The sequence below is a fragment of the Streptomyces sp. TG1A-60 genome (genome assembly GCF_037201975.1).
Classification (GTDB): Bacteria; Actinomycetota; Actinomycetes; order Streptomycetales; family Streptomycetaceae; genus Streptomyces.
Map to the genome: position 1 here is coordinate 4,539,564 of NZ_CP147520.1, position 115,343 is coordinate 4,654,906.

Below are 115,343 nucleotides of genomic sequence, written 5' to 3' on the forward strand. Positions count from 1 at the left end.
GGCCAGGATCCGGTGGAGCGGGCGGTCGGCCACGGACCAGGAGCGGGTACTCAGCCAGCGCTCGACTTCCTTCAGCACGGTGCGCGGCTCCTCTGCGTTCATCTCGCGGTTCGGACGGTTCCCTCAACTGTCCTGGCCGTCGGTTACAGTCTTGGACAACGCTGATGACCATCGCATGTCGGTGCTCGTTCGCGCATACAACCGAATACCGCTCATCCAGAGGGGCAGAGGGACACGGCCCGATGAAGCCCCGGCAACCCTCCAGCCGGTCTCGTGACGATCACCGTCGATCGCACCGCGAGGCTCCCGGCTCGGGAAGGTGCCAAATCCGTCTCACGGCGAGATGCGTCGTGGGGAAGATGAGGAGAAAGGGCCTCGCCTCCATGGCTGCGCAGACTGTCGCAAGCACCACCGACTCCACCCCCGGTTCCGCCACCGCGTCCCCCGCTTCCACCGCCTCCGGTGTCGACCTCGGGCCCGCCGCCGCCCTGAGCTGCCGCGAGTGCGGTCACCGCGTCCCGCTCGGCCCCGTCTTCGCGTGCGAGGAGTGTTTCGGCCCGCTGGAGATCGCGTACGACTACTCCGCGTACGACACGGAGGAGCTGCGGAAGCGGATCGAGGCGGGCCCCGCGAACATCTGGCGGTACGCGCCCCTGCTGCCCGTCCCGGCCGACGTGGCCACCAAGCCGAACATCAACCCCGGCTGGACCCAGCTCGTCAAGGCCGACAACCTGGCGGGCGCGCTCGGCGTCGACCCGGGCAAGCTCTTCGTCAAGGACGACTCCGGCAACCCGACGCACTCCTTCAAGGACCGCGTCGTCGCCCAGGCGCTGGAGGCGGCCCGCGCCTTCGGTTTCACCACCCTCTCCTGCTCCTCCACGGGCAACCTGGCCGGCGCCGTGGGTGCCGCCGCCGCCCGCGCCGGCTTCCGGTCCTGCGTGTTCATCCCGCACGACCTGGAACAGGGCAAGGTCGTCATGGCCGCGGTCTACGGCGGCGAGCTCGTCGGCATCGAGGGCAACTACGACGACGTGAACCGCTTCTGCTCCGAGCTGATCGGCGACCCGGCCGGCGAGGGCTGGGGCTTCGTGAACGTCAACCTGCGGCCGTACTACGCGGAGGGATCGAAGACGCTCGCGTACGAGATCTGCGAGCAGCTCGGCTGGCGGCTCCCGGACCAGCTCGTCGTCCCGATCGCCTCCGGCTCGCAGCTCACGAAGATCGACAAGGGGCTGCAGGAGCTGATCAAGCTCGGGCTCGTCGAGGACAGGCCGTACAAGATCTTCGGTGCGCAGGCCGAAGGCTGCTCGCCGGTGTCCGTCGCGTTCAAGGCGGGCCACGACGTCGTACGGCCGCAGAAGCCGGACACCATCGCCAAGTCGCTGGCGATCGGCAACCCGGCCGACGGGCCGTACGTGCTCGACATCGCCCGGCGCACCGGCGGGGCCGTCGAGGACGTGACGGACGCGCAGATCGTGGACGCGATCAGGCTGCTCGCGCGGACCGAGGGGATCTTCGCGGAGACGGCCGGTGGTGTGACCGTCGGGGTCACGAAGAAGCTGATCGAGGACGGGGTTCTCGACCCGACGCTGACGACGGTCGTCCTCAACACCGGCGACGGTCTGAAGACGCTGGACGCGGTGGCCGGCACCGGGCTGACCGCGACCATCCGGCCCAACCTCGACTCGTTCCGTGAAGCCGGTCTCGCCTGAGACCGGGTCGTCGTTCGGCTGCGGACCCGTGGGGCCCGGTCACGCCCACGCGGCGGTAGCCGCACATGGAACACGCCCCCTAGCTCTGCCGCACGTATCCGGAGGTTTCCCATCATGTCCGTCAGCGTTCGCATCCCCACCATCCTTCGCACCTACACCGGCGGGCAGGCCGAGGTGACCGCTGAAGGCGCCACCCTCGCCGAGGTCATCGCCGACCTGGAGAAGAACCACAACGGGATCGCCGCCCGGGTTCTGGATGATCAGGGCAAGCTGCGGCGGTTCGTGAACGTGTATGTGAATGACGACGACGTCCGGTTCGAGCAGGGGCTGGAGACGGCCACGCCGGACGGTGCGGGCGTGTCGATCATCCCCGCGGTCGCCGGTGGCTGACCGCCGGTCAGTACCGGTCGGTAGTAACCGTCGGTAACATCGATTACCGAGCGTTCATCGAATTGCCCCCTCCGCGAGAGAAGCGGAGGGGGCAATTCTCTATGGTTGAGCAGGGTACAGTTGGGGAACGCGGATCGATCGCCGTAGTGATTTCGTGCCCGGCGCATATGTGAGCTCGCCGCACGCCCTATACGAAATAGCCAAAGTATGCAGGGCTTTTGCGCGTTTTGCTCCTTTTGTGAGGCCCGACTTGCCCTGAATTCGGGCGAATTGTTCGTACATTCCCGACCGGTCGTGTCCAGAATTCTCGTCCGATTGACCTGTTGCAGAGGGCAGTTGGACAGATACATTCGGCCGCGGTCGACGCGTTCCGGCGCACACCCCCAACCGTTGGGGGGTGAGGTCTGACCCGGATCCGCGAAGTGCGGATCTGTGCAAGGGCCAGTAATAGGGGAGTTAGGCATGGCTCAGGGCACCGTCAAGTGGTTCAACGCGGAGAAGGGGTACGGCTTCATCGCGGTCGACGGTGGTGCGGATGTATTCGTCCACTACAGCGCGATCCAGATGGACGGTTACCGCACCCTGGAAGAGGGCCAGCGGGTCGAGTTCGAGATCTCGCAGGGTCAGAAGGGGCCGCAGGCGGACATGGTCCGGCTGGCGGTCGGCTGAAGTACGCGCCGGGTTTTCGCAGCGACGTTCTTCGTTCTTTCCGGGAGGGCCCGCACCCCGTACAGGGGTGCGGGCCCTCCTGCGTGCCCGGGAAGCGACACCGGGGCGGGGTGTCGAGCCGAGGTCGCGCACTGGCGCACGCGGGTGCGTTCACCTGCGGATCACTGAGACCCGCTTGCACTCGCAGGGGGCGAGTGCTAATCATTGGCGTTAGCACTCTGCAGGTGAGAGTGACAACGAGGACCGGGTCGGCGAGGCCCGCAGGCCGGGTGGGGCAAGGAACCACGAGGCAGGCAGGCCGTCCGTCGCGGGCGCCAGCGCGGTCCGGAGCAATCCACCCCAGTCCGGGAGGACCACTTCACATGGCCAAGATCATCGCGTTCGACGAGGAGGCGCGGCGCGGCCTCGAGCGCGGCATGAACCAGCTCGCGGACGCCGTCAAGGTGACGCTCGGCCCCAAGGGCCGCAACGTCGTCCTCGAGAAGAAGTGGGGCGCCCCCACGATCACCAACGATGGTGTGTCCATCGCCAAGGAGATCGAGCTCGAGGACCCGTACGAGAAGATCGGCGCCGAGCTGGTCAAGGAAGTCGCCAAGAAGACGGACGACGTCGCCGGTGACGGTACGACCACGGCGACCGTCCTCGCCCAGGCCCTGGTCAAGGAGGGCCTGCGCAACGTCGCCGCCGGCGCCAACCCGATGGCCCTGAAGCGCGGCATCGAGAAGGCCGTCGAGGCCGTCTCCGGTGCCCTGCTCGACCAGGCCAAGGAGGTCGAGACCAAGGAGCAGATCGCCTCCACGGCCTCCATCTCCGCCGCCGACACCCAGATCGGCGAGCTGATCGCCGAGGCCATGGACAAGGTCGGCAAGGAAGGCGTCATCACCGTCGAGGAGTCGCAGACCTTCGGTCTGGAGCTTGAGCTCACCGAGGGTATGCGCTTCGACAAGGGCTACATCTCGGCGTACTTCGCGACCGACATGGAGCGCATGGAGGCCGTGCTCGAGGACCCCTACATCCTCATCGCCAACTCCAAGATCACGAACGTCAAGGACCTGCTCCCGCTCCTGGAGAAGGTCATGCAGTCGGGCAAGCCGCTGCTGATCATCGCCGAGGACGTCGAGGGCGAGGCCCTGTCGACCCTGGTCGTCAACAAGATCCGCGGCACCTTCAAGTCCGTCGCGGTCAAGGCCCCGGGCTTCGGTGACCGCCGCAAGGCGATGCTGAACGACATCGCCATCCTCACCGGCGGCGAGGTCATCTCCGAGGAGGTCGGCCTCAAGCTGGAGAACACCTCCATCGACCTTCTGGGCCGTGCCCGCAAGGTCGTCATCACCAAGGACGAGACCACCATCGTCGACGGGTCCGGCTCCTCGGACCAGGTCCAGGGCCGGGTCAACCAGATCCGCGCCGAGATCGAGAGCAGCGACTCGGACTACGACCGCGAGAAGCTCCAGGAGCGCCTGGCGAAGCTCGCGGGCGGCGTGGCCGTCATCAAGGCCGGTGCCGCGACCGAGGTGGAGCTCAAGGAGCGCAAGCACCGCATCGAGGACGCCGTTCGCAACGCGAAGGCGGCCGTCGAGGAGGGCATCGTCGCCGGTGGTGGCGTCGCCCTGCTCCAGGCCTCCACGGTCTTCGAGAAGCTGGAGCTGACGGGTGACGAGGCGACCGGCGCCAACGCCGTGAAGCTCGCGCTGGAGGCCCCGCTCAAGCAGATCGCCGTCAACGGTGGTCTCGAGGGTGGCGTCATCGTCGAGAAGGTGCGCAACCTGCCCGTCGGTCACGGCCTGAACGCCGCGACCGGTGAGTACGTCGACATGATCGCCGAAGGCATCATCGACCCGGCGAAGGTGACCCGCTCTGCCCTGCAGAACGCCGCCTCCATCGCCGCGCTCTTCCTCACCACCGAGGCCGTCATCGCCGACAAGCCGGAGAAGAACGCCGCGCCGGCCGGCGGCGGCATGCCGGGCGGTGACATGGACTTCTGATCGACCCCGGTCGATCACCGTCCTTCAGTACCGAGGGCGGCACTCCCTGAGAACGGGAGTGCCGCCCTCGGGCGTGTCCGGGGTCACATGGGCGGGGGCGCGATGCCGGAATGCCGTGGCGGCGCGGGGCGGTTGACGGGAGAGGCGTACATGCGTGTGCATGTACCGAATCGGCCACTCGCGTCCGCCGTCCGCGTCCGCGTCGGCCACCGCGTCCGCATCAGCCACCCGAAGTCCGACCACGACCTCTCCGAGGAGTCCTCACGTGACCACCGTCTCCCCCTCCCGTGCCGCCGAAGTGCTGTCCCGCCCCGTCACGATCAACGGCCTGACCGTTCCCAACCGGATCGCGATGGCGCCCATGACCCGGGTGTTCTCGCCCGGTGGTGTGCCCGGCGCGGACGTGGCGTCGTACTACGGGCGGCGGGCCGCCGCGGGCGTCGGCCTGATCGTGACCGAGGGGACGTACGTCGGGCACGAGACGGCCGGGGATCTGGACGGGGTGCCCCGGTTCGCCGGTGGGGAGCAGCTCGCCGGGTGGGCGAAGGTCGCGGAGGCCGTGCACGCCGGTGGCGGCACGATCATGCCGCAGCTGTGGCACATCGGGACCGTCCGGCAGCAGGGCAAGCTGTTCCCCGACGCCCCGGTCCTCGGTCCCTCCGGCCTGCGGGTCGACGGCACGGAGGCGGAGGGCGGCCGGGCCATGACGCAGGCCGACATCGACGAGGTGATCGCGGCCTACGCCAGGTCCGCCGCCGACGCCGAGCGCATCGGCATGGACGGCGTCGAGATCCACGGCGCCCACGGCTACCTGATCGACCAGTTCCTGTGGGAGCGCACCAACCGCCGTACGGACGCCTACGGCGGCGACCTCGTCGCCCGTACGAAGTTCGCGGCGGAGATCGTGGCGGCCGTACGGGACTCCGTGTCCGCGACCTTCCCCGTCATCTTCCGCTTCTCGCAGTGGAAGCAGGAGGCTTACGACGCGCGGCTGGCCGAGACGCCCGAGGAGCTGGAGGCGCTGCTGAGCCCGCTCGTGGCGGCCGGTGTCGACGCGTTCCACGCCTCCACGCGCCGCTACTGGCAGCCGGAGTTCGAGGGCTCCGAGCTGAACCTCGCCGGCTGGACGAAGAAGCTCACCGGCAAGCCTGCGATCACCGTCGGCTCGGTCGGCCTGGACGGCGAGTTCATCGCCGCGTTCGCCGGTGAGGGATCGTCGACCAAGGGCATCGACGACCTGCTGGACGGCCTGGAGGGCGGGGAGTTCGACCTCGTCGCCGTGGGCCGCGCGCTGCTCCAGGACCCGCAGTGGGCCGCGAAGGTGCTCGACGGCCGCTTCGACGAGCTGAAGGCGTTCGAGCCGGCTGCGCTGGGCTCGCTCAGCTGAGAAGCAGGACGCGTGATGCCGGGTCCACGCGGGTGGGGGCCCGGTGTCGCGGAGTTCCGCAGGGGACCCCTCCGGGGCAGGAGGCAGTCAGCTCATGGCGGCCCTCCTTCGGCTCGCCGTACACGACGACGGTCTCGTTGTCTCGTGTCCGCTGTGACATCGCGGCTCGGATCCGGGCCGCGCGGTCGTGGACCGCGGCGGCGCTGAGGGGCGCGTTGGGGCGGGACGGGGCGCGTTCGCCTCGGCAGGCGCCGCAGGTGCCGCCCGGCAGGGCCTCCGGGAGGATCTGTAGTTGGCCCCCGTGAGGATCGATAGGTGGCCCCAGCGAGTCCTGTCCTTCTGGCCTCACGCTTTCAGGCAGCGTGTGTCCGACGGGCGGTCAGACAAACGAAAATCGCCTCTGAACTGCAAGAATGAGGATTGTCGAGGTCCTTGGTGGCCGTGTTCGGGGCGGGTGGCCTCCGACCCGACCATGGCCGGCTGATCAGCAAGCTGTCGTCGGCGCGGGCAGCGGGCCCTGGCCGCGCTGCACACCGCCCGCGCCGAAGTGCGCGAATGTGTCTGCCAACGGTCGCCCTACATGAAAGCCCGAGGTCAGTTGTAGACGTTGAATTCTGCGACTGACCACCAGTTGCGCGCAACATTGCCAGTATTGACGGTTTTGATGTAGCGAGCCGTCTGCGTCGGGAAGGAGATCAGGTGGACTCGCTGGCCGTCCGCTACTGAGGAGACCCTGGTCCAGTCGGTTCCATCCGTGGACACGTATACGTCTGCGCTCCGCGCATAGTCGCTTACGCTGGCGCCGACATCGAGCACGATCTTGTCGAAGGTCTGCGTCTGCCCCATGTCCACTTGGATCCAGAGGCCGTCGTACTGCCCTGTTCCGGAGCTGTACCGAGTGTCAGAGTTGCCATCGAGCATGTTTCCGGGCGCATCCCACTGGCTTGCGTCTGAAGCCTTTGCGGTCCAGCCCGTCCGCGGCAGCGCAGGACCTAGATCGATGACGTCGAACGATGATCGTCCTGCGTCTGCTCCGCTGGTTCCCTTCACGGAAACCGTGACCTTCCCCGCTGGAAGCCCCTTCGGAACGTAGGCGCTGATGCTCGTGTCCGACCAGGTGTCTATTTCGGCATAGCTTGATCCGAAATGCACCGTGCCCAGCCCCTGTGCATCGCCGAAACCAGAGCCGCGAATCGTGAACTTGGAGCGCGGCATGCCTTGGCCCGGCTTCAGATCGCTGAAGGTCGGCGATGGGAAGCTCGACAGCTTCTTGGTGGTGAACATCGCCGAGGTGCCGCTTGGCAGCGTATACGTGTACGAGCCGTCGGTGGATATATTGAAGCTCTTGCTGTCGGTGGTCCCGTTGAATACTGCGGTGACCTGCTCCCCTTCCTTACTGGTCCAGTTCTTCAGCTGGAGGCCGTTCGATACCGCTGTCGGAGCTGTGATCGAGCCGGTTCCACGCGCAGACCCGTACACCTCGATGTCGCCGATGGCCCACCAGAAGCCGGAGGCCGCGGTACTGACGATGCGAATGTGCTGTGCCGTTCGGGTCGGCAACGTGACGGCCATCTTGCCAATGCCTCCGCTGCCGCTCGCAATCGCGCTGCCCCAATCGGCACCGTCGTTCGAAACGTAGATCTGATACCTGGTGACGTAGTCGAACGAGTTGTTCACTCCGGTGTCGAGGACGATTTTATTGAAGCTCGTGGGGCTCCCCAGGTCGATCTGGAACCAGTCGCCGCTCGTCGTCCCGTGCCCGAGACTCCACTTTGTGTCGATGTCACCGTCGATCGCGTTCGCGGCCACACCCCAGTCCGCCTGCGCCGAAGCCGTGGCGGTCCACTTGCTACGGCTCAGTGCCCTTCCCGTCGTCTGGACGGAAGCTCCGATCGGCAGGGAGTACGTGACCAGCTTGTTTCCGGTGCGGATGGAGTTCTGGTATGGCAGCAGTGCCGGGTCGTACGTGACGGTGACCGGGCCGGATGCCGACTTGAAGGTGAAGTCGTGTGTCGGGTCCGAGACCTTGGTCGCTGCGGGGGCGCGGCCGCTCTGCGCAGGTCCGGAGTACGTGAAGGTGACGGCGTCGCCGGCGTTCAGGGTGTAGTCGAACGAGTGTGTCCCGTCCGCGACGCTGAAGGTTTTCGCCGCGCTTCCCGTGTTGTGCGCGATCAGGACCTTCGATCCGTCCGGGTTCTGGAACGCGACGTTCTCTATGCTGCCTTCCCCGAAGGTGTTCGAGTAGATCCGGCGTGCTCCGGGCTTGACGAACCTGCTGGCGTGAGCGAGGGCGTGGTAGTCCACGTTGTAGGTCACCCGCCCGTCGGCCGGGTCGATCGTGAGCAAGCCCCGCAGCATGGGTATACCGGCGGTGTCACTGTTGAGCGGGCCCCGATCGGGGTCGAGTGCGATGTTCCACAGCATCACCCCGTTCGCCCAGTTGCGCGTGCCGTTGATGATCCACGTACCCAGTGCTTCGCTGAACGCCGTCTGGTCGCTGTCCTGCCAAACGCCTCCGGTGGCTTCCGTGATGAAGGTTTCCTTGCTCGGGTAGTCGTTGTGGACCAGCGTCTGGTAGGTCGGGTTGCCGCTGTAGATGTGCCATCCGGTTCCCGCGGTGTACTTGGAGGCTGCGGGGTCGCTGAAGATCGTCTCCGGATACGAGGGCACGTCCCAGTTGTGGTCCCAGGCCAGGATCTTCGTGGAGATTCCGTTGGCTTCGAACGCCTTGCCGATCTCCTGGATCAACTCGGCTTCCTGGTACGCGGACAGGAACATTCCGGGCCAGGTGGGAGTGCCCATGGGTTCGTTCTGCGGGGAAATGTAGGAGATGGGCACGCCGGCTTCGCCATAGGCGTGGATGAACTTGACGAAGTAGTTGGCCAGCGCGGAGGTGTACTCGCTCTTGAGGGTGCCTCCGATCATGGAGTCGGAGGTCTTCATCCAGCCTGGTGGGCTCCACGGGTTGGCCATGATCTTGATGGACGGGTTGAGTGAGAGGGCCTGCTGCAAGGCCGGAATGATGTACGGCACGTCGTGCTGGATGGAGAAGTTGGACAGCGTGGGGTCCGTTTGTCCCGCGGGCATGTCGTTGTAGGAGTAGTTCCCGGACGCGTTGAAATCCGTGGCGCCCATCGGGGAGCGGAGCAGGCTGAGGCCGATTCCCTTCGAGGGATCGAACAGCTTCTTCATCAGCTTGGTCCGCTCGGCGGTGGACAGCTTGTCGATGAGCCAGGCGGAGGAGTCGGTCACGGCCGCGCCGAAGCCCTGGACCTTTTGGTACTTGACGCTGTCGTCGATCTTGATCGTGAGCGGGTTGGCCGTTCTCTTCGCCTTGAACAGCACATCGTCCTGGCCGGCGACCCACTTGTCGGCCGATACGTCCGTCAGCCACACACGGACGGAATTGCTGCGTGCGGTCTGCTTCAGTTGCGGGGCGGCGATGGCGTTCCCGGAAACCGAGGTCCAGGCGGCGGCGACACCGACGGCGGTGGCCAGGAACTGGCGTCGTCCGAGACCGTATGAGCTCATGGAAGATCCTCCTTCGGACCTGCTTGGTCAGTACTTGGGAGAGGGGGTGGGACGCATTGCCGAGGTGGGGATCGACCGGTTGGAGCCGGTTCTACGGCGACGTCGGCGCCGGCTCTGCGGCGCTGGTGCTCGGCTCCTTGATCACGAGCGGGTGCAGTTCCCAGGCGTCGATCGCGTAGCCGAGGTGCGTACCCGGTGCGGTGCGGGCTTGCAGTCGCCAGGAGCTCTGCCCTGTGGGGTAGAAGCGCAGGGTGAGGACCTGGCCGGTGGTGGTCAGGAAGATTTCGGCGATGGAGTGGTCGACCATCACGCGCAGGTCGACAGGCCGGTCGGTTGGGCAGGGCATCCGGTAGGAGCCGCCGCGGGCCCGAGTATCCAGTGAGGCGTGGTCACGGTCGACGACCAGTTCGCCCGCGTCGGCATCGAGGCGGATGTCGAGGTACTCGGAGCCGTCCGGGGTGGTGAGCAGCCGCAGGCCGGCGTTTCCGGCGGGCTGCTCCAGGCGGGCCGTCAGGTCGAAGGCGCGGCCCACGCTGCCGAGGTCCACCGGCTGCGGGCCGTCGGTCACGCCCTCCGCGTGGACAGCGTGCTCGCCGCGCAGGGCGAGCAGTTCGGTGGCGGGCTGCTGGCGCAGTGTGCCGTCGTCGTGGACATGGATCTCACGGGGCAGGGTGAGGACGCCGGCCCATCCGTCCGCGACGGCCCAGGCTTCGTCGCGGGCTTCCCATGACCAGCCCCACAGCAGCCACCGGTTTCCCGGTGCGCGCAGCAGGGCCGGTGCGTAGCAGTCGGGGCCGTGGTCGGCAGGTACCGCGGGGCCGGCCTTGACGTGGCCGTCGTGCTCTTCGCCGATCAGGGCTGCGACGCTCTGCGGGCCGGTGGGTTCGGTCCATGTGCTGAGGATGAGGGCGCCGGGTCCGTCGGCTGCCGGGAGGTATTGGGGGCATTCCCAGCCCTCGCCGGTGAACAGGTCGGTACCACCGATGGGCTCCGGACGGCGGGCCGCGAAGGGCCCCCGGTAGGTCCAGTTCTCCAGGTCGGGTGAGTCGTAGAGAAGGGCGGCGGCGCGGCCGTCCGCGAGGGCGGCGCCGACCAGCATCCGCCAGCCGTCGCCGTCCTGCCAGACGTACGGGTCGCGGTACATGGTGCAGCCCTCGGGCAGCTCGGGGATGAGCAGTTCGCCGCGCGGGCGGAAGCTGTTGCCGCCGTCGTGGGAAATGGCGCAGGTGACCGGCTGGTGCTGGAACGAGCGGTCCTCGCGGTGCGCGGAGTAGAAGGCGACCAGCCGGTCGCCGTCGGAGACGGCGTTGCCGGAGAAGCAGCCGTCGGCGTCCACGCCATCGGGGTTCGGGGACAGGGCGATCGGCAGCGGCTCCCAGGTCAGCAGGTCGGGGCTGCGGAAGTGGCCCCAGTGCATGTTCGCGTGGGTCGCTCCGGACGGGTTGTACTGGTAGCACACGTGGTAGTAGCCGTCGTGGAAGACCAGCCCGTTGGGGTCGTTGACCCAGTTGCGGGGCGGGCGCAGGTGCGCCACGGGGCGGTGCGGATCGCGGGGTGTGGTGAACACACGCGTGCCTTTCCGTATGTCAGAGCGGCCGGGTCAGATGGGTCCCGCCCCGCCGGCCCTCTGGTTGGCGGGGCGGCGGGCCGACGGGGCGGGGGTCCTCAGGCCCGGTTGAGGGCTTCAGGTCCGGATGCGGAATCCCGCGCTCAGCTGGTGCTCCCGCCGTGAGCTGGGGCCGACGCGGAGCATGAACTCACCTGGTTCGACCACTCGGCGGTTGTCGGCCGTGACGAGTGAGCACTGCGCGGCAGGGACGGTGAGGTGGACGTCCAGGCTTTCGCCGGGAGGGATGTCGACCTGGGTGAATCCCTGCAGCTCCTGCTCGGCCCAGGTGACGCTGGTGGTCAGGTCGCTGATGTACGCCTGGACCGTTTCCAGGGCCGGACGGCTGCCGCTGTTGGTGAGGCGCACCGTGGCGTCGACGGTGCCGTCGGCGGGGACGTCCGGGTCGTGCACGACGAGGTCGGAGTAGGTGACGGTGGTGTAGGTGAGGCCCTCGCCGAACGCGAACAGGGGGTCTTGGGTGAGGTCCGCGTAGCGCTCCCCGTGCTGGCCTCGCACCTGGTTGTAGAAGACCGGTTGCTGTCCGACGTGGCGGGCGAAGGAGACCGGGAGCCGGCCGCTGGGTTCGACGAGTCCGAGGAGGAGTTCGGCGATCGCGCGGCCACCGCGCATGCCCGGGTTGAACGCCTCGATGAGTGCTGCCGCGTTCAGTGCCGACTCCGGGAGGGTGCTCGGCTTCGACTGGACCAGTACGACGATCATGGGGGTGCCGGTGGCGGCGACCGCGTCCAGCAGAGCGATCTGGCTTCCTTGGAGGTCGAGCGTGGCCGTCGAGCGCGTCTCGCCCGTGAGGGCGATGGTGTCCCCCACGACCACGACGGCGTAGTCGGCGGCCTCTGCTGCGGCGACGGCCTCCCGAAGCTGCGCCTGGTCGACCGGGGCGGGGGTGAAAACGGGCGGCAGTGGCTGGCCGTCGGGCCCGGTGGACCACTCGGGGGCATGGGCGGGGCTTGCGATGTCGGCTCCGCGGGCGTGCGTGACGGTCCAGTCGGCGGGTGCGACGGCGCGAAGGCCGTCGAGCACCGTCTCCACCGTCTCGCGGGGATGGCCTTCGGGCATCCATGGGACCTGGCCGGTGGCGCCCGCCCAGTCGCCGAGCATGGCTTCCGGGCTGTCGGCGTTGGGGCCGATGACCGCGATCGTCCGCGGGGTGCCCTGGCTTGCGGCGCGGCCGGTTCCATCCGAGGTCAGCCTGCCTTCGAGGGGCAGGATGCCCTCGTTGCGCAGCAACACCAGGGAACGACGGGCTGTTTCGAGGTTGAGGTCGGCGTGGGTGCGGCAGCCGATCACCTGCGCCTGCCGTTCGGGGTCGGGGGTGCGGGGGTCCTCGAAGAGTCCGAGCTCGAACTTCAGCCGCAGAACCCGCCGCACCGCGTCATCGATCTGCTTCTCCTCGACCAGGCCGCGGGCGACCGCCTCCTGCGCGCCCTCGAAGAACGCCGGCGTGGCCATGATGAGGTCGTTCCCGGAGTTGACGGCGACCGCCGCCGCCTCGACGTGGTCGGTGCAGGTTCGCTGGTCGTAGACCATCCGGCCGACGTTGTCCCAGTCGGTCACCAGCGTCCCGGTGAAGCCCCACTCGCCCTTGAGCACATCGTTGATCAGCCACTGATTCGCGGTGATGGGCACGCCGTCGATCGACTGGTACCCGAGCATGAAGCCGCGGCAGCCGGCCCGGGCCGCCTGCTCGAACGGGGGCAGGAACCACGAGCGCAGCTTGCGCGGGCTGAGATCGGCTTCGCTCGCGTCGCGCCCGCCCATGGTTTCGGAGTAGCCCGCGAAGTGCTTGGCGTACGCCAGCACGGCGGTCGGGTCGCTGAGGCCCTCGCCCTGATAGCCGAGCACCATCGCCGCCCCGAGTTCACCGATCAGGAACGGGTCCTCGCCGAACGTCTCGTTGATCCGGCCCCAGCGCAGGTCCCGGGTGATGCACAGCACTGGGGAGAACGTCCCGTGGATTCCGGTCGCCGCGATCTCGGTCGCGGCCGCGCGTGCCACCCGGTGGAGCAAGGAGGGGTCCCAGGTGCAGGCCATGGCCAGCTGTGTCGGGAAGATGGTCGCGCCCGGCCAGAACGAGTGGCCGTGGATGCCGTCGTCGGCTGTCAGCAACGGAATGCCGAGCCGTGTCCGCCCGGCCAGTTCCATGGCCTGCGGCATCAGCTCGGGAGACACGTGCAGGACCGATCCGGCGAGTTTGGCCGACACGATGTCGGCCAGGTCCCCGTGTTGCGCGTCGAGCATCAGCAGCTGCCCGACCTTCTCCGGCAGGGTCATCCGTGACAGCAGATCCTCGATCCTCGCTTCCACGGATGATTCCGGATCCAGGTACGCCGCAGAGCGGACCGGCTGTCCCACGTTGTTCTCCAAGAGATGAGTCGTCACAGGTCAGAGAGTTGGTTGGCGACTTCGAGCGCTTTGTCGCAAGGACGCTGCCGTCTGCCGTGGTGGAGCTCGGACTGGCGCGGCGGGGCTCGCGCGCTGCCTGCCCGCCGCCCCGGGCGGAACCGGTGCGGCAGGGGGCGGCGCGGTGGGAGCAGAGGTGTCACTTCAGGCCGGTGGTGGCGATGCCGGCGATGAAGTGGCGCTGGAAGAGGAGGAAGACGATCATCACTGGCAGCAGGACGATCACGGCGCCGGCGAGGAGGATGCCGAAGCGGGTGAAGGACTGTCCGCTGCTGGCCAGGGCGAGGCCGACGGGGAGGGTGTACTGGCTCTCGTTCTGGGCCACGACCAGCGGCCACAGGAAGTTGTTCCAGGAGCCGAGGAAGGTGATGATCCCGAGGGTGGCGAGGGCCGGCTTGGTCAGCGGCAGGATGATCCTCGCGAAGATGGACAGTTCGCTGCAGCCGTCGACGCGGGCGGCGTCGATGAGTTCGTCGGGCAGGGTGGAGATGAACTGCCGCATGAGGAACACCCCGAAGGGGCCGGCCAGGAACGGCAGGATCAGCCCGAGCATGGACCCGGTCAGCTGCATGTTGGACACCAGCACGTACAGGGGTACGAAGGTGACCAGGCCGGGGATCATGAGCGTCCCCATGACCAGCAGGAAGACGGCGCGCTGTCCGCGGAACTCCAGCTTGGCCAGGGCGTATCCGAGCATCGAGCAGAAGATGAGGTTTCCGGCGGTGACGGCGAGGGCCACGATCACGGAGTTGGAGAACATGCTCGTGAAGTCGAGCGTGCTGAACAGTTCGCCGTAGTTGGCGGTGGTGGGCGCCGTGGGAAGCAGGACGGGCGGGACCCTGCGGATGTCGGCCTCGGGTTTGAAGGACCCGGACAGCATCCACAGGAACGGCGCGATCATCAGCAGCAGGGCGCCGGCGAGCGGCAGATACAGCCAGGGCTGGCCCCAGGTCCGGCGGATGCGGCGACGCTTGAGGACGCGGTCCGTGCCCGGTTGTGCCGTGGGGAGGGTGGAGAGGGTGCTCATGGGTCGTCAGTCCTTGTCTCGCAGCACGCGGAACTGCAGCACGGTCAGCGCCACGATGAGGACGAAGATGACGTAACTGGCGGCCGACGCCATCTCGTAATTGCCGTTGCCGAACTGGTTGTAGGCGTACAACGTGGCCGACAGGGTGGAGTCCAGCGGCCCGCCGCCGGTCATCACGAACGGCTCGTCGAAGAACTGCAGATAGCCGATGCCGGTGGTGACGGCGGTCAGCAGCAGGGCGGGGCGCAGGAGCGGGAAGGTGACCCGCCAGAACCGCTGCCAGGGTCCGGCGCCGTCGAGTTCTGCCGCCTCCATCAGGGACTGGGGCACGGACTGCAGACCCGCCAGCATGATGATCATGACGGTGCCGAGGTTGCGCCATATCGCCATCACGATCATGACGGGCAGGGCGAAGCGGGTGTCCGCCAGCCAGGTCGGGCCGTCGATCCCGAACCAGCCCAGGACGGTGTTCACCAAGCCCGAACGCGGTTCCAGCAGCGTCTTCCACACCACCGCGACGGCCACGATGCTGGTGATCACCGGGAGATAGAAACCGACCCGGAAGACGGCCCGGAAGCGGCGGATGCCCCGGTCGAGGGCGACCGCCGCGGCGAGCCCGGCGGCCAGGGTGAGGGGCAGGGCCACCAGGACGAACACGGCAGTGTTGCGCAGGGCCGTGAAAAACTGATCGTCCTGGAAGAGCCGCACGTAGTTGTCGAAGCCGACGAACGACACGTTCAACGGGGTGCGCAGGTCGGCGCTCTGGGTGTCGGTCAGGCTCATCAGCAGCGACCACACGACCGGCAGCAGCATGAAGACCGCGAACAGCGCGAGGAAGGGCGCGGCGAGGACCCAGGCGGCCCGCCCCTGCCGGCCGCGTGCCGTGCCCCGGAGAGCGAAGCGCCGGCGATCGGCGCTCGGCTCCGGCCCCGCGGTGCTCTGCTTGTTGGTGTCGCCCCGCCCGGGGAGCGTTTTCGTGGACATGGATGTCATCCGTCCGTACGAGGCGTGCTCATCGCGGCGGCGCTCATCGGCCGGTGCCGATGCTGGTGGCCTTGGACTGCAGCGACTTCTGCACCTCGGCGACGGTGGCCTTGCCGAGGATCAGCTTCTCCAGTTCGGAGTCGATGGCGTCGGCGATCTGCTGCCAGGTCGTGATGGCGGGCGGCGCCTTGCTGACCTCGAGCTGCTCGGCGAACGCCTTCATGTTCTCGTCCTCGGTCAGCTTGCCCTCCGTCCACGCCTGGGGCGCGGGGGGCAGGCTGCCGGTGGCCTTGGAATATGCCGCGAGGTTGGCGGGCTCGGTCAGGAACTGGGCGAACTTCCATGCCGCGTCGGGGTTCTTGGCCTCCTTGAACACCGCCAGGTCGCTGCCGCCGGCGAATCCGGCCGGCTGCTCGGAGTACGGCACCGGCATGGTCTTCCACTTGCCGTCCAGCTCCGGGGCGTCCTTGTGGAAGCTGCCGCCGGCCCACGCACCCTCCTGGTAAACGGCGATCAGCCCGTCCCGGAAGCCCTGGACGTTGTCCGCCCTGTCGGTCGGCGCCAGGCCCTGCTTCGGGACGCTCGCGTAGTACTCCAGCGCCTTGGCGGCCTCGGGCGAGTCGAAGGTGAACTTCCCGGTCTTGGCGTCGTAGATGTCACCGCCCTGCTGCCAGACCATCGGCACCCAGAAAATCCAGGAGTTGAAGCCCATCACCAGCCCGCTGGCATGGCGCAGCTTGGGGTTCTCCTTGCCGGCGGTGGCCTGGATGGCCTCCAGGTCCTTCAGGTATCCGGCCCGGTCGCCGGCCAGAGCGCCCTTGATGCCGGCCTTCGTGGTGATGTCGGTCCGGTAGTAGATCGCTTGGGTGTCGGCGATGAACGGGACGCCGTAGGAGGTGTCCTTGTACTTGGTGGTGTCCCACTGGCCGGGGTAGAAGTCCGAGGACTTGATCGACGTTGGGGTGGCCTGGAAGCCCTTCATGGCGGCCATCTCGGCCATCCAGGTGGTTCCCACCACGGACATGTCCGGTGTGTTGCCGCCGGCTATCGCGGTGGTCAGCTTGTCGTGGGCGGCGTCCCACGGGACTGCAGTGATCTTGACGTCGGCGTCCGGGTTCTCCTGCTCGAACTTCTTCGCCAGGTCCTTCAGGTCCTCGTCGGTGTCGCCCATGGACCACATGACCACCGTCCCCTTGGCCTTGCCCGCGGCTATCTGGGCGGGTGCGTCGTTGCCGGGGCCGGAATCCTCGCTCCGGCCGCAGCCGGTGGCCACCAGGGCGGCCGTGACGGTGACACACAGGGTCTGGACGGTTCTGACAGCGTGACGGGTGGTGATACGCATCGTGCGGCTCCTTGCCATTTGAGCGATACAGGCGCGGGGGGCGGCGAAAGGTGGGAACGGGCCGGCGCCCGGATGGGTCGGCCCACGAGGTGGAGACCGTCTGTGGTGACAGCGGCATCGGTGGTCGGCCGCAGATCGCGGCTGGAGCATCCGACCCGGCGTGGGTAGCGGCCGGGCGAGGTGTGCCAGGCGCACCGTTCGGTGTCCCGGATCGGGAACGCGCGATCGGAGAGGTGCAGGTGGGCGGTGCCGCGTGAACGCGGGCACAGGCGCTACGGGATGCGAGGAAGGCGAGGCCGAAGAGGTCCGCCGGGTTTCGAGGAGACAGGGGGCGGTGCGTCACTCACCGGCAACGCACCGCCCGACCGCGAGGCGCCATCACGTACGCACCGTGATGACGTCAGGTCAGTTCGGGCTCGGCTGTAACGTCGAGCCACGGATCACGAGGCTGGTGGGAATGATGCGCGAGGGGGCGGCCTCCGGCGATCTGCGCACGTGGTCGAGCAGCAGACGCGCCGCCGCCTCACCCATCTCCCGCATCGGCTGGCGGACGGTGGTGAGTCCCGGATAGGTGTACGACGCCAGCTCGACGTCATCGAAGCCCACCACGGCGACGTCCCGCGGAATCTTGAGGCCGGCCTCGTGCAAGGCCGCGAGCACGCCGGCCGCCGAGGGGTCGTTGTGCCCGAAGACCGCGTCGAACTCCACGCCGTCCGCGAGAGCTTGCGCGATCGCGCTCCGGCTGCTGTCGAACAAGAAGTCGCCGCGGATGATGCTGCGCGGGTCGAGCTCGATCCCGGCCTGCGCATAGACGTCGACGAAGCCGCCCAGCCGTTCCCGGGTGCAGCCGTACTCCTCGGGACCGGTCACCACCAGAGGGCGACGGCGGCCGAGGTCCAGCAGGTGGCGCGCCGCCTGCTCACCGCCCTCCCGGTTGGTGGTGGCCACATAGGGGAATCCCGGCCGCTGGAAGCGGTCGTCTATCAGCACCACCGGCAGTCCGGCTTCGTGCAGTTCCGTGATGGCCGCCAGGGCCCCCTCGGGCTCTATCACCAGCAAACCGTCGAACGACTTGGCGGCGACCTGCAGGCCCAGCCTGCGCAGTGACTCCTCACCGCGGTTCACGGTCAGCATGCGCAGTCCGAAGCCCTCGGCCTCCAGCGTCTCGACGACCGCCTGCACGATGCCGGCCCAGGCCCAGGCCAGGTCAGGGACCAGCATGCCGATCATCTGTGTCGTGCCGCGGGCGAGCCCCACTGCCCCGGCGCTCGGCACATAGCCGAGCTCCGAGATCGCCTCGCGGACCTTCACCACGGTGTTCTCGTGGATCTCGCCCTTGCCGTTCAGCACCCGCGAGACCGTCGTCTTGCTGACCCCGGCCCGCGAGGCCACGTCGGCGATAGTGACTCCCATGTCACCTCCCCTCCCTTCCTGCAGAGGCGGAAGACTTCCCTCCCGCCCCGAAGGGCCGATCGTACAGAGCCCCCTGGAACCGGTACCGACATCGGTTCCGGAACCGGTTTCGGTACCGGTTCCGGAAGTGAAGCACCGCGAGGCCCCACCGGTCAACACCCCGGAAACAACTCGTTAACGCGGCCGATCTCGGTCTCGCACGATGCCGCGGAAGCCTGCCGGTTGCCACCCAAGCCACCGCTCTGACCTGCGCGGTTGCCGACTCCAACCCGCCATGGCCGAGCTCGTTGGCGCGGCTGCCGACCGCCGACGATGCCCGACGGACCGCAGACCCGTCCCGGAGCAATCGCGCCCGAACCGTTGACGCACTGGCCGGATTGCCCTTCATAATCGGGCACTCGCTGTCATCGATGACATTCGTCGTCGTTGACACCCCAGTCGGCTGCGTGGACGTCAGCGCCGCTGGGATGTCACTTTTCGGTCCGTCCGCGCCGGGGCCGCAGTCAGTGCTGCGCCGACGAGCCGCGGGACTAGGAGACCTCCGCCGGCTGGGGCCACGTCCTGGCCGACCGGTTCACCGAAGCCGACACCGCCGCCAAGTCCGTCGTGCAGCGCGCCGACTGGGCCGACTACGGCAAGGACTACTACGCGGCCGTGTCCTGGGAGAACGCCCCGGGCGGCAAGCGGTACATGGTCGGCTGGATGAGCAACTGGGACTACAGCGGCGCCGTCCCCACCTCCCCCTGGCGCGGCGCGCAGAGCGTTCCCCGGGAGATGGCCCTGCGCACGGTCGACGGCCGGGTCCGGCTGACCAGCGAGCCGGTGGGCAGCCTGGAGTCCCTCCGGAAGCAGCGCCCGGCGACGGCGTCAGGCGTCACCGTCAAGAGCACGTCCAAGCCGCTGATCAGCCGCGGGGCCAAGGGCAAGGCACTCGACATCGAGGCCACCTTCTCCCTCAAGGACGCCGACCGCTTCGGACTGAAGGTGCGCACCGGCGCCGACGGCGAGGAGACCGTCATCGGCTACGACGCCACGACCGAGGAGCTGTACGTCGACCGCACCCGCTCCGGCGCCGTGGACTTCCACAGCACCTTCCCCGGCGTCCAGACAGCGCCGCTGAAGGCCGAGAACGGCAAGGTCAAGCTGCGGATCCTCGTCGACTGGTCGTCCGTCGAGGTCTTCGGCGGCAGCGGCGAAGCCGTGATCACCGACCAGATCTTCCCCGACCCCGCCAGCCAGGGAGTGGAGATCTTCGCCGAGGGCGGCGCCGCCACCCTCAACCACATGCAGGCGTGGCAGCTGAGGTCCATCTGGAGGTGACGAGCTCTCAGGTCAGTGCGCCAGGCCGCCGAGCGCGACTTCCGGCGGGCGGCTCTCGGCCGCTCGGCTCCCGGCGAGGCAGGCGCCAGGTCTGACCTTCGGCGGCGGCAACCTGGTTGATGAGTTCGCCAAGGCCCCGGTCCCGGCGAGAGCAGGTGTTGCAGCCGGCGTTGGAGGTCGATCAACTCGGGACTGGGGGTGGACGTGTGGATGACGTGGTCCGGCCTGTCCATCCGATCGCCGCAGAAGGTCAAGTCCGTGCGGGTGTTGCGGCACTGGACGGGATGCAGTCCGGCTGCCGTGGGTGAGGACAGAAGGCTGAGTTTGCGCAGAGCGCCAAGGGCAGGGACCTGGCAGGCCGGGCAGGTGTTCTGCAGGAAGATCCGGTGGTGCAGGCAGATGAAGGTCACGGCCAGCCGCCAGGTGGTCTTCCAGGCGCGCCGCTGTAACGCTGCTGGCCGTAGCCCGGGTTGGCCATGGGGTGCGGGTGAGGGTGCGGAGCCGCGTGCGCGGGCAGAAAGGCAGCACTAAGCTTGGCATCAGCCATGGGACCGAACTTCCTCTTCGATCTCGTAGGTCAAGCCCCCGCAGGTGTTGGTAGCACCTGGCGGGGGCTGTTTCGTCTGTGGGCACGGTATCAGCATCGTCACCGTGCGTGGCAAGCCGGACGCGTCAAGTCAACGCGCGGGGTGGGCGGGTGGGTTGAAGCCCACCTCCCATTCCTTGAAGAGAGGGATCGGGGCTGGGGGCTCGAGCTTCGGGGCCTGTCCCGTCGGTGTGTCAGCCCATGCTCTTGGCGCCGTCCAGGGACTCTCGGATGATGTCGGCGTGGCCCGCGTGCTGGGCCGTCTCGGCGATGACGTGCAACAGGGTCCTGCGGGCCGACCACCGTGCCCCGGGTTCGAACCACGGGGCCTTGGGCAGCGGGTGGGCGGCGTCGAGGTCGGGCAGGGCCGCCACCAGTTCGTCGGTTCGGCGCGCCACCTCGGCGTAGTCCGCCAGTACGCCGGCCAGCGTCTCGCCGGGCAACATCCGGAACTCGTCGGCCCGCCGGGCGAAGTCGGCCTCGGTCATGGCGGTGAAGTCGGCCATCGCCGACGGGCCGTTCCGGATGAAGTCCACCCAGTTGCGTTCCACCGAGGTGACGTGCTTGATCAGCCCGCCAAGGCACAGTTCGCTGACGGTGGTGTGCCGGCCGGCCTGCTCGTCGGTGAGGTCGCGGGCGGCGAAGCGCAGGAAGTGCCGGCTCTGGGCCAGCGTCTCCAGCAGGTCGGCGCGCTCGCCGGTGATCAGGGTGTCGTTCATGAATGGGCCCTCCGTGGATACCTGTTCCGTCGGTCGAGCCACACGTTAGGAGCCATGTAGGTCAGTTCCTGACCTCTGCGCGGCTGAGGCCGGTCGCGCTTCAGGTCGTCGACGAACGCGGACCATGCCTCGGCCCGGAACACGAGCCTCGGGCCGTGGGGGGTTGTGGAGTCGCGGACGGGGACGACGTTCGACCGGTTGCCGGTGACCGATGAAATCGGGATACGCGCGGTGGAGGTGCAGGGGCTGCTGGCCGCCAAGGGGCAGCACCGTCGTACGTCGGTCGCGGATCTGTTGATCGCGGCCACGGCCGAGCGGCACGGCGTGACCGTGTCGCACTACGACGCGGACTACGACGGCATCGCGGAGATCACCGGCCAGCCCACTGAATGGGTCGTGGAGCGCGGCTCCGTGGCGTGAGCCTCGGCACGCTCACAGGCCTCCCAGCGGCTCGGCGTCCACCCGGACCGGCTCGCCCCAGATACGCAGGACCTCGTAGTCGGTGAACTCGTAGACCAGGCGGTAGGCGGGGGCGGGACGGGGGCCCCGGCGCTGGGCGGCGAGGTAGAGCTCGGCCTCGCGGCGGTCGCGGCGGGGGGTGCCGCAGAGCTGCCAGACCTGGCCGTTCCACGCCTCCGGGAGCCAGCGCTGCTGGGGCTGGGGGCGGTCGTCCCGTACGCCGTACCGCGAGGGGGTCGGGGTGGCGGGGCCGGTGGGGCGGGGCGGGGCGTAGCTGTCGTTCAGCCGGGTGCGGCGGGCGGCGCGGCGGCGGGTCTCGCAGAGCAGACAGAGGTCGGGGGCCTCCTCGTCGACCGGGCCGTTCGGATGCTCGGCGCAGCGGGTCGTCGGCGCGGCCGTCGTGACCGTCTCGTCCAGCAGCTCCAGGGCCCGTCCGATGTCCGCCTTCACCTCGTGCAGCCGGGCGTCGGGGGTGTCGGCGGCCAGTGCGTCGCCGTGCTCCCCGAGGAGGCGCAGGGCGCGGCCGAGGGCGGTGAGCTGGGCGTGGTTCACGGGCTCGGTCCTTCCCTGGAGACATCAGCGACCTCCACCGTGCCACACGACACTGACAGTGGCCCTGGCGGACCCGGGGATCCGGGGTCCCGGTGGTCCGTCGGGCCCGCGTCCGCCGGTCTCAGCCCGTCATGGCCGCCGCCAGCGCCGCCCTCAGGTGCCCCTCGCTCCTGTGCAGCAGGCGCGCGGCCGTGTCCGGGGCGACGCCGCTCAGGATGGTCAGGATGGCGTGCTTCACCTGGCCGCCGCACTCCGCCAGGGCCTTCTCGATCTCGTCGTCCGCCGCGCCGGTGGCGAGGGCGACGACGCGGTGGGAGCGGGCCCGGAGTTTGTCGTTGGTGGCGCGGACGTCGACCATGAGGTTTCCGTAGGTCTTGCCGAGGCGGATCATGGTGATCGTCGACAGCATGTTCAGGACGAGTTTCTGGGCGGTGCCGGCCTTGAGACGGGTCGAGCCGGTGACCAGCTCGGGGCCCACGACGATCTCGATGCCGTGATCGGCGGCGGCGGCGAGCGCGCTGGCCGCGTTGCAGGACAGGCCGACCGTCAGGGCACCCGCCGCGCGGGCGTGCTCCACCGCGCCGACCGCGTACGGCGTACGGCCGGAGGCGGAGACGCCGACCACCGTGTCGTCGGGCGTCAGCGCCAGCGCGTCGAGGTCGGCCCGCGCCAGCTCCGCCGAGTCCTCCGCGCCCTCGACGGAGGTGACCACGGCCTCCCGGCCGCCCGCGATCAGGCCCACGACCTGTGAGGGAGCCGTGTTGAACGTCGGCGGGCACTCGGAGGCGTCCAGCACCCCGAGCCGTCCGGCCGTGCCCGCGCCCGCGTAGACCAGCCGGCCGCCCCGCGCCATCCGCTCGGCGATCGCGTCGATCGCCGCGGCGATCAGCGGCAGCCGCGCCGCCACGGCGGCGGGCACCGCCGCGTCCTCCCCGTTCATCAGCTTCGCGATGTCGAGGGTCGGAAGCTGATCGACGTCCGCCAGCTCCGGCCGGAACGCCTCGGTGGTCAGTGACTCCAGCTCGGCGCGCACGGCGAGGTGGCGGGGGGAGGCGGCGGCGTGGGGAGGGAGGGAAGGCATCAGGCGTCTCATCTCCATACGGTGCGAACACGCCCCTCGCAGGGGCGCGGGCGGCAGCGCTGTGCGGCTGCCCCGCGCGGGCGCTGTCGGCCACGACGATCCCGGCAGACGACTACGGCGTTTCGCCCACGGTCCTCCCTGCCGCGCTGCCTATCGCGACGGCCCTCCCTGTCTCGAAGGTCCTCCCATCCGATGCCGATGCGCCAGTGCCTCGTACGACGCCGACAGCGCCGGCGCCGCCGACTCGTACGTCCTCTGCGCGACCCCGATGAACAGGCAGTCCACGACCAGCAGCTGACTCGTCCGGGACGACATCGCCGCCGGCCGCAGCTCGCTCTCCCGGGCCGTGGACGTCGTCAGGACGTGATCGGCGTACTGGGACGCCGGGCCGTCCGGCCGCCCGGTGATCGCGATCGTGGTGGCCCCGTGGTCGAAGGCGACCCGCAGCGGCTCGATGACGTCCCCCGTCGAACCGGAGTGGGTGATCGCCACGGCGACGTCCTTCGCGCGGAGCTGCACCGCGTTGGTGACCGCGAGGTGCGGGTCGCTGTGCGCGTGGGCCATCAGCCCTATGCGGAGCAGCTTCTGCGTGAGGTCCTGGGCGACGAGGCCGGACGCCCCTACACCGTAGACGTCTATGCGGCGGGCCACCGCGAGCGCGCCGACCGCCGAGCCGAGCTGGACCGTGTCCAGTCCGGCCGCCGTGTCCGCGAGGGTCTGCTGCTCGTCGTACGCGAGCTTGGCGACGACCACGGGGAGCGGGTCGTCGACCGCGATGTCGGCCGTGACCGAGGGCGCGCGGCCGGACTGCTGCTGGGCGGCGAGGCCGGCGAGGGCGAGGCGCAGGTCGCGGTAGCCGGGGTAGCCGAGGAGGCGGGCGGTGCGGACGACCGTCGCCTCGCTGGTGCCGCTGAGCGCGGCGAGGCCGGTGACCGTGAGCGCCGCGCAGCCGGCGGGGTCGCCCGCGACGGCCTCCGCGACCCGCTGCATGGAACGGGTCATGGAAGGAGCCAGCGTCCGCACCTTCGCCGCGAGGGCTGCGGGGGCCGGCGGCGCGGCAGGCGCGGTGGGCGCGAAAGTTTCCTTCACGTCATCGCTCACCCTATGAAAGATATTTTCTGTTCGGTGCTGCGGTCAAGGGTGCGCACAATGGACGCATGAGTCCCCCAGTGACCCCGTGAGCCCCCTTGAGCAGGCGCTGCACGCCGCCCGCGCGCTCGTGCTCGCCGATCTGGTGGCCGACGAGGTCGCCGAGGCGGACGTCGTCTCCATGGTCGAGGACTCCGTCGTGCAGCGCCGCTGGTGGGTCGAGCAGTGGCCGGACGGCGCGGCGTACGTCGCCGGGCTCGTCGCCCAGGACGTCCAGGACGCCCTGCTGGAGCGGTACGGCCGCTGGCCCCTCTGCCCGGTCTGCGGCGTCGGTGATCCGCACGCCCTCGATGTCGAGCCGGCGCTCGGGCCGGACCCGCAGTGGGTGTGCCACAAGGCGGGGGTGCGGGTCGCGGCGGTGGGGTCGCTGGGCGCCGCGTCCGGTGGGACGCCGTCCTCGTGACCGTGTACATCGACCCGCCGATCTGGCCGGGCCACGGGCGCATGTGGTCGCACCTCGTGAGTGACGTGTCCTTCGACGAACTGCACGCCTTCGCCCGGCAGTCGGGCATCCCCGAGCGCGCCTTCGAGCGGGACCACTACGACATCCCGTCCCACCGTTACGAGGAGGTCGTGCGGGCCGGGGCCGTGGAGGTGGGCTCGAAGGAGCTGCTGCGCAGGCTGACGGAGGCGGGGTTGCGCCGGCCGAAGCGGCGGGGGGCGAGGGCCTGAGCGGGGCCGGCCCCTTCCACCGGCAAAGCAAAGCGGCCGGGCCCGGCGTACGTCAGGCGAGCAGACGGAGTTCGTATGCGAACTGCTCCCCGTGCTCCCCGTCGCCCCAGTCGTCGCTCACCTTCTCGAATCCGGCCCGCGAGACGACGCCCCGCGAAGCCGTGTTGGCCTTCTCGACGACCGCGAACAGCGACCGTACGTCCCCCTGGTCCCGGGCCCGCTCCCGTGCCCAGCCGACCAGCGCGCGCAGCGCCTCGGTGGCGTAGCCGCGCCCGCGTGCCCCCTCGACCAGGTCGTAGCCGATCTCGACGCGGCCCTCCTCGTCCGGGGCGCCGTGGTAGCCCAGTGCGCCGAGGGCGAGCCCGTCCTCCTTGCGGACGAGCGCGAACATGCCCCACTCCGGCCGGTGCACCCCCGCCTCATACGCCTGGAACACCAGCCCGGCGCCTATCCGCGTCCCCTCGACCGGTCCGCCCGCGATCCACTCGAAGCCGCCGGTGCCGTCCTCGGCGAGATCGGCCGCGGCTGCCGGGTGGACGCCCTGCAGGACGATGCGGTCGGCGTCGATGTGCAGCGGGTTGCTCCAGCGCCACTCCGTGACGGGGGCGCGTCCGGGCAGGTCGCCCCGGCCCGTGGCCCACAGGAGTGTCGTCCAGGGGTCGTCGCCGGGCCTGACGTGCGGGAAGAGGCGCGCGAGGACGGACTCGCACAGCCCGGCGGGCGGCATGTACGCCGGTGTGAGCCCCAGGCCCACCGCGATGTCGTGCGTGTGCAGCAGCACCTCGGCGACCCCCATCGCCGCGAACCCCTCACGGTCGGCCGCGCGGAACGGATACGGGTGGAAGGCCCGGACCGCGCGGGGGGTGGTGCTGACGGCGGCGGCGAGCAGCGCACCGGTCGTCCGGATCACCTCCAGGACGTCGGCGTTGTCCTCGCACTCCGCCGTCGTGATCTCGAAGGGCACGTACCGCCCCGTCGGACGCCCGGCCAACTGCCCCGCGTACGCGATCAGATCCGACGCGATGTGCTCCGCCGTCCTACGGCAACTCCACTTCAGCTGCCCCGCCGTGGACTCCTCCCAGTCCCGGTCAGCCACTCTCCCCAGCGCCGCGACGCTGTGCTCGACGGCTTGCAGTACCTGGTCTCCACCCATAGGTCGCATGACGGCGAGGATAGGAGGGATCAGACGTCTGCGGCGGCAGAGGGCGTGTCCACGGGCATCCGGCGGCTGCGGAACCGCATTCCCGCGTACCGGGCGGGCGGGGGCTCAGCCCGCCCGGCCCGCCGTCAGCGCGTCCAGCTCCGCCCGCAGGTTCTCCCGCGCCCGCCCCTCCCACTTCCGCCGCCCGTACGGCGTCCTGAACAGCCTCGGCAGCGCGAGGAGTTGCCGCAGCACAGCCGCCCGGCCCTCCCGGAAGGCGTCGTCCGGCACGAAGCCGTACTCCCCGCGGACGGCGGCGGCATACGCGGCGTACGCGTCCGGGGGCGAGGCGAGGACGGCGAGGTCGGCGTCGCAGAGGACCTGGCCGTCGGGGTCGTCGTCGGCCGGGTCGTGGCTGACGGTGAGGCGGACGAGGCGGGCGACCTCGCGGGTCTTGTCGTCGGGGACGCCGGCTTCGGGAAGCGCGCGCTCGGCGAGCCGCGCCGACCTCTCCTCGTTCGTCGACCGCTCGGGGAGGTACACGGCGTCGTGGAACCACGCCGCCAGGCGTACGACGTTCGCGTCCGCCGCGTACTCCTCCAGTACGTCGATGTGGTCCAGCACCGCCGTCAGGTGGTCGAGCGTGTGGTACTTCCGCTGCGGCTCCGACCACCGTTTGATCAGGTCGGCGGAGTAGAGGGACGGGTCCGGCTGGCAGTTGCCGTCCCGGGTGCCGAGGAGGGCGTGGAGCCAGCGGAGGCCGAGGGCTTCGAGGTCGGGGTGCCGGTCTGCTGCCATGGCGTCCATTGTCTCCTCCGCTCCGACCTCCCGAAATCCGGGGCGAGCGGGCGACGCGCGGTCCAATCCTCGACGGGCCACGGGCCACGGGCCACGGGCCACGGGCCACGGGCCACGGGCCACGGGCCACGGACTGCGGCGGTTCGGATCGCTGACTGAGTACGGCCCCGAAGCCCGGCTCGGTCTACGACACCAAGGCCCCTGGCGAAAATCCACTCCATCAGCGCGGCATGGGCGGCGCGGCCCGCTCCGAGGGGTGGACCGCGCCGGTCGTCGCCGGTGCCGTACGGGAATGGCGTACGGCGCTGGTCGGCCCTCGCGGGTAGAGCCGGACGACCCGCCGGTCGACGCGGCGGCCCGCAGGGCTAAGCGTTGGGGTTGAAGGAGATCCCCGACGGCATCGCCTTCGTGAGGTTGGAGGCGAAACTGCCGTCCTTGAGGCCGAAGTTGGCGCTGCCGAAGTTGTGGGAGACGAGGATGTCGCGGATGCCGGACGGGTAGCCGTTCCAGCCGACGAGCGGCGGGTACTGCCAGGTGCCCTCGTGGTTCTCCGGCGGCTCGTCGTTCGAGCCCGCGAGGCGGAAGCAGTGCGTGCGGATGCCGTCCTTGTGGTAGACGATCTTCGGGTGGGTGCCGTCCCAGCGGACCGCGGACGCGGCGTGCACGGTGAAGCCGCCGTGGTTGGAGGTCGAGACGTACCGGGCCGTGCCGTTCTGCACCCAGACGACGACGTGCTCCCAGTCGTGGCGGTGGCCGCCGATGCCGCTGCCCCCGACCGCCTGGTCCTTCTCGAAGTAGAGGTCGTACATGATCGCGCACCAGCCGTTGTCGCACTTGTAGCGCGAGTAGCCGTTGGTGTTGTCCAGGTCGGACGCGTCGCGACAGTCGCCGCTGAGGGAACCGGTGGGCTTGAGGCCGCCGTTGACCGTTCCGCCGGGGCCGATGGCCGGGGTGGAGTAGCAGCCGTCGGTGTCGTAGTCGTAGGCCGGCTGCCAGGTCCTCTCCAGGGTCTCCGCGTTGGCGGGCAGCGCGGCGGGCGGGGCCGCGTGGGCGCTGCCGGCGACGCCGACGACCAGCGTGACGGCGGCGCCGAGGGTGACGGCGGATCTGCGGATACGACGTGACGTGCGGGAGCGCGGACGTGTCTTCACTGCGACCTCCTGACGGACCGGGGCCGAGACCGAGACCACTGCGCTGCGGGGTGACGGCCGGGCGCCGGGGCGGGGGTGTGCCGATGCGGGGGCACGCGCGAAATGGCATGCGCAGGTCAGATTCGCGCTACCCGCGGGTAGGGCACAAGTGTCGGGAGGTGTCAGAGTGATGACGAATCAATCAATGTGAAGGACCTGTGCGTTGCCGTCCACCACTCGCCGCGCGGTCGTCCTTCGGGTGACGACGCCACAGTCCCTACGAGAGCTGCGGCGGCAGAGATGCCGCGTGGGTCACGATCAGGCCCGACACCGCGCGGGTGAGTGCCACGTACAGGCGGCGCAGCCCGGTCCGCTCGTCCGGTTCGCCGTCGACGATCGCCCGCGGCTCGTCCAGCACGACGTAGTCGTACTCCAGACCCTTGGCGAGCGACGCCGGCACGAGGGTGAGGCGGGTCTCGTGCGTCGTCTCCTCGCCCGGCGCGAGACAGCCGATCCCGGCCGCCGCCAGCGCCTCGGCGAGCGCGGGCACGCGGGCGTCGGCGGCGATGAGCCCGGTCGACCCCTCGTTGCGCAGCAACTCCTCGCACGCGGCGATCACCTGGGAGTCGTCCGTGCTCGGCCGTACGTCGAAGAAGCCCGGGTTCTCACGGACCGACGCGACCGGGGTCAGGCCGGGCGCGATGTGGGGGAGGAGGCGGGAGGCGTAGGTGATGACGTCGGTCGGGACGCGGAAACCGGCGGTCAGCTCCTCCACATGGGCCTCGGCCTTACCGAGATGGGTCAGCGCCTCCCGCCAACTCCTCGTCGCCCAGGGGGTCGTGCCCTGCGCCAGGTCGCCGAGGACGGTCGCGGAGCCGGTGGTGCAGCGGCGGCCGACCGCCCGGTACTGCATGGGAGAGAGGTCCTGCGCCTCGTCGAGGACGACATGCCCGAGGGAGTGCGTGCGCTGCACGAGGTCGGTCGTCTCGTCGATCAGTACGGCGTCGGCGGCGGACCACTTCGCCGACTTCACGCTCCGCGCGGGCTTCGCCCACAGGATCGTCTTCTGCTCGTCGTCGGTCAGGATCCCGTCCGCGTGCACGGCGAGGAACTCCGTGTCGGAGAGGAGCCGCAGGACCAGCCTGGCGGGCTCGACGGGCGGCCAGATCGCCTTGACTGCCGCCTTCACGGCGGTGTTGCGGGCCACCGCGTCCTGCACCCGGTCGTCGGGCGCCTCGCCGGACCGTTCCATCTGCACCAGCACGGCATGCGCGATCCGCTGCGGCAGGGCCTCACGGGCGGCCCCGTAGCGGACGTCCCGGTCCAGCAACTCCCGCACGATGTCTTCGAGTTCGTAGGCGGACACCCGCCAGCGCCGCGATCCCCGGACGACCACGACGGGCTCGACGGGGAGGGTGACGTGCGACCGTACGGCCCGGCGGAGCACCTCCGCCATGCGGGCGTCGCCCTTGACGACGGCGGTCGGCGCCTCGTCCGTGCCCCGCACCTCGACGTGCGCCACGAGGTCGTCGACGGTTGCCTGTCCGACCTCCAGCTCGCCGAGCGCCGGCAGGACCTGCTCGATGTAGTGGAGGAAGGAGCGGTTCGGGCCGATGACCAGGGTGCCGGTGCGGGACAGGCGCTGGCGGTGGGCGTAGAGGAGGTAGGCGACCCGGTGCAGGCCGACGGCGGTCTTTCCGGTGCCGGGACCGCCCTGGACGCAGAGGGAGCCGGAGAGGCCGGAGCGGACGATCTCGTCCTGCTCCGGCTGGATCGTCGCCACGATGTCCCGCATCGGACCGACGCGCGGACGCTCGATCTCCCGCTGGAGCAGCTTGCTGGTGGCCGCCGCCTCGGTGGGGTCGGAGAGGTGCTCGTCCTCGTACGCGGTGAGGTCGCCGCCGGTGTATCCGAAGCGGCGCCGCAGACCCACGTCCATCGGATCGGTCCTGGAGGCCCGGTAGAAGGGCTGGGAGACGGGGGCGCGCCAGTCGATGACCATGGGATCGCCGTCGGCGTCGTGCACGTGCCGGCGCCCGATGTAGAACCGTTCCCCTTCCGCTCCCTCCGCCCGGTCCGCGCCGGGCGCGTGCAGATAGTCGAGCCGGCCGAAGAAGAGCGGGGTGCCGCTCAGGTCGGCCAGCGCCTTGATCCGCTCGTCGATCTGGCGCGCCAGCACCTCCGCGTTCACCCAGTTCGCGGTGACGTCCCTGATGTCCAGCGCCTCCACGTCCTCCCGCATGGCCCGGAGAGCGGCACGGGAGGCGGTGAGGTGGGAGCGTTCGCGGGAGAGGGGGTCGGCGGGGTCGACGGCGGAGCTCGGCGCGGGGCCGGCGGGGTGCGCGGACAAGGGAAGCCTCCGGTGGGCCTACGGGACCTGGGTGCTGCCTGAGGGCAGGGCTCTGCCCGGCGGCGGGGTACTGCCTGGTGGTGGCCGACCGGTTTCCGTCCGGGCGGTGGCGCTCCACGGGAGGGAGGCGGGCAAGAGCGGAGAGTCTAGGTGAGGGGCGGGGAGTGGAGCCAACGGATTACTTACCGCCTGCCTACCCCTAGGGGGTCTCTACGCCGTGGGTACCAAGGGTGGGCCGGACCTGAGAGTGAGCCGGGGGCCCAGCGGGTTCACTCCGGAGACTGACGCACTCCGAAGGCGGAGGTTCCACCATGGAGATATGAGTGCAGCAGCCTTCATCCCCGCGTCGGCCGCCGGGCGGCCCCGTCCGCCCGGCGCGACCGGCCTCGACAGCCACCACAACCGCCACCGCCTCGCCGACGCCCTCCGCGCCGTCAAGGTCTTCGCGCGCGCCGCGTTCGACGTGGTCGTCCTCGGCGAGTACGCGGAGGAAGCGGGTATACACCGCCGGTGAGGTGACGTCCGCCTCCGTGACTCGCGCGACGCGCACGTGAGCCACGGGGCCGCCACACCTGCGCCCTACGCGCCCTTTCCCCGTCCCGGCCGGCCCGGCCCCGCTGCCCGCACTCACGGCGGCCCCACGTGCTCGGCGACGCGGTACCGCGCGCGCTCTGGCCCACCTCGCCGCCCGCATGACCGGGGCGAGGGGCCGGCCCCCTCCCGGCCCCTCGCCCCTCAGCCCTCGCCCCTCGGCCCTCAGCTCTCCGTCAGGAGTTCGTCCGCGTCCATGATCCGGTAGGCGTAGCCCTGTTCCGCGAGGAACCGCTGGCGGTGGGCCGCGAAGTCCTGGTCGATGGTGTCGCGGGCGACGACGGAGTAGAAGTGGGCCTGGTGGCCGTCCGCCTTGGGGCGCAGGACGCGGCCGAGGCGCTGGGCCTCCTCCTGGCGGGAGCCGAAGGTGCCGGAGACCTGGACGGCGACCGTCGCCTCCGGCAGGTCGATGGAGAAGTTGGCGACCTTCGAGACGACCAGGACGTTGATCTCGCCCTGCCGGAACGCCTCGAAGAGCTTCTCGCGTTGCGCGTTGCTGGTCTCGCCCTTGATCACCGGCGCGTCCAGGTGGGCGCCCAGCTCGTCGAGTTGGTCGATGTACTGGCCGATGACGAGGATCTGCTGCCCGGCGAAGCGGCGGACGATCGCCTCGGTCACCTTCCGCTTGGTCGCGGTGGTGGAGCAGTAGCGGTACTTGTCCTCCTGCTCGGCCGTGGCGTAAGCGAGCCGCTCGGAGTCGGTGAGGTTCACCCGGACCTCGACGCAGTCGGCGGGCGCGATGTAGCCCTGCGCCTCGATCTCCTTCCAGGGCGCGTCGAACCGCTTCGGCCCGATGAGCGAGAAGACGTCCGACTCCCGGCCGTCCTCCCGGACCAGGGTCGCCGTCAGCCCCAGCCGGCGCCGCGCCTGCAGATCCGCGGTGAACTTGAAGACCGGCGCGGGCAGCAGATGCACCTCGTCGTAGACGATCAGCCCCCAGTCGCGGGAGTCGAACAGCTCCAGGTGCGGATAGACGCCCTTCCGCCGGGTCGTCAGCACCTGGTACGTGGCGATGGTGACCGGCCGGATCTCCTTCTTCGTACCGCTGTACTCGCCGATCTCGTCCTCGGTCAGCGACGTCCGCTTCACCAGCTCGTGCTTCCACTGCCGGGCCGAGACGGTGTTCGTGACGAGGATGAGGGTCGTGGACTTCGCCTGGGCCATGGACCCGGCGCCGACCAGCGTCTTCCCGGCACCGCAGGGAAGCACGACCACCCCGCTGCCGCCGTGCCAGAAGTTCTCGACCGCCTGCTTCTGGTACGGCCGCAGCGCCCAGCCGTCCTCGTCCAGTTCGATCGCGTGCGCCTCGCCGTCCACGTACCCGGCGAGGTCCTCGGCCGGCCAGCCCAGCTTCAGCAGCGTCTGCTTGATCTGCCCCCGCTCGGAGGGGTGCACGGCGACGGTGTCGGGGTCGATCCGGGCACCGACGAGCGGAGCGATCCGCTTCGACCGCAGGATCTCCTCCAGCACCGGCCGGTCGGTGGTGGTGAGGACGAGACCGTGGGTGGGGTGCTTGGAGAGGGTGAGGCGGCCGTAGCGGTCCATCGTCTCGGCGACGTCCACCAGCAGCGCGTGCGGCACCGGGTAGCGGCTGTACTGCACCAGCGCGTCCACCACCTGCTCGGCGTCGTGCCCGGCGGCCCGCGCGTTCCACAGCCCGAGCGGCGTCACCCGGTACGTGTGGATGTGCTCCGGCGCCCGCTCCAGCTCCGCGAACGGCGCGATGACCCGCCGGCACTCGTCCGCCTGCTCGTGGTCGACCTCCAGGAGCAGGGTCTTGTCGGACTGGACGATTAGGCAGGACACGCGTACCTCCGTGGATTGGATTGTCACCGTGACAGACACCACACCTGCCACGGCTCGGGCCATGCCCCGTGCCCGGCGCCGGAAGGGCGTACCGGCCAGCGCGCCGGGGATGCGCGCCGCTGTCTATGTTCGCCTATCGCGTGAAACGGACGAGACGACTTCTCCCGAGCGCCAGCGCGCGGTATGCGAGGCGCTGTGTGAGGCACGTGGCTGGGGCGTCATAGCCGTCGAGGAGGACATCGATATCTCCGGCTTCTCGCGTGGCCATCGACCGGCCAGGACTGCAGCGCATCCTGACCAGGCTCGCACAGCTCGGTGGTCTTCCTTAGCTTGAGTCGGTCCGGGTTCAGGCCGAGTCGTCCGCCAGCTCCGCGACGCCCGTGATCCGGTGCAGCGGGAACGTCCGGACCTCGTCCGCCGTGTGGTCGTACGCCGTCACGAAGCCGCCCTCGACGCGGACCGGGGCGATCACACGCTGGGTGGCGGAGCCCTCGGCGTTGACGTAGCCGATCCACAGGGCCTCGCCGGTGAGGACGGCGGCCTGCATGGTGGCGAGGGTCTCGGCGGAGCTCGTGCGGGGCAGGGCACCGGCCGGAGCCGGGCCGCCGGTCGTCCTGCGGGGCGCGGTGGAGGCGAGATCACCGGCGCGGATCGCGCGGATCGCGGCGCCCAGCAGGGTGTCGTCCGGAACCGGGGGGCCGTCCGGGACGGGCTCCGGGGCCGTGCGGGGCGGGGTGCGGTGGGCCTGCGCCCGGGTGATCAGGACATCCCCCTCCACGGACTCGGCGGCCGGCGCGTACCCCATCGCCCGCAGCCCGTCGAGCAGCGCCGCCGGGTCCGTCTGGGCGGCGAGCACGGTCGGCGCCAGGCGCCGCAGCCCCAGCCCCTGCGACCGCTTGTCGGCCAGGATCTCGCTGAGCATCGCGTCGTCGTCGCACCGCACGTAAGCCGACGCCGCGCCGATCCGCAGGTGCCCGTGGCGCCGGGCCACGTCGTCGATCAGATACGCGAGCGGCTGCGGGACCGGCGTACGGGAGTGGACCGTCAGGAAGTCGTGCAGGTCGGAGGCGGTCCGACCCGCGTCCAGAGCCCGGCGCACCGACCCCGACGTGAACCGGTACACCGTCGCGCCACCCTTCGACTCCACGTCCGCAAGTACGCCCAGCATGTCGGCCAGGGGCCGCTCCAGCGGACCGGGAGCCACGGCCGTCAGGTCCGCCTGGAGCAGGACGTGGTCCAGCGGCTCGGGGAGCAGCGGCGCGAGCAGCCGCGCGGCCCGGGAAGCGGCGGCGGCCTGCTCGGCGACGGGGTCGGGCGAGGGGAGGGGGTGGACCGGCAGCGGTACGTGGTGGGCGGGGAGCTTGTCGCCCGGGGTCTCCGGCAGCTCACCCGTCGTGGAGGTCTCCTGCGGAAGGCCGAGGAGCGCGCGGCCGGGCGTGGACAGCGCGCCGCGCCCGGTCACACCGAGCGACTCCGCCTCGGAGAGGGTCCACCGGGCGATACGGGCACGCAGATCGTCCGGCGCGTGGGGCCGCTGCGGGGAGTGCGCGGGGTGCCGCTGAGGCTGTGAGGGCTGCCGGCCGCGGGTGGGGCGTTCCCACTGGAGGCGGGTCAGCACGGACTCGGGGGTGGCCGAGGTGCCCGCGGGGAGCCCGGCGAGGAGCGTGAGGACCCGGTGGCGTACCTCGGGCGCGGCGGAACGGTCCAGGCCCGGTCCCAGCGTCGACAGCGTACGGTCCTTGGCGTCCCGTTCGCCGATCACGCCCGGCGTACGGGTCGCCGTCAGCCAGGCCGTGGCGAGCCGCGCCCAGCGCTCGGCGGCGGGCAGCTCCAGCCACGCGTCGTACGCGGGGGTGGCGGCGTACCGCTCGTCGGCCTCGCCGTCCGAGGCCAACAGCCCGGCGGCGTAGGCGAGTTCGATCCAGAAGGCGGCGACGGGCTCGGGCATGTCGAGGGCCACGGCGGTCCGCTTCAGGTCCCGCATGCTGAGGCCGCCCGCGCGCAGCACGGCCGGGCCGCCCTCGTCCCAGTCCTTCAGCAGTTCCTCCACGGTCGCCAGCGCGGTGTACGCCTGGCCGGCCGCCGTCGCGTCCACGACCTGGGGATGGTGCGCGGCCGTCGCCTCGACGGGCGGCGCCACGGGCCGCACCTCCCGGTGCGCCCGGCCCGCCCGCAGATGCAGGGCGACCTCACGGGGGAGGACGACAGTGCCGGGGGTGGTGGGCAGGAGCAGACCACGGTCCAGGAGCCAGCGCAGATGGGCCGCCGGGTCGGCCGTGACCTGGCCGTACGGCGGGCCCCACATCAGGCGCGCCAGGACGTCGCGGGACTCCGGCGGCGCGGAGGCGAGGAGGGCGGCCATGCGGGCGCGGTCGGTGAACAGGCCGGTGAGGGAGGCGACCGCCGACACCGAGTCGTGGGTGCCCGCAAGGCCGGCCTCCGCGACGATCTCCTGGACCCGCCCCGGCGACATCCCCGCGGTGGCCTCCGCGACGGTCGGCCCGAGGCCGGTGGGGGAGGGGTGCTGCGGGGAGGGGGCGAGCAGTTCGCGGGCCGTGCGGACGAGGCGGAGCCGGTCGTCGGGGCCCCAGACGAGGGCCTGGTCGCGCAGTGTGGCGAGCGCGTGGGGCAGCGCGGCGGTGACCGCCGGGTCCGCGTCGTCGCCCGCCAGGAGGGCCGCGAGTTCGGTGTACGCCGCCGGGTCGGCCGCGACGGCCAGGGCCTGCGCGGTCTGCAGCGCGAACCGGTCCAGCCGTTCCAGGGCCCGCACGACCGAGGCGCGCGTCCCGGCGCGGGTCGCCAGCTGCGTCAGGTCCGTGGGCACCGGCGTGACGAGGTCCGGCCGCGCCCGGAGCAGCACGGCCAGCGAACGGTCGTCCCGCCCGCGCAGGGCCTCCGCCAGCGAACGGGGGGCCCCGCCGGCCGGCGCCGCCTCCGTGGGGGTGTGCTCCTCGGTGCTCATCCGGCCAACGGTAGCGGAGGGGCTCCGCCGAATCGGGGCGCCCGGTGGCTCGGGGTGACTGTATTTCGGGGCGGGTGGGGGTCTGGGCGGCTGTGGGTTCGTAGGCGGCTGTGGGTCCGGGGAGGCTGTCGTTTGGGCGGGTGCGAGTGGGGGAGCGGGGTGTGCGGGATGGCCGCGCGGTTCCCCACGTCCCTCACCGGGGTGCGCTCCCGTTCGGCACGGCTGCCTCGTACCCCGGAAGCGATACGGTCGGGGGAGCACGTGCGGCAACCCCGGAGGGGCTTCGTGGGGATTGAGAGCGACCAGGTTGTCTACGAGTACCTGAGCCGGGTCGGGGATCTGGCTCAGCAGCGGCAGTTGCCGTCGGCGACGCGGATGCGTCTGGTGTCGGGGCTGCGGGACGAGATCGACCGGCGGCGGGCCAAGGCGTCGGTGGACAGTCCGGCCGCCGTGCGCCGCATCATCTCCCGCCTGGGCACGCCGGACGAGGTGGTGGAGGCCGCGGGCGCCCCCGGGGACGTCCCCGAGCCGCCGGCTGCCGCCGTGCCCGTGCAGCGGGCGACCGGCGGGGACAGTGGGGCCGACGAGGCGGAGGGGCGGGCCAAGGGGCTGCGTCGGGTCGTGCCCCGGCCGCGTTCCGCCGACGCGGGGCCGCCGTCGGTGCGAAAGGGCGCTCTGCCGCCGCATCTCGCCCCGCTGGACGAGTTGGGCGACGGCGGGGTGCAGCCCGACTGGTGGCGGGTCGGCGAGAGCGGCGGGTCCGGGCGGGGTGACCTCGGGACCGGGCTCGGGGACGCCGTGCCGGGGTTCGTCGGGGGTGTGGAGATTCCCGAGTTGCTGAAGCCGCCGCCGGTGCGGGAGAAGGGCGCGGGCGCGGTCGAGAAGGACGCGGGTGTGCCGGGGGGCGCCGAGGCGGGCGCGGGGGCGGCTTCGGCGGTCGAGGTGGAGGAAGGGGCGGCTCGGCGGCGGTGGGTGCGGCGGTTGCGGCCCGTCGGCGGAGGGTGGAGCAATCCGCTGTTGTTGCTGGCCGCCGCGTTGTTGGTCGCGGGGGCGGTGATGGGCAGTCTGGTGCCGCTGGGGCTCGGATGGTTGATCGCCTATCTCTCGCGGCGGTTGACGGCCGCTGAGTCGAAGTGGGCGGTCATGGGGGTCCCGGGGATGGTGGCCGGGGGGTGGGTCGTGTGGTTGTGGGGGCGTATGGACGGGCGGTGGGGGGAGCCGGTCGCTCAGGGGGAGATGAGCGCCGCGCTGGCTGAGACCTGGCCGTGGGTGCTGCGGGTCGCCGCCGTGTCCTCCGCGCTCTATCTGCTGTGGCGTTCCCAGCGGTCCCGGTGACCGGGGTTCGCGTTGAGCGCCGGGTGCGGGTCGGGAGTGGTTGCTCGCGCGGTTCCCCGCGCCCTTGAAAACCCGGGCCGGCCCCGCTCTCCGTGACGGCCGAGCCACCCTCTCGGGGGGCCACCCCCACAATGGGAGGCATGATTTCTCGCGTACTCACCGTCGGGTTCGATCTCGACATGACGTTGATCGACTCGCGGCCGGGGATCCACGCCTGCTACGAGGCGCTGGCGGCGCGGACGGGGACGTACATAGACGCCGATCTGGCGATCACGCGGCTGGGGCCGCCGCTGGCGGACGAACTGGCGCGGTGGTTCCCGGCGGCGGAGATCCCGGCGATGGCGGACCTCTACCGCGAGATGTACCCGGCGACAGCGATCGCCGCGACCTCCGCGATGCCGGGCGCGGCGGAGGCGATCGCGGCGGTCCGGGCGGCCGGCGGGCGGGCGATCGTGGTCACCGCCAAGTACGAGCCGAACGCCAAGCTGCACCTGGAGCACCTCGGCATCGAGCCGGACGCGGTCGTCGGGGACCTGTGGGCGGAGGCCAAGGCGGAGGCGCTGCGCGAGCACGGCGCGGGCGTGTACGTCGGCGACCACACCGGCGACGTACGCGGCGCCCGCACGGCACAGGCGTACGCGGTCGCCGTGGCCACCGGCCCGTGCGACGAACGGGAACTGCGGGAGGCCGGCGCCGACGTCGTCCTCCCGGACCTGACGGCCTTCCCGCGGTGGCTGGCGCGTCACGGCCACCGGTACTAGCTAGAAACGCGCCTCGCGCGCCCTTCTGCGCCCCGCCGCGACGGACTGGAGGACTCCGGCGGCGGCGATGAGGAATCCGACGCCCATGAGCATGCTCAAGAGGAACATGTACGTCGGGAACGGCGTCGTTCCGAGGAACAGCGGGGCCACGGTGACGAGTGTGGCCACGGCGCCGACGAAGAACACGATGGCACCGGAACGGATCAGCCGGTCACCGGGTTCGGCGGAATTCGGTTGGGTTTTGTCACGCACCGGACCAGGGTAGTTCCCAGCGCGAGGGAACAGTCGGCCGACGTCTTGTCACCCGCCCCCGGGCCATTAGCCTGGGTACCGGCGGGTCCGGCGACCCGCTGTAGTGCTGTCCAGAGCAGTTCGCGCCCACCCAGAACACTTTTCAGAGCAGTTTCCGACGAGTACGAGGACGAGGACAGACGTGCCTACCGGCAAAGTCAAATGGTTCAACAGCGAGAAGGGCTTCGGCTTTCTCTCCCGCGACGACGGCGGTGACGTCTTCGTCCACTCCTCCGTACTGCCCGCCGGTGTCGACACCTTGAAGCCGGGACAGAAGGTCGAGTTCGGAGTCGTCGCGGGTCAGCGCGGCGACCAGGCCCTCTCCGTGACGGTCCTGGAGCCGGCCCCCTCGGTCGCCGCCGCCCAGCGGAAGAAGCCCGACGAGCTCGCCTCGATCGTGCAGGATCTGACGACGCTGCTGGAGAACATCACGCCGATGCTGGAGCGGGGCCGCTATCCCGACCGCGCCGCGGGCAATAAGATCGCGGGTCTCCTCCGTGCCGTGGCCGACCAGTTGGACGTGTAGCCGCGTCGACTCCAGGGGCTCTCAAGGGAATGCGAGCGCGTTCGGGCCGAGGGGCGGTACCAGCCCCTCGGCCGCCGCGCGCGTGAGCAGGCCCCTGACGGCCGCGTAGCCGTCCTCGCCCAGGTCCGCCGTGAACTCGTTGACGTACAGGCCGATGTGCTGGTCGGCGACGGCCGGGTCCATCTCCTGGGCGTGTTCGAGGACGTACGGTCGGGAGGCCTCGGGGTCGTCCCAGGCCGCGCGGACCGAGGTGCGGATCGTCTCGGCGAGCAGGGTCAGCGTCTCCTCGCCCAGCGCCCGCCTGGCGATGATCGCGCCGAGGGGGATCGGCAGGCCGGTCGTGCCCTCCCAGTGCTCGCCCATGTCGGCGAGCTTGTGGAGGCCGTAGTCCTGGTACGTGAACCGGGCCTCGTGGATGACGAGCCCGGCGTCGACCTTCCCGTCCCGCACGGCCGGCATGATCTCGTGGAACGGCATCACCACGATCTCCCCCACCCCGCCGGGCAGCGCGTCCGCCGCCCACAGGCGGAAGAGGAGATACGCGGTCGACCGCTCGCTCGGCACGGCGACCGTACGGCCGGTGAGTTCCGTGCCCGGATCCCGCGTCAGCACCAGCGGGCCGCAGCCCCGGCCCAGCGCGCCGCCGCACGGCAGCAGCGCGTAGTCGTCGAGGACGTACGGCAGGACGGCGTACGACACCTTCAGTACGTCGAGGTCGCCGCGTTCGGCCATGCCGTTGGTGATGTCGATGTCCGCGAAGGTCACATCGAGCGCCGGGGCGCCCGGGATCCGGCCGTGGGCCCAGGCGTCGAAGACGAACGTGTCGTTGGGGCAGGGCGAATAGGCCATCCGCAGCGTGCCGTTCAGCGTCTCAGAGCTCATAGGGGTCCCAACTGTCCAGTGCGGGCGTCAGCTTCCCGAAGGCCTCGGTGAGCGCGGTCAGCGCGTCGCCGACGCGCCAGGCGGCGCGGTCGCGCGGCCCGACGGCGTTGGAGACGGCGCGCAGTTCGAGGACGGGGCTGGTGTGCGCGGCGGCGGCCTCGGCGACCCCGAAGCCCTCCATCGCCTCGGCCAGGGCGCGCGGGTGGCGGTCGCGCAGGGCGGTCGCGCGCTCGGCGCTGCCGGTGACGGTGGAGACGGTCAGTACGGTGCCGGTGCGGGCGCCGGTGGCGGTCGCGGCGGCGCGTACGAGGGCCTGCGGGGGGTGGTGGGTGACGGTGCCGAAGCCCAGGTCCGTGACCGGGAGGAAGCCGTCGGGGGTCTCGGCGCCGAGATCGGCGGCCGTGATCTCGTCGGCGAGGACCAGGGAGCCGACGGGCGCCTCGGGCGGGAAGCCGCCCGCGATACCGGCCGACACGACCAGCCCGTACGGCCTGCCGCCGAGCGCGGCGGCGGTCAGCGCGGCGGCGGTGGAGGCGGCGGCGAGCGCGGGGCCGACACCGGCGGCGAGGAGGTCGTAGTCGTGGCCCACCGCGTGGCGGCGGTGGAGGGTGGCCGCCGGGAGGCGTACGTCGGTGCCGGGGCCCGGGAGCGCCCGTGCCACCGCGTCCCGTTCGACGGGGACGGCGGTGGCTACGAGGATGCGCATGGGCGGCGGGTGTGGATCAGGCGTCCGGGTTCGTCAGCTTGAAGTTCCACACGCCCTTGATCTCCGAGCCTTCCTGGTTCTGCTCGACGACGCTGATGGTGAGCGACTTCTGGGCGGCCTGACCGGGCTGGGTGGCGAAGAGGTCGGCGTTCTCGAAGGACCAGTACGTCCTGTCGAACGTGTTGTTGGTGGCCTGCTCCCCGTTGATCCACAGGGCCCAGCCCGTCTCCGCGATCTCCGGGTCGACCCCGATGCGCAGGGTCTCGCCCTGGGGCAGCTCGATCGACTTGGAGGGCTTCTCCTGCGCGCACTCCCTGGCCTCGGCGGCGTCGAGTGAGCGGTAGCACGCGGCCTCGGAGCTGATGGAGTCGGTGCCGATCGTGACGGTGGCCATCGGCGTCGGCTCATCGCAGGCCGACAGGACGAGAAGTCCGGCGGAAACAGCGCCGAGAGTGGCTGCGGCGCGACGGGAACGCTGGGAGGTCATGGGCGAAGGCTATCTGGCATGTCCAGAGGTGCCCCTACGTGGGGTACGGCGTGCCGGGTCGGAACCCGTTTCGCCGGGTCACGCAGCGTGGGGGCGGGGGGCGCCGCCGTGGCGGGCGGAGGAGAGGAGGCCGCGGACGGTGGTGAGCCAGCCGGCGGCGACGATCGCGGCGGCCACGGCCATGCCGAGGGTGCCGTTGAGGGGGAGGGCGATGCCGACGGCGCCGCCGACCACCCACGACATCTGGAGGAGGGTCTCGGAGCGGGCGAACGCGGAGGTCCGCACGAGTTCGGGGACGTCGCGCTGGATCAGGGCGTCCAGGCACAGCTTCGACATGGCCTGCGAGAACCCGGCGACCGCCGCCAGACAGGCGATGAGGATCGTGCCGAAGAACGGCGCCGCCGTGACCGCCACGCCGAGTTCGACGGCGACGACGGTCACGATGATCAGCTCCGGCGCGCGCTGCTTCAGCCACGCCCCCACGGCCGTGCCGAGCGCGTTCCCCGTACCGGCCGCCACGGCGACCATGCCCAGCGAGACGGCGGCGCTCTGCCCGTGCAGCGGGTGGACACGCAGCAGGAACGCCAGGAAGAAGATCAGGAAGCCGGAGAGGCCGCGCAGGGCCGCGTTCGCGGCGAGCGCGTGCGTGACCGCCGGGCCGACCGTCCGCAGCCCCGGCCGCTTGAGCGTGCTGCTGCGGTGCGGGCCGTGCAGATGCTCGGGGTCGGCGGCGAGCAGGGCCAGGCCCTCGCCCTTGGCCGAGTCGACCTTCGAGGGGAGCGTGAAGGAGAGGAACGTACCCGCGATGAAGATCACGAAGGCGCCGTAGAGCGGCCAGCGCGGCCCCAGCACCTGCAACCCCGCCCCGATCGGCGCGGCGACGCCGGTGGCGAGCAGGCCGCACAGGGTCACCCGGGAGTTCGCTTTGACCAGCGAGAACTTGGGCGGCAGCAGCCGGGGCACGACCGCGCTGCGGACCACCCCGTACGCCTTCGACGCGACCAGCACGCCGAGCGCGGCGGGGTAGAGCTCCAGGCCGCCGGTCTCGACCGCGCCGACGAGGAGCAGCGCGAGCAGGGCGCGGGCCAGCATCGCGCCGGCCATCGCGGCGCGGCGGCCGTGCGGGAGATGGTCCAGCAGAGGGCCGATGACGGGGGCGAGGAGGGCGAAGGGGGCGAGGGTGATGGCGAGATAGAGGGCGACCCGGCCGCGCGCCTCGTCCGTGGGGACGGAGAAGAAGACCGTGGAGGCGAGGGACACGGTGATCATCACGTCCCCGGCGCCGTTCACGCCGTGCAGCTCGATGAGTTTGCCGAGGCCGGACTCGCCGGCGCCGTGGGCGTGGGTCGCCCTTCGGATGCCTCGGGCCGGGCCCGTCACCGGCAGGTGGAGGGCACGGCCCACCGAGCGGACGGCCCCGGTCACCCGACCCGATCCGCGCGCTTCGCTCCGCTCGGCGCCGGTCACCTCGTCATAGTGCCCCGATAACCCAGGGCGTAGCGCGGTTACCGCTCGGATGGCCCCGGGGCGGCCACGGGGTGGGGTGTCAGCGGTGAGCGGGCGGGTGCGGGGCGTGTTCGGCTGGTCTCGCGGTTCCCCGCACACTCGAGGAACGGGGTGCGCCCGTGGCTGTCGAGAGGTGCGGGGCCGTGCCCGGTACGCGGCTCCGCCGTCGTGGGCGCGACCGGCCCCGGTCCCCGCCTGCGGACGCCCGGCGAGCTGACCCGTCCGAGCTCTCACGCGGGGGGCCGGGGACCGGGCCGCCGGTTTCCCGCCAACGGGCGACGGTGCCTGTCGAGCCCTCTCTGCCCCTCCCCGGCCGAAGCCGAGCGCAGCGGAATCGCGGAACCGTTACGTCGGTGTGGGCGCGGAGCCTCGGAGAAGGTAGCGTGCATGGAGCGCCTGCGGCGGTTGTTCTCGGCCGCGCGCCTCTCGTTCATCCCGCAGAATGGATGACATAGGTGCGCCCGAGTGCGATCGGGCGCGGACGTCGACGCGGCCCTCCGGTCCGCTCCGTCCGCACTCTCGCCGAGGGAGGCGCACTCGTGAGACGGCGTAGGAGAGAAGCGATACCTGTGAGCGCAGCGACAACGCGAAGCCGCACCCCCGACCGTCTGTGTGCCGAGGCCGTCGGCCTCGCCCGCGCCGCCGCCGAGGAGGCCGCCGCGCCCGGTGTGGTCGGCGAGCACGCGGGGCTCGTCTCCGAGGGCGACCGGGTTGTCACGCACTTCTTCGAGTGCAAGGAGATGGGCTACCGGGGCTGGCGCTGGGCCGTCACCGTCGCCCGCGCCTCACGCGCGAAGTTCGTGACGCTGGACGAAGTCGTCCTGCTGCCGGGCCCCGACGCGCTGCTCGCGCCGGAGTGGGTGCCGTGGAGCGAGCGGCTCCGCCCCGGCGACATGGGCCCCGGTGACCTGCTGCCCACCGACGCCGAGGACCTGCGGCTGGAGCCCGGGTTCTCCGGCGAGGACGAGCCGCTGCCGAACTCCCCGGTCTCGCACGACATGGCCGAGCTGGTGGAGGCGGAGGACGCCGAGATCACCGCAGGGGCCCCGGCGAACCTGCCGCTCGCGCCGACCCGGGGGTCCATCGCCGCGGTCGCCGAGGAACTGGGCATGCGGCGGGCCCGGGTCCTGTCCCGGTACGGGCTGCACACGGCCGCCGACCGGTGGGAGGAAGGGTTCGGGGCGAAGACCGCGATGGCCCAGGCGGCACCAGCGTCCTGCGTCAGCTGCGGATTCCTCGTGCCGATCGGGGGGTCGCTCGGGCAGGCGTTCGGGGTGTGCGCCAACGAGTTCGCGCCGGCCGACGGCCGGGTCGTCTCCCTGACGTACGGGTGCGGGGGGCACTCGGAGGCGGCGGTCATGCCGAAGGCGCCACGGCCGGCTCCCCCGCGCCTCGACGAGACCCGCGTGGACCCGTTCCCGCTGCGGCCGTCGCCGGACTCCGGGTCGGTGCCGGTGGACGCGGCCGAGTCCGAGGCCGACCTGGGGCACTCGTAGGGTCGCCTGGGAACTCGGGTGCCTGGCTTGTCGTCGGGCGGGTGCGGGCGGGTGCGGGCCTGCCGCGCGTTTGCCGCGCCCCTGAGAGGCGAGGGGTTGCGCCCCGTTCTCGGCCCGCAGTGCCGTGTCCTTCAGGGGTGCGGGCAACCACACACCACCTGCACCGGCCCACCACATCTCACTCGACCTCTTGAGGCGCCCGGCGCTCGCGGCGCCGGCCACGCGGTACCTTCGTGCACCAGGCGACAGGGAAGGTGAACCGTGAGCAAGTTCGTGCGGCCGGCGGCCGAGGGCGCGGACCCGTTCGGGACGGCTCGGCTGCGGCGGGGCGTGCTGGACGCCTGGGCGACCAGTCCGGCCCGGTTCCGCGAGGACGCCAACGCCGAGGAGGATCTCGTCCTCGGCGGCTACCGGGACCGCCTCGTCGTGGAGCTGGCGCAGAACGCCGCCGACGCGGCGGCCAGGGCGAAGGTCCCGGGGCGGCTGCGGCTGACCCTCCGTGACGGCGTCCTCGTCGCCGCCAACACCGGCGCCCCGCTCGACGCGGCCGGTGTCGAGTCGTTGTCCACGCTCCGCGCGTCCGCCAAGCGGGACACCCATGACGGCGCGGTGGGCCGTTTCGGGGTGGGGTTCGCCGCGGTCCTCGCCGTGACCGACGAGCCCGCCGTCGTCGGGCGGCACGGCGGTATCCGCTGGTCGCTGGCCGAGGCCCGGCTGCTGGCAGCCGACACCGCCCGGCACAGCCCCGGGCTGGGGGACGAGATCCGTCGCCGTGACGGGCATGTGCCGCTGCTGCGGCTGCCGTTCGCGGCCGAGGGGTCCGCGCCGGACTCGTACGACACCGTCGTCATCCTGCCGCTGCGCGACACCGCCGCCGCCGATCTCGCCGAGCGGCTGCTGCGCGGCGTCGACGACGCGCTGCTCCTCGCGCTGCCCGGCCTCGACGAGGTGATCATCGAGAACGGTCCCGGTGAGGTACGGACGCTGCGGCGGCGCGTGGAGGGGGCGTACGTCGTCGTCGAGGACTCGCGGGACGGGGCCACGCGCTGGCGGACCGTCGCCGAGCACGGGGCGATCGAGGCCGGGCTGCTCGCGGACCGGCCCGTCGAGGAGCGGCTGCGGCCCCACTGGTCGGTGACCTGGGCGGTGCCGACCGGACCCGACGGCGCGCCGGCACGGCCGCGCACCAGCCCCGTCGTGCACGCGCCCACACCCAGCGACGAGGCCCTCGGCGTGCCCGCGCTGCTCATCGCGTCCTTCCCGCTGGACACCACGCGGCGGCACGCCGCGTCCGGGCCGCTCACCGACTTCCTCGTCCAGCGCGCGGCGGACGCGTACGCCGGACTCCTCGCCGCCTGGGAGCCGGTGGGCGAGGGGATCATCGACCTCGTCCCCGGCCCGCTGGGCAAGGGGGAGCTGGACGGCGCCCTGCGCCGGGCGATCCTCGAACGGCTGCCGCGGACCTCCTTCCTGCCGCGCGCGGTGACACCCGGACCCGACGACGACCTCCCCGAGGCGATCCGCCCCCGGGACGCGGAGGTCGTCGAGGGCGCCGGCGCCGAGACCGTACGGGTCCTCGCCGACGTGCTGCCGAGCCTGCTGCCCGCCGGGCTCGAACGGCGCGCGGAGCTGCGCACCCTGGGCGTCGGGCGGGTCCCGCTGGGCGACGCGATCGACCGGCTCGCGGGCCTGGAGAAGGAGCCCGACTGGTGGCGGCGGCTCTACGACAGCCTCGCCGGCGTCGCCCCGGACCGCCTCTTCGGGCTGCCGGTGCCGCTCGCGGACGGCCGGACGACGATCGGGCCCCGCCAAATCCTCCTCCCGACCCCCGACGGACCGGGGACGGCCCCCGAGACCCTGGCGCGCCTCGGTCTGAAGGTGGCCCACCCGGATGCCGCGCATCCGCTGCTGGAGAAGCTGGGCGCCCTGCCCGCGACTCCGCGCGCCGTGCTCACCACCCCGCAGGTGCGGGCCGCCGTCGCCGCATCCCTGGACGACGACGACGGCGTGTGGGACGAGGAGGACGGACGGCCGGACGCCGAGGAACTGGCCGACCTCGTGCTCGCACTGGTCCGCGACGCCGCCCTCGACCCCGGTGACGAACCCTGGCTCGGCGCCCTCGCCCTGACCGACGAGGACGGCGAACCGGCCCCCGCCGGTGAACTCGTCCTCCCCGGCAGCCACTTCGCCCAGGTCATGCGCGAGGACGAACTCGCCTTCGTGGACGCCGAGCTGGCCGATCGCTGGGGCGAACAGCCGCTGGCCGCCTGCGGCGTGCTGGCCGACTTCGCCCTCGTACGCGCCACCGACGTCGTCCTCGACCCGGACGAACTGGAGCCGCGCGACGGCGACTTCGCCGAACCCGACGACGCGGGGCTGCTGGACGCGGTGGACGTGTGGTGCGAGGACATCCTCGACCGGTTCCCCGACAGCCCGGTGCCGCCCGTCGCGACCGAGATCGTCGCCGTGCGCGACCTCGACCTCGTCGACGAGGACCGGTGGCCTGAGGCGCTCGCCCTGCTCGCCCGGCCGCCGCTGCGCGACGCGCTCGTCCAGCCGCTGCGGATCCTGTTGCCGGACGGCACGCACGAGGTCGTACGCCCCTACACCGCCTGGTGGCTGCGCGGTCACCCGGTCCTCGACGGCCGCCGCCCCGCCGGTCTCCTGGCCGCCGGCGGCGATCCGCTGCTGCGCGGTCTGTACGACGAGGCCGACGCCAGCGGCTTCGACGACGAGCAGGTGCTCCGGGCGCTGGGTGTCCGCACGTCCGTGGCCGCGCTGCTGGACGAGCCGGGCGGCGCCGCCGAGCTGCTGGACCGCCTGGCCGACCCGGACCGTCCGGTCGGAGCTGCCCAACTCCACGGTCTCTATGGCGCTTTGGCGGACCTGGACCCCGAACAGGTAACCCTCCCGGATGAGTTGCGTGCCGTGGTGGACGGTGAGGTGACCGTCGTGGACGCGGCGGACGCGGTGGTCGTCGACTCGCCCGACCTGCTGCCCTTTACCTCCGGTGTGCCCCTGCTCCCCGTACGGCCGTCGCGGGCCGCCGAGTTGGCCGACCTGTTGCAGGTGCGGCGGCTGAGCGAGTCGGTGACGGGCGAGGTGGACTCGGAGGGCACGGAGCACGACGTACCGGAACCGGTGCGGGTCCTGCTGGGCCCGCGGACACCCGCGAGCTACTTCGAGCACGAGGAACTCGTCGTCGACGGTGTCGAGCTGGACTGGCGCCGGACCCGGGACGGCGTGCTGCACGCCGCCACCCTGGAGGGGGTCGCCGCCGGGCTGGCCTGGGCGGCCGGTCAGTGGCCGCGCCGCTTCGAGGTGGCCGCGCTGCTCGAAGACCCCTCCAGGACCGAGGAGTTGGCCCGCGACCGCTGGTTCGACTGACACGTACGAGGGCGGGCGAGGACGGACGGTGAGAGGCGGGCGGGCACCAGGATGGCGCGGGTCACGGCGGTGAGCGCGAACGAGACGTACACCTTCAGCAAGCCGAACCGCACGAGCATCACGCTGCTCGCCGGCCTCGGCGTCGAGGGCGACGTCCACGCGGGGGAGACCATCAAGCACCAGTTCCGCATGACGTACGAGCCGGACGCGCCCAACCTGCGTCAGGTGCACCTCCTCCACGAGGAACTCCTCGACGAGCTGGCCGGGAAGGGCTTCACCGTCGCCGCAGGCCGGCTCGGCGAGAACATCTCCACCCGTGGGATCGACCTGCTCGGCCTGCCCACCGGGGCGCTGCTGCGCCTCGGCGACGAGGCGGTCGTGGAGGTCACGGGCCTGCGCAACCCGTGCTCGAAGCTCGACACCTTCCAGCAGGGCCTGCTCAGGGAGGTCTTCGAACTCGACGCCACGACGGGGGACTTCGTCTTCAAGTCCGGGATCATGGGTGTGGTGCGGCAGGGCGGCCGGGTCCGCCCCGGTGACGCGATCGAGGTCGGGCTTCCCGCGGGGCCGCATCGGCCGCTGGAGCGTGTGTAGCGGCTTTTGCCGGGTGTGCGCACGATGTCACTGTGATCCGTCCCACATCTCCACAGGAAATTCGAATCTCGTACAACCATGCGCGCCCCTCGTGGCTCTGATCACCCGAGCCGACGGTTTCCCCGGGAGTCGCAGGACTCCCGGAAGCCGACAGGCTCCTCAGACCAAGACCGGATCCCGTGTGCCCGGAGACATGCCGCGAGATCCCTTCCACGTGGGGAATACATTGCACAAGCGTGCCATCGTGGGCGCCGTCACCGGTGCCCTGGCTCTGACCGCCTTCGTCGCTCCGGCCGCGCAGGCGGCTCCGACCTCCGGGGACACGAAGATCTCCAACGTCGTGGTCAACGGCGGCAAGCCCGTCGTCGTGGGCTCCGGCAAGAAGACCTTCACGGTCTCCTTCACCGCCAGTGACAACTCGGGCATCGAGCTCAAGGAGGTCACCGTGGTCCTGTACCGCGGAGCGAGCCTCGAATCCGCCGACAGCGGTGCCGTGGCCAACGGCAACGACGACAGCCTCGCCACCTGCACCAAGGCGAGCGCCACGACGGCGAAGTGCAAGGCGAGATTCACCGTCGAGACGCAGCAGAACCTGATCAACTCGGTGGCCGGCACCTGGAAGGTCTGGGCGCTCGCTCCGGCCAAGGACGGCGACTACGTCATGAAGGACCCCGCCAAGACCTTCAAGATCCAGCGCCAGACGAAGCTCAAGGGCGCGAACGCCGCCCCCGAGCCCGTCAAGAAGGGCAAGACCATCACGGTCACCAGCAAGCTGACCCGCGCCAACTGGAACGCCGAGACGTTCCCGGGCTACGGCCGCCAGCCGGTGAAGCTCCAGTTCAAGAAGAAGGGCACGTCGGCCTACAAGAACGTCAAGACGGTCAGGACGTCCGCCACGGGCGCCCTGAAGACCACCGTCAAGGCGACCGTCGACGGCACCTACCGCTACGTCTTCGCCGGCAGCTCGGGCACGGCGGCCGTGACCTCCGCGGCCGACGCGATCGACGTGAAGTAGGGCGCGACAGCGGCGGAAGGCGCCGGCTCCGGGTTCTCCCGGGGCCGGCGCCTTCCGCCGTCCGTGGGGCGCGGTCGCACTGGTCGGCCCGGCCGGCGCGTGGGGACGCCGTCCTCGTGCTCCCCGCCATGCCTGCCGGAGCCGCCCGCACGGCCCTCGCCGGGACGCCTACGCCGGGAACCGCCGGTCCACCCACCGCCACAGGAACTCCAGCAGGGCCGACGCCCCCGCCGCGATGCCGACCGCCAGCCACGGCATCGTCGTGCCGACCAGCCGGAGGGCGAAGAAGTCCTGGAGCCAGGGGACGACGAGGACGAGGAGGAAGCCGGTGGCCATGGCGGCGACGAGGCCGAGGCGCCACCAGGTGTACGGGCGGGCGATGATGGCCAGCACCCACAGGGAGATCAGGAAGAGGGTCAGGGTGGCCGCACTGGTCTCGGCGGCCAACGCGCCCTCGCCCGAGTAGTGGTGACGGGCGATCAGATAGGTGGCGAAGGTGGCCAGCGCCGCCAGTACGCCCCCCGGGATCGCGTACCGCATGACCCGCCGTACGAAGTGCGGTCTCGCGCGTTCCTTGTTGGGTGCCAGGGCGAGGAAGAAGGCCGGGACGCCGATCGTCAGGGTGGCGAGGAGGGTCAGGTGGCGGGGGAGGAAGGGGTACTCCACCTGCCAGCAGACCACCAGGATCGCCAGCAGCACCGAGTACACCGTCTTCACGAGGAAGAGCGTCGCGACGCGGGTGATGTTGCCGATCACCCGGCGGCCCTCCGCGACCACCGACGGCAGCGTCGCGAAGCTGTTGTTCAGCAGGACGATCTGGGCGACCGCTCGCGTCGCCTCCGAGCCCGAACCCATCGCCACACCGATGTCGGCGTCCTTCAGGGCCAGCACGTCGTTCACGCCGTCGCCGGTCATCGCGACCGTGTGGCCGTGGGACTGGAGGGCGCCGACCATGTCCCGCTTCTGCTGCGGGGTGACCCGGCCGAAGACCGTGCCGGAGTCCAGCGCCCCCGCCATGTCGTCCCGCTCGGCGGGGAGCCGGCGGGCGTCCACCACGGCACCCGTCAGGCCCAGCTTTCCGGCCACCGCGCCGACCGAGACCGCGTTGTCGCCGGAGATGACCTTCGCCCGTACGTTCTGCTCCTCGAAGTAGCGGAGGGTGTCGGCGGCGTCGGGTCGCAGCCGCTGTTCGAGGACGACCAGGGCGGCGGGGTGCGCGCTCCGGGCGACCTCGGGATCGTCCAGGTCACCGGTCACCCGGGCGAGCAGCAGGACGCGCAGCCCCTCCTCGTTCAGCCGCTCGGTCTCGGTGAGGGCCGGGTCGTCGTCGGGGAGCAGGACGTCGGGGGCGCCGAGCAGCCAGGTGCTGGACCCGCCGTCGCCCTCGCCGAAGGACGCGCCGCTGTACTTGCGGGCCGAGGAGAAGGGCAGCGACCCGGTACGGCGCCAGTCCTCGCCGTCGTCCGGGCAGGCGTCGATGACGGCCCGCAGCGACGCGTTCGGCCGGGGGTCCGACGCACCGAGGGCGCCGAGGACCCTTCGTACGTACGACTCGTCGACGCCGTTGAGGGGGCGCAGCTCGGTGACGTCCATGCCGCCCTCGGTGAGGGTGCCCGTCTTGTCGAGGCAGACGGTGTCGACGCGGGCCAGGCCCTCGATGGCCGGCAGTTCCTGCACCAGGCACTGCTTGCGGCCGAGGCGGATCACGCCGATCGCGAAGGCGACGGAGGTGAGGAGGACCAGGCCCTCGGGGACCATCGGGACGATGCCGCCGACCGTGCGGGCGACCGAGTCCCTGAAGTCGTTCTGCTTCACGATCAGCTGGCTGATGACCAGTCCGATCGCGGTCGGGACCATCATCCACGTCACGTACTTGAGGATCGTGGAGATGCCGGAGCGCAGCTCGGAGTGGACGAGGGTGAAGCGGCTCGCCTCCTCGGCCAGCTGGGCCGCGTACGCCTCCCGCCCGACCTTCGTCGCGGTGAACGCCCCGCCGCCCGCGACCACGAAACTGCCCGACATCACCTGGTCGCCGGGCTGTTTGACGATCGGGTCGGCCTCACCGGTGAGCAGCGACTCGTCGATCTCCAGGCCGTCGGTCTCGACGCACTCCCCGTCGACGACGATCTTGTCGCCGGGCCCGATCTCGATGAGGTCGCCCAGCACGATGCCGGACGTGCCGACGTCGGCGGCCACCCCGTCCCGCCGGACCGTCGGCTTCGCCTCACCGATCACCGCGAGGGAGTCGAGGGTCTTCTTCGCCCGCCACTCCTGGATGATGCCGATGCCCGTGTTGGCGAGGATCACGAATCCGAACAGGCTGTCCTGGATCGGCGCCACGGCCAGCATGATCACCCAGAGCACGCCGATGATCGCGTTGAACCGGGTGAAGACGTTCGCGCGGACGATGTCCACCATGGAGCGGCTGCTGCGCACGGGGACGTCGTTCACCTCGCCGCGGGCCACCCGCTCCGCGACCTCGGCGGCCGTCAGACCACGCGCCCGCCCGGTGGATGAGGCCGCGGTGGGGTGCGCGGGACCGAGGCCGGTGCCCGCGTCGATGTGCGTCATGCCCTCGACCGTACGTGCGGATGTGGGGCTCCACCCGCCGAGTGCGGCAAAGATCCGACCAGGAGACGACGGGGAAGGACGGGGGAGAGACGGCGGGGGGCGGAGGAGGGACGGGATGGCACCGTGGTCGTACGACCCTGGGGGCCGGCCGGCGGGAGTGTGTGCCCGTGCGGGTGCTACTCGACGGGCTCGGCCGGCGGCGCACCGGCCGCGCCGGCGTCAGTGGCGGCCTTGCGCTCGGCGTCCGCCTTGATGGCGGCTTCCCGCCTGCGCACGTAGTAGATGCCGATGATCCCGAGGCCGCTGCCCGCCAGACAGGTCCACACCCACCAGGTGTGCCCGTGGTCCTCGTACCAGCCGTAGAAGGGGAGCTGGACGAGGAAGAGGACGAACCAAAGGATCGTGCCGCCGACGACGGTCGGCACGATGGGGCCTTCCAGGGGCTCCGGTGCCTCGTGCTTCGGGGATCCCGAGAAGAAAACGACCATGGGGCACAGCTTACGAGGCGGACGGGTCTACGCGCGGAGATGGTGTCAGGCGGGTCATATGTTCATGCTGAAACAGCTTCTGATGAGCGGTGCGCCGGGGAGGGCGCGCGGGGAGCGGGCCGGTCGCGTCACCCCGTAGGACTTGTCACGTCACCCGTGGAACGTCGTCACGTCGCCCCCGTAGAACTTCTCGGTCTCGTCGACGGCCGACTGGAAGCGCTCGTCGAAGTCGTCGCGGACGAGCGTCCCGATCACGTAGTCCTGGACGCTCATTCCCCTTTTCGCCGCGTGGTTCCGGAGCCGGTCGAGCAGCTCCCCGTCTATCCGCAGGCTGAGCACGGTGGTCCCCATGCGTCCCAGGGTCAGGTGTGCTCAGGCTGCCGTGCCGCGTTGTGCGTATTAGTCACTCATATGAGTGATGCGCCTGCCGGGATCGGTATGCGTGGCGGGATTCACGGGCACGACTGTGGAGTTTCGGTGTTCCTTAGCGAGGGTAATGAGTTACGCTAAAGAACATGCCTGACCTCACCCATGGCGCCGACGAGGCCGCCGTGAACGCGCTGCGGTCCGCCGTGATGCGCCTGTCCCGTCGGCTCAAGCACCAACGGGTCGACGAATCGCTGAGCCCGACCGAGATGTCGGTGCTCGGCACCCTCGCCCGCTGCGGGACCGCCACCCCCGGCGAACTCGCCCGCAAGGAGCATGTGCAGCCGCCGTCGATGACCCGCATCGTCGCCCTGCTGGAGAGCAAGGGCCTGGTGAAGCTGAAGCCGCACCCCGAGGACCGGCGGCAGAAGGTGGTCACCCCGACCGAGCGGGCCGAGGCGATGTTGGAGGAGAGCCGCCGCAAGCGCAACGCGTTCCTCGCCTCCCTCGTGGAGAGCCTCGAAGAGGACGAGTGGGAGAAGCTCCGCGCCGCCGCGCCGGTGCTGGAGAAGCTCGCACATCTCTGACCGGCGCCGCCGCCGGGTGCGCCGGAGCGCTGGGGCGCGCCGCAGGGACCGCCGGTACGCCCCGGTGCCAGCCTGTGCGCTGCTCGGGCCGGGCCCGCCCCGGCCCGAGAACCAGCAGACGGAAAGGGAGCGGTGAGGCTTACGCAACCGCACGACACGCACGCGTTCCACCCAAGGAGGCGAACCCTTTTGAGTACGGGACCCGGAACACCTTCCGCCCCCGCACCGACGCCCATCCCCGCCCCCCACCCACCGCGAACATCCCCGAAGCACCACCGGATACCACCGGTGCGGTGCGGCGGCGCGACGACGCCGGCCGGGTGAAGCCGAGGGGCGAGGGTGCGAGTCCCGTCCCGCCCGCGAGCGCCGCCGCTCCGACGGCTTCCGGGGCGCCCGGGGCCCCGGCGACCGGCGGGAACTCCTCGACGACCGGCGCGAGCTCCTCGGCAGCCGCTCCCGACGCCCCACCGGCAGCCGCTCCCGACGCCCCTGAGCGCGTGTCCATGTTCCGGTCGTTGCGCGTGCGGAACTACCGGCTGTTCTTCCTCGGGCAGGTGGTGTCGAACATCGGCACCTGGATGCAGCGGATCGCGCAGGACTGGCTGGTGCTGAGTCTGACGGGGTCGTCGACGGCGGTCGGTGTGACGATGGCCCTGCAGTTTCTGCCGATGCTGCTGTTCGGGCTGTACGGCGGCGTGCTGGTCGACCGGTTCCCGAAGCGGCGGCTGCTGTTCCTGACGCAGACGTCCATGGCGGTGACCGGCCTGGCGCTGGCCGCGCTGACGCTCTCCGGGCAAGTGCAGGTGTGGCATGTGTACGTGGCCGCCTTCGCCGTGGGCATGGCCACCGTGGTCGACAACCCGGCCCGGCAGTCGTTCGTGTCGGAGATGGTCGGCCCCGGGGAACTGCAGAACGCGGTCAGCCTCAACTCGGCGAACTTCCAGTCGGCCCGCCTGGTCGGCCCGGCCGTCGCCGGTGTGCTGATCACCACCGTCGGCACCGGCTGGGCCTTCCTCTACAACGGCCTCTCCTTCATCGCCCCCATCGTCGGCCTGCTGCTGATGAGGACCCGCGACCTGCGCCCCGTCCGCCGGGCCCCGCGCGCCAAGGGCCAGCTCCGCGAGGGCCTGCGCTATGTCGCCGGCCGGCCGCACCTGCTCTGGCCCATCGTCCTGGTCGGCTTCATCGGCACCTTCGGCTTCAACTTCCCCGTCTGGCTGTCGGCGTACGCGGACGACGTGTTCCACTCGGGCGCCGGCTCCTACAGCCTCTTCAACACGCTCATGGCGGTCGGATCGGTCGCGGGCGCCCTGCTCGCGGCCCGGCGCGGTACCGCCCGGCTGCGCGTGCTGATCGGCGGCGCGCTGGCCTTCGGCCTGCTGCAGGTCGTGGCCGCGCTGGCGCCGTCGTACTGGATCTTCGCGCTGCTCATGGTGCCGATAGGGATGTTCGGTCTGACGGTGAACGTCACCACCAACACGGCCATCCAGATGGGCACCGACCCCGCGATGCGCGGCCGGGTCATGGCCCTCTACATGATGGTCTTCCTCGGCGGCACACCCCTGGGCGCGCCGATCGCAGGCTGGGCCACCGACGCGTACGGCCCCCGGGCCGGCTTCGTCGCCGGCGGCGTCGTATCCACCGTCGCGGCGGTCACCGTGGGCCTGATCCTGGTCAGGACGGGAGGCCTGCGGCTGTCGGTGGGATGGCACCACGGGCACCCCCGGGTGCGGTTCGTGCCCAAGGAGCAGCCGGTCGCCGTGGCCGGCCCGGCCTAGCGTGCTGCGCCGGCACCTCGTGGTGGGCGCTCGCCAAGGTGATCCGTTGCCTGGGAACGTGGTGGTCATGAGTGCGACTAGTGCCGTGCGGCTGTTCGCCGCGGTGTTGCCGCCCGCCGACGTCGTCGATGAACTCGGCCTGGTGATCGGGGAGTTGAAGAGCAGGGCCGGTGCGGACCGTATGAGGTGGACCGCGTCGCCCGGCTGGCACTTCACGCTCGCCTTCTACGGCGAGGTCGACGAGAACGCCGTACCGGAGCTGTCGCGGCGGCTCGAACGGGCCGCGCGGCGGAGCGAGCCGTTCGAGCTGGCCGTGCGGGGCGGCGGGCAGTTCGGGCACGGCCGGGCGCTGTGGGCGGGTGCGGAGGGCGACCTCGGCGCCCTGCGGCTGCTGGCCGACCGGGCGGAGGCGGCGGCGCGGAGGGCGGGGCTGCCGATGGGGGAGCACCGCCGGTACACACCCCACCTCACGGTGGCCCGCAGCCGGAAGGACGTCGACGTACGGCCGTACGTCACAGCCCTCGACGCCTTCGCCGGCCGTGTGTGGACGGTGTCCGACCTCGCGCTGGTCCGCAGCGACCTGCCGGTCTCCGGGGTGCCGGGCGAGCAGCCCCGGTACGAGGCGGTCGCGCGCTGGGCGCTCGGGGCGGCCGGATAGCCGCCGGCGCGGCCGGTTAGTCTCGGGGTGTGGACCCGAAGACCCGTAACCGGATCATGGCCGGTGTGCTTGTGCTGATGTTCGTGGTGGTCGCTCTCGCGGCGGCGCTCGGCAAGTGAGTAGCCGGTTCGCCCTGCCGGAGAGCCGGGAGAGACCGGAGAGCCGGGACCAGGAGCCGGGGGACCGCGGACCGTACTGATCTGCGGCCCGGTGGGGGCTGGTCGCGCCCACGCGGACGGAACCGCAGATCGGTACAGTGTCGCGCGCCGCTTTCAGCGGCCGGGTGTCACCAGGCGAAGGCCTCCGGAGACGGGCCCGGCCCCGGGAAGATCTCGTCCAGCGAGGTCAGGACTTCCTCGCTGAGCTCCAGCTCGGCCGCCCGGATCGCGGATCGGAGCTGCTCCGCCGTGCGCGGGCCGACGATGGGGCCCGTGACACCGGGCCGCGTCAGCAGCCAGGCGAGGGCGGCCTCGCCCGGCTCGATGCCGTGCTTGTCGAGCAGGTCCTCGTACGCCTGGATCTGGGCGCGTACGGCGGTGTCGGCGAGGGCGTCGGCGGAACGGCCGGAGGTACGGCGACCGCCCTGGGCCTCCTTCTTGATGACCCCGCCGAGCAGCCCGCCGTGCAGCGGAGACCAGGGGATGACGCCGAGGCCGTATTCCTGTGCGGCCGGGATGACCTCCATCTCGGCGCGGCGTTCCGCGAGGTTGTAGAGGCACTGCTCGCTGACGAGGCCGATGGTGCCGCCACGGCGGGCGGCGATCTCGTTCGCCTGGGCGATCTTGTAGCCGGGGAAGTTGCTGGACCCGGCGTAGAGAATCTTGCCCTGCTGGACGAGGACGTCGATGGCCTGCCAGATCTCCTCGAAGGGGGTGCTGCGATCGATGTGGTGGAACTGGTAGAGGTCGATGTAGTCGGTCCGCAGCCGCTTGAGCGACGCGTCCACCGCCCGCCGGATGTTCACCGCCGAGAGCTTGTCGTGGTTGGGCCAGGGCGTGCCGGCGGCGCCCATGTTGCCGTACACCTTGGTCGCGAGGACGACCTTGTCGCGGCGCTCGCCGCCCTTCGCGAACCAGTTGCCGATGATCTCCTCCGTACGGCCCTTGTTCTCACCCCAGCCGTACACGTTCGCCGTGTCCACGAAATTCAGCCCCGCGTCGAGCGCCGAATCCATGATCACGTGGCTGGTGGCTTCATCCGTCTGAGGTCCGAAGTTCATGGTGCCGAGGACGAGTCGGCTGACCTTGAGTCCGGTGCGTCCGAGCTGCGTGTACTTCATGTGCTCCAGCCAACGGGGTGGAGTGCGCTCAAGGCAAGGGGCCCGGGGCGCTCCGGGCGCCGCTCGTGCCCGCCGATCGCTCGGATGCCCGCTGCCGAGAGGAGGTAGCTGACCGCGTCGGCCACGAGTGTCGTCCCAGGGCCGAAGAGGCCGATCGCGGTGCCGCCCAGCGGGGCCCAGCATCGCCACCACCACCGCCCCGGCCGCCAAGCCGGTGGCCGCCAGTGCCGAGACCTCCGTGGGGCCGACGTCCAGGACCAGGACCGCGAGCAGGGGGAACGCGTCGAACGCCGGCCGCGTACCGCACGTACTGACCGCGTACGCCGCCCACAGCCACCGCAACTCCCGCCCCGGCGCCCGCCCGGCCCGCGCCACCACCTCCGCCACACCGCCCGCCGCCGTGCGCGACGGAGCGCCACACCTCAGGCCGCCGTGCGCGACGGAGCCCCGTGCTCACGCCGACCGGGCCATCCAAGCGAGCGGGGGCGGCCGGCCAAGCGCGCAGCGAGGCCCGACGCCGTCAGCCGCGCGGGAACTCGGCGGTCGGAAGAACGAGGCCGAGGAGAGTGATGGTCATGTCGACGTCACCGCCGTAGGTGATGGACAGGTCGCTGACGTAGTCGCCGTCCTTGGGCTGGGTGTACAGCCGGCACTTGCCCACGTAGGGGTCGGCGATCAGGTAGACGGGGACCTCGGCGAGCGCGTATGCCGTCTTCTTGGGGCCGTAGTCGTTCTTGGCGGTGTCCGTGGAGATGACTTCGGCGATGAACTCGACGTCCTGGAAGCGCCAGCGGCCCTTGGTGTCTTTCTCGGCGTCGTCCCGCAGCTTCGCCACGTCCGGGGCGTAGCCGTTCAACCGGCCGGGGAAGTCGATGCGAACATCCGACAGCACGTTCACGCCCCGTCCGAAGCGCTCCATGAGCACTTGGAGGATCGCGAGAATGGTCTTCCAGTGAACGTCCCGCTGCGGCGACATGTAGATGGTCCCCTCGACGATCTCGGCCTTGTAGCCCTCGGGGACGCTCATCTGGCCGAACAGCTCGTCCAGGGTCTGCTCGTTGATGTCGGCCATGTCGATCCTGTCTTCAAGGACGGTCATCGTGGCGCTCCTCCCCGGCCGCCCCCCGGTCGGGTCCGGCCGCGCAACACAACGATACGCACGGTGACCGGGACACGGGCCGTACGGCGAAACTCCCTCGCGGGGCCGTCGTCCGAGCCGCTTGAGCCAGCGGTCAGGACCGCGACCGCGCTCGGCGACCTGGTCCGCCCCGCCCGCCCCCGTCATTCCTCCCGCCCCCCTTCTCGCCAACCCCTCGAAATGAGAGATCGGCAACGGGGTCCTTCAGCCGGGAGAGCACTTCAAGGCAGCTCGTACGGTCCCCCCAGCCCCCACGCCTCGTGCATCGCGCTCGCGAAAGCCCCCGCGATCTTGTGTTCGCCGGAGGCGTTGGGGTGGGTCCCGTCGTAGGTGTCCCCGTTGGTGTCGTACGACGGGGGCGGGGACGCCAGCAGAAGCGGGGAGCGGGGCTCGTCGAGGTCGGCGGCCGTCTTGCCGAGGAGTTCGTTGAAGCGGGCCACCTGGGCGGCGAAGGGGGCGTCGGTCTCGGCGCGCACGTTCGGGGTCACCGGGAGCAGGACCATGCGGATGCGCGGGTCGGCCTCGCGCGCGGCGGCGACGAAGCGGCGGGTGTTCTCGGCGGTCTGCTCGGCGTTGGTGTAGAAGCCCAGGTCGATGAGGCCGAGGGAGACGAGGAGGACGTTGGCGCGGTGGTCGCGGACGGCGTCGGCGATCAGCGGGGTCATGTGGAGCCAGCCCTCGCCCCAGCCGGCGAGGTGGGCGCGGGGAAAGCGCGGGTCGGTGTCGGCGTACTCGTACGACGTCGGCGCGTCCGTCGCCTTGTCGTAGAGCGTCTCGCGCGGGCCGACGATCTTGAAGGGGCCGTGGTGCGTCGCGCGCAGGTGCTGCCAGAGCCGGTAGCGCCATGTGTGTTCGCCCGCGCTCCCGATGGTCATGGAGTCGCCTACGGGCATGAACCTGAGCATTCGCACATCATGAACGATCGCTACCGGCTGGTAGGGGCGGTCGGACCGGACAACGCTGTGAACCTTGCCACTTGACGGTGCCGGCGGACACCTCGACCACCCGCCCGCACACCCACGGCGCTGCCCGCCCCACCCCGGCGGAGCGAGATGGCAGGCTTGGGGCATGCGCCGTCGTTCCCCTTCCCTCCGCACGCTGTTCGCCGGTCTCGCCGCGATCGTGCTCGCCGCCGTGTCGGCCGTGCCCGCGGTCGCCGATGACGACGGGTTCACGATGAAGGACGCGAGGATCACCGAGTCGAGCGGCCTGGCCGCGTCCCGTCAGCATCCGGGGGTCTACTGGACCCACAACGACAGCGACGACGGGGCCTTCCTCTACGCCGTCGACAGCGGCACGGGCGAGACGGTCGCCACGGTCACGATGACCGGCGTGGGCGCCCCGCGCGACGTCGAGGCGATCTCCCTCGGCCCGGACGGCAACCTCTACGTCGGCGACATCGGCGACAACCTCGGCGGCACCTGGGCGTACGTGTGGATCTACGAGCTGCCGGAGCCGAAGGAGCTCAAGGACCAGACGATCAGGGCCACGCAGTACGTCGTGAAGTACGAGGACGGTGCGCGGGACGCGGAGGCGCTGATGGTGCATCCGAAGACCGGCCGGGTCTACATCGCCGACAAGAACGAGGCGGGCGGGACGCTGTACGAGGGCCCGGCCGAGCTCTCCGCCTCCGGCACGAACGTCTTCAGGAAGGTCGCCGCCGTCCCCGACCTGGAGGTCACCGACGGCGCGTTCTCGCCCGACGGCGAGCGGCTCGCCCTGCGCGCGTACTTCGGCGGCATCCTCTACGACTGGAACGACGGCAAGCTCAAGAAGGTCGAGCGGCTGAGCGTGCCGTTGCAGCGGCAGGGGGAGTCGGTGACCTTCAGCACCGACGGCTCCAGGATCATGTACGGCAGTGAGGGCTCGGGCAGCTCGGTCGTCGCCCGGGACGTGCCCGGCGGCGGCTCCGGAAGCGGCGACTCCGGCTCGTCCTCCGCCGACGGTGTCAGCGACGGCTCCGGCCGGGCTGACGGCGGGAGCACCACCACGTTCAAGGCCGGTGCCCTCGCGGTGGCCGGGGCCATCGTCGTCGTCTGGGGCTTCAAGCGGCTGCGGCGCCGGCCGACCTGACCCGAACGGCAGACCCTGACCCTCGCTGCCGCCGCGCCGCCCGACGAACACCTCCAGTCCGTCCAGGATCCGCTGCGGCCCGAACTCGAAGTGGTCGAAGTCCCTGGCGAAGGCGTCCTCGGAGAGGCCGGCGAGGAGGGGGTGGCGTTCCAGGAGCTGAGCCCGTGACGTGCGGTGGGTGGGGCGTCCGTGCCGTGGACGCCGCGGGAGAGGGCGTCCGGTGTACCAGGTGACGCCGGACGCCTTGACGTGTTCATGTGACCTGTCTTCCATGGGAGGTGCGAGGTGATGGGAGCGCTCCCATCCGTTCCGGGCCCGCGCCTCTCAAGGAGGAAGCAGCGACATGTTCCGCAGCTTACGGAGAACCCTGGGCGCCCTGTGCGCGGTCGCCGCCGTGCTCGTGCTGCCGCTGGCCGGCGGTGCGCCGTCGGCGGCAGCGGCCGGTGCTACGGAGGCCGGTGGCACGGAGGTCGGTACGGCGGAGGCCGGGGCCGGCTACTGGCGGACCAGCGGCCGTCAGATCCTGGACGCGTCCGGCCAGTCGGTCCGTATCGCCGGTGTCAACTGGTTCGGCTTCGAGACCGCCAACCACGTGACCCACGGCCTCTGGGCGCGCGACTACAAGAGCATGATCGACCAGATGAAGTCACTGGGCTACAACACCATCCGGATGCCCTTCAGCGACGACATCCTCAAGCCCGGCACCATGCCCGACAGCATCAGCTACTCCGGCGGCAAGAACGCCGATCTGCGGGGCCTGACCTCGCTGCAGGTCCTGGACAAGATCGTCGCGTACGCCGGTCAGAGCGGGCTGAAGATCATCCTCGACCGGCACCGCCCGGACGCGGCGGGTCAGTCCGCCCTCTGGTACACGTCGGCCGTGCCCGAGACGACGTGGATCACCAACCTGAAGGCGCTGGCCAACCGCTACAAGGGTGACCCGACCGTAGTCGGCATCGATCTCCACAACGAGCCCCGTGATCCCTCCTGCTGGGGCTGCGGCGACACGGCCAGGGACTGGCGCCTGGCCGCCCAGCGCGCCGGCAACGCGGTGCTGTCCGTCAACCCCGAGCTGCTGATCCTCGTCGAGGGCGTCCAGACGTACAACGGCGTCTCCGGCTGGTGGGGCGGCAACCTGATGGGCGTGGCCGAGCACCCCGTGCGGCTCGACGTCCCCAACCGGCTCGTGTACTCCGCCCACGACTACGCCACCAGCGTGGCCCAGCAGAGCTGGTTCAGCGACCCCTCCTTCCCCGACAACATGCCCGGCATCTGGGACAGGTACTGGGGCTACATCTTCAAGCAGAACATAGCGCCGGTGTGGCTCGGCGAGTTCGGTACGACCCTCCAGTCGACGATCGACCAGAAGTGGCTGGCGGCCCTGGTCACCTACCTGCGCTCGACATCGACGTACGGCTCCGACTCCTTCCACTGGACCTTCTGGTCCTGGAACCCCAACTCCGGTGACACGGGCGGCATCCTGAAGGACGACTGGCAGACGGTCGACACCGTCAAGGACGGCTACCTGACCAGCATCAAGGCGCCGGGCTTCCCGCCGGGCGGGAGCGACCCCGGTGACCCGGGCGACCCGGGAGACCCCGGCGGCGGGACGCCCGCCTGCACCGCCGCCTACACCGTCAGCAGCGACTGGGGCGGGGGCTTCAACGCCGACGTCAAGGTCACCAACACCGGCACCACCGCCCTCACCTCCTGGAAGGTGACCTGGACCTGGCCCGGCTCCCAGCGCGTCACCAACATCTGGAACGCGTCCCACACCCAGACCGGGGCGACGGTCACCGCCGTGAACGCCGCCCACAACGGCGCGCTGGCGACCGGCGGTTCGGCGAGCTTCGGGTTCGGGGCCGCGCCCGGGGGCGGGGGTGTGCCCAGGGTGAGCTGTACGGCGACGTGAAGCGCGACAGGTGAGGTGGGGCGCCCGGTGATCACCGGGCGCCCTCTGGCAAGGCGATGGAGGCGCCGCACGGACGTCACTGGCGCTCGGAGGTCGATGAACCCCCACCGGAGACCTCGCCTGCTTCACGATCACGACGCGCCCGCCACACCGGACTTCGAGGCAGGCCCCGGGTACCCGGGGCCGAGGCGTGACCGATGAGCGTCAGAGTGGGTGGCGGGCCTTGAGCAGGCAGAACTCATTGCTTCCGGGGGCGGTCAGGACAGCCACTGCTCCTCTGCGCCCGTACCGCACGACATTTCGGCCGAGACCGAGCTGTGCAGGGGCGCGCCGGGCGGTCATGGTCGTGAAGACGCGGTGTCCGTCGGGTCGTCGGGGGGTGTCGCGGGGGGCAGTGCGCGGATGATGCGGGTGAGGTCGGCCGGGGCGGCGGCCAGGCGGACCGGGCGGCCCGCGTCGTCGAGTTCGGCGATGTGCCAGCCGCTGGGGACGGTGTCGGCGTCGCTGCCCCGGGCGCGGCGTACGTTCCTGAAGGTGAGTCGGTCCACCGGGAGCGGCTTCGCCGCGAACCGGCCCGGGCCCGCGTGGGGTGTAACCGCCGGCGGGCCGTCGCCGAGGACGACGTGGGTGCCGAAGCCGTGCGGGTTGTAGTCGGTGTGCTCCAGGAAGCGGGCGGCGAGGAACACCTCGTTCTCCTGGGACGGCTCTTCCGTCTTCCCGTCCCCTCCGGGTGGCCGTGTGCCCGTGGCGCGCCAGGCCAGGACGGAGAGGCCCAGCGTGGCCAGTGAGCCCGCTGCCGCCCAGATGACCGCGACCGGAGAGGTGAGCAGGGTGGTGGGGTGGACGTAGCAGAGCGGCAGCAGCCACACGGCCGTCGCGACGAGCACGCCCACGAACGGGAGCGTCGACGGGAGGACCTCGTCGTCCGGCAGCCGACGACCGCGCAGGCGCATCAGCACCCGGGCGGCCGGGTAGCCGGCGCCGAGGGCGAACACGGCCGCGACGACGGCTGTCTCCCGGGCGTCGGAGATGTGCCGGCGCCACACGTGACGCTCGCCGGCGACCACCATCACCGTGCGGCGCCAGACGGTCAGTTCGACGCCGTCGCCGGGCTGGAACGCCGTGGCGGCCTCGTACGAGACCCCCAGCTGTCGCATCGGCCGACCGTCGGTGAAGTACAGCCAGCTGTTCTCCTTGGGCCTGTTGGCGTCGGTCCGCTCGATCACGGCCCGCAGGACGGTCAGGCACTCCCCGCGCTCCCCGGCGGGCGTCGTGGCGGCGCACGGCACGGCGGACCTCCAGGCCCGCTCCTCTGAGGCGTCGCCCGGCACCGTCGACGCGGTCACGGCCGCCGCCACGAGCAGCACCGCGCACGCGGCCAGCGACCCGAGCCAGCCGCGCCCGGCGGTGCGCCGCGAGATGACGGGCAGATGGCTCGACTCGGGGTGGCCGTGGCGACGGTGCAGCGCGCGCAGCGCGTCCACCTTCGCGTCGAAGTCCGGGCGGTCGTCGTGCGCGAAACCCGTCGGCAGCGGCAGGTTCCGCCTGCGTCCGCCGTGCAGTGCCAGGACGACGCCGCGCGCGTCCTCCACCCGGTGGTTGTTCTCGTACTTGAGCCGTACGCGCAGGTCGGCGACCTCGCTCCACGGCACGCTCCGGCGGCGCAGCAGCGTCCGGACGTGCACGCCGTACGCGTCGGCGCTCACCCGCGCGACGACCGCGTGGAGCGCCCAGAGACCGAGCGGAGCGAGGACCGGCCCGGGGAGCAGCCACACGTCCAGGAGTTCACCCCGGTACGCCAGGCGCACCGCGGCCAGCCCCGAGCCGGCCGCCCCGAGCCCCACGAGAAACCACAGGGCGCGCTGCCGGCGGGGACGGCAGATCACTTCCGGGACATCGTTCATGCGCGGAATGCTGCCAGCCGTGGGATCAGGCCTGCTTGTGGCGATTACGGCAGTGTCCCGGCCCGTGATGTTGCCGACCAGGCCGCGGAAGCAGACCGAATACCTGCGGGACCCGATCGAAGCCCGACGGGATGCCGACCGAATGCCGACCGAATGCCGATGGAACGCTGACGGAACGCCGAGGGGGCGCCCGGTGTTGGCCGGGCGCCCCCTCGGCGTACGGGACCTACGCGGTCACAGCTTCTCGATCACGTGGTCGACGCACTTCGTCAGGGCCTCGACGTCCGCCGGGGCGACCGCCGGGAACATGGCGACGCGGAGCTGGTTGCGGCCGAGCTTGCGGTACGGCTCGGTGTCGACGATGCCGTTGGCGCGGAGCACCTTGGCGACGGTGGCGGCGTCGATCTCGTCGGCGAAGTCGATCGTGCCGATGACCTGGGAGCGCTTGGCCGGGTCGGAGACGAACGGGGTCGCGTACTTGGACTCCTCCGCCCAGCTGTAGAGGCGGGTCGAGGAGTCCTTCGTACGGGCCGTGGACCAGGCGAGGCCGCCCTGGCCGTTGATCCACTCCAGCTGCTGGTTCAGCAGGAACAGGGTGGCGAGGGCCGGGGTGTTGTACGTCTGGTTCTTGCGGGAGTTGTCGATCGCCGTGGGAAGCGAGAAGAACTCCGGGATGTGACGGCCCGAGGCGTGGACGCGCTCGGCGCGCTCGATCGCCGCCGGGGAGAAGACGCCGATCCACAGGCCGCCGTCGGAGGCGAAGGACTTCTGCGGGGCGAAGTAGTAGACGTCGGTCTCGGTGATGTCGACGGGCAGGCCGCCGGCGCCGGACGTGGCGTCGACCAGGACGAGCGCGCCCTCGTCGGCGCCCTGGACGCGGGCCAGGGGGGCCGCGACGCCCGTCGAGGTCTCGTTGTGGGTGAAGGCGTAGACGTCGACGCCCGCCTCGGCGGCCGGCTCCGGGTGCGTGCCGGGTTCGGAGGAGACGACCGTCGGCTCGGCGAGCCAGGGGGCGAGCTTCGCGGCCTTGGCGAACTTCGAGCTGAACTCACCGAACGTGAGGTGCTGGCTCTTGTTCTCGATCAGGCCGTGGGTCGCGATGTCCCAGAAGGCCGTCGAGCCGCCGTTGCCGAGGACGACCTCGTAGCCCTCGGGGAGGGAGAACAGCTCGCTGATGCCCTCGCGCACCTGCCCGACCAGGTTCTTCACCGGGGCCTGGCGGTGGGAGGTGCCGAGCAGGGAGGTACCGGTCGCGGCCAGCGCGTCCAGAGCCTCCGTCCGCACCTTGGAGGGGCCAGCGCCGAAACGTCCGTCGGCGGGCTTGATGTCAGCGGGGATCTGGATATCAGCCACGCCGCGAGCCTAGCGGCTCCGTGAAACGCGGGCGAAACGTCGTCCGTCGGATGAGACGGGGCGCGCGTCGGGCGAGAAGGCGGTGTCAGGTCCCACGGGCCGGAGTCGGCGTGAACCGCACCGGCAGTTCCACCAGGCCCCGTAGCCAGGGTGAGGCCCGGCGGGTGAGGGCGGTGGCGGGGACGGCGAGGTCCAGGTCCGGGAGGCGGTCCAGGACCACCTCTATACCCGTTCGGGCGATGACCTCGGCGGTTTCCCGGGCCGGGAAGGGGCAGCGGTGGGCGCCGTGGCCGAAGGAGAAGTGGGCGTTGTTGCCGCCGGTGAGGGCGGAGCCGTCGGCGCGGACGCGCGGGTCGGAGTTGGCGCCCTGGAGGCCGAGCAGTACGAGGTCGCCCGCGCCCAGGACCCGGCCGCCGAGGCGGGTGTCGCGGGTGGTCCAGCGGCCGGCGGCGTTCTGGATGGGGGAGTCCTCCCACAGCACCTCGTTCATGGCCTCGGCCACACTGCTCCGGCCGCCGAACAGCGACGCAGCGAAACGGTCGTCCGTCAGCATGAGGTGCAGGGAGTTGCCGATCCAGTCGGTGGCCGGCTGGTGGCCGATCGCCAGCATCACCATCACGTCGTGGGTGACCTCCTCCACCGTGACCTCGTACGCGGGCGCGTGCGCGAGGAGGCGGGAGACCACGTCGTCCCCGGGCCGCTCCCGGCGCTCGGCCACCAGCCGGGCCATCGCCGTCCGCAGGTACCTCTCGGCCGCCACCGCCCGCTCCTGGCCGTCGAGGATGTCGTTCAACGCCGCCACCAGCCCCGGCCCGTGTTCCTCCCGGAAGCCGAAGAGGAACGCCAGCACGCGCACGGGCAGCAGCGCCGCGTACTGCGCCACCAGGTCCGCCGCGCCCACCCCGCACACCGCGTCGATCAGCTCGTCCGCGAACCGCTCCGCGTGACCGCGCAGTTCGAGCGGATCGACCGCCTCCATTGCCTCCCCGATCAGTGTGGCGCGCTGCCGGTGCCGTTCGCCGACCGTGCCCAGGATCGACGGCTGGTCCCGGCTGATCACGGGGAGCAGCGGCCAGTCGTCGGGGATGCGCGGCCACTGGTTCCACAGCGCGGAGTTCCGGCTGAACAGCTCCGGATCACTGGTCACCTGGTGCAGCTCGCGATAGCCGAGCACCAGCCACGCCGGTACGCCCCCGTCGAGCAGCACCGGCACCACCTCGCCGTGCTCCCGCCGCAACTCCCGGTACAGGGCGGCGGGTTCGGTCCGGAAACGGGCGCCGAACACGGGTACGGGCCCGGGCGCGGAGTGGCCCTCGCCGTCACCGATGGCGTTGCCGTTGCCGTTGCCGTTCTCAGAGGTTGCGAAGTCCAACTAGCACCTGCTCCAGGATGTCCGGATCGATCTGCGCGGCCTTGTGCGGATGCCGGGCGCTGACCCGGCCCGCCGCGAGGAGGTCGGAGAGCAGGACCTTCGTGATGCTCACCGGCAGCCGCAGCTCGGCGGCGATCTCCACCACGGCCGTCGGCCGCTCCGTCAGCCGGAGGATCGCCACGTGCTCCGACTGCATGCCCGGCACCGGCTGGCTCTCCGCGACCATCAGGGTCACCAGGTCGAACGGCGTTCCGGGCGCGGACCGGCTGCGCCCTCCGGTGAGGGTGTACAGCCGGTCGGGCAGGTCGTCCCTGCCGGGCCGGCTCATGACGTACGGGGCGCCAGAGCCGTAGCCGCGGTGGGTGCCGCGCTCACCGTCGCGTTCAGGGTGTTCGCCGCGTTCATCCTGTTCGTGGTGTTCGTGGTGTTCGCCGTGCTGACGGGGCGGCGCGGCTTCGCGCTCAGGTGCTCGCCCAACTGCTCCACCAGCTCGCTCATGTTGTGTCCGACGAGCCCGGCGTCCGCGTCCTCGTCCGTCACCACCGCCAGATGGGCGCCCTCGCCCGCCTCCACGATGAACAGGACCCCGCCGTAGAACTCCGCCATCGCCGACCGTACGCCCCCGCTGCCGTCGCCGAACTCCACGGACGCCCCGTGGGACAGCGACTGGATGCCGGCGGCGATCGCGGCGAGCTGGTCGGCCTGGTCGACGGAGAGTTCCGGCGTACGGCACAGCTTCAGGCCGTCCCGGGAGAGTACGAGCGCGTGCCGGGCGCCCGGAGTGCGTTCCAGTAACCCCTCCATGAGCCAGGTGAGCCTGTCGTCGGCGGTGGTGCCTGTGCCGGTCATGGGGTGTCGTCGCCTTCCGGGTGGGGGTGCGGGTGGGGGTCCGGGGAGGGAGCGGGGGCCCGGCTTCCGGGTGGGCCCGGATACGGGGTGGGGTCGGCCGGGGCGGGGGTGGTGCCGCCGTCCGGCTCGGGGCGGGGGTCCCGTACGGGTTCCCGCGCCGGATCGAGCTCCCACGTCGCTTCCCGCACGGGTTCCGGCGCCCACGCGGGCTCCCCTACGGCTTCGGGTTCCCACGTGGTTTCCGGTAGGGCTTCGGGTTCCCACCGGGCTTCCCGCGCGGGTTCGGGCGCGTACGCGCGCTCCCGTCCGGCCTCGGGTTCCCATGTCGCTCCCCGTACGGGTTCGGGTTCCCAGGTCGTGGCTTCCGGCGCGGTGGAGGCTTCTCTTGTGGGCTCCCGTCCGGCCTCGGGTTCCCATGTCGCTCCCTGTACGGGTTCGGGTTCCCACTTCACTACCGGCGCGGCCGAGGGCTCCCACGCGGGTTCCCGCGCGGCCCCGGGCTCCCAGGAGAGGTCCTGCCCGGCTTTCGGCTCCCCTGCGAGAGCCGGCGCGGGACCGGCTTCCCACGGGGACTCCGGCGCGGCCTCGGGTTGCCGTCTCGGCTCGAGTGCGGGCCGCCGTACGGCTTCCTGGGGCGGAGCGGTGTCCCGTACGGGCTCCAGGGCGGCGTCCTCTCCCCCGCCGCCGTCCCCTGGACGAACGCCTGGTCCAGCCCGCCCGTGCCCCGCACCGCGCGGCGGAAGCTGCTGAAGCGGATGGCGCCGGTGCTGGCCTCCTCGGCGGGGCCGGCGGTCCGCTCCGGGCGGGCGGGGATGTCGGCGGCCTGGGCGCGGGTTCGGGCCTCCGCCTCGGCGAGGGACTGGCCACGGCGACGCCGGGGGAGGGCGTCGGGGTCGGTGGAGGTTTCCTCGACGACGTACGCCGGACCGGAGGCGGTCGAGGAACCGAAGTCAGAGCCGTATTCGGAACCGCGGCCGGCATCGTGTTCCGGGCCGTATGCGGAGCCGAACTCAGAACTGAACGAGGGTGCGAACGACGGGCTGAAGGCGGAGCCGACGGAGGAACCGAACGAGAAGTCGGCGGGCGGGGCGGTCGGCCGGGCAGTCGGGGTGTCCGTCGGGGACTCGTGGGCCGGGGCCGGCTCGGCGTCCAGGCCGTGCGGGGCGCGTACGGCGGCGTAGGGCGACAGCGGGGTGGGTGCGGGTGCGGCGGATGCGGTGAAAGGTGTCGTCGTGGGGACCGTGCTGGCGAGGACGTCCTGGGGGATGAGCATCAGGACGCCCGTGCCGCCGCGGGCGGACGGGCGGAAGGAGATCTTCAGCCCGTGCTTGCGGGCGAGACGGCCGACGACCGCGAGGCCGAGGCGCGTGCCCGAGAGGCTGGTGAGGTCGGCCGACTCGCCCGACACCATGTGCTCGGCGCGGCGCAGCTGGACGTCGCTCATCACGAGGCCCGAGTCCTCGACGGAGATGATCGCGCCGGCCGGGACCTCCTCGACGTAGACGTGGACCTCGGCGGTCGGTGGCGAGAAGTTGGCCGCGTTGTCGAGGAGTTCGGCGAGCGCGTGCATGACGCCCTCGGCGGCGTGGCCGGCGACGGCGGCCTCGCTGGAGGAGTGCAGCCGGACCCGGCGGTACGCGCCGATGCGGCCCATCGCGCCGCGCAGGATCGACTCCATGGGGATCGGCCGCCCCCAGCGGCGGCCAGAGCGCGCGCCCGCGAGGACGGCGATCGAGTCGGCGAGGCGGCCCGCCTGGGCGGTGCGGTGGTCGAGGTGGAGGAGGTCGGCGAGGACGTCCTCGTCGGCGTGACGTTCCTCCATGGCGCGCAGGTCGGCGAGCATGCCGGTGGCGAGGGCCTGCATCCGGCCGGCCACGTTGGCGGTGACGGCGAGGAGCGCGGTGCGGTCGGACTCGGCCTGCTTGACGCGTTCGGTGAGCCGGGTCTGTTCCTGTGCGGTCTCCTCCGCCGCACGGTTCCGCTCGTCGGACAGCCGTTCGCGTTCGCGCTCGGTCTCCGTGGTCAGCCGCGCCCGTTCCCGGGCGAACTCCGTCGCGATCCGGGCCCGTTCCTGGACGGACTCCTCGGTCAGCCGTCCCCGTTCCTGCCCGAACTCCTCGGCCATCCGGGCCCGCTCCTGGAGCAGCAGACCGGCGTCCCGGGACACGGCGTTCAGGCGGTGGCGCAGCAGTCCGGCCGACACGCGCGCGTGGACGGCCGCCGCGACGGCGACCGTGAGCAGCAGCGCCGCCGCGCCCGCGCCGCCCGCGAGGGGGAGCCGTACGGACTGCGGCGCCAGCGCGACCGCACCGCCGACCGCGGTGGCGGCGAGTACGGCGGTGATCAGGGGAAGGGGAAGGACTGAGCGCAGGGCGGGGCGTTCGCCTGGTGAGCGAGGGGAGTTGGGCGCGGTCATCGGCTGGTGTCCTCGGTCGGTTCTGAACTCGGTAACTCAGTCGGTTCCTGGAGTCGGTAACTCGGTCGGTCCCTGAACGAGAAGCGACGTCTGGTGCTCAATTGGGCGTCACTATATGGGAGTTCGTGCCTGGGGTTGGCCGGTTTCCGGTGAGTTCCCCGGAATCCGGCCAACGTCGCCGGTGGGCCCCACGAGTCCGCCGAGTTGTCACCGTCACGCGACCGGGCGGGCACTGTCAGTGGTCGGGTGCATTCTGGGGAGCACGACGGAACTCGTGGGTACGGCGGGTGCACGGGATGCCGGCCGGCGAGGTGATCACCGACGGCCGGCGCTCACCTGCTCGCACCGGCCAACGCCACCGGACCGGCGGCGATCCACGGGCTGCACAGGCGGCCGGTTCCGCAAGGACTTTCGCCCTTTCACCTGAGACCGGCCGGTCCCTCCACATCCCTCAGCCCCGTGGCGCGCCCCTCCTCGTCCCACTCGACCTCCTGGATCCGCTCGACGGCGTCCCGGTTGACCGGCCCGAAGACATGCGGGAACAGGACGTCGTCGGAGACCCCGGGCGGCGGGGCGGGGTCCGCCGCCTCGAACTCCACCCGCGCGCCGAGCCGAGCCTCGTCGATGAGCAGCGTGTGCAGCGGTCGCGGCGCGTTCCGGTAGAAGGCGTTGACGACGGCCAGGGTGGTCGCCTCGTCGGGGGAGCAGTGCACGAAACCGTCCGCCGCGAGGGAGGCGGGCGCGTAGGGCTGGCCGGGCTCGGCGTTCCAGGCCTCAAGTGACACGACGTGGTGGATCATTGCCCGGTTATACAACAGGGGCTGACGGCACACGGTCGGCGTGCCAGATGGCGGCCGACGCTGCCGGTGGCGGCGCGTCACACGGTGGCGCTTCGGCTGCGCGTGTGAAGGAGACCAAGGCGTTGCCGCGATCGTCAGCTACGAGTGGTGGGGTTCTGGAGTGTCGAGTGCCGCGCTCAACGCCCTTGGGCGCGGCCGGACCTGGCCCTTCGTGGGTGACGTGTGAATGGCTTGGATCGGTGTTGCCTACCGGCCAGTCGTGGTTTAGGCATGGGATCAAGAAGTTCAGATCTCAAGTAATGCATAAGTGAAGGGATGGCCTCCGCCTTATGAAACCCCCCACCCCGAGGCCCGGGAACCTGTTGCGCGGCGCCCTCGCCGTCACCGCCGCCGGGCTCGCCGCCGCCGTTCCGCTGGCGGGCACCGCCGCCGCCACGCCCTTGACCGGCAAGGCGCAGCGGACCGTCACCACCGCCGACGGCGACACCTTCCGGCTGCTGCTGAAGGCCGGCCCCGTCGTCCTGCCCGCCGCCGGCGGGACCGTCAAGGTCAAGGGCGCCGGGTATAACCGCGCGCAAGGCATCTTCCTCGCCTTCTGCGTGATCCCGGACGGCGTCAAGGTCGGTGACCCCTCGACGTACACCGCACTCCCCGGCCCCTGCCTCGGCGGCCGTGAGGCGCAGGACGGGTCGTCGCGCCGGATCACCGACACGGGGACGGGCACGCCGGGCATCACCCTCCCGTACGAGAAGGGCGGCAAGTTCCGTACGACGCTGAATCTCCGCCCCGAGATCGCCGACGGCCAGGTGTGCGGCGAGACCGTACGCTGCGCGATCGTCACCCGCGCCGACTTCACGGCCACGAACGAGCGGCTGTACGACCAGTACATCCCGGTCCGCTTCGTGCCTGGTGCCGTGGCCCGCTAGCCCTGTCCTTCGCACATGACTCCTTATGGGGTTCGTGGCCGTTGGCGGTGTCCTGGCCCGGGGTAGGCACGTTGCTGGTGCCGGGCCTGTCCTCGTCGGTCGCGACCGTTCCCGCGTGCAGCGTCCTCGGGCCGAGCTTCTGATCACTGCGGTGGTGGAGAAGCGGCTCGGGGCGTCGCCGGCCTGGGCGCACCTCCTGCGCCGGTTGGATGTCGCTGGCATCATCCGGAAGACGATTGCACCTGGACCGGGAGCCGCAGGAAGGACCCCGCGATCACCCTGCGCAGAATCCTGGTCCACTCCACCGCCATACTCGACGTCGGCCCAACCCGCCCCCGCTGGCTCGACACACGTTCCCCATGTCGAACGAAAGGGCCGACCCGGGCGCATCCCGCCGACCCTCTGTGACAACGTGAGCCGATATGGACGATCAAGCCCAGGACATATCTTCCCGGGACGCGCTCCCGCAGGACGTGCTCATCCAGGCGATGCGGCTGCGTGAGCAGGGCACCGAACAGGCCCGGATCCACCTGGTGACCCTCAGCGAACAGCACCCGCAGCATGCCGGCGTCGCTTACCAGACCGCATGGTCGCATGACTCACTCGGCCTGGAAGCGGAGGCTGTCCCGTTCTACCGGCGCGCCCTGGACCTGCAAGGCCTTCCGCCCGAGGACCGCCACGGGGCTTTCCTCGGCCTGGGCAGCACCTACCGGGTGCTGGGCCGTTACGAAGAGTCCCTGACGACGCTCCGTCTCGGCCTGGCCGAGTTCCCCGACGACGCCGCGCTGCGCACCTTCCTCGCCATGGCCCTCCACAACACCGGGAAGTCCCGCGAGGCGGTCCGAATCCTGCTCCTGGTGACCGCAGCCACCAGTGCCGACCCGCGGGTGCAGCAGTACCGCCGCGCCATCTCCTACTACGCCGATCACCTCGACGAGACGCAGTAGCAGGCGTCGACACGCACACCTCCGACCCAGGGCCTGGGACCGGGCCGCTGGCTCCGCACCACGTTCTCCCATGTGCGAAAGACAAGGCTGGCGCTTGTCCGCGTAGACGCCAGACAGAGGCGGCCGGTATCGCAGCCCTGCCCGGCCTGGGCACGTGCACTCACACGCCCGACCTCGTCGCTGGTGCTGTGACCGCACAGGTTCGCCGGACAGGTGGTCCTGATGCCGGATGGGGCCTCAACGCCGCGCGTGGCGGATCTTCAGCCGTCCGAACCCCATGGCCCCGGAGATCCGGATCCTCGGCCCGCCGGGGCGGGAGTGCCGCCGGGGCTTGTAGCGCAAGTCCTTCCACCCGGTGTGCAGATCCTCGACGTCGACGTCCGCGTCCCGCGGCACCGTGATCTTGGCCTTGCCGGTGCCGAGTCGCAGCTCGATGTCGACCACCGGATGCTCGAAGGCGGCCCGGGACAGGTCGAGGTGCACCCTTCCGAAAGCGGACTCGACCTTGAGTGTCCGCGGTACCCGCCATGTGCCGCGCCGCTGGATCCCTCCGCCTGCGGCGGCAATCGTGGACGTGGTGCCCGCATGCTCCTCCGGGAACGAGGCCAGGACCGACACGAGCTCGCCGTGAGTCCTGGCGGTGAGCACCTGGTCGAGTCCTTCGTCCATCTCCCCGTGCGAGATATGCCCTTCGGCGTACGCCTCCTGCAGGCGCCGCACGGCCGTGTCGCGAGCGCCCTCGCTGATCAGCGAAGACGGGTCTTCCGGCAGAGAGTCACCGTCTCACCTTAGTGCCGTGTCGACGATGCGAACACGCCAAGGTCCATAGTCGGCAAGGCGATTGATGGGGAGGGCGACCGCGCTCGTCATCAATCGCCTTGATCGCCCAACCCGGCGAACCCATGCGTCGAAGCACTGGATGAGCGAGCTGAGCCAGGTGGTGCGGGGTGGTTCGTCTCCTCGGCGCGTTCCTGCTGGATGCAGCGGCCGGCGCCGTCGAGGAGTTGGGCGGCGGTGAGGCCGGGGACGGACCCGTACCGGGACGCGGACCCGCAGCCGTGCCGGAACCCGGACCCGCAGCGCGGAACAACTACCCTCACCGCAGCCCCGATTGCCTCCCGCTCACCCCGAGACCCCCGCCTCCCCCCGCCCCACCTGCGTCCGCACCGCCCCCATGCTCGCCCCGATGACGAGGGCGATCGCGAGGGACTCGCCGGCGGAGAGGGCCTGGTCGAGGATCAGGAACCCGGCGGTCGCGGCGATCGCGGGCTCCAGGCTCATGAGGACGGCGAAGGTGGAGGCGGGCAGGCGGCGCAGGGCGAGGAGTTCGAGGGTGTAGGGGAGGACGGAGGACAGGACGGCGACGGCCGCGCCCAGAGCCACCGTCTCCGGGGCGAGGAGCCGCGTCCCGGACTCGAGGATCCCCAGCGGCAGGAACAGCACCGCCGCGACCCCCATGGCCAGCGCCAGCCCGTCCGCCTGCGGGAACCGTCGGCCCGTCCGCGCGCTGAAGACGATGTACAGCGCCCACATCGCCCCGGCGGAGAGGGCGAACGCGACGCCCAGCGGGTCGAGGCCGCCGAAGCCTCCGCCTCCGCCGAGGAGGAAGACGCCGCAGAGCGCCAGCCCGGCCCACACCAGGTTCACCGCCCGCCGGGACGCGAGGACGGACAGCGCCAGCGGGCCGAGCACCTCCAGAGTGACGGCGGGGCCGAGCGGGATGCGGGCGACGGACTGGTAGAAGAGGCCGTTCATCGCGGCCATGGTGACGCCGAAGGCGAGCACCGTGCCCCAGTCGGTGCGTGAGTGTCCGCGCAGCCGGGGGCGGCAGATCACCAGCAGGACCAGCGCCGCCACCGCGAGGCGCAACGTCACCACCCCGAGCGCCCCGGCCCGCGGTATCAGCATCACGGCCAACGCCCCGCCGAACTGCACCGACAGTCCACCGGCCAGCACCAGCCCCACCGGTCCGAGGGAGCCCGGCCCGCGCGTGCCGCCGGACGCGGGGGCGGCCGGCGCCGTCGCGGAGGTGGCGGGCGCGGACCGGTCAGCGCCGGGGAGTGTCACGGAGGCCGTCCAGGAGGTGCGGAGAGCGGGGCAGAGGAATGGGGCGCAGGGGGGTGTAAGGGGCGGGCGTGCAGGGGAAAGGGAATGTTTCGTGCAGTATGGAGGACTGAAGGGTTCAAGGCAATGGACCAAGTCAGGTCTGTAAGTGGTTTCGTGGCTTACGGCGACGGTGGCGGTCTGTCCCCAAAAATGCAAGCACGTTTGCTTGTTTCGGGCCCCGCTGCCATGCTCACCCCATGGCCGACCCGACGCCCGTCATCGACGATCTGTGTGCCGAGGGCGATGGACTCGACGCTCTCGTGGCCGAGTTGAGCCCGGAGCGGTGGGCGCTCGCCACACCCGCCCCCGGTTGGACCGTCGCCCACCAGATCGCCCACCTCGCCTGGACCGACCGCTCCTCCGTGCTGGCCGTGACCGACCAGGACGCCTTCGCCCGCGAGGTCGAGAACGCGCTGACCTCGCCCGGCGACTTCGTGGACAACGGCGCGGAGGAAGGTGCCGGGAAACCGCCCGCGGACCTGCTCGCCGAGTGGCGGGCCGGCCGCGCGACCCTGGCGGACGCCCTGCGTGCGGCCCCCGACGGCGCGCGGTTCCCCTGGTACGGCCCGCCCATGTCCTCCGCCTCCATGGCGACCGCCCGCCTCATGGAGACCTGGGCCCACGGCCTGGACGTCGCCGACGCGCTGGGTGTCCCCCGGATCGCCCCCACAGACCGGCTGCGGCACATCACCCGCCTCGGCATCCGCACGCGCGACTTCGCCTTCGCCGTGCACGGACTGACCCCGCCGTTCGAGGAGTTCCGTGTGGAACTCGCCGGTCCCACTGGTCAGTTGTGGGCGTACGGACCCGAGGACGCGACGGACCGTGTCACCGGCCCGGCCCTCGACTTCTGCCTCCTGGTCACCCAGCGGGCCAACCGCGCCGACCTGGCCCTGCGCACCGAAGGCTCTGACGCGGAAAGCTGGCTGGACATCGCCCAGGCCTTCGCCGGACCCCCGGGGACGGGCCGCGCGCCCAAGGGGGCCGCGCCATGACCCCCCTCCGCACAGGCCACGCCTCCGGCTTCCACGGCGACCGCTTCGACTCCCTGCGCGAGATGCGGTCAGGCGGCGGACTCGACGTCCTCACCGGTGACCACCTCGCCGAGCTGGCCATGCTCATCCTCGGTCGCGACCGCCTGAAGGACCCCACCGAGTGACCATGGCCGGCGACGACGTCGACGTCCTGCTCGCCCCCGTCCCCGACGGACTGCGCGGGCCTGCCCCGAAGCCCGGGCGGAGACGAAACGGCTGCTCACGGGTAAGGTGCTGGAGGCCTTCGCCGAGGAGGCGGGCGCGCGGAGCAGACAGTCGGCCCGCGTGTTCGGCTCCGACGGGGCCGACGAGGGGCTGAGGGCCCTGGGAGAAGGACGGGATCCGCGATGGGTGGTGTGACCGTGGTCGGCGCGTTCGACCGCGCACCGAAGCAGGACCGCAGCCGGGCCACCCGGCGACGGCTCCTCCAGGCCGCCGTGGACTGCCTCGCCGAACACGGCTGGGCCGGCTCCACCGTCTCGGCCGTCGCCGAACGCGCCGGCGTCTCCCGCGGCGCCGCCCAGCACCACTTCCGCACCCGCGAGGACCTGTTCACCGCCGCCGTCGAATACGTCGCCGAGGAACGCTCCCTCGCCCTGCGCGCCCTCTTCCCCGAGGGCGCAGCAGACCGCCGCGCCGTCGTCGCCGCCGTCGTCGACCTCTACACCGGCCCCCTCTTCCGCGCCGCCCTCCACCTCTGGGTCGCCGCCTCCAACGAGGACCAGCTCCGCTGCCGCGTCACCGAACTCGAAGCCCGCGTCGGCCGCGAGGCCCACCGCATCGCCGTCGAACTCCTGCGCGCCGACGAGACCGTCCCCGGCGTCCGTGAGACCGTCCAGGGTCTCCTCGACATGGCCCGTGGCCTCGGGCTCGCCAACCTCCTCACCGACGACACCGGCCGCCGCGACAAGGTGGTGGCCCAGTGGGCGGCCCTGCTGGACGAGGCACTGGGCTGACGGGCCGGCCGACAGGCCCCTACGGACCCAGCCGCTCCACCCGCCACGCCCCGTCCGGCCCGGCCACGTACCGCAGCCGGTCGTGCAGCCGGTTCCACCGCCCCTGCCAGAACTCCACGGACTGCGGCGCCACCCGGAACCCACCCCAGTCCGGCGGCACCGGCACCTGCTCGCCCTCCGGATAGCGGGCCCTCAACTCCTCGTACGCGGCGTCCAGTTCGGCGCGTGAGCCGATCACCGACGACTGCGCGCTGGCCCACGCGCCCAGCTGCGAACCATGCGGACGCGTCCGGAAGTACGCCGCCGTCTCGTCCCGCCCCGTCCGCCGCGCCGTACCCGTCACGATCACCTGCCGGGCGATCGCGTGCCAGGGGAACAGCAGCGAGACGTACGGGTTCTCCGCCAGGTCCCGGGCCTTGCGGGAGTCGTAGTTCGTGTAGAAGACGAAGCCCCGCTCGTCGTACGCCTTCATCAGCACCGTGCGAGAGGAGGGGCGCCCCTCCGCGTCCGCCGTCGACACGACCACGGCGTTCGGCTCGAACACCGCGCCCTCCCGCGAGGCCTGCCCGAACCACCGCGCGAACTGCTCCATCGGATCACCGGCCAGCTCGCTCTCGCCGAGCCCGTCGGCCCGGTACTGCTTGCGCATACGAGCGGGGTCGGGCACAGGTTCGAGACCGGGATCATCCACATGGTCATCTTGCCGTATGGGCGGCCTGCCGGGAGGCTGGTGGCACTGAGTGCCGCGAACTCTCCCCAAACCTGGCACTCAGGCGTATGGTGCTGGAACATCCCGGTCGGGTCCCACCCGCCGCCCCCTGTCGCACACATCAAGAGGAGCCGCCTGATGTCCGACTTCGTGCCCGGGCTCGAAGGAGTCGTCGCGTTCGAGACGGAGATCGCCGAACCGGACAAGGAGGGCGGCGCGCTCCGGTACCGGGGCGTCGACATCGAGGACCTGGTCGGCCACGTCTCCTTCGGCAACGTCTGGGGCCTCCTCGTCGACGGCGCCTTCCGCCCCGGCCTGCCGCCCGCCGAGCCGTTCCCCATCCCCGTCCACTCCGGCGACATCCGCGTCGACGTCCAGTCCGCGCTCGCCATGCTCGCGCCGGTCTGGGGCCTGAAGCCGCTGTTGGACATCGACGAGGAGCAGGCCCGCGCGGACCTCGCCCGCGCCGCCGTCATGGCCCTCTCCTACGTCGCCCAGTCCGCCCGCGGCCAGGGCCTGCCCATGGTCCCGCAGCGCGAGATCGACAAGGCCCAGTCCGTCGTCGAACGCTTCATGATCCGCTGGCGTGGCGAGCCCGACCCCAAGCACGTCGCGGCGGTCGACGCGTACTGGACATCCGCAGCCGAGCACGGCATGAACGCCTCCACCTTCACGGCGAGGGTCATCGCGTCCACGGGTGCGGACGTGGCGGCGGCCCTCTCCGGAGCCGTGGGAGCCATGTCCGGCCCGCTGCACGGCGGCGCCCCCTCCCGCGTCCTCGGCATGATCGAGGAGATCGAGCGCACGGGCGACGCCGACGCCTACGTCAAACAGGCCCTTGACCAGGGCGAACGCCTCATGGGCTTCGGCCACCGCGTCTACCGCGCCGAGGACCCCCGCGCCCGCGTCCTGCGCCGCACCGCCCGCGACCTCGGCGCCCCCCGCTTCGAGGTCGCCGAAGCCCTGGAGAAGGCCGCCCTGGCCGAACTCCACGCCCGCCGCCCCGACCGGGTCCTGGCGACGAACGTCGAATTCTGGGCGGCGATCGTCCTGGACTTCGCGGGGGTTCCGGCCCACATGTTCACCTCGATGTTCACCTGCGCCCGCACGGCCGGCTGGTCCGCCCACATCCTCGAACAGAAGCGCACCGGCCGCCTCGTCCGCCCGTCCGCCCGCTACGTCGGCCCCGGCCCACGCGACCCGAGGGAGATCGAGGGCTACGGCGACATCACCGCCCGCTGACCTCTCCTGGGGAACCCCGCCCCGCGACCCCGCGAACGCGGACGACCCACAGGCTCTGGTCCCCCCGTCTCGGCGACGGAGGAGCCGGCCGGACGTACCGGCGAGCCTGTGGGTCGGGTGACTGCTTGAGATTGGGCCGGCTGCGCGCTCGACTCACGCGCTGGTCCGGCACCGCACTGGGTGTGGTGACGGGCGCTAGCCCGCAGCCACCTCCGACGTCCGGTGTGCATACATGCTCCGAACCACCTCCTCTCTTCGGTGCTCCCCACCCTAGGAACCGACAGGGCAACGCTCAAGCGGTTTTCCGAGAGGATCACTCGGCGATGACTGCCCGGGGCGTGTGGCGGTCGCCTCAGTGAAGGTCATCGGGCTCGGTGGCTCCGGGGTGCCGGTGCCGCGCCTACTCCGACGACCTCTCCAGTGCCTCCAGGTCCAGGGCTGCGGCGATGTGGACGGCGACGTCCTCGGCGTAGACGGCGTCGACGCGTTCGAAGGGGGCGCGGCCGGGGCCGCGGAGGAAGGTGACGACGCCGAGGGTGCGGCCACGACTGCGGAGTACGGCGCACAGGGCGTGGACGGTGTCCGGGGGCCACTGCCGGCCGGTGGCCCAGTCGCGGGCCGCCTCCGGGGCGGTGGAGCCGGCTCCGGCGCGGACGGAGCCCGCGCGTTCCACGCACTGGAGGGCGGGGTGGCCGGGGCCGTAGCGGGCCGGGATGCCGGCGTGGCCGGCGAGGTGGCTGGGGCCGGGTGCGCCGGAGGGGGTGGCGGCGGCGCGTACGAGGCGGGCGGGGCCTTCGCCGTCGGCGAGGGAGCCGCCGGCGACGCGGTCGATGAGGGCGTGGTCGGCGAAGCCGGCGAGGGCGAAGTCGAGGTGGACGGTGGCGGCCTCGCCGGGGTCCTCGCACTCGGCGGCGGCGCGGGCCGCCCGGTGGAGCTGGTTGACGCGGAAGCGGAGCAGGGAGGCCTCCTGCTCGGTCTGTTTGGACTCGGTGACGTCCTGGAAGAGCCAGCCGACGCCGAGCGGAACCGGTTCCTCGGCCAGCGGTGAGGCGAGGCGGAGGAAGCCGCTGCGCCAGCAGCGGCGCTTCTCGCCGTCGGAGGTGCGCACGCTCACCCAGATCTCGGCGGGCGCGGGCGGCGCGCCCTCGGACAGGACGTGGGTGAGGGCGCTCTCCACCTCCTCGACGCCCTGGGCGAGCAGTTCGCCGAGCGGGCGCCCGAGGACCGTCGTACGGCCGATGCCGAGGGCGCGGGCGGCGTGCGCGTTGACGACGGCGGGGCGCAGGTCGGCGTCGACGAGGACGACTCCCCAGGAGGCGTCCTCGAAGAGGGCCTCGCTGAGGGCGATGGAGCGTTCGAGGTCGATCTGCGCGTGGACCTCGCTGAAGGCGCAGTACAGGCCGGCGGGCTTGCCGTCGGGCCCCAGTACGGCGGCGGACTGGGTGCGGACGAGGACGCGTCCGCCGTCCTTGGTGACCAGGGCGAACTCGTGTACCTGACGGCCGGGCGCGTGCATGGCGGCCATCAGCCGCCCCTCGACCTCCTCGGCGTCGGCCGTGCGTACGGCCCAGCCGACGAATCCGCGGCGCCCGACGGCCTCGTCGGTGGTCCAGCCGAGGATGCGTTCGGCCTCGCGGTTCCAGTGGGTGACGACGCCGTCGGCGTCGAAGGCGCACAGGGCCGCGTCCATCCCGTCCAGCAGGGCGGCGAGAAGATGCGAACCGCCGAATCCGATGGCGCCCTCGGTGTCCTCCGTGCCCTCGGTGTTCTCGATGTCGTCGGTGTCCTCGTCCGTCGGGCCGTCCCGCTCGGGCTCGTCGGGCCCGAGCTCGTCGGTGGCCCCACTACGCCGGGAAGCACTCACCTGAACCCCCTGCAGGCTGCGTTGCGTCCGCACGTACGGCGCGCCGGTTCGCTCACTCGCCCTCATTCAACTCGAACGTGACCCAGCACACACCTGGTTCACGCAAGATGTGGGCGAAATCGTTGTGCGCCGGATTTCCTCCTCACTGTTCTCAAGGGTCCCCCACACCCCTGCCTTGTACACGTGCCGACGGGTCAGCGCAGGTAGAAGATCCGGTCGCCGTGCTCCCGCAGGACCCGCTCGTTCCAGTCGGGCCCGCCGTCGACGTTCCCGGAGCGCAGCAGCGGCGGTTCGACGCCCTGCTCCGCGAGGGAGGCGGCGGCGGTGGCCATGACGGACTGGAGGATCGCGGAGGTGATGACGGTGGAGGCCGGGGCGAAGGGGGCGGGGACGGTGTCGAGGGTGAGTTCCGCGTCGCCGACCGCGATCTTGGTGTCGAGGACGAGGTCGCAGTGGTCCTTGAGGAAGGTGCCGGAGGAGTGGCGTGATGTCGTCTCCGTGGCGTACGCGACCGAGGTGACGCCGATGACCCGCACGCCCAGCTCCCGCGCGTGCAGGGCCATCTCGACGGGCAGCGCGTTGCGCCCGGAGAGCGAGATCACCACGAGCAGGTCCCCGGCGCGCAGCGGGCTCGTGTCGAGTACGGCGGTGGCCAGGCCGTCGACCCGCTCCAGCGCCGAGCCGAGCGTCGCGGGCATCACGTCCACGCCCACCACGCCGGGAACCGTCAGCAGGTTCATCAGCGCGAGGCCGCCGGCCCGGTAGACGAGGTCCTGCGCGGCGAGCGACGAGTGCCCGGCCCCGAACGCGAACAGCCGGCCTCCGCCGGCGACCGTGTCCGCGATCAGTTCCCCGGCCGCGGTGACGCTCTCGCCCTCCTCGTCCCGCACCCGCTCCAGCAGCCCGATGGCCGCGTCGAAGAACCGTCCACCGGTCGCGCCGCCGCCCTGCCCCATCCGCCGACCCCTTCGTCCCGCTCACCGATCCCGAGTGTCGCGGATCACGTTAGAGGTCTGGACCAGTGAGGTGTCAATACGACCGGTTACGTGACCGCGTAACCGGCGTAAGGTGTTGAAATCGGCCGGTTGACGGAGGGCGTGACGCCGTCGTCCCCCCGGCACCGCCCGGTTGTCGGTCCGATGCGCAAGAATTGAGTCCAGGGCCAGCGCAGCAAGCCGGTGTGGCCGTCGAAGCCTCCGGCTGAATCTCACCGAGGGGCATGTATGTCCGGACTGATCGATACGACGGAGATGTATCTCCGCACCATCCTCGAACTGGAAGAGGAAGGTGTGGTCCCCATGCGCGCCCGGATCGCCGAGCGGCTCGACCAGAGCGGCCCCACGGTGAGCCAGACGGTCGCGCGCATGGAGCGCGACGGCCTGGTGTCCGTCGCCGCGGACCGCCACCTGGAGCTCACCGACGAGGGCCGCCGGCTGGCGACGCGCGTGATGCGCAAGCACCGCCTCGCGGAGTGCCTGCTCGTCGACGTGATCGGCCTGGAGTGGGAGCAGGTGCACGCGGAGGCGTGCCGCTGGGAGCACGTGATGAGCGAGGCCGTCGAGCGCCGCGTCCTGGAGCTGCTGCGCCACCCGACCGAGTCCCCGTACGGCAATCCGATCCCGGGGCTGGAGGAGCTGGGCGAGAAGGACGGCGCCGACCCCTTCCTGGACGAGGGCATGGTCTCGCTGGCCGACCTCGACCCGGGCACGGAGGGCAAGACCGTCGTCGTCCGCCGGATCGGTGAGCCCATCCAGACGGACGCCCAGCTGATGTACACGCTGCGGCGCGCGGGTGTGCAGCCCGGCTCCGTGGTGAGTGTGACGGAGGCGGCCGGCGGCGTCCTCGTGGGCAGCGGCGGCGAGGCCGCGGAGCTGGCGGCGGACGTCGCCTCCCATGTGTTCGTCGCCAAGCGCTGACGCGCGTACGCGCCACCGCCACCGGTGAACCGGCGTCAGTGCCGCCCGCGTCACCTCAACTCCCCATACGGGAGAGGAAGTTGTGATGCGCCGGGGTCGGTGTCCACGATCCTGCCGAATCCAGGATGCAGTGCGCCGAATCGCAGCGCTCGGACCGTTCGCGTGCGAGGCTTGCGCGTGAGGCATATGACCTGAGGGGTTCTTCGCCGCCCGGGGACGGCGGTCTCCGGGCGCGTGGGAGGGGGCGGGGCGGATGTGCGGTGGACATGAGGTGGGCCCCGGCGCCGTGTGGCGCCGGGGCCTGTCCTCCCCTGTGCTGACCCGGAGCCCCGAGCTCTCAGGGTCATCCCCGTCGGACCGTTTTCCCCGAGCGGTCCGCCTCCCGTTGAAGATCTCCCCTCGGTGGCGGTGAGCAATCCCTCGGGGAGGTCACTCGTATGAGGGGTGTTGTCGCCAAGAACGACATCTTCGAATGTGTAATCGATAACGTGTACGGCGTGGCGTTGCGTGACCCGTGCCAGAACCGACGCGCACACCCCACACGTAACGTGCCAACCGATATGCACGCTGTAACACACAGCAGCTGGGACTAGTGGACCGGCCGGCTCGAAGCGGGAGCGAGAGGCGGGGAGCGAGCGGTCCGGGCGGGAGTCTGGGGGGTGCCGATGGTGCGGCGTATCGACGTGACCGGAGCGGGCGGCGTGAGTCTCGCCGCCTGGGAGTTCGGCGACCCGCCCAAGACCGGCGACATGGTCGACGACCCGACGGCGGACAGGACCGGCGAGGGCGCCGCAGACCGGGCGGCGGACGGGAGCGGCGAGGGCGCGCGGCGGCCCGGGGTGCTGTTATTGCACGGCCTCATGGGCCGCGCCTCGCACTGGGCCCCCACCGCCCGCTGGCTCTCCGAGCGGCACCGTGCCGTCGCACTCGACCAGCGGGGCCACGGCCAGAGCGCCAAGCCCGAGCAGGCCGCGTACACCCGTGAGGCCTACGTGGAGGACGCCGAGGCCGCGATCGAACAGCTCGGCCTCGCCCCGGTCGTCCTCATAGGCCACGCCATGGGCGCGCTGACCGCCTGGCAGCTGGCCGCCCGGCGCCCGGACCTGGTGCGCGGCCTGATCGTCTGCGACATGCGGGCCTCGGCGCTCGGCGCCGCCTCGCAGCGCGAGTGGGAGAGCTGGTTCAAGGCCTGGCCGCTGCCCTTCGCCACCCTCGCCGACGTCCGCAAGTGGTTCGGCGAGGACGACCCCTGGGTGGAGCGCCCGAACCCCTCCCGAGGCGAGTTCTACGCCGAGGTCATGCACGAGGGCTCCGACGGCTGGCGGCCCGTCTTCGACCCCGCGCAGATGCTGAAGACCCGCGAGAGCTGGGTGTACGACGCGCACTGGGAGGAGCTGACGCAGGTCCGGTGCCCCACCCTGGTCGTCCGCGGCCTCGACGGCGAGCTGGGCCGCGCGGAGTCCCAGGAGATGGTCCGCGTCCTGCCCCACGGCCGGTACGCCGAGGTCGCCGACGCCGGCCACCTCGTCCACTACGACCAGCCGGACGCGTGGCGCTCCGCGATAGAGCCGTTCCTGGACGGCCTGTCGGACTGAGCGGGCCGTTCGCCCGGCGGCCGAGGCCCGCGTGATGTCGCGGGTGCGGGTGGTCGGCGACTGCCCGCGCGGTTCCCCGAGCCCCGGTCCTTCACGGTCGCGGCAAACCGCCCGACCAGCCCCCGCTCACCCGCGGCCGAGGCACTACGCCCTGCTCACCGCCGTCAGGATCTCCGGCAGCCGCCCGGCCGTCCGGGGCGCCGCCAGCCGCAGGCCCAGTACGGCGATCCCCGCCCCGTACGCCGCCCCCGCCGGCAGCAGCAGCCACGTCCAGGACTCCCCGCCCGCCGACACATGCAGCCAGATGGTGAGTCCGATGACCGGCAGGCACAGGAGCGCGGAGGCCACCATGCCGCCGAAGATGGAGATCCAGGCGAGGCCGGCCTGGCCGGGGGCGACGTTCTTGTACCCCTCCTGGGGGATGGAGTAGGGGAAGCGGGCGGAGGCCCAGGCGCCGGTGGCGAGCATGGCGCCGAGAAGGGCGAAGGAGAGGCCCAGGGCCTCGGGGAGGGCGGCCCAGTCGCCGAGGAGCGCGGCGGTCAGGACGGTGACGAACGTGGCGAACGGCAGGGTGATGGACAGCAACGCCAAAGCCCGGCCACGGAGTTCGAGGTACGCGTCCCGTGCGGAGGAGATGGTCGTGGCGACCGTCCAGAACGCCGAGCTGTCCTGTCCGAACTGGTTGTACATCAGGATCCCGAGCATCCCCGCCGCGAAGCAGGCGAAGTAGATCGAGCCGGTGCCCTGCAGGGCGTTGAAGACGGGCACGATCAGGCCGATGGCCAGCGAGGTCACCCAGGCCGCCTTCGTCTTCGGCTCGCGCCAGACGTAGCGCAGACTGCGCTCCATGATCGTGCCGGTGCGGCCCGGGGGGAGCAGTCGGCTCAGGCCGGTGGAGCGCGTCCGCTTCCGTGTCCCGCCCGCCGCCACCGCCTGGAGCGTCGAGCCGTCCGGTGAGGTCATCAGCCGGGTCAGCGTCCGTGACCACATCCTCAGCAGTGCCGCCAACGCGAGCCCGGCCAGGGCGAGCCGGGCCGCCCCGACGCCGTACGACCCCTCGCTCATCGACTGCACCGCGCCGAGTGCCGACGCCGGCGGGATCCAGCCGAGCACGTCCGCCACCGGGTCGAGCCGGCCGAGGCCGGACGAACCCAGGCGCTGGATGCCGAAGTTGACGACCTGGAGGCCGACGGCGATCACGAGACCGCTCAGGACGGCCAGGTCGCGGCCCCGGCGGCTGGTCAGGAGCCGGATGTTCGCGGCGGCCACCGCACGGGCGAGCGCCACACAGCCGAGCAGGACGAGGGGGACGGCGGCCACGGCCGTGACGTACGCGGCCGGTCCGTGCGCCACCGCGATGACCGAGCCCAGCAGCAGGCACAGGGTGAACAGCGGGCCGATGCCCACCAGCGAGGCCGTGAGCAGCGCCCGTACGAGCGGGCGCGGGCGCAGCGGCAGCATCACCAGCCGGGTCGGATCGAGCGTCTCGTCCCCGCTGGGGAAGAACAGCGGCATCACCGCCCACCCGAGCGCCAGCAGCGCCACCAGCGGCACGGCCACGCCCGCCGCGTGCTCGTCGCCCCGGAGCGCGATCAGCCCGATCAGCTGGAGCGCCGCGAACAGCAGCACGACCACCACGGACGCGACATACGCGGCCCGCCGCCCGGCGGACTGCCGCAGCCCGTTCCGCAGCAGCGACAGCTTCAGCCGTACGACGACGGAGGTCACCGACGCGGCGCCCGCGGCGCTCATCGGCCCGCCCTGCCGCCCAGCCAGTCCAGGTCCAACCCGGTGTCCCGCCCGGTCGCCCCCACCAGGTCCAGGAACGCCCTCTGCAGCGAGGGCGCGTCACCCCGTACGTCGGCGAGGGGGCCGTGGGCGCGGATGCGGCCGGCGACCAGGACGGCCACCCAGTCGCAGAGGGACTCGACCAGCTCCATGACATGGGAGGAGAAGACGACCGTGGCGCCTGAGGCGGTGTACCGCTCCAGCACGCCCCGGATGGTCTGGGCGGAGACGGGGTCGACACCCTCGAACGGCTCGTCCAGGAAGAGGACTTCGGGGTTGTGGAGGAGGGCCGCGGCGAGACCGATCTTCTTGCGCATGCCCGTCGAGTAGTCGACCACGAGCTTGTGCTGGGCGCCCGCGAGGTCGAGCACGTCCAGGAGCTGGGTGGCCCGCCTGTCGACCTCGGCGCCGGGCAGGCCGCGCAACCGGCCCGTGTAGGAGAGGAGTTCACGCCCGGTGAGGCGGTCGAAGAGGCGCAGCCCCTCCGGCAGGACGCCGATGTGGGCCTTCACCCCGACCGGGTCCCGCCACACGTCGTGGCCGACGACCTCCACCAGGCCCTCGTCGGGGCGCAGCAGGCCGGTGACCATCGACAAGGTGGTGGTCTTCCCGGCTCCGTTGGGCCCGACCAACCCGATGAACCGCCCCGCGGGCAGCTCCAGATCGATCCCGGCGACAGCGGCCTGGGCTCCGAACCGCTTCCAGAGCCCCTGGACACGTACAGCGGCGACAGCACTCACACCGGTTGCTCCTTCCGGTAGACGGGGCACCGACGCCCCGTACGGGCGCGGGGGGACTGCGCGGGCGACCACGAGCGAACCGCAGCCGCACAACCTACCCGCAGTCCCCGCCCGGAGCGTTACCGGCGCCCGTCCCGCCCACACGCGTAGGCGAGCGGCGAGATCAGCTCCTCCGCGTCCGGCAGCCACCGGTTGGCCGGGGTGGGCCGCCGCGCCCACTGGACGGCTCCACGCGATCCGTACCGCGTCGGCGGAGCCGCCACGTACTCGCCCTCGCCCAGCGCCCTGAGGTCGAGCGAGAGCGGGGACCAGCCCAACTTCCGTACCAGATCGGGGACTTTGGCGGAGGCGCCGGGCAGCACGAAGAACTGCATCCGGCGGTCCGGCGTCCAGGTGACCGGCCCGAGCGTCAGCTCCATCCGCTCCATGCGGGCCAGGGCGAGCAGGCCGGCGGTCTCGGGAACGTCGATCGTGTCGAACGTACGGCCGGTCGGCAGCAGGATCGAAGCGGTGGGCTGCTTGGACCACAGACGGCGTGCGACGGTCGCACTGCCTGTCGCCTGGGTCGCCCAGTCCTCGTCCTCGCGCGCCGGGTGCGCGCCGGGGGCGGCGCACGCCGTGTTGCCGCAGGAGCAGTGCTGCACCCCGTCGACGGCTTCCAGCCACGTACCGGGGAACACGTCCCAGTGGCGTTCTTCCGCGTAGCGAACGGCGGTGTCCAGCAGCGATTCGCCGCGCTGCTTCGGGATTTGGGCAGCTTCAGGGCCCGCGATGGTCTCTTCCACGATGAACACAACTCTAGCGGTCATCAGGGGTTACGGATGTCACATGCGCGGGGGAGGGCATCATCGACCGGGTCGGGGCGCATGGGTGCACGGCCGGGGGCGCGCGAGAGGGATCACGGAGTCGGCCGGGTAGCCACGTGTGGGGTACAGCATCCGTGTTTACCCCGGCAATCCTGGAATGTCTCGCATCTTCGGTATGTCGGTGGGGCATTGATCTTCGAGGCCGGATCCTTTCGATAGGCGGGTACGCGCTTTCGGTACGCGTGTTCGACGTGCGTCGGTGCCGCGTGACCGCGTGTGCGAAGAGGTCCGACCGCTGAGGACACGTCAACTCGGTGCGTGGGCAGGGCACCACAGCCACAGGGGGTACTTCATGGCCGCAAGGCCGCTCGTCGCCAGGCAGCCGAACGAACGACTGCAGGCGCTGATCCAGGAAGCGGGCTGCTCCAACGCGGGGCTGGCCCGGCGGGTCAACATGTGCGGCGCGGAGCACGGTCTCGATCTCCGCTACGACAAGACGTCCGTCGCCCGCTGGCTGCGTGGACAGCAGCCTCGGGGCCGGGCGCCCGCGATCATCGCCGAGGCGCTCGGCCGGAAGCTGGGCCGGACGGTCACGATCGACGAGATCGGCATGGCCAACGGCAAGAACCTCGCGTCCGGCGTCGGCCTCCAGTTCTCGCCGACGGTACTGGGAGCCATCGAGCAGGTCTGCGAGCTGTGGCGCAGCGACGTGGGGCGGCGGGACTTCCTCTCGGGGTCGTCCGTCGCCGCCTCCGCGCTCGTCGAGCCCAGCCGTGACTGGCTGATCTCCACGCCGGACTCCCAGGTGGCCCGCCCGGCCGGGCCACGGGTCGGTCCGGCCGACGTGGCGGCCGTGCGCGCGATGACGCAGTCGCTCGTCGACCTGGACCATCAGTACGGCAGCGGACATGTACGGCCGGTCGTCGTGCACTACCTCAACAGCGTCGTCTCGGGGCTGCTGGCCGGCTCCTACCGGGAGGCGGTCGGGCGGGAGTTGTTCGCGGCGGTCGCCCGGCTGACCGAACTCGCCGGGTACATGGCCGTCGACACCGGGCAGCCCGGCCTCGCCCAGCGGTACTACATCCAGGCGCTCCGCCTCGCGCATGCGGCGGGTGACCGCGCGTACGGCGGGTATGTGCTCGCCGCGTCCATGAGCCATCTCGCCGCGCAGCTCGGAAACCCCCGGGAGATCGCGCAGTTGGCGCGCGCGGCGCAGGAAGGGGCGCGGGGACGGGCCACGCCGCGCGCGGAGTCGATGTTCCACGCGGCGGAGGCGCGCGGGCACGCGCTGATGGGCGACGCGCGCGCCGCGCAGGCGGCGGCGGGGCGCGCCGTCGAGGCGCTGGAGGCGGCGGACCCCTCGGCAGGGGACGACCCGACGTGGATCGGGCACTTCGACGAGGCCTATCTGGCAGACGAGTTGGCCCACTGCCACCGCGACCTCGGACAGGCCGAGGCGGCGGCCCGGCGGGCCGAGGAGGCGCTGGCCGGGTGTCCCGAGTCACGGGCCCGGCGGCGGGCCATCGGGTATGTGCTGCTCGCCACGGCACAGGCACAGCGGCGGGAAGTCGAACAGGCCTGTCATACGGGGCTGAAGGCGGTGGAGTTGCTGGGGTCGCTCCGGTCGAACCGGGGGGCGGAGTACCTGGAGGACTTCCAGCAGCGGCTGGAGCCGTTTCGGGAGGAGGCGGTGGTCCGGGAGTTCGGGGAGCGGATGGACTTGCAGGCGGCGTAGGCGCTCCGGGGGCCGGGGCTCGGGTTTCACGGCCGGTCGCGGGCTCCGCGTGGCCGGTCGCGCGCCCCGCACGGGGGAAGGTTCTGCGTGGCTTTCATGGGTGTCCGGGGCACAGGTGGTGCATGGCTTGTCACCGAGACCCGGTAGCGTGAGCCGACGATTCCGCAAGTCCCCCATTCGTAGGAGTCCCGGTGACGCAGAGTGGACAGGGCGAGGAGCCCTCGGCGCGGACCGCGCGCGAAGGCATCGTGCTGCCCTCGGACGGTGGCGCGCCCCTTCTGCCGAGCGATCTGCCGACGGACCCGGTCCAGCCGTGGGAGCGCCGGTGGGGCCCTGAGGGGACCGCCGCGCCCGCCCTGCCGCACACCGATCAGTGGGGCGGAGCTCCCAACCCGGAGTGGGGCGGCCAGGGGACGCACGACGCGTACGGCGCCCAGGGCGTCCAGGGCGGGTACGGCCCCCAGGGCGCCTGGGACGGGCAGGACGGTCAGGGCGCCCGGGACGGTCAGCGCGGGATGCCGTTGCCGCCGGAGGGCGCGCAGGGGCCGTCGTACGGTGTCGAGGGGTACGGCGGCGCGGGCTCGGGTGCTCCGCTGCCGCCGGTTGCCGCGCCGCAGTCGCCGCAGAGTGCGCCGCTGCCGCCCATGGACGAGGCGGCCACTCAGTACATCCCTCCTGTCCCGCAGGCCGGGGCCGTGCCCATGGACGAAGGCGCGACGCAGTTCCTGCCGCCGGTGGCCCCGCAGGCGCCCGCCGCGGAGGCCGCCACGCAGTTCCTGCCGCCGGTGGGACCGGGCGCGCTGCCGCCGGAGGCGTCGGCCGCCGCGACGACGTACCTGCCGCGGGTACCGGACAACGGCGCCATGCCGCTGCCGCCCGCCGGGAACCCGGACGCCGAGGCCACGCAGTACATACCGCCGGTGGAAGGGCAGCCCCAGCCGTACGGCGCGCCGCAGCGGGCACAGCAGCAGCCGGACGTGTTCGACAGTCTCTTCCGGAGCGAGTCGGGGGCCGGGACCGGGGGAGCCGCCGGGGCCACGCAGCAACTGCCGAAGATCGAACACCCGTCGGCCGCACGGGCACCCCAGGGGCCCGGTCACGGTGGTCATGCCGGTCACGGTGGTCACGGCGGGCGGGCCTCCGCGAGACGCGAGAGCGGTGGCGGAGGGGGCCGTACGGGGTCCCGGGTGCCGCTCATCGCCGCGCTCGGTGTGGGGATCGCCGTGCTCGGGATCGGGGCGGGTGCCCTGATGTCCGGCTCGGGGAGCGACCGGTCCCAGGACGACAACAAGCCCGTCTCCGCGACCGGGGCCGCGCCCCGGGAGTCGGCACCCCCGTCGGCGGACCCGGCGAAGGAGCAGGCCGTCGCGCTCGACAAGCTGCTGGCGGACAGCGGCGACAGCCGGAGCAGCGTGATCAAGGCGGTCGCGAACATCAAGACCTGCACCAACCTGGGCCAGGCCGCCACCGACCTCCGGGACGCCGCCGCCCAGCGCAACGACCTGGTGACCAGGCTCGGCGAGCTGTCCGTGGACAAGCTGCCGGACAACGTGGCCCTGACCACCGCGCTCACCAAGGCATGGAAGGCCTCGGCCTCCGCCGACAACCACTACGCGGCCTGGGCCGACCAGGCCGCCGGGAAGAAGGGCTGCCGGAAGGGCCAGGCCCGCACCACCGGGCAGACCCAGGCCGGCAACGCGGCCAGCGGCACCGCGAGCGCCGAGAAGGCCAAGGCCGCCGAGCTGTGGAACGTGATCGCCACCACCTACGGCCTGACGGAGCGCCAGGCGGTCCAGCTGTAGCGGCACCGTGGCCACGGGTGGCCACCGGTCCGTGGCCGAGCGGCTGTCGCCGGCTCCGAGGCGAGGGGCCGTCTCCGCACCCGAGGCAGCCGACCGATGGCCGACCGGGCCCCACATCGAACGACTGTTCAGTCAGTCCCGGTCCGGGGCCGAGTTCGCGGACGAGGTCGTTGTCCGGCCTGAGGCCCCGGTCCGGCTCGCTGCCGGGCGCGGCTCGCGGCCGGGTCCAATGCGCGGCCGGGCCCGGTTCGTGGCCCGGTGGTTCAGCCCTCCGCCTCCACCAGGGTCTTCTCCACGTTCACGAAACCCTGCCGGGCGGCGGTCAGTTGACCGTTGCGTACGACCTGGAAGGTGACCTCGGCGTTGATCAGCCGGGGGAAGTCGGCGGCGGCGATGAGGTCCTCGAAGCGCCAGCGGAGCGGCGGGGTCAGTCCGCCCGTGGCGACCTTCAGACCGTCGTCGAGGACCCGGCGGATCGCGTGGGAGGTCACCTCGCCGTCGCCGATCCTCTCGATGGCGGTCGTCAGGACGGTGTACGCGATCCACGTGGTCTGCACACCCGGATCCGCCGGGTCGATCCGGTTGTCGTCGAAGGCGTGCTCCCGGATCACCTTCTTCATCCGGTCCCACCGCTTGTCGGACTCCACCGGATACCAGCCGGTGACGTACGACCCCTCGTACGGTCCCGAACTGCCGCCGGTCGCGTCGAGCACCGTCTGGTCGACGCTGCCGAGGACGGTGCCGGTACGGACGGCCGGGTAGTCGTCGCGGTCGCGGCGGAAGGAGTCCATGAAGGTGAAGGTGCGGTCGCCGAGCGCGGGCACCACGCACCCCCGCGCGGCCGGGTCGGCGGTCGCCCGCCGCAGCGCCTCCTGCGCGTGCCCCGCGTACTCGTTCGCGTCCTCGGCGGCCAGCTGGTCCTCCGACTCGTCGTGGCCCGCCGACCGCAGCCCCGAGTCCAGCAGCAGCGGCAGCTGGTCGCCGGCTATCGAGTCCGGGCGTACGAGGGCGACGGGGCCGCAGGCCTTGGCGAGCTGTTCGCCGAGGCCTGCCATGAGCGCGGCCTGGCCGCCGTTGACCGGGTAGGACAGGGAGCTGGAGAACTCGTCGTCGGTGACGCCGTAGCCGCCGATGTACGGGATGCCGGCGGACTCCAGCGGGGCGAGGTAGGAGCGGCCGTGCTGGCTGTAGGAACCGACGACCGCGACGACGTCCTCGGCGGCGGCCCGGCGGGCACACTTCGCGGCGGCCACGGTCTCGTTGCGGTCGTTGCAGGTGAGGATCCTCAGCTCGCGGCCGTTGATGCCGCCGCCCGCGTTGATCCAGCGGGCGTAGGCCTTGGCCATGGCCGGCATGCCGGGCTTGTTGGTGGCGGCCGTCTTCTCGGGTGCCCAGGTCATGACGGTGATGGGGCCGTCCCCGGAACCCCCCGTGGTGCCGGGGACGGCCCCGCACCCGGCGGCGAGTGACGCGCACGCCGCCAGCGTGGTGGCCGTGGTGGCTCTTGCCAGGCGTCGGGTGAAGCCACTGGCGAGGCCTTGGGGAGCGGGGGTCCGTCGTGCCTGGAAGCCGGTCATGGCCCCGCACGATTCCGTCACATAACCAACCCGGGCGTGACGGATGGTCAACGTGAAGTGACCGGGAGGTGAATTGCGGGGAGCTACGATCGTGTTTTCGAGTGGTTTCAGAGAGGAACGCACGATCGATGACCGTCCAAGGTCCGGAGACCTCTTCCCGCCGCGGGCGTCGCTCGTCCACCATGGGCGGCATGCCACTGAACGACATGCCGTGGTGGCGCTGGCGCAGCAATGTGCGCTCCGCGCTGCACATGCTCTCCGACCCCCCGTTCCAGCAGAACGTCTGGCTGGCCGGTGTCGACGGGTACGGGGACGTCACCGACGCCGTGTACCGCCTGGTCGAGGACACCTGGCTGGACAACTGGTCCGCCGACAAGTACGTGGGCACGATATTCCGGGACGCCCAGGAGGCCGCCCTGGTCGACACCGCTGTGCTGCGGGTGCTGCGGATCATGCACCAGGTCGGCCCGGACGCCCAGGTCTCCGCGTACCTCGACCACCCGGCCTGGCCCGAAGCGGTCCGCGCGGCCCGCGAGGCCCATGTGCGCCTCTCGGCGAGCGACGGGGAGGACCCGGACACCGCGCCACGCACGCTTGAGGTGCTGCGGATCATGACGCGAGCGGCTTGAGGGTGGCTTGCGGGCCCTCGGGCCGAGGACCCCTCAGGATCTCGGGGCGGGCCCCTCAGGTCCTCGGGGCGGGGACCCGCAAGGACCGAGCCGATCGGGAAGGCGGCGGGTGGCGGGCCGTCCGGGCTTCGGGACGATTGCCGACACGGGTACGCCCTATGGGACCCTGTCGGGCATGAACGAGCAGTCCACCCGAGCCGCGGCGCCCGCCGACCAGTACGTCCTCACCCTCGCCTGCCCGGACAAGCAGGGCATCGTGCACGCCGTGTCGAGCTACCTCTTCATGACCGGCTGCAACATCGAGGACAGCCAGCAGTTCGGCGACCACGACACGGGTCTGTTCTTCATGCGCGTCCACTTCTCGGCGGAGGCGCCGGTGAGCGTGGAGAAGCTGCGGGCCAGCTTCGCGGCGATCGGTGACGCCTTCCAGATGGACTGGCAGATCAACCGGGCCGACGAGAGGATGCGCATCGTCCTGATGGTCAGCAGGTTCGGCCACTGCCTGAACGACCTGCTCTTCCGGGCGAGCACCGGGGCACTGCCGGTGGAGATCGCGGCCGTGGTCTCCAACCACACCGACTTCGCCGAGCTGGCGCGGTCGTACGACATCCCCTTCCACCACGTTCCGGTGACCAAGGACACCAAGGCCGAGGCCGAGGCGCGGCTGCTGCAGATCGTGCGCGAGGAGAACGTCGAGCTGGTCGTCCTCGCCCGCTACATGCAGGTTCTCTCCGACGACCTCTGCAAGCAGCTCAACGGCCGCATCATCAACATCCACCACTCCTTCCTGCCGAGCTTCAAGGGCGCGAAGCCGTATCACCAGGCGCACGCGCGGGGTGTGAAGCTGATCGGGGCGACGGCGCACTATGTCACCGCCGACCTCGACGAAGGGCCGATCATCGAGCAGGAGGTCGAGCGGGTGGGCCATGGGGTGACCCCCGAGGGGCTCGTCGCCATCGGGCGCGATGTGGAGTGCCAGGCGCTGGCGCGCGCGGTCAAGTGGCACGCCGAGCGCCGGATCCTGGTGAACGGGCGACGGACGGTCGTCTTCGCGTAGGGCGCCGCCGGGCCGGGGCGCCCAGTGGCTCGGGGCCCCAGTCCCCGCCCCCTACGGGCCCGGCCCTCTCTCCGACCGCTCCGGCGGCGGTCAGTCGTGCCGCCCCTGTGCCCCGCATCTACATCCGGCTCAACGCCGCCGCCGCGAAGAGTACGTCGCGGATCGCCTGGCGGTCGCCGTGCCGGCCTGCCGCGGCCTCCTCCGGAGGGACGTGGCCGGCGGCGAGGCGGCAGAACTCGACGCCGTCGAGGGCGACGTGGGCGACCTCGTGGGCGGCGGAGCCGACGGCCGCGGGGGAGTCCAGGGGGATGAGCCACTCGCCGCCGCCGGAGCCCTCGATCTCCAGGCGCAGACTGCGGCCGGGCGTGCCGGCGGCCACGAGGTGGCGGCCGGACGGGGGCGGGGCCGCCAGCCCCGTCCGGCGGCGCTCGGCCAGGGACGCGGGCAGCATGCGGGCGGCCAGGTCGATCATGCCGCGCAGATGGCGGCCGGAGGGCGGCTCGTACGGGTAGTCCACCGCCTCGGCGATGTCCTCCGCGTGGATCCAGCACTCGAACGCCCGGTCCAGCATCGCGTCGCGCAGCGGGAGTTCGAAGCCGCCGTACGAGACAGGCAGCCGGCCGGGGTTGTCGGAGCCGTCCGGGCCACCGCCGCCCGTGAACGCGGTCGTGCGGACGATGTCGTGGCTCTGCTGCCGCCAGGGCACGCGGACGGCGTGGGTGGGCGGGAAGCGGGACGCCTTCCAGTACGCCTCGGTGCGCCCCTTCGGCGTACGGTCGTCCTGGCCCGGCACCGGCCGACCGAGCGGGTCGTCCAGGCCGAGCGTGGTCGCGACCAGTCCGTCGACGGTGAGCAGGTGGGCGATGACCCCGGCGACGGTCGTACGCCGGCTCACCGGCCCCTCGCCCTCGAACCACCGCAGCCGCACGGGCGCGGTCCAGTCGGCGGCGCCGATGTCCTGGAGCAGCGCGTCGAGCCGGGCGGTCTCCGCGTCGTACGGGGCGGCCCAGCGCGGTACGGGGATGCGCGGCGGGCGCCGGCCCAGGCAGGCGTCCAGCACCTGGGTACGCAGGGCCGGGGCGAGGTCGAGGCTCTCCGGCGGGTGCAGCAGGCCCACGGCCTCGCGCAGCCGCCGGGCCTCGTCCGCGCACGCGCCGCACGCACCGAGGTGCTCCTCGACGGCCAGCGACTCCTCCGCCGAACACACCGCCAGCGCCCATGCCCCGAGCAGCGCCTTCAGCACGTGGTGCTCCAGGACGAGGGGAGCGGGTGGGGTTGGCGGGGCGGGCGATACGGGATGAACCGCCGACTCGGCCGCCTCGCCGGATTCAGCCGACCCGGGCGAGTCCGGCGACCCGGATGCCGAGGGCGTCGAGGGCGTCGAGTGGGGCGGGTGGGGCGGGTGCGTCGGCGGTGCCGGTTCCGGCGCGGTGTCCGGCAACGGCAGCCCGGTGTCCTCCACGGAGAAGCGCGGCAGCGGTATGCGCGGCGGCCCCGCCGGTTCGCCCTCGTCACCGTCCCGAGGCCCGCCCGGACCGGACGGCCCGTCGAGGCCACTCCCACCGCCACCGGGACGCACCGGCTCACCGTCGCCGCCCACGGCGTCACCGGAGCCTGCCCGGCCGCCCGAGTCCGGCACGTCGTGCCCGTCGGCCCTGCCCGGCCCGTCAGAACCGCCGGGCTCCCGCACACCGTCCTCGTGCGACGGCCCGTCGTCGTCCACCAGCCCCCGGGCCGACGGTACGCCGCTGCCACCGACCCGGGCGTTCGGCGGCGCCTCGTCCGCCGGTCCGTCGCCGGCCGAGGGTTTCCCGGCCGGCGGCACCCTGCCGATGTCGGGCTGTGCGGAGGCCCGCTCGGGCGTCTCGTGAAGGCCCGGGCTCTCCGGATCGTCGTCGTACGCGCCGGAAGGGCTTGTCGCCCCGGTCATACCGCACCCCCGTATTCGGGTGGGGTTCCGGAGAAGCGGGTGTCGTGGGCGGTGGCGAGGAGTTGGAGGCCGAGGCGGAGGCGGCGACGGGCCTCGTCCTCGGTGACGCCGAGGTCGGTGGCGGTCTGGCGGTAGTCGCGGCGCTGGAAGTAGGCGAGTTCGAGAGCGGTGCGCAGGGAGGCGGGCATGGCCTGCACTATGTAGTCGGCGCGGGCGGCGACCGACGCGTGGCGGACCTTGCGCTCCAGATCCTCGGTGGTGCCCTCGCCGCCCCGGGCGAGCGCGGCGGTCTCGGCGGCGCGCAGCCGTTGCACGGCCAGCCGGTGGGTCAGCGCGGCGACCCAGGAGCGCAGCGGCCCCTGCCTGGGGTCGTACGCCTCGGGGTCCTCCCAGAGTCGCAGGAACACCTCGCGGGTGATGCCGTCGGCGGCCCGCTCGTCACCGAGGACACGGTGCGCGAGACCGTGCACGAGGGACGCGAACCGGTCGTACAGCTCACCGAGCGCAGCCGCCTCGCCGCGCGCCAGCCGCTGCTGCATCCTGCGGTCCCACCGGGGCGGTGCGTCCTTCGTCGCCATTCGGCCCCCTCACCCTGCTCGTACCTGCGCCGTTCCTGATGACCGCCGAGCCGTGCACCCCGTGTCGACCCGGTCTGGTTCCAGCCCGATTCCAGCCTGCGTGTACTGCCGTCCCGAATGTAGTCGGCACTGCTGACCGCGCACGCCCCTTTATGGCAATGTGCGCCCCTCGCAAGGCCGATGGTGGTATGAACCTCCTCCGTCCCACGCTTCACCCCGCCCACGTGGGCGTTCTGCCCGCGCTTCGCATCCCTGTGTGAATCTCTATGGCGCCTGCCCTGCGCGGATCCGACCACTCGGGGCCGTGTCGCATCCATTTGTGATCAATAGTCGATCACAGGTGACCGTACTCGATGGAAATCACACCGAAAAGGCTTCTGAAATTGCTCGCCTACCACGCGCTTTCGGTGGAGTACGGGTGTTTCATGGAACGACGGCGGGGCAGCCGCGCAGCAGGGAGCGGTGCAGTGGCTTCCGGTACGGCGACTGAGAGGCATCGCGGTGGCGTTCGAAGTGACCGACGGCGAGCACGGTGACTGGGCCGTGCTGCACGTGTCGGGGGAGATGGATCTGGTCACGTCGCCGGTGCTGCGCCACCGGGTGCACGAGGCGGTGGCCGACGGCCGCCGAAGTCTCGTCCTCGACCTCTCCGGCGTCGTCTTCTGCGACTCCAGCGGCGTGGGCGTCCTGGTCGCCACCCGGCGGCTGATGCGCTCCTGCCGGGGCCGCCTCCGGCTGATCCTCCCCGCCGACGGCCACGCGGGCGGCGGCCCGGCCGAGGGCGCGCACGTCAGCCGCGTCCTCGCGGCCCTCGGCATACGCCGTCTCTTCGACGTCCACCCGGACGTCGACTCGGCGGTCGTACCGGACTCCGACGACCAGGCCGACCCCCTGTCGGCCTGACCGGTCGCGCCCACCGCGGTGAGCAGTACGCATGTGTGAGATTCCCCATTCTCCCCACTCTCGGATCCGCTGGAGCGGGAGACGCCCCCACCGCCCCGGCGGCCACATCGTCGTCCCGGAATTCCCGCAGTCTTGGTACAAGGGCCGCTTTCCCGCTCCGCCCCGGTCGCCGACGTCGTACGCTCCCTCGGAGAAGCACCCCACTTGACGTTAGGCGGGCCCGAAGAGACATGGTCAGCAGCGAGTACGAGCGCAGGATCGCCGCCCGGTTCGCCACCTTCGACCAGGACGGCAACGGCTGGATCGATCGCGAGGACTTCAGCGCGGCGAGCAAGGCGGTTCTCAACGAGTTCGGCACCCCCGCCCGTTCGGACAGAGGCCAGGCCCTGTACGGCGGTGCCGAGGCGTTCTGGCAGGGCATGGCCGGAATGGCGGACCGGGACGGCGACCAGCGCATCACCCGGGACGAGTTCGTGAACGGCGCGGTCAAGCGGCTGCGGGACAATCCCGACCGTTTCGCCGACATCGCCCGCCCCTTCCTGCACGCGGCCCTCGCGGTCGCGGACGCCGACGGGGACGGCGCGATCACGGTCAGGGAGGCCGCCCGGGTCCTCAAGGCCCTCGGTGTCCCCGAGCAGATCGCCACCGAGACCGCCGCCGCCCTCGACACCAATGCCGACGGCAAGGTGGACGAGGTGGAGGTCGTGACCGCGTTCGCGCGCTACTTCACCGTGCCCGAGTAGTCACACGCCTGGGTGCGCTGCTCATGAATAACGCTCCCTGAGCCGGTATTTGAGCACCTTCCGCAAGGTCTCGTTGCGCGGAAGGGCGTCCACCACCTCCAGCTGTTCCGGCAGTTTGTGGACGGACAGTCCTTCCGCGCGCAGCCAGTCGGTGACGTTCTCCAGCGTCAGGGGGCCGGCTCCCGGCGGCTGTTCGACCACCGCGCAGACCCGTTCCCCCCTCGCCGCGTCCGGCAGGCCGATCGCCGCCACGTCCTGGACGGCCGGGTGCCGGTGCAGCAGGTCCTCGATCTCCTTCGCCGAGATGTTCTCGCCCTTGCGGATGATGACGTCCTTGAGCCGTCCGGTCAGCACCAGATGCCCGCTGTCGGTGACATGCCCCAGATCGCCGGTGACGAAGAACCCGTCCGCGTCGAAGGCCGCCGCCGACTGCGCCGGATCCAGATAGCCCCGGCAGACGGCCTCCCCCTTCAGCCGCACCTCCCCGTCCACGATCCGGATCTCCATCCCCTCCGGTGGCCGCCCCTCCGTCGTCGCCAGGTTCTCCGCCGTGTCGTCCGGCGTCCCCATCGTGATCATCGGGACCTCCGTCATGCCGTACCCGTGGGTGAGTTGCACGCCCATCTCGCGTACGACCGAGTGGTAGAGCTCGGGCGGCTTCGGCGCCCCGCCGCCCGCGAGCAGTCGCAGGGAAGGGACGACCGGCACGCCCGGCTGCTTGCGCTGCGCGGCCAGGAACATCGAGTAGAACGCCGTCGACCCGCCCGCCACCGTCACCTTGTGCGCGCGGTAGCCCTCCAGAGCGGCCGGCAGCGCGAAGTGCTCGAACATCACCGCCGGGAAGCCGTACAGCAGGAGCATCACCATGTAGTCGGGGCCACCTATGTGCGCGTACGGGAAGGCGATCGAGCCGACGTCGTCCCGGGTGAGCCGCAGCGCGTGGGCGAGGCAGGAGCCGCCCGCGATGAGCGAACGGTCCGTGTGGAGGACGCCCTTGGGGTCGGAGGTGGTGCCCGACGTCCAGTAGATCCAGCGGACGGTGGTGCCGTCGGCCGGCGGGGCGGGGAGCATCGAGGGGTCGCCGTCCGGGAGCCGGTCGTACGCCTCGAAGACCCCTTCGGCCGCCAGCCGCCGGGCCATCGCCGTGTGGTCGAAGCCCCGCCATTCGCCCGGCACCGCGAAGAACTCGGCCCGGGACTCCCGGAGCGCGAAGCCGACCTCGCGGTCGCGGTAGAAGGGGATGACGGGGGACTGGACGGCGCCGAGGCGGGCCAGGGCGAAGGACAGCAGGACCGTCTCGACGCGGGTGGGCAACTGCCAGGCGACGACCGTGCCGGGGCGTACGCCCCTGTCGTACAGCCCGGCCGCCACCCGCTCGGCGCGGGCACGCAGCTCGCCGAAGCTCAGGGCGCGGTCGTCCTGGAGGAGCACGGGCCGGTCGGGGGTGAGGTCGGCGCGGCGGGCGAGGAGTTCCCAGAGGGTGCGGGACTCGCTGAGCGCGTGGGCGGTGTCGTTCACGGCGGCCGCTCCTTCTTCTGAGGCTCGGTTCGCCTCCGGGGCGCGCCCCTTCGGCTCACCCGCCGGAAGCTGACGGATTGTCAGATCTTGGGCAGAGCGTAGGGCCGGGCGCCTTGTCGGTCCAGGGGGCCGGGGCTAGCCTGCTTCATGGAGTGAATCTGACGGCCCATCAGATAACTGAGGCAACCGAGTGGGGAACCCATGACCGAACTGCCCCGCATCATCAGCGTCGACGACCATGTGATCGAGCCCGCGCACCTCTTCGACACCTGGCTGCCGGAGAAGTACCGCGACCGAGGCCCGCAGCCCCTCACGGCCGGGATCGGTGAGCTGGCGTACGTCGCCGGGAAGTACCAGATCACGATGGACCCCGACGGGCAGCCGACGGACTGGTGGATCTACGAGGACCTGAAGTTCCCGTACAAGCGCAACATCGCGGCCGTCGGCTTCGACCGGGACGAGATGACGCTGGAGGGGATCACCCGGGAGGAGATGCGGCGCGGGTGCTGGGATCCGAAGGCGCGGCTGGCGGACATGGACCTCAACCACGTCGAGGCCTCGCTCTGCTTCCCGACCTTCCCGCGCTTCTGCGGGCAGACCTTCGCCGAGGCGCACGACAAGGAGGTCGCCCTGGCCTGCGTGCGCGCCTACAACGACTGGATGGTCGAGGAGTGGTGCGGCGACAGCGGCGGCCGGCTGATCCCGCTGTGCCTGATCCCCCTGTGGGACGTCGGGCTGGCCGTCGAGGAGATCAGGCGGAACGCGGCCCGGGGGGTGAAGGCCGTGACCTTCTCCGAGATCCCCACCTACCTCGGCCTGCCCTCCATCCACTCCGGCTACTGGGACCCCTTCTTCGCGGTCTGCCAGGACACCGGCACGGTCGTCAACATGCACATCGGCTCCAGCTCCCAGATGCCGGCCGCCTCCCCGGACGCCCCACCCGCCGTCCAGGCCTCGCTCTCCTTCAACAACGCGATGGCCTCGATGATGGACTTCCTCTTCAGCGGGGTCCTGGTGAAGTTCCCGCGCCTCAAACTCGCCTACAGCGAAGGCCAGATGGGCTGGATTCCCTACGCCCTGGAGCGCGCCGACGACGTGTGGGAGGAGCACCGTGCCTGGGGCGGCGTACGGGACCTGATCCCCGAGCCGCCGTCGACGTACTACTACCGGCAGATGTTCTGCTGCTTCTTCCGCGACAAGCACGGGATCGCCTCGCTGGACGTGGTGGGACGCGACAACGCGACCTTCGAGACCGACTACCCGCACGTCGACTCGACCTTCCCGCACACCAAGGAGGTCGCCCTCGACCACGTCAAGGGCCTCGACGACGAGACCGTCCACAAGCTCATGCGCGGCAACGCGATCCGCATGCTCGACCTGGACCTCGACACGTAATGGATCTCACCCACAGCCCGGCGGAGGAGGAGTTCCGGGCGCGCCTGAGGGAGTGGCTGGCGAAGGTGCTCCCCGCGCTGCCGCCGAAGCCGCCGCCCGACGACTGGCCCGGCCGTCGCGCGTACGACCTCGGCTGGCAGCGGATGCTGTACGACGCCGGGTACGCCGACGTCCACTGGGACGCCTCCCCGGCCGTACGGCTCGTCTTCCTGGAGGAGACCGAGAGGGCGGGCGCCCCCTACGTCGGCGCCAACTTCGTCGGTCTGCTGCACGCGGGGCCCACCATCGCCGCCGAGGGGACCGCCGAACAGCGGGCCCGCTGGCTGCCGCCGGTGCTGCGCGGCGAGGAGGTCTGGTGCCAGGGCTTCAGCGAGCCGGACGCCGGGTCCGACCTCGCCTCCCTGCGCACCCGCGCGCGCCGGGACGGCGACGAGTACGTGGTCACGGGGTCGAAGATCTGGACCTCGCACGCCGAAGTCGCCGACTGGTGCGAGCTGTTGGTGCGGACCGACCCCTCGGCGCCGAAGCACCGGGGCATCTCGTGGCTGGCGATGCCCATGGACGCGCCCGGCGTGACCGTACGGCCCCTGCGTACCCTCGCCGGCTCCACCGAGTTCGCCGAGGTCTTCCTCGACGAGGTACGCGTGCCGGTCGCCAACCGGGTCGGGCAGGAGAACGACGGCTGGCGCGTGACCATGGTGACCCTGTCGTTCGAGCGCGGGACCGCTTTCGTGGGCGAAGTGGTCGCCTGCCGCAGGGTGTTGGGCGAGCTCGCGCGAAAGGCGCGGTCCGGCGGGCGCTGGGACGACCCCGGTCTCCGGCGGCGCCTGGGGCGGCTGAACGCCGAGTTCCGGGCGCTGTGGCGGCTCACGCAGTGGAACGTGAGCGAGGCGGAGTCCTCCGGAGGTGTGCCGGGGGTGGGGGGGTCGGTCTTCAAACTGCGGTATTCACGTGCGCGTCAGGAGTTGTACGACGCGGCAGCCGAGGTGCTGGGGGCGGAGGCTCTGGACCTCGACCGGCCCTGGGTGCTCGATCGGCTCGGCTCGCTGTCGTACACGATCGCGGCCGGGACCTCTGAGATCCAGCGGAACATCGTGGCCGAGCGGATCCTGGGGCTGCCGAAGGGGTGAGGGTTCGCCGGGGGCGCCCGGTGGGCCGGGGTGTGTGGTGGGTCAGCGACTGCGGGTGGTATGTGGCTGCGTGCGCGGTTCCCCGCGCCCCGCAGGGGCGCGCTGTCGTGATCGGTGTTGATAAGGGGCTCTTGGCCATGCGCTTTCGACTCACTGACGATCAGCGGGCGTTGCGGGACGGTGTCCGGTTGGTGCTGGCGCGGCGCTTCGGTGCGGAGGCGTTGCGGGCGGCAGTCGGTCGACCCGGCCTGGATCGGGGGCTGTGGCGGGAGCTGGGTGCGGCCGGCTTCTTCTCGCTGCGGCTGCCCGAGGCGGCGGGTGGGGTCGGACTCGGCTTGCCGGAGGCGGTGTTGGTGTTCGAGGAGGCGGGGCGGGTGCTGCTGCCGGGGCCGCTGGTGGCCACGCATCTCGCGGCGGGGGTGGTGCCGGGAGCGGCGACCGGGGATGTCGTCGTGACCGCCGTCGGAGGCGGGGGGCTGGTGGAGTGGCTGGACGAGGCGGACGCGGTGGTGGGGGACGCGGCCGGTGCGGTCGTGGTGCGGTCGGTCGATCCGTTGACGCCGCTGCATCGGGTGCCGGCGGCTGGTTCCTCCGCCCGTCCCGATGACCTCTTGGTGCTGCTGACCGCCGCCGAGCAGCTGGGGACGGCCGTACGGGCCTGTGAGGCGGCGGTGCAACACGCCCGGACGCGGGAGCAGTTCGGGCGGCCGGTCGGGGCGTTCCAGGCGGTCAAGCATCTCTGCGCCGAGCTGCTGGCGCGGGTGGAGGTGGCGCGGGCGGCGGTGTACGCGGCGGCCGTGACCGCCGACCCGGTGGACATCGCGGCGGCACGGCTGCTGGCCGACGAGGCGGCGGTACGCGGCGCCCGTGACTGTCTCCAGGTACACGGCGGGATGGGATTCACCTGGGAGGCCGACGTACACCTGTGTCTGAAGCGGGCGTGGGTGCGGGCGGAACGTGGCGGATCGCTTGCGGAGAGTGAGGAGCTGCTGGCGGGGGAGCTGCTGGTCGAGACGGGCTGACCGGTGCTGACCAGGGCGGGAACGGAAGTGTGTGGCAGGCAACCGGTGCGATGTCGCGGAACGTGGCATACCGGAATTACCGAGCGTTGATACCGGGTTGTGTCCTGGGTGTGACTTGTCACGGCATGGAGTCGGAGTCCCGCTCCGGTACCTTCTGGTGGATGCGAGTGGTTCCGAGGTCGAGCCGAGCCGGTGCCGCCCCTGTGGCGGCTCCGAAACCGGCGGTGCCCGCCGCTCGTGAAATGGGCCGAAGTCTCACGGCTCCGGCCTGTTCGACTCCCCGCGACGAGCGTCGCACAGTATGCCGTACGCGTACTCCTTCGCGCTGGAATATGCCCGAAGCGCTTGTTGGGGTGACTGTACGTCAACCATGCTGTCCTGTAAGGGGATCACGTTCCGTGATCCCGGTGCCGACGGTGCCGGTGGCGGTGGCGTCGGCCAGGCAGCAGATGACCACGATCGTGGCCCCCGAGGGGCGTGCGGCGATGTGTCCGCCGGTTCGGATGGTGTGAGCGGTGCAGGTGCTTCAAGTGCAGCTGGAGATCCGGCCCGACCCCGCAGAGGCGGGCCGGGCACGGAGATGGGCCCGTTCACGGCTCGCGGGGTCCGGGATAGGGGGCGACGAGCCGCTGGCCGAGACGCTGATCCTCCTCGTCTCCGAACTGGTCACCAACGCCGTCGTCCACACCGGCCGGCCCGCGGTCCTGCGGCTGCTGCTGTCCGGGCTGTGTGACGGCTCGGTCGGCAAGGTCCGCCTGGAGGTCGTCGACGCCAGCGCGTGTCCGCCGGCGCCGCGGTGCGTCGACCGTGACGCGACCGGCGGGCGTGGCCTCGCCCTCGTCGAGGGCCTCGCCGACCGGTGGGGCTGGACCCATGAAGGCGTCGGCAAGCGCATCTGGTGCGAGCTGGACCGGGTCCCGCCGGGGGCCGTCGGGGTGTCGGGCGTCTCCGGCGCGGGCGGCGGCGTCGTGGCGCCGAGGGTCTCTCCGGCGTGCGGTGCGGTGGCCGGGGTCGCGGCGGTGGCGCGGGAGGGTCTGGCGTACGAGGCGGTCTAGGGAGCGTGTTTCGAAAGTGGCGTCGTCCGCCCGGAGGGCGGGGCTCGCGGCGTCTGGTGCGGTGCGTCGCAAGGCGGAGGGTCGCCCGGGTACCGGGCGTACGCGGGCGATCCCGACAACGCGGCGAGGTGCCGTGCCAGGCGTCGCGAGCCAGACGGGACTTCCGAAACACGCCCTGGTGCCGCGGCGGGCGACGTTTGCCCGTGAAGGAGCGGCGTCCGGTGCGTGCTCTCGGTGTGCCGGACGGAAGGCGTCATCCGCCCGAAGGCCCTGGACGTACTCGGGCTTTCGGCCGGTGCGGCGAGAGGGTGTGCCGGGCGCCGCGACGGGGCGAACGTCGCCTGCCGCGGCACTGGGGAGGGGGTTCCCGCCGGGCCGGAGCCGCGCCCCTTCCAACGGAGTCCTTCAGGGGCGGGGGCGCGATCAGGCGCACCGAACCCGCAGTCGCCCGGGCGCGGCAGACCCCGAGCCGCGGGCGTCCGGGGCCCCGCGCACCCCCGCGCACCCCGCCACACTCGCGACGTACGCGCCTGCGTGAGCGCACGGCGCGGAACGATCCAGCCGGCGGCAGCCGGGTCGTGCGCCGGGATGTGCTTCCGTACGCACCGTCGCGGCGCGGGTTTTCGAAGGCTGCACCCCGACGGGGTGTTGACGCGCCGTGTCCGTTTGATCACGCTTGTGGTCAGCGATTCGCCGCGAGGGGACGACGAGGGGCTCGGTGACGGAGGCCCTCGACGAGCGTGGGTCGTGTTTCGGCGTCGGCTCCCGACAGGGTCCAGGGAGCAGGGCGGGTACGCCGAGGCCGGATGGCGGCGCGCGGTGCCGTGCTCGGGGCGGGCATCGGTGCGTCGCCAGCCGGCCAGGGGGCCTACAGGACGGCGACCGGCGCCACCGGAGAGCCCGTCGCGCCGACAAACGGTTCGGGCATCGCCGACAGCAGGAAGGCATACCGCCCCGCTTGCCCACAGGCTGTGGACAACTCCTCCAGATTCCAGTTCTGCCCCTGCGGCATGCCCATCTCGACCAGGTGGAGCGCGTGCACCGGCAGCCACAGGTCCTCGATCTCCGGCGGGAAGATCTCGAACGTCAGGGTGTCATTGGCGACGGCGGCGACGCCACGCGCGTGGAACCACTCGGGGGTGCGCAGGGAGAGTCCCGGGGACGGGAACGCGTACGCGTGCTTGTCCCCGGCGAGACAGGTCCGGATCTGTCCGGTGCGCACGAGGACGATGTCACCCGCGCGCACCCTCGTGCCCGCCAACTCCTCCGCCGCGTCCAGGTCCTCGGGCGTGACCGCGTGGTCGCCGGGCAGCCGGTCGTCGCCGCGGCCCAGGGCGCGGGGGACGTCCAGGAGCACGCCGCGCGAGACGATGTGCCGCGCCTTGTCGATGCCGGCGAAGGCGGCGCCGCCGTGCGGGGTGATGGTGTCCGCAGGGCGGCCGTTGTAGATCCGGCCCGAGTGCGAGACATGGGTGAGCGCGTCCCAGTGGGTGGCCGCCTGGAGGCCCATCGTCACGGCGTCGTCGCTGCACGCGACCGTGCCCGGTCCGAAGATCTCCTGGTTGATCTGCACCATGACGTGCAGCGGGTTCACCCGGCCCGGCATCATCCCCGTCTGCACGCCGTCCTGCCGGAGAGGCAGCGCGAGCGGGACGCGACGCCCCGACCGGACGGCGCCGACGGCCTCCCGTACGACCTCGTCGGTGATCAGGTTGAGTGTGCCGATCTCGTCGTCCGGCCCCCAACGGCCCCAGTTGTTCACGCGCTTGGCGATGGCGAGGAACTCCGCGGGCAATGACATCGGCCCTCCCGGGGCTTGTGCGGTTGTATCTGACGGGTCGTAGAATCACCGTGCGAGGAAATCTAACGGTCCGTCAGAAACCGGGATGAGGGGAAGGGGCCGGGGTGGGAAACTTCTTGGCAGGCAAGGTCGTCGCCGTCACGGGCGCGGGGCGGGGGATCGGCCGGGCGGTCGCCCTGGGCGCCGCCGCCGAGGGCGCCCGGGTCGTCGTCAACGACTACGGGGTCTGCGTCGACGGCTCCGAACCCACCAGCTCCGTCGCCGAGACCGTCGTCAAGGAGATCGAGGCGGCCGGGGGCGAGGCGGTCGCCGTCGCCGACGACGTCTCCACGATGACGGGCGGACAGCGGGTCGTGGACACGGCGGTCGCCTCGTACGGGCGCCTCGACGGGGTCGTGTGCGTCGCCGGGATCCTGCGGGAGCGGATGCTGTTCAACATGTCCGAGGAGGAGTGGGATCCGGTGATCGCCACGCATCTGAAGGGCACGTTCACGGTGTTCCGCGCCGCGTCCGCCGTCATGCGGCGGCAGCGGGCGGGCACGTTGATCGGGTTCACCAGCGGCAACCACCAGGGGTCCGTCTCCCAGGCCAACTACAGCGCGGCCAAGGGCGGGATCATCTCGCTGGTACGGAGCGCCGCGCTGGGCCTGCACCGGTACGGGGTGACCGCGAACGCGGTGGCGCCGGTCGCCCGCACCCGGATGTCGGCGGGGGTGCCGGTCGAGTTGACGGAGATCGGCGAGCCGGAGGACGTGGCCGCGCTGGTGGTGTATCTGCTGTCGGACCGGGCCGGGGAGGAGCGGATCACCGGGCAGGTGTACACGGTCGCCGGCCCGAAGATCGCGGTGTGGGCCCAGCCTCGGGAGGTGCGGGCCGCGTATGCGGAAGGGGGCTGGACCCCGGAGAGGATCGCGGAGTTTCTGCCCGGGGCGGTCGGGGTGGATCCGATGCCGATGCTGGAGCGGGTGGAGGCGATGGCGCGGGCCGCGGCGTCGGGGCAACGGCCGAACGCGGGCGCCTGACCGGCTCGGGCCACGGATGGTCCGGCGACTGCGGGCTGTTCGTGGCCGGTCGCGCGGTTCCCCGCGCCCCTGACGGGCGCGGCCCCGCTGACACGGCGGAGATTCCAGTCGGCCAACTTGGGGCGGCAAGCATGGACTTCGGGTTCGACGAAGAGGACGAGGCGTTCCGGGCCGAGGTGCGGGCCTGGCTCGCGGGGGCGCGGGGTGAGCGGAGCGGGGACCGGCGGGTCTGGGAGCGGACGCTCGGGGCCGCCGGATGGATCGGGCTCGGGTGGGCCGAGGGCGGTTACGGCAACCGGACGGCGACGCTCGTGCAGCAGGTCGTCTGGGCCGAGGAGTACGCCCGCGCCGAGGTGCCCGCGCGGTCGGGGCACATCGGCGAGAAGCTGCTGGGGCCGACGCTCATCGCGTACGGGACGGCGGAGCAGAAGGCGCGGTTCCTGCCGGCCGTCGCGCGGGGCGAGGAGCTCTGGTGCCAGGGGTACAGCGAACCGGGCGCCGGGTCGGACCTCGCCGGCGTGCGTACGAGGGCCGAGCGCACGGCGGAGGGGGCGTACCGCGTCACCGGGCAGAAGATCTGGACCTCGCTCGCCCATGAGGCCGACTGGTGTTTCGTCCTGGCCCGCACCGAGGCGGGGTCCAGGCGCCACCACGGGCTGTCGCTGCTGCTCGTGCCCATGGACCAGCCGGGGCGGATCGAGGTGCGGCCGATCCGGCAGCTGACCGGGACGAGTGAGTTCAACGAGGTGTTCTTCGACGGTGCGCACGCGCGCGCGGAGCACGTCGTCGGGGGCGAGGGGAACGGCTGGCGGGTCGCCATGGGACTCCTCGGGTTCGAGCGCGGGGTGTCGACGCTCGCCCAACAGATCGGCTTCGCGGAGGAGTTGGGAGCGGTCGTACGGGCGGCCGTGGAGAGCGGCGCGGCGGACGACCCCGTCGTACGCGACCGGCTCGTACGGCAGTGGGCCGAGCTGCGGGTCATGCGGTGGAACGCCCTGCGGACGCTGGGCGGTCCGGGGAGCGGTGCCGCGGATCCCGGTGCGCCGAGTGCGGCCAAGCTGCTGTGGGGACGGTGGCATCAGCGGCTCGGGGAGCTCGCGATGGAGGTCCGGGGCGCGCGGGCGGCCGTGGGGCCGCGGGAGTGGTCGGCGGACGAGCCGTACGCCCTCGACCCCTTCCAGCACCTGTTCCTGTTCAGCCGGGCCGACACCATCTACGGCGGTTCCGACGAGGTGCAGCGCACGATCATCGCCGAGCGGGTGCTCGGTCTGCCGAAGGAGCCGAGGGAGCCGAAGGACGCGAGGGGCTGAGGGCGTGAGAGGTGTCGTGTTCGACGGAAGGCGGGCCGAGGTCGTCGACGACCTGGAGGTCCGGGACCCCGGGCCCGGTGAGGTGCGGGTGGCCGTTTCGGCGGCGGGGCTCTGCCACAGCGACCTGTCGGTGGTGGACGGGACGATCCCGTTCCCCGTGCCGGTGGTGCTGGGGCACGAGGGGGCGGGGGTCGTCGAGGCGGTGGGCACGGGGGTCGGGCACGTCCGGCCCGGCGATCACGTGGCCCTGTCCACCCTCGCCAACTGCGGGACCTGCGCGGACTGCGACCGAGGGCGGCCGACCATGTGCCGCCGGGCGATCGGGCGGCCCACGCGGCCGTTCTCGCGGGGCGGGCGGGAGCTGTTCCAGTTCGCGGCCAACTCCGCCTTCGCGGAACGGACGGTCGTCAAGGCCGTGCAGGCGGTCCCCATCCCGAAGGACATCCCGCTGCCGTCCGCCGCGCTGATCGGGTGCGGGGTGCTCACCGGGGTGGGCGCGGTGCTCAACCGGGCGAGCGTGGACCGGGGCGACAGTGTGGTCGTGATCGGTGCCGGGGGCATCGGGCTCAACGTCGTCCAGGGGGCGCGGATCGCGGGGGCGGCGCGGATCGTCGCCGTGGACGCGAACCCGGAGAAGGAGGCGATGGCACGGCGGTTCGGCGCCACGCACTTCCTCACCTCCGTGGAGGGCGTCCGGGACATCCTGCCCACGGGCGCCGACCACGCCTTCGAGTGCGTCGGCCGGGTCGAACTCATCCGCCAGGCGATCGACCTGCTCGACCGGCGGGGGCAGGCGGTGCTCCTGGGCGTCCCGGACGCGACCGCCGAGGCATCCTTCCTCGTCTCCTCCCTCTACCTGGACAAGTCGATCCTGGGGTGCCGGTACGGGTCGTCGCGCCCCCAGCGGGACATCGCCCTCTACGCCGACCTGTACCGCGACGGCCGACTGCTCCTGGACGAGCTGGTCACGGCCACCTATCCGGTGGAGGACTTCGCGAAGGCGGCGGAGGACGCGGGGGAGGGGCGGGTGGCTCGGGCGGTGCTCACCTTCTAGTGCCGCGGTGGGCGACGTTCACGTGGTGATGCTTCGGGGAACTGGGAGTGGGCAGATCCTGCCCACCCGTCGGCTCGAACCAGTCGGGGCGGACTCGGCGGCCAGGCGCCCACGGGGCGGCTCCCGCTGATTCCTTGCAGGGGAGCGCCCCGATCCCTCACTGCGGTGTAGCCGAGTACCGCTCGATGCTCGCGCGGCCTGTCGATCGGTCGAGTAGGCGCAGCTCCCACGGGCCCGTGTTCACATCGAAGTCCTTGCCGAACCCGACCCACTTGCCCGCCATACGTCGGCCCGTCGGCTCGATGAGTAGCTGAATCGCACCGTGGTACCGGGTGCCCCGGCAGTACCCGTTGGCCGCCGTTAACCGGAGCACCACGGAACCCCAATTACGTGGAGGCAAGCCAGCATGAGCACGGCAGTAGTGATTCGCGACCCGAAGGCGTACGTCACGCCGGACGTGTGGGAGCGGGAGGTGGCCCTCCTACTCCGCAACCCGGAGAACACGCGCGAACTGGCGGAGGCCAAGTTCGGGCAGGCCATCGCCTACCTGGTCACGTGCGGTGAGAACCCGGACCTTCTCATGGGTCCGTCTGAGCAGGTGGACGAGGCATGGCACTCGTTCATGCTCGACTCGATTCCCGGTGCTGGGCGTGGAGGGCGCGCTGCTGTGTGCGGTGCTGTTCCTGGTGCGGCTCGGGGCCCGGGGGCGGAGAGGCCTTCGCGTCCTTGGCCGTCGCCCCGCTGCTGCTCCTGCTCGTCCTGTTCACGGCCGCCGTACTGACCGTGGGGTACGTCCTGCCGGCCGTCCTGCTCGCCCACTGGACCGCACGGCAGTTGACCCGCCGCCCCGCCTGGTGGCGGATCCCGCCCGCCTGCACCCCGTGGGTCCTCCCCACCACGGTCGTCCCGTCCTGGCACCTCGCCGGCCTCGCGCTCTACGCGGCGGTTCTGCTCCCGGCGCTGTCGGTCCACCTCACGGTCGTACGCGCGGACGCGGGCCGACCCGTCCAGCCGTGCGCGGCGATTCTCCTGTGGGGCACGCTGGCGGTGCTGTGCGTGGTGGTCGGGGGCGGGGTCGTCATGGCCGGCGACGGTTAGCCGGTCGTGAACCCTCCGAAGCGGCCCCGGTGGAAGAGCAGCGGCGCGCTCCCGGCGGTGGTGGCGGTGCCGTCGTCGCCCGTGCCCAGTGCCTCGACCCGGCCCACGACGATCAGGTGGTCCCCGCCGGGGTGCACGGCGTGGATCGTGCAGTCGATCCACGCGGTGGCCCCCGTGAGGCGGGGGGAACCGGTGGCCGGGGCCGCGTCATGGGCGACACCGGCGAACTTGTCCGCGCCGCTCACCGCGAAGCGGCGGCACAACTCCCCCTGATCGGCGCCGAGTACGTTCACGCAGAAGACGCCCGCGCGGGCGATGCGGGGCCAGGTCGTCGACGTACGGGCGACCATGAAGACGACGAGGGGCGGGTCGAGGGAGAGGGCGGAGAAGGACTGGCAGGCGAAGCCGGCGGGGCGGTCGTCGATCGTCGTGACTGCCGGGGCCTCCGGGGCCTCCGAAGCCGTCGGGGCCGTCGGGGGTTTTCGGACCGTCGGGGGTTCCGGGACCGCCGGGGCGGTGATGATCGTGACGCCCGTCGCGAAGTTTCCCAGTACGCGGCGGAATCGGGCCTGGTCGACCGGTGCTCGCTCGTCCTCGCCCACGCAGCGCAGTTCGGGGCGCGGCAGTGCTTCGACGACCGGTTTCGCGATCGTTGTACGGCTCCTGTCCGCTTTGAGGTAGCGGACGGCGGCGGCTGCCATTCCCGCGTGTCCCATCACACCCCCATTGAAGCTGACGGACCGTCAGAAGTGAAGCCCAACGCCCGAAGCCCAACGCCCGAAGCCCAACGCCCGAAGCGCGGAGCCCGGAGCCCGAAGCCCAACGCCCGAAGCGCGGAGCCCGGAGCCCGAAGCCCAACGCCCGAAGCGCGGAGCCCGGAGCCCGAAGCCCAACGCCCGAAGCGCGGAGCCCGGAGCCCGGAGCCCGGAGCCCGGAGCCCGGAGTCTCAGCGGCCTTGGAAGCGCGGTGTCCGCCGCTCCACGAAGCTCGCCACGCCCTCCCGGGCGTCGGCCGTCGTCATGTTGATCTCCTGTGCGGCGGCCTCGGCACTGAAGGCGGTGGTGCGGTCGGTGTCGAGGGAGGCGTTGACCAGCTGTTTGGTCAGCGCCAGGGCGCGGGTCGGGCCGGTGGCGAGGCGTTCGGCCCACTCGCGGGCCGTCTTCTCCAGGTCCGGGGCGGGGACGACGCGGTTGACCAGGCCGAGGCGTGCCGCGTCGGCTGCGGGCAGGGCGTCGCCGAAGAACATCAGCTCCTTCGTACGGTGGGGGCCGACGAGGCGGGGAAGGAGGTACGCGCCGCCGCCGTCGGGGACGAGGCCGCGCCGTACGAACACCTCGGCGAAACGGGCCCCTTCGGCCGCCAGGACCAGGTCGCAGGCGAGGGCGAGGTGTGCGCCGAGACCGGCCGCCGTGCCGTTCACCGCCGCTATCACCGGCTTCTCGCAGTCGAGCACGGCCGCGATGAGGCGCTGGGCGCCGAGGCGGATCACGCGCGCCACGTCACCGCTCACACGCTCTCCACCGCCACCGCCCCGGGTGTCGCCGGTCGGGCCGCCGCCGGTCGGGCCGCCGCCGGTCGGGCCGCCGCCGGTCGGGCCGCCGCCGGTCGAGGTGCTGACGGTCGAGGTGGCCTCGGCCGGGCCGTCGCCCGTCGTCGCGCCCCGCAGGTCCGCCCCGGCGCAGAAGCCGCGGCCCGTCGCGGTGATCACGACGGCGCGCACGGCGGGGTCGGCGGAGGCGTCGCAGAGGAGGCGGATGAGGCGTTCCCGCTGGTCGGGGGTGATGGCGTTCATCGCCTCGGGGCGGTTGAGGGTGATCCAGGAGACGGCGTTGTCAGTGGCGTGCAGTATCAATGAGTCACGGGATTTTTCGGGATGTTCGAGGGGGAAGCGGACATGTGGGTGCTCCTGTTCCTGCGGAGAGTGATGGCGGTCCTGGGTGTGTGGGGGCGCTCAGCGGCACACCGCGAGCGCGTCCAGCGCCACGGCCCCCTGCCCCCGCGGCAGCACCATCAGCGGATTGATGTCCAACTCCGCGAGCTGGTCCCCGAGTTCGAGCGCCATGCGCTGCACCCGGAGGACGACCTCCACGAGCGCGTCCACGTCGGCCGGGGGAGCCCCGCGCACCCCGTCCAGCAGGGCCCGCCCGCGCAGTTCGGCGAGCATGGCGCGGGCCTGGTCCTCGCCGAAGGGCGGCACGCGGACGGCGGAGTCGCGGAGGACCTCCACGAGGACACCGCCGAGCCCGACGGTGACGGTCGGCCCGAAGAGGCCGTCGTGGGTGACGCCCACGACCATCTCCACGCCCCGCTCGACCATCTGGCACACCAGCACCCCGTCGAGGGAGACGTCCTCGTAGCGGGCGATGTCGGTCAGCTCCCGATAGGCGTCGCGGATCTGGCTCGCGGAGGTCAGGCCGATCTTCACCAGGCCGAGTTCCGTCTTGTGGGCGATCCGCGCGCCGGACGCCTTCATCACCACCGGGTAGCCGACGAGGCTCGCCGCGCGTACGGCCGCCGCCGCGCTGGTCACCAACTGCTCGCGCGGCACCCGTATCCCGTAGGCGCGCAGCAGCTGCTTGGCCGCGTGCTCACTCAGCTGCAGGCCGGGCCGCATCAGCGCCTGCGCCTTGCGGAAGGAGGGCGAGGGGGAGCGCGGTGCCTCGTCGAAGGGGGAGCGGTAGGCGGCGGTGAAGCGGCTGTGGTCGAGGTGGGCGCGGACGGCGGTGATGCAGTTGGCGAAGGTACGGAAGGTCGCCACCCGGGACGACCCGAGAAGGGTCTCGCGGTACGCGGCCTCGGTGCCCACCGGCGATCCCCACACCACGCACACCAGCTTGTCCGTCCGCTCCGCCGCGGCCACCAGGTCCTGGGCGAGCTTGTCGCTCATGGGGGGAAGGGGCCGGTGATGGGGCAGATCAGCACGCCCACCGCCGGGTCGTCGAGGATCGCGTCGAGGATGCGGGGGCCGCGCCAGTCGCCCACGGGATGACCGCCGTTGTCGACGGGGTTGGCCACGCTCAGGTGGTCGGGGATCCACTGGTGCAGCTCGGCCTGCTTGGCCTGCGAGAGGGTGGGCAGAGGCAGCCCGGCCTCCGTGGCGAGGTCGGCGAAGTGCGCGCCCGTGCCGCCCGAGATCGAATAGACGACGACGCCGTCGGCCCTCGGCTGGGCCGGCCCCGGGGTCCGGGGCCGGTGGGCGCGCGCCAACAGGGTGGCGGTGTCCTGGAGTTCGTCCAGGCCGTCGACGCGTATCACGCCGAACTGTCGCATCGCCGCGTCGACCACCGCGTCCGCGCCGGTCAGCTTGCCGGTGTGGGAGGCGGCGGTGCGGGCGCCGGTCTCGGTGCGGCCGACCTTCACGGCGACGACGGGGACACCGCGCCGAGCGGCCCGGTCGGCGGCGAGGAGGAAGGAGCGGCCGTCCTTCAGTCCCTCGACGTAGCAGGCGATGGCGCCAACCTCGGGGCGTTCGGCGAAGTAGGAGATGAAGTCGGCGGTCTCCAGATCGGCCTCGTTGCCGGTGGGGGCCCAGTGGGAGAGGCGGATGCCGAGTTCCTGGAGGGCGAAGACGGGGCGGCCCTGGTGGCCGGACTGGGTGATCAGCGCGATCGCGGGCCCGTCGAGGTCGTCGCGGAAGTGCTCGAAGGCGTTGAGGTTGGTGTTGGGGCCGAGCAGCCGCAGTCCGTCGGAGCGGGCCACGGCGGCGGCCAGCCGTTCCTGCGCGGCGGTGCCCTCCGCTCCGGTCTCGGCGAAGCCGGAGGCGAAGGCGACGGCGAACTTCACCTTGGCCTCGGCCAGTTCGTCGATCACGGGGAGAGGGTCGGAGAGGAGCAGGACGGCGAGGTCGACCTGTTCGGGCAGGTCGGCGACGGAAGGGGAGCACGGGATGCCGAAGACCGCCGCGCGGGTGGGGTGCACGGGGTGCAGCCGGGCGCCGGTCCGTTCGGACCAGGCGAGTAGTTGCCGGGTGATCCCCGTGTTCGGTCGGCCCTCCGTGTCCGAGGCGCCGACGACGGCGACGGACTCGGGGCGGAAGAAACGGTCCAGATCGGCGACGGCTGCGTGCAGCGGTCGTCCGCTGACGTCCACGTCGCCGGCCTCGGCGGGCCTGCCGTGCACGACCTGCGCGGGGTGCTCGCCGCAGGCGATGGCGCGGGCCCGGCGGGAGTCGGTGGTGAGGGTGCCGTGGGTTGATCCAAGCATCGGTCCGCCCGCTCCTGTTGACAGCCAATCCAGTGACGTGACGCGGTCACGTATCTGACGACACGTCAGATTTCAGACTACTGAACTGACGCTGCGTCAGGAATGGGTCTGCGAGCAAAGTTACGTGGCAGTAAGGAAGTTGTACCCGCATGAGGTGGCGGTCAGACGTCCCCACCGACATGGTGACCCCCGGGCGGCCGGCGCGCTCGGCATCCACCCGCCGCTCGGTCTGTTCACTTCCGACCCGGACAGGTCCGACAACGCGGCGGTACGGCGGTACTGCGGTGAACTGACGGGTATCGGGAACCCCGGCGGTGAAACCGGCCGGTAGGCCGACGAGCCAAACCCCCGCAGTCGACCGCTCCCCTTCCGGCGGTCGCTCAGCGTGCGGCGCGGATCTGTACGGTGACCGCGTCGCGCGTGGCGACCCCGCCCTTCCTGGCGACGGCCTTGGCTATCTTCTCGGCGTCGAGGGCGAGTTCGCGGAGCATGCCGCTGATGGGGTTGGTGAAGCCGGTGAAGTACAGGCCGGGGGCGTTCTCGGGACAGCGCGGCCCGCGCACGACCGGCTTTCCGCGCCCGTCCAGCACATCGAGGTGGCCGACGAGTCCCTCCAGGGCCCGCCGGTAGCCGGTGGCCGCGATCACGGTGTCGGTTTCGACCCGGCCGCCGTCGCCGAGGACGACCTTGCCGTCCTCGAACCCCTCGACCGGGCCGACGATCTCGACCTTCCCCTTGCGTACGGCGTCGATGAGGCCGACGTCCTGCACGGGGATGGACCCCTCGTTCACACGGGAGTAGAGGCCGGTGTCGGGCCGGGGCAGTCCGTGCGCCGA

General features: G+C 71.7%; 94 protein-coding genes, 7 pseudogenes and 1 riboswitch (2 of these 102 cut by a window edge). Of the genes and pseudogenes, 44 read left to right on the forward strand and 57 right to left on the reverse strand.

Annotated features, from left to right (window positions below):
- Positions 1–78 carry the 5' end (the start) of a glucosyl-3-phosphoglycerate synthase gene (locus tag WBG99_RS19685; RefSeq protein WP_338897547.1) on the reverse strand. 867 nt of this gene lie to the left of the window's left edge, so 78 of the gene's 945 nt are visible here — the first part of the coding sequence; it begins with the start codon at positions 76–78; its stop codon lies off the left edge, out of view.
- Positions 79–209: 131 nt separating this feature from the next.
- Positions 210–366, forward strand: a riboswitch (SAM riboswitch).
- Between the two features lie 17 nt (positions 367–383).
- On the opposite strand from WBG99_RS19685, the gene thrC reads away from it, so the two are divergent.
- The 5 genes from thrC (at position 384) to WBG99_RS19710 (ending at position 6,143) form a co-directional block, all read left to right on the forward strand.
- On the forward strand, positions 384–1,712 hold the full coding sequence (gene thrC, locus WBG99_RS19690) for a threonine synthase (protein ID WP_338897548.1): 1,329 nt from the start codon (positions 384–386) through the stop codon (positions 1,710–1,712).
- Between the two features lie 114 nt (positions 1,713–1,826).
- Entirely contained in the window at positions 1,827–2,102 is a 276-nt protein-coding gene (locus tag WBG99_RS19695; protein ID WP_338897549.1) for a MoaD/ThiS family protein, read from the forward strand.
- A gap of 462 nt (positions 2,103–2,564) precedes the next feature.
- Positions 2,565–2,771 (forward strand): cold-shock protein, encoded by a 207-nt coding sequence (locus tag WBG99_RS19700; RefSeq protein ID WP_046709519.1) that lies wholly within the window; start codon positions 2,565–2,567, stop codon positions 2,769–2,771.
- Between the two features lie 362 nt (positions 2,772–3,133).
- Complete coding sequence (gene groL, locus WBG99_RS19705) at positions 3,134–4,756, forward strand: chaperonin GroEL (protein WP_338897550.1); 1,623 nt, start codon at positions 3,134–3,136, stop codon at positions 4,754–4,756.
- 265 nt (positions 4,757–5,021) lie between these two features.
- Positions 5,022–6,143: an NADH:flavin oxidoreductase gene (locus tag WBG99_RS19710; protein WP_338897551.1), complete on the forward strand. Its 1,122-nt coding sequence runs from the start codon at positions 5,022–5,024 to the stop codon at positions 6,141–6,143.
- A gap of 594 nt (positions 6,144–6,737) precedes the next feature.
- Here WBG99_RS19710 and WBG99_RS19715 read toward each other — a convergent pair.
- The 7 genes from WBG99_RS19715 to WBG99_RS19745 form a co-directional block, all read right to left on the reverse strand.
- Entirely contained in the window at positions 6,738–9,674 is a 2,937-nt protein-coding gene (locus WBG99_RS19715; RefSeq protein ID WP_338897552.1) for a discoidin domain-containing protein, read from the reverse strand.
- A 91-nt stretch (positions 9,675–9,765) separates the two neighbouring features.
- Entirely contained in the window at positions 9,766–11,241 is a 1,476-nt protein-coding gene (locus WBG99_RS19720) for a GH32 C-terminal domain-containing protein (protein WP_338897553.1), read from the reverse strand.
- 117 nt (positions 11,242–11,358) lie between these two features.
- Positions 11,359–13,656, reverse strand: a complete 2,298-nt coding sequence (locus tag WBG99_RS19725; protein WP_338900405.1) for a glycoside hydrolase family 3 N-terminal domain-containing protein — start codon at positions 13,654–13,656, stop codon at positions 11,359–11,361.
- A 187-nt stretch (positions 13,657–13,843) separates the two neighbouring features.
- Complete coding sequence (locus WBG99_RS19730; RefSeq protein ID WP_338897554.1) at positions 13,844–14,731, reverse strand: carbohydrate ABC transporter permease; 888 nt, start codon at positions 14,729–14,731, stop codon at positions 13,844–13,846.
- A gap of 6 nt (positions 14,732–14,737) precedes the next feature.
- Positions 14,738–15,715: a sugar ABC transporter permease gene (locus WBG99_RS19735; RefSeq protein WP_338897555.1), complete on the reverse strand. Its 978-nt coding sequence runs from the start codon at positions 15,713–15,715 to the stop codon at positions 14,738–14,740.
- A gap of 43 nt (positions 15,716–15,758) precedes the next feature.
- On the reverse strand, positions 15,759–17,057 hold the full coding sequence (locus WBG99_RS19740) for an extracellular solute-binding protein (RefSeq protein WP_338897556.1): 1,299 nt from the start codon (positions 17,055–17,057) through the stop codon (positions 15,759–15,761).
- Positions 17,058–17,462: 405 nt separating this feature from the next.
- Positions 17,463–18,470, reverse strand: a complete 1,008-nt coding sequence (locus tag WBG99_RS19745) for a LacI family DNA-binding transcriptional regulator (protein WP_338897557.1) — start codon at positions 18,468–18,470, stop codon at positions 17,463–17,465.
- A gap of 540 nt (positions 18,471–19,010) precedes the next feature.
- Here WBG99_RS19745 and WBG99_RS19750 point away from each other — a divergent pair.
- Positions 19,011–19,790, forward strand: a pseudogene (locus tag WBG99_RS19750) (glycoside hydrolase family 32 protein); the annotation flags it as partial.
- Between the two features lie 780 nt (positions 19,791–20,570).
- Here WBG99_RS19750 and WBG99_RS19755 read toward each other — a convergent pair.
- Both WBG99_RS19755 and WBG99_RS19760 read right to left on the reverse strand, forming a co-directional pair.
- Positions 20,571–21,095, reverse strand: coding sequence for a DinB family protein (locus WBG99_RS19755; RefSeq protein WP_338897558.1), 525 nt, complete (start codon positions 21,093–21,095; stop codon positions 20,571–20,573).
- 95 nt (positions 21,096–21,190) lie between these two features.
- Positions 21,191–21,283, reverse strand: a pseudogene (locus WBG99_RS19760) (DUF397 domain-containing protein); the annotation flags it as partial.
- Between the two features lie 16 nt (positions 21,284–21,299).
- On the opposite strand from WBG99_RS19760, the gene WBG99_RS19765 reads away from it, so the two are divergent.
- Positions 21,300–21,515, forward strand: a complete 216-nt coding sequence (locus WBG99_RS19765; RefSeq protein WP_338900605.1) for a hypothetical protein — start codon at positions 21,300–21,302, stop codon at positions 21,513–21,515.
- 12 nt (positions 21,516–21,527) lie between these two features.
- Here the strand turns inward: WBG99_RS19765 and WBG99_RS19770 are convergent, their stop codons facing one another.
- The 3 genes from WBG99_RS19770 to WBG99_RS19780 form a co-directional block, all read right to left on the reverse strand.
- On the reverse strand, positions 21,528–22,106 hold the full coding sequence (locus tag WBG99_RS19770; protein WP_338897559.1) for a hypothetical protein: 579 nt from the start codon (positions 22,104–22,106) through the stop codon (positions 21,528–21,530).
- A gap of 121 nt (positions 22,107–22,227) precedes the next feature.
- Positions 22,228–23,187, reverse strand: coding sequence for an N-acetylmuramic acid 6-phosphate etherase (gene murQ, locus WBG99_RS19775; protein WP_338897560.1), 960 nt, complete (start codon positions 23,185–23,187; stop codon positions 22,228–22,230).
- Positions 23,188–23,337: 150 nt separating this feature from the next.
- Positions 23,338–24,288, reverse strand: coding sequence for a MurR/RpiR family transcriptional regulator (locus WBG99_RS19780; protein WP_338897561.1), 951 nt, complete (start codon positions 24,286–24,288; stop codon positions 23,338–23,340).
- Positions 24,289–24,364: 76 nt separating this feature from the next.
- On the opposite strand from WBG99_RS19780, the gene WBG99_RS19785 reads away from it, so the two are divergent.
- Positions 24,365–24,739: a hypothetical protein gene (locus WBG99_RS19785; protein WP_338897562.1), complete on the forward strand. Its 375-nt coding sequence runs from the start codon at positions 24,365–24,367 to the stop codon at positions 24,737–24,739.
- Positions 24,736–25,008: a DUF4031 domain-containing protein gene (locus WBG99_RS19790; RefSeq protein ID WP_338897563.1), complete on the forward strand. Its 273-nt coding sequence runs from the start codon at positions 24,736–24,738 to the stop codon at positions 25,006–25,008. The genes WBG99_RS19785 and WBG99_RS19790 overlap by 4 nt, the downstream gene beginning before the upstream one ends.
- Before the next feature lie 52 nt (positions 25,009–25,060).
- Here WBG99_RS19790 and WBG99_RS19795 read toward each other — a convergent pair whose 3' ends face one another.
- The 4 genes from WBG99_RS19795 to WBG99_RS19810 all read right to left on the reverse strand — a co-directional run bounded on the left by WBG99_RS19795 (position 25,061) and on the right by WBG99_RS19810 (position 30,427).
- Positions 25,061–26,161 (reverse strand): GNAT family N-acetyltransferase, encoded by a 1,101-nt coding sequence (locus WBG99_RS19795; RefSeq protein WP_338900406.1) that lies wholly within the window; start codon positions 26,159–26,161, stop codon positions 25,061–25,063.
- Positions 26,162–26,275: 114 nt separating this feature from the next.
- Positions 26,276–26,947, reverse strand: a complete 672-nt coding sequence (locus WBG99_RS19800) for a hypothetical protein (RefSeq protein ID WP_338897564.1) — start codon at positions 26,945–26,947, stop codon at positions 26,276–26,278.
- A gap of 365 nt (positions 26,948–27,312) precedes the next feature.
- Positions 27,313–28,098 (reverse strand): NPP1 family protein, encoded by a 786-nt coding sequence (locus tag WBG99_RS19805; protein WP_338897565.1) that lies wholly within the window; start codon positions 28,096–28,098, stop codon positions 27,313–27,315.
- 256 nt (positions 28,099–28,354) lie between these two features.
- Complete coding sequence (locus tag WBG99_RS19810; protein WP_338897566.1) at positions 28,355–30,427, reverse strand: AAA family ATPase; 2,073 nt, start codon at positions 30,425–30,427, stop codon at positions 28,355–28,357.
- Positions 30,428–30,746: 319 nt separating this feature from the next.
- Between WBG99_RS19810 and WBG99_RS19815 the strand changes: the two genes are divergently transcribed.
- A complete protein-coding gene (locus tag WBG99_RS19815) occupies positions 30,747–30,941 on the forward strand; it encodes a hypothetical protein (RefSeq protein ID WP_338897567.1) in 195 nt (64 codons plus the stop codon).
- Between the two features lie 242 nt (positions 30,942–31,183).
- Here WBG99_RS19815 and WBG99_RS19820 read toward each other — a convergent pair whose 3' ends face one another.
- Together WBG99_RS19820 and WBG99_RS19825 are read right to left on the reverse strand one after the other, a co-directional pair.
- On the reverse strand, positions 31,184–32,824 hold the full coding sequence (locus tag WBG99_RS19820) for a DNA repair helicase XPB (protein ID WP_338900407.1): 1,641 nt from the start codon (positions 32,822–32,824) through the stop codon (positions 31,184–31,186).
- Positions 32,825–33,170: 346 nt separating this feature from the next.
- Positions 33,171–35,786, reverse strand: coding sequence for a helicase C-terminal domain-containing protein (locus tag WBG99_RS19825; RefSeq protein ID WP_338897568.1), 2,616 nt, complete (start codon positions 35,784–35,786; stop codon positions 33,171–33,173).
- A gap of 285 nt (positions 35,787–36,071) precedes the next feature.
- On the opposite strand from WBG99_RS19825, the gene WBG99_RS19830 reads away from it, so the two are divergent.
- The gene (locus WBG99_RS19830; protein WP_338897569.1) at positions 36,072–37,121 is read left to right on the forward strand and encodes a hypothetical protein; all 1,050 of its coding nucleotides are present in this window, start codon (positions 36,072–36,074) and stop codon (positions 37,119–37,121) included.
- Between the two features lie 140 nt (positions 37,122–37,261).
- Positions 37,262–37,882 (forward strand): haloacid dehalogenase-like hydrolase, encoded by a 621-nt coding sequence (locus tag WBG99_RS19835; protein ID WP_338897570.1) that lies wholly within the window; start codon positions 37,262–37,264, stop codon positions 37,880–37,882.
- Here the strand turns inward: WBG99_RS19835 and WBG99_RS19840 are convergent, their stop codons facing one another.
- The gene (locus WBG99_RS19840) at positions 37,883–38,134 is read right to left on the reverse strand and encodes a hypothetical protein (protein WP_338897571.1); all 252 of its coding nucleotides are present in this window, start codon (positions 38,132–38,134) and stop codon (positions 37,883–37,885) included.
- Between the two features lie 181 nt (positions 38,135–38,315).
- Between WBG99_RS19840 and WBG99_RS19845 the strand changes: the two genes are divergently transcribed.
- The gene (locus WBG99_RS19845) at positions 38,316–38,699 is read left to right on the forward strand and encodes a cold-shock protein (protein ID WP_338897572.1); all 384 of its coding nucleotides are present in this window, start codon (positions 38,316–38,318) and stop codon (positions 38,697–38,699) included.
- Positions 38,700–38,720: 21 nt separating this feature from the next.
- Here WBG99_RS19845 and WBG99_RS19850 read toward each other — a convergent pair whose 3' ends face one another.
- The 4 genes from WBG99_RS19850 to WBG99_RS19865 form a co-directional block, all read right to left on the reverse strand.
- Entirely contained in the window at positions 38,721–39,581 is an 861-nt protein-coding gene (locus WBG99_RS19850) for a 1,4-dihydroxy-6-naphthoate synthase (RefSeq protein ID WP_338897573.1), read from the reverse strand.
- Positions 39,571–40,287: a futalosine hydrolase gene (locus WBG99_RS19855; protein ID WP_338897574.1), complete on the reverse strand. Its 717-nt coding sequence runs from the start codon at positions 40,285–40,287 to the stop codon at positions 39,571–39,573. Before WBG99_RS19855 ends, WBG99_RS19850 begins: the two co-directional genes overlap by 11 nt.
- A gap of 16 nt (positions 40,288–40,303) precedes the next feature.
- Entirely contained in the window at positions 40,304–40,774 is a 471-nt protein-coding gene (locus WBG99_RS19860) for a hypothetical protein (protein WP_338897575.1), read from the reverse strand.
- A gap of 78 nt (positions 40,775–40,852) precedes the next feature.
- Positions 40,853–42,199 carry an MFS transporter gene (locus WBG99_RS19865; protein ID WP_338897576.1) on the reverse strand — a complete coding sequence of 449 codons (1,347 nt, stop codon included), beginning with the start codon at positions 42,197–42,199 and terminating at the stop codon, positions 40,853–40,855.
- Between the two features lie 650 nt (positions 42,200–42,849).
- On the opposite strand from WBG99_RS19865, the gene WBG99_RS19870 reads away from it, so the two are divergent.
- The 4 genes from WBG99_RS19870 (at position 42,850) to WBG99_RS19885 (ending at position 48,772) form a co-directional block, all read left to right on the forward strand.
- Positions 42,850–43,776, forward strand: a complete 927-nt coding sequence (locus WBG99_RS19870) for a DUF3027 domain-containing protein (RefSeq protein ID WP_338897577.1) — start codon at positions 42,850–42,852, stop codon at positions 43,774–43,776.
- Positions 43,777–44,037: 261 nt separating this feature from the next.
- Entirely contained in the window at positions 44,038–47,163 is a 3,126-nt protein-coding gene (locus tag WBG99_RS19875; RefSeq protein WP_338897578.1) for a molecular chaperone Hsp90, read from the forward strand.
- 51 nt (positions 47,164–47,214) lie between these two features.
- On the forward strand, positions 47,215–47,757 hold the full coding sequence (locus WBG99_RS19880; protein ID WP_338897579.1) for an MOSC domain-containing protein: 543 nt from the start codon (positions 47,215–47,217) through the stop codon (positions 47,755–47,757).
- Positions 47,758–47,983: 226 nt separating this feature from the next.
- Positions 47,984–48,772 (forward strand): DUF5707 domain-containing protein, encoded by a 789-nt coding sequence (locus WBG99_RS19885; RefSeq protein WP_338897580.1) that lies wholly within the window; start codon positions 47,984–47,986, stop codon positions 48,770–48,772.
- A 168-nt stretch (positions 48,773–48,940) separates the two neighbouring features.
- On the opposite strand, the gene WBG99_RS19890 is transcribed toward WBG99_RS19885, so the two are convergent.
- The 3 genes from WBG99_RS19890 to WBG99_RS19900 form a co-directional block, all read right to left on the reverse strand.
- Positions 48,941–51,343 (reverse strand): cation-translocating P-type ATPase, encoded by a 2,403-nt coding sequence (locus WBG99_RS19890; RefSeq protein WP_338897581.1) that lies wholly within the window; start codon positions 51,341–51,343, stop codon positions 48,941–48,943.
- A 176-nt stretch (positions 51,344–51,519) separates the two neighbouring features.
- The gene (locus WBG99_RS19895) at positions 51,520–51,831 is read right to left on the reverse strand and encodes a DUF2530 domain-containing protein (protein WP_338897582.1); all 312 of its coding nucleotides are present in this window, start codon (positions 51,829–51,831) and stop codon (positions 51,520–51,522) included.
- A gap of 150 nt (positions 51,832–51,981) precedes the next feature.
- Entirely contained in the window at positions 51,982–52,182 is a 201-nt protein-coding gene (locus tag WBG99_RS19900; RefSeq protein WP_338897583.1) for a ribbon-helix-helix protein, CopG family, read from the reverse strand.
- A 164-nt stretch (positions 52,183–52,346) separates the two neighbouring features.
- On the opposite strand from WBG99_RS19900, the gene WBG99_RS19905 reads away from it, so the two are divergent.
- From WBG99_RS19905 to thpR, 3 genes are all read left to right on the forward strand, one after another.
- A complete protein-coding gene (locus tag WBG99_RS19905; RefSeq protein ID WP_338897584.1) occupies positions 52,347–52,784 on the forward strand; it encodes a MarR family transcriptional regulator in 438 nt (145 codons plus the stop codon).
- A 503-nt stretch (positions 52,785–53,287) separates the two neighbouring features.
- Positions 53,288–54,562, forward strand: coding sequence for an MFS transporter (locus tag WBG99_RS19910; protein ID WP_338900408.1), 1,275 nt, complete (start codon positions 53,288–53,290; stop codon positions 54,560–54,562).
- 85 nt (positions 54,563–54,647) lie between these two features.
- Entirely contained in the window at positions 54,648–55,220 is a 573-nt protein-coding gene (gene thpR / locus WBG99_RS19915) for an RNA 2',3'-cyclic phosphodiesterase (protein WP_338900409.1), read from the forward strand.
- A gap of 286 nt (positions 55,221–55,506) precedes the next feature.
- Here the strand turns inward: thpR and WBG99_RS19920 are convergent, their stop codons facing one another.
- From WBG99_RS19920 to WBG99_RS19935, 4 genes and pseudogenes are all read right to left on the reverse strand, one after another.
- Positions 55,507–56,499 (reverse strand): aldo/keto reductase, encoded by a 993-nt coding sequence (locus tag WBG99_RS19920; protein WP_338897585.1) that lies wholly within the window; start codon positions 56,497–56,499, stop codon positions 55,507–55,509.
- A gap of 41 nt (positions 56,500–56,540) precedes the next feature.
- Positions 56,541–56,874 (reverse strand): annotated as a pseudogene (locus tag WBG99_RS19925) (hypothetical protein); the annotation flags it as partial.
- Positions 56,875–57,019: 145 nt separating this feature from the next.
- Positions 57,020–57,598 (reverse strand): Uma2 family endonuclease, encoded by a 579-nt coding sequence (locus WBG99_RS19930; RefSeq protein WP_338897586.1) that lies wholly within the window; start codon positions 57,596–57,598, stop codon positions 57,020–57,022.
- A gap of 260 nt (positions 57,599–57,858) precedes the next feature.
- A complete protein-coding gene (locus tag WBG99_RS19935; RefSeq protein ID WP_338897587.1) occupies positions 57,859–58,542 on the reverse strand; it encodes a GDSL-type esterase/lipase family protein in 684 nt (227 codons plus the stop codon).
- Positions 58,543–58,705: 163 nt separating this feature from the next.
- Between WBG99_RS19935 and WBG99_RS19940 the strand changes: the two genes are divergently transcribed.
- The gene (locus WBG99_RS19940) at positions 58,706–59,710 is read left to right on the forward strand and encodes a WD40 repeat domain-containing protein (RefSeq protein ID WP_338897588.1); all 1,005 of its coding nucleotides are present in this window, start codon (positions 58,706–58,708) and stop codon (positions 59,708–59,710) included.
- A gap of 18 nt (positions 59,711–59,728) precedes the next feature.
- On the opposite strand, the pseudogene WBG99_RS19945 reads toward WBG99_RS19940, so the two are convergent.
- Positions 59,729–59,857 (reverse strand): annotated as a pseudogene (locus tag WBG99_RS19945) (TetR family transcriptional regulator); the annotation flags it as partial.
- A gap of 196 nt (positions 59,858–60,053) precedes the next feature.
- Here WBG99_RS19945 and WBG99_RS19950 point away from each other — a divergent pair.
- Positions 60,054–61,622, forward strand: coding sequence for a cellulase family glycosylhydrolase (locus tag WBG99_RS19950; RefSeq protein ID WP_338897589.1), 1,569 nt, complete (start codon positions 60,054–60,056; stop codon positions 61,620–61,622).
- 338 nt (positions 61,623–61,960) lie between these two features.
- On the opposite strand, the gene WBG99_RS19955 is transcribed toward WBG99_RS19950, so the two are convergent.
- The 7 genes from WBG99_RS19955 to WBG99_RS19985 all read right to left on the reverse strand — a co-directional run bounded on the left by WBG99_RS19955 (position 61,961) and on the right by WBG99_RS19985 (position 70,316).
- Positions 61,961–63,526, reverse strand: coding sequence for a PH domain-containing protein (locus WBG99_RS19955; RefSeq protein ID WP_338897590.1), 1,566 nt, complete (start codon positions 63,524–63,526; stop codon positions 61,961–61,963).
- A 234-nt stretch (positions 63,527–63,760) separates the two neighbouring features.
- A complete protein-coding gene (gene serC / locus WBG99_RS19960) occupies positions 63,761–64,879 on the reverse strand; it encodes a phosphoserine transaminase (RefSeq protein ID WP_338897591.1) in 1,119 nt (372 codons plus the stop codon).
- Between the two features lie 85 nt (positions 64,880–64,964).
- Complete coding sequence (locus WBG99_RS19965; protein ID WP_338900410.1) at positions 64,965–66,206, reverse strand: cytochrome P450; 1,242 nt, start codon at positions 66,204–66,206, stop codon at positions 64,965–64,967.
- Between the two features lie 25 nt (positions 66,207–66,231).
- Positions 66,232–66,579 carry a DUF742 domain-containing protein gene (locus WBG99_RS19970; RefSeq protein WP_338897592.1) on the reverse strand — a complete coding sequence of 116 codons (348 nt, stop codon included), beginning with the start codon at positions 66,577–66,579 and terminating at the stop codon, positions 66,232–66,234.
- Positions 66,576–67,100: a roadblock/LC7 domain-containing protein gene (locus tag WBG99_RS19975; protein WP_338897593.1), complete on the reverse strand. Its 525-nt coding sequence runs from the start codon at positions 67,098–67,100 to the stop codon at positions 66,576–66,578. Before WBG99_RS19975 ends, WBG99_RS19970 begins: the two co-directional genes overlap by 4 nt.
- A 451-nt stretch (positions 67,101–67,551) precedes the next feature.
- The gene (locus WBG99_RS19980; protein WP_338897594.1) at positions 67,552–69,516 is read right to left on the reverse strand and encodes an ATP-binding protein; all 1,965 of its coding nucleotides are present in this window, start codon (positions 69,514–69,516) and stop codon (positions 67,552–67,554) included.
- A 419-nt stretch (positions 69,517–69,935) separates the two neighbouring features.
- Positions 69,936–70,316, reverse strand: coding sequence for a DUF952 domain-containing protein (locus WBG99_RS19985; RefSeq protein WP_338897595.1), 381 nt, complete (start codon positions 70,314–70,316; stop codon positions 69,936–69,938).
- 329 nt (positions 70,317–70,645) lie between these two features.
- Here WBG99_RS19985 and WBG99_RS19990 point away from each other — a divergent pair, with 329 nt between their 5' ends.
- Positions 70,646–71,242 carry a hypothetical protein gene (locus WBG99_RS19990; RefSeq protein ID WP_338897596.1) on the forward strand — a complete coding sequence of 199 codons (597 nt, stop codon included), beginning with the start codon at positions 70,646–70,648 and terminating at the stop codon, positions 71,240–71,242.
- A 422-nt stretch (positions 71,243–71,664) separates the two neighbouring features.
- Complete coding sequence (locus WBG99_RS19995) at positions 71,665–72,189, forward strand: tetratricopeptide repeat protein (protein WP_338897597.1); 525 nt, start codon at positions 71,665–71,667, stop codon at positions 72,187–72,189.
- A 237-nt stretch (positions 72,190–72,426) separates the two neighbouring features.
- On the opposite strand, the gene WBG99_RS20000 is transcribed toward WBG99_RS19995, so the two are convergent.
- Both WBG99_RS20000 and WBG99_RS20005 read right to left on the reverse strand, forming a co-directional pair.
- A complete protein-coding gene (locus tag WBG99_RS20000; RefSeq protein WP_338897598.1) occupies positions 72,427–72,909 on the reverse strand; it encodes a DUF1707 domain-containing protein in 483 nt (160 codons plus the stop codon).
- A 402-nt stretch (positions 72,910–73,311) separates the two neighbouring features.
- Complete coding sequence (locus WBG99_RS20005; RefSeq protein ID WP_338897599.1) at positions 73,312–74,256, reverse strand: EamA family transporter; 945 nt, start codon at positions 74,254–74,256, stop codon at positions 73,312–73,314.
- Positions 74,257–74,492: 236 nt separating this feature from the next.
- Here WBG99_RS20005 and WBG99_RS20010 point away from each other — a divergent pair, with 236 nt between their 5' ends.
- The 3 genes and pseudogenes from WBG99_RS20010 (at position 74,493) to WBG99_RS20020 (ending at position 76,285) form a co-directional block, all read left to right on the forward strand.
- Positions 74,493–75,290 carry a TIGR03084 family metal-binding protein gene (locus WBG99_RS20010; RefSeq protein WP_338897600.1) on the forward strand — a complete coding sequence of 266 codons (798 nt, stop codon included), beginning with the start codon at positions 74,493–74,495 and terminating at the stop codon, positions 75,288–75,290.
- Positions 75,287–75,445 (forward strand): annotated as a pseudogene (locus tag WBG99_RS20015) (acyclic terpene utilization AtuA family protein); the annotation flags it as partial. The gene WBG99_RS20010 and the pseudogene WBG99_RS20015, both read left to right, overlap by 4 nt.
- Positions 75,446–75,676: 231 nt before the next feature.
- The gene (locus WBG99_RS20020; RefSeq protein WP_338897601.1) at positions 75,677–76,285 is read left to right on the forward strand and encodes a TetR/AcrR family transcriptional regulator; all 609 of its coding nucleotides are present in this window, start codon (positions 75,677–75,679) and stop codon (positions 76,283–76,285) included.
- Between the two features lie 19 nt (positions 76,286–76,304).
- Here the strand turns inward: WBG99_RS20020 and pdxH are convergent, their stop codons facing one another.
- Entirely contained in the window at positions 76,305–76,934 is a 630-nt protein-coding gene (gene pdxH, locus WBG99_RS20025) for a pyridoxamine 5'-phosphate oxidase (protein WP_338897602.1), read from the reverse strand.
- A 198-nt stretch (positions 76,935–77,132) separates the two neighbouring features.
- Here pdxH and WBG99_RS20030 point away from each other — a divergent pair, with 198 nt between their 5' ends.
- Positions 77,133–78,236 carry a citrate synthase 2 gene (locus WBG99_RS20030; RefSeq protein WP_338897603.1) on the forward strand — a complete coding sequence of 368 codons (1,104 nt, stop codon included), beginning with the start codon at positions 77,133–77,135 and terminating at the stop codon, positions 78,234–78,236.
- 400 nt (positions 78,237–78,636) lie between these two features.
- Here the strand turns inward: WBG99_RS20030 and WBG99_RS20035 are convergent, their stop codons facing one another.
- Together WBG99_RS20035 and WBG99_RS20040 are read right to left on the reverse strand one after the other, a co-directional pair.
- Positions 78,637–80,100: a PAS domain-containing protein gene (locus tag WBG99_RS20035; protein WP_338897604.1), complete on the reverse strand. Its 1,464-nt coding sequence runs from the start codon at positions 80,098–80,100 to the stop codon at positions 78,637–78,639.
- A gap of 194 nt (positions 80,101–80,294) precedes the next feature.
- A complete protein-coding gene (locus tag WBG99_RS20040; protein WP_338897605.1) occupies positions 80,295–81,056 on the reverse strand; it encodes an SIS domain-containing protein in 762 nt (253 codons plus the stop codon).
- A gap of 267 nt (positions 81,057–81,323) precedes the next feature.
- Between WBG99_RS20040 and WBG99_RS20045 the strand changes: the two genes are divergently transcribed.
- Complete coding sequence (locus tag WBG99_RS20045; protein WP_338897606.1) at positions 81,324–82,016, forward strand: metal-dependent transcriptional regulator; 693 nt, start codon at positions 81,324–81,326, stop codon at positions 82,014–82,016.
- A gap of 665 nt (positions 82,017–82,681) precedes the next feature.
- Positions 82,682–83,611: an alpha/beta hydrolase gene (locus WBG99_RS20050; protein ID WP_338897607.1), complete on the forward strand. Its 930-nt coding sequence runs from the start codon at positions 82,682–82,684 to the stop codon at positions 83,609–83,611.
- 144 nt (positions 83,612–83,755) lie between these two features.
- On the opposite strand, the gene WBG99_RS20055 is transcribed toward WBG99_RS20050, so the two are convergent.
- From WBG99_RS20055 to WBG99_RS20065, 3 genes are all read right to left on the reverse strand, one after another.
- Positions 83,756–85,363 carry a transporter gene (locus WBG99_RS20055; protein WP_338897608.1) on the reverse strand — a complete coding sequence of 536 codons (1,608 nt, stop codon included), beginning with the start codon at positions 85,361–85,363 and terminating at the stop codon, positions 83,756–83,758.
- Positions 85,360–86,139, reverse strand: coding sequence for an ABC transporter ATP-binding protein (locus WBG99_RS20060; RefSeq protein ID WP_338897609.1), 780 nt, complete (start codon positions 86,137–86,139; stop codon positions 85,360–85,362). Before WBG99_RS20060 ends, WBG99_RS20055 begins: the two co-directional genes overlap by 4 nt.
- A 119-nt stretch (positions 86,140–86,258) precedes the next feature.
- The gene (locus WBG99_RS20065) at positions 86,259–86,933 is read right to left on the reverse strand and encodes a bifunctional DNA primase/polymerase (RefSeq protein ID WP_338900411.1); all 675 of its coding nucleotides are present in this window, start codon (positions 86,931–86,933) and stop codon (positions 86,259–86,261) included.
- 364 nt (positions 86,934–87,297) lie between these two features.
- Between WBG99_RS20065 and WBG99_RS20070 the strand changes: the two genes are divergently transcribed.
- Together WBG99_RS20070 and WBG99_RS20075 are read left to right on the forward strand one after the other, a co-directional pair.
- Positions 87,298–88,680, forward strand: a complete 1,383-nt coding sequence (locus WBG99_RS20070) for a transcriptional regulator (RefSeq protein WP_338897610.1) — start codon at positions 87,298–87,300, stop codon at positions 88,678–88,680.
- Positions 88,681–88,871: 191 nt separating this feature from the next.
- Positions 88,872–90,482 carry a hypothetical protein gene (locus tag WBG99_RS20075; protein ID WP_338897611.1) on the forward strand — a complete coding sequence of 537 codons (1,611 nt, stop codon included), beginning with the start codon at positions 88,872–88,874 and terminating at the stop codon, positions 90,480–90,482.
- Between the two features lie 263 nt (positions 90,483–90,745).
- Here the strand turns inward: WBG99_RS20075 and WBG99_RS20080 are convergent, their stop codons facing one another.
- Positions 90,746–92,059 (reverse strand): ABC transporter substrate-binding protein, encoded by a 1,314-nt coding sequence (locus tag WBG99_RS20080; protein WP_338897612.1) that lies wholly within the window; start codon positions 92,057–92,059, stop codon positions 90,746–90,748.
- A gap of 128 nt (positions 92,060–92,187) precedes the next feature.
- On the opposite strand from WBG99_RS20080, the gene WBG99_RS20085 reads away from it, so the two are divergent.
- Both WBG99_RS20085 and purU read left to right on the forward strand, forming a co-directional pair.
- Positions 92,188–92,688, forward strand: coding sequence for a hypothetical protein (locus WBG99_RS20085; RefSeq protein WP_338897613.1), 501 nt, complete (start codon positions 92,188–92,190; stop codon positions 92,686–92,688).
- Between the two features lie 175 nt (positions 92,689–92,863).
- The gene (gene purU, locus WBG99_RS20090) at positions 92,864–93,745 is read left to right on the forward strand and encodes a formyltetrahydrofolate deformylase (RefSeq protein WP_338897614.1); all 882 of its coding nucleotides are present in this window, start codon (positions 92,864–92,866) and stop codon (positions 93,743–93,745) included.
- Positions 93,746–93,863: 118 nt separating this feature from the next.
- Here the strand turns inward: purU and WBG99_RS20095 are convergent, their stop codons facing one another.
- Positions 93,864–95,228: an MDMPI N domain containing protein gene (locus WBG99_RS20095; RefSeq protein WP_338900412.1), complete on the reverse strand. Its 1,365-nt coding sequence runs from the start codon at positions 95,226–95,228 to the stop codon at positions 93,864–93,866.
- 443 nt (positions 95,229–95,671) lie between these two features.
- On the reverse strand, positions 95,672–96,253 hold the full coding sequence (locus WBG99_RS20100; RefSeq protein ID WP_338897615.1) for a sigma-70 family RNA polymerase sigma factor: 582 nt from the start codon (positions 96,251–96,253) through the stop codon (positions 95,672–95,674).
- Between the two features lie 495 nt (positions 96,254–96,748).
- Between WBG99_RS20100 and WBG99_RS20105 the strand changes: the two genes are divergently transcribed.
- Together WBG99_RS20105 and WBG99_RS20110 are read left to right on the forward strand one after the other, a co-directional pair.
- A complete protein-coding gene (locus WBG99_RS20105; protein WP_338900413.1) occupies positions 96,749–97,156 on the forward strand; it encodes an STAS domain-containing protein in 408 nt (135 codons plus the stop codon).
- Positions 97,157–97,386: 230 nt separating this feature from the next.
- On the forward strand, positions 97,387–97,899 hold the full coding sequence (locus tag WBG99_RS20110; RefSeq protein ID WP_338897616.1) for an EF-hand domain-containing protein: 513 nt from the start codon (positions 97,387–97,389) through the stop codon (positions 97,897–97,899).
- A gap of 21 nt (positions 97,900–97,920) precedes the next feature.
- Here the strand turns inward: WBG99_RS20110 and WBG99_RS20115 are convergent, their stop codons facing one another.
- Entirely contained in the window at positions 97,921–99,417 is a 1,497-nt protein-coding gene (locus WBG99_RS20115; RefSeq protein WP_338897617.1) for an AMP-binding protein, read from the reverse strand.
- 201 nt (positions 99,418–99,618) lie between these two features.
- Between WBG99_RS20115 and WBG99_RS20120 the strand changes: the two genes are divergently transcribed.
- From WBG99_RS20120 to WBG99_RS20135, 4 genes are all read left to right on the forward strand, one after another.
- Positions 99,619–100,812, forward strand: coding sequence for an amidohydrolase family protein (locus WBG99_RS20120; RefSeq protein ID WP_338897618.1), 1,194 nt, complete (start codon positions 99,619–99,621; stop codon positions 100,810–100,812).
- A complete protein-coding gene (locus WBG99_RS20125; protein ID WP_338897619.1) occupies positions 100,812–101,942 on the forward strand; it encodes an acyl-CoA dehydrogenase family protein in 1,131 nt (376 codons plus the stop codon). Before WBG99_RS20120 ends, WBG99_RS20125 begins: the two co-directional genes overlap by 1 nt.
- Positions 101,943–102,079: 137 nt before the next feature.
- The gene (locus tag WBG99_RS20130; RefSeq protein ID WP_338897620.1) at positions 102,080–102,964 is read left to right on the forward strand and encodes an acyl-CoA dehydrogenase; all 885 of its coding nucleotides are present in this window, start codon (positions 102,080–102,082) and stop codon (positions 102,962–102,964) included.
- Between the two features lie 515 nt (positions 102,965–103,479).
- Positions 103,480–104,019, forward strand: coding sequence for an ATP-binding protein (locus WBG99_RS20135; protein WP_338897621.1), 540 nt, complete (start codon positions 103,480–103,482; stop codon positions 104,017–104,019).
- Positions 104,020–104,887: 868 nt separating this feature from the next.
- Here the strand turns inward: WBG99_RS20135 and WBG99_RS20140 are convergent.
- On the reverse strand, positions 104,888–105,820 hold the full coding sequence (locus WBG99_RS20140; RefSeq protein ID WP_338897622.1) for a cyclase family protein: 933 nt from the start codon (positions 105,818–105,820) through the stop codon (positions 104,888–104,890).
- Between the two features lie 104 nt (positions 105,821–105,924).
- On the opposite strand from WBG99_RS20140, the gene WBG99_RS20145 reads away from it, so the two are divergent.
- The 3 genes from WBG99_RS20145 to WBG99_RS20155 all read left to right on the forward strand — a co-directional run bounded on the left by WBG99_RS20145 (position 105,925) and on the right by WBG99_RS20155 (position 109,206).
- Positions 105,925–106,842 (forward strand): SDR family NAD(P)-dependent oxidoreductase, encoded by a 918-nt coding sequence (locus tag WBG99_RS20145; protein ID WP_338897623.1) that lies wholly within the window; start codon positions 105,925–105,927, stop codon positions 106,840–106,842.
- 131 nt (positions 106,843–106,973) lie between these two features.
- Positions 106,974–108,152, forward strand: a complete 1,179-nt coding sequence (locus WBG99_RS20150) for an acyl-CoA dehydrogenase family protein (protein WP_338897624.1) — start codon at positions 106,974–106,976, stop codon at positions 108,150–108,152.
- 4 nt (positions 108,153–108,156) lie between these two features.
- Positions 108,157–109,206 carry a Zn-dependent alcohol dehydrogenase gene (locus WBG99_RS20155; RefSeq protein WP_338897625.1) on the forward strand — a complete coding sequence of 350 codons (1,050 nt, stop codon included), beginning with the start codon at positions 108,157–108,159 and terminating at the stop codon, positions 109,204–109,206.
- Positions 109,207–109,363: 157 nt separating this feature from the next.
- On the opposite strand, the pseudogene WBG99_RS20160 reads toward WBG99_RS20155, so the two are convergent.
- A pseudogene (locus WBG99_RS20160) lies at positions 109,364–109,567 on the reverse strand (XRE family transcriptional regulator); the annotation flags it as partial.
- A gap of 365 nt (positions 109,568–109,932) precedes the next feature.
- Here WBG99_RS20160 and WBG99_RS20165 point away from each other — a divergent pair.
- A complete protein-coding gene (locus WBG99_RS20165; RefSeq protein ID WP_338897626.1) occupies positions 109,933–110,304 on the forward strand; it encodes a hypothetical protein in 372 nt (123 codons plus the stop codon).
- On the opposite strand, the gene WBG99_RS20170 is transcribed toward WBG99_RS20165, so the two are convergent.
- From WBG99_RS20170 to WBG99_RS20185, 4 genes and pseudogenes are all read right to left on the reverse strand, one after another.
- Entirely contained in the window at positions 110,301–111,020 is a 720-nt protein-coding gene (locus WBG99_RS20170; RefSeq protein WP_338897627.1) for a flavin reductase family protein, read from the reverse strand. The two genes, WBG99_RS20165 and WBG99_RS20170, sit on opposite strands and share 4 nt — an antisense overlap.
- A 230-nt stretch (positions 111,021–111,250) precedes the next feature.
- Complete coding sequence (locus tag WBG99_RS20175; protein ID WP_338897628.1) at positions 111,251–112,156, reverse strand: enoyl-CoA hydratase-related protein; 906 nt, start codon at positions 112,154–112,156, stop codon at positions 111,251–111,253.
- Between the two features lie 99 nt (positions 112,157–112,255).
- A pseudogene (locus WBG99_RS20180) lies at positions 112,256–114,507 on the reverse strand (acetate--CoA ligase family protein).
- A gap of 380 nt (positions 114,508–114,887) precedes the next feature.
- Positions 114,888–115,343: the end of an NAD(P)/FAD-dependent oxidoreductase gene (locus WBG99_RS20185; RefSeq protein ID WP_338897629.1), read on the reverse strand. Its footprint extends 762 nt past the window's final position; the window shows 456 of its 1,218 coding nt (coding positions 763–1,218); its start codon lies off the right edge, out of view — the gene reads right to left on this strand; the stop codon is at positions 114,888–114,890.

Excerpts from the sequence above, each read along its gene's own strand:
- thrC (WP_338897548.1), top strand. The coding sequence starts at position 384 with ATGGCTGCGCAGACTGTCGCAAGCACCACCGACTCCACCCCCGGTTCC.
- WBG99_RS19695 (WP_338897549.1), top strand. The coding sequence starts at position 1,827 with ATGTCCGTCAGCGTTCGCATCCCCACCATCCTTCGCACCTACACCGGC.
- WBG99_RS19700 (WP_046709519.1), top strand. The coding sequence starts at position 2,565 with ATGGCTCAGGGCACCGTCAAGTGGTTCAACGCGGAGAAGGGGTACGGC.
- groL (WP_338897550.1), top strand. The coding sequence starts at position 3,134 with ATGGCCAAGATCATCGCGTTCGACGAGGAGGCGCGGCGCGGCCTCGAG.
- WBG99_RS19715 (WP_338897552.1), bottom strand. The coding sequence starts at position 9,674 with ATGAGCTCATACGGTCTCGGACGACGCCAGTTCCTGGCCACCGCCGTC.
- WBG99_RS19730 (WP_338897554.1), bottom strand. The coding sequence starts at position 14,731 with ATGAGCACCCTCTCCACCCTCCCCACGGCACAACCGGGCACGGACCGC.
- WBG99_RS19735 (WP_338897555.1), bottom strand. The coding sequence starts at position 15,715 with ATGTCCACGAAAACGCTCCCCGGGCGGGGCGACACCAACAAGCAGAGC.
- WBG99_RS19740 (WP_338897556.1), bottom strand. The coding sequence starts at position 17,057 with ATGCGTATCACCACCCGTCACGCTGTCAGAACCGTCCAGACCCTGTGT.
- WBG99_RS19745 (WP_338897557.1), bottom strand. The coding sequence starts at position 18,470 with ATGGGAGTCACTATCGCCGACGTGGCCTCGCGGGCCGGGGTCAGCAAG.
- WBG99_RS19755 (WP_338897558.1), bottom strand. The coding sequence starts at position 21,095 with ATGAACGACACCCTGATCACCGGCGAGCGCGCCGACCTGCTGGAGACG.
- murQ (WP_338897560.1), bottom strand. The coding sequence starts at position 23,187 with ATGCCTTCCCTCCCTCCCCACGCCGCCGCCTCCCCCCGCCACCTCGCC.
- WBG99_RS19795 (WP_338900406.1), bottom strand. The coding sequence starts at position 26,161 with ATGGGTGGAGACCAGGTACTGCAAGCCGTCGAGCACAGCGTCGCGGCG.
- WBG99_RS19800 (WP_338897564.1), bottom strand. The coding sequence starts at position 26,947 with ATGGCAGCAGACCGGCACCCCGACCTCGAAGCCCTCGGCCTCCGCTGG.
- WBG99_RS19815 (WP_338897567.1), top strand. The coding sequence starts at position 30,747 with ATGAGTGCAGCAGCCTTCATCCCCGCGTCGGCCGCCGGGCGGCCCCGT.
- WBG99_RS19825 (WP_338897568.1), bottom strand. The coding sequence starts at position 35,786 with ATGAGCACCGAGGAGCACACCCCCACGGAGGCGGCGCCGGCCGGCGGG.
- WBG99_RS19835 (WP_338897570.1), top strand. The coding sequence starts at position 37,262 with ATGATTTCTCGCGTACTCACCGTCGGGTTCGATCTCGACATGACGTTG.
- WBG99_RS19850 (WP_338897573.1), bottom strand. The coding sequence starts at position 39,581 with ATGAGCTCTGAGACGCTGAACGGCACGCTGCGGATGGCCTATTCGCCC.
- WBG99_RS19855 (WP_338897574.1), bottom strand. The coding sequence starts at position 40,287 with ATGCGCATCCTCGTAGCCACCGCCGTCCCCGTCGAACGGGACGCGGTG.
- WBG99_RS19860 (WP_338897575.1), bottom strand. The coding sequence starts at position 40,774 with ATGACCTCCCAGCGTTCCCGTCGCGCCGCAGCCACTCTCGGCGCTGTT.
- WBG99_RS19880 (WP_338897579.1), top strand. The coding sequence starts at position 47,215 with ATGGCGCGGGTCACGGCGGTGAGCGCGAACGAGACGTACACCTTCAGC.
- WBG99_RS19890 (WP_338897581.1), bottom strand. The coding sequence starts at position 51,343 with ATGACGCACATCGACGCGGGCACCGGCCTCGGTCCCGCGCACCCCACC.
- WBG99_RS19895 (WP_338897582.1), bottom strand. The coding sequence starts at position 51,831 with ATGGTCGTTTTCTTCTCGGGATCCCCGAAGCACGAGGCACCGGAGCCC.
- WBG99_RS19900 (WP_338897583.1), bottom strand. The coding sequence starts at position 52,182 with ATGGGGACCACCGTGCTCAGCCTGCGGATAGACGGGGAGCTGCTCGAC.
- WBG99_RS19905 (WP_338897584.1), top strand. The coding sequence starts at position 52,347 with ATGCCTGACCTCACCCATGGCGCCGACGAGGCCGCCGTGAACGCGCTG.
- WBG99_RS19910 (WP_338900408.1), top strand. The coding sequence starts at position 53,288 with ATGTTCCGGTCGTTGCGCGTGCGGAACTACCGGCTGTTCTTCCTCGGG.
- WBG99_RS19920 (WP_338897585.1), bottom strand. The coding sequence starts at position 56,499 with ATGAAGTACACGCAGCTCGGACGCACCGGACTCAAGGTCAGCCGACTC.
- WBG99_RS19930 (WP_338897586.1), bottom strand. The coding sequence starts at position 57,598 with ATGACCGTCCTTGAAGACAGGATCGACATGGCCGACATCAACGAGCAG.
- WBG99_RS19935 (WP_338897587.1), bottom strand. The coding sequence starts at position 58,542 with ATGCTCAGGTTCATGCCCGTAGGCGACTCCATGACCATCGGGAGCGCG.
- WBG99_RS19940 (WP_338897588.1), top strand. The coding sequence starts at position 58,706 with ATGCGCCGTCGTTCCCCTTCCCTCCGCACGCTGTTCGCCGGTCTCGCC.
- WBG99_RS19950 (WP_338897589.1), top strand. The coding sequence starts at position 60,054 with ATGTTCCGCAGCTTACGGAGAACCCTGGGCGCCCTGTGCGCGGTCGCC.
- WBG99_RS19955 (WP_338897590.1), bottom strand. The coding sequence starts at position 63,526 with ATGAACGATGTCCCGGAAGTGATCTGCCGTCCCCGCCGGCAGCGCGCC.
- WBG99_RS19970 (WP_338897592.1), bottom strand. The coding sequence starts at position 66,579 with ATGAGCCGGCCCGGCAGGGACGACCTGCCCGACCGGCTGTACACCCTC.
- WBG99_RS19975 (WP_338897593.1), bottom strand. The coding sequence starts at position 67,100 with ATGACCGGCACAGGCACCACCGCCGACGACAGGCTCACCTGGCTCATG.
- WBG99_RS19980 (WP_338897594.1), bottom strand. The coding sequence starts at position 69,516 with ATGACCGCGCCCAACTCCCCTCGCTCACCAGGCGAACGCCCCGCCCTG.
- WBG99_RS19985 (WP_338897595.1), bottom strand. The coding sequence starts at position 70,316 with ATGATCCACCACGTCGTGTCACTTGAGGCCTGGAACGCCGAGCCCGGC.
- WBG99_RS19990 (WP_338897596.1), top strand. The coding sequence starts at position 70,646 with ATGAAACCCCCCACCCCGAGGCCCGGGAACCTGTTGCGCGGCGCCCTC.
- WBG99_RS19995 (WP_338897597.1), top strand. The coding sequence starts at position 71,665 with ATGGACGATCAAGCCCAGGACATATCTTCCCGGGACGCGCTCCCGCAG.
- WBG99_RS20010 (WP_338897600.1), top strand. The coding sequence starts at position 74,493 with ATGGCCGACCCGACGCCCGTCATCGACGATCTGTGTGCCGAGGGCGAT.
- WBG99_RS20020 (WP_338897601.1), top strand. The coding sequence starts at position 75,677 with ATGGGTGGTGTGACCGTGGTCGGCGCGTTCGACCGCGCACCGAAGCAG.
- pdxH (WP_338897602.1), bottom strand. The coding sequence starts at position 76,934 with ATGCGCAAGCAGTACCGGGCCGACGGGCTCGGCGAGAGCGAGCTGGCC.
- WBG99_RS20030 (WP_338897603.1), top strand. The coding sequence starts at position 77,133 with ATGTCCGACTTCGTGCCCGGGCTCGAAGGAGTCGTCGCGTTCGAGACG.
- WBG99_RS20040 (WP_338897605.1), bottom strand. The coding sequence starts at position 81,056 with ATGGGGCAGGGCGGCGGCGCGACCGGTGGACGGTTCTTCGACGCGGCC.
- WBG99_RS20045 (WP_338897606.1), top strand. The coding sequence starts at position 81,324 with ATGTCCGGACTGATCGATACGACGGAGATGTATCTCCGCACCATCCTC.
- WBG99_RS20050 (WP_338897607.1), top strand. The coding sequence starts at position 82,682 with ATGGTGCGGCGTATCGACGTGACCGGAGCGGGCGGCGTGAGTCTCGCC.
- WBG99_RS20055 (WP_338897608.1), bottom strand. The coding sequence starts at position 85,363 with ATGAGCGCCGCGGGCGCCGCGTCGGTGACCTCCGTCGTCGTACGGCTG.
- WBG99_RS20070 (WP_338897610.1), top strand. The coding sequence starts at position 87,298 with ATGGCCGCAAGGCCGCTCGTCGCCAGGCAGCCGAACGAACGACTGCAG.
- WBG99_RS20080 (WP_338897612.1), bottom strand. The coding sequence starts at position 92,059 with ATGACCGGCTTCCAGGCACGACGGACCCCCGCTCCCCAAGGCCTCGCC.
- WBG99_RS20085 (WP_338897613.1), top strand. The coding sequence starts at position 92,188 with ATGACCGTCCAAGGTCCGGAGACCTCTTCCCGCCGCGGGCGTCGCTCG.
- purU (WP_338897614.1), top strand. The coding sequence starts at position 92,864 with ATGAACGAGCAGTCCACCCGAGCCGCGGCGCCCGCCGACCAGTACGTC.
- WBG99_RS20100 (WP_338897615.1), bottom strand. The coding sequence starts at position 96,253 with ATGGCGACGAAGGACGCACCGCCCCGGTGGGACCGCAGGATGCAGCAG.
- WBG99_RS20110 (WP_338897616.1), top strand. The coding sequence starts at position 97,387 with ATGGTCAGCAGCGAGTACGAGCGCAGGATCGCCGCCCGGTTCGCCACC.
- WBG99_RS20120 (WP_338897618.1), top strand. The coding sequence starts at position 99,619 with ATGACCGAACTGCCCCGCATCATCAGCGTCGACGACCATGTGATCGAG.
- WBG99_RS20125 (WP_338897619.1), top strand. The coding sequence starts at position 100,812 with ATGGATCTCACCCACAGCCCGGCGGAGGAGGAGTTCCGGGCGCGCCTG.
- WBG99_RS20130 (WP_338897620.1), top strand. The coding sequence starts at position 102,080 with ATGCGCTTTCGACTCACTGACGATCAGCGGGCGTTGCGGGACGGTGTC.
- WBG99_RS20140 (WP_338897622.1), bottom strand. The coding sequence starts at position 105,820 with ATGTCATTGCCCGCGGAGTTCCTCGCCATCGCCAAGCGCGTGAACAAC.
- WBG99_RS20150 (WP_338897624.1), top strand. The coding sequence starts at position 106,974 with ATGGACTTCGGGTTCGACGAAGAGGACGAGGCGTTCCGGGCCGAGGTG.
- WBG99_RS20170 (WP_338897627.1), bottom strand. The coding sequence starts at position 111,020 with ATGGGACACGCGGGAATGGCAGCCGCCGCCGTCCGCTACCTCAAAGCG.